The organism is Pseudomonas sp. LD120 (assembly GCF_009861525.1).
Lineage (GTDB): Bacteria > Pseudomonadota > Gammaproteobacteria > Pseudomonadales > Pseudomonadaceae > Aquipseudomonas.
The window spans coordinates 1145939-1255498 of sequence record NZ_WVHL01000003.1 but is presented as its reverse complement, the minus strand read 5'-3'; the positions used below and the strand labels follow the sequence as shown (position 1 = coordinate 1255498).

The 109560-nt window shown below is 60.1% G+C and carries 125 protein-coding genes, 1 tRNA gene and 3 pseudogenes (2 of these 129 only partly in view); 54 read left to right on the top strand and 75 right to left on the bottom strand.

Annotated features, from left to right (window positions below; genetic code table 11):
* The 4 genes in view from gspJ to gspM are tightly spaced (at most 6 nt apart) and all read left to right on the top strand, a layout consistent with a single transcriptional unit that may run on beyond the window.
* Window positions 1-162, top strand: partial view of a type II secretion system minor pseudopilin GspJ gene (gene gspJ, locus PLD_RS11955; protein WP_159892829.1) — the end only. Its footprint begins 474 nt before the window's first position; the window shows 162 of its 636 coding nt (coding positions 475-636); the start codon falls outside the window, past its left edge; the stop codon is at window positions 160-162.
* Complete coding sequence (gene gspK, locus PLD_RS11950) at window positions 155-1042, top strand: type II secretion system minor pseudopilin GspK (RefSeq protein ID WP_159892827.1); 888 nt, start codon at window positions 155-157, stop codon at window positions 1040-1042. Before gspJ ends, gspK begins: the two co-directional genes overlap by 8 nt.
* Window positions 1043-1048: 6 nt before the next feature.
* Window positions 1049-2188 (top strand): type II secretion system protein GspL, encoded by a 1140-nt coding sequence (gene gspL, locus PLD_RS11945; protein WP_159892825.1) that lies wholly within the window; start codon window positions 1049-1051, stop codon window positions 2186-2188.
* A gap of 2 nt (window positions 2189-2190) precedes the next feature.
* The gene (gene gspM, locus PLD_RS11940; protein WP_159892823.1) at window positions 2191-2694 is read left to right on the top strand and encodes a type II secretion system protein GspM; all 504 of its coding nucleotides are present in this window, start codon (window positions 2191-2193) and stop codon (window positions 2692-2694) included.
* 75 nt (window positions 2695-2769) lie between these two features.
* Here the strand turns inward: gspM and PLD_RS11935 are convergent, their stop codons facing one another.
* On the bottom strand, window positions 2770-3441 hold the full coding sequence (locus PLD_RS11935; RefSeq protein ID WP_159892821.1) for a Bax inhibitor-1/YccA family protein: 672 nt from the start codon (window positions 3439-3441) through the stop codon (window positions 2770-2772).
* 123 nt (window positions 3442-3564) lie between these two features.
* Between PLD_RS11935 and PLD_RS11930 the strand changes: the two genes are divergently transcribed.
* Window positions 3565-3652: transfer RNA gene (locus PLD_RS11930), tRNA-Ser, on the top strand.
* Window positions 3653-3804: 152 nt separating this feature from the next.
* Here PLD_RS11930 and PLD_RS11925 read toward each other — a convergent pair.
* Window positions 3805-4098: a hypothetical protein gene (locus tag PLD_RS11925; RefSeq protein WP_060839632.1), complete on the bottom strand. Its 294-nt coding sequence runs from the start codon at window positions 4096-4098 to the stop codon at window positions 3805-3807.
* Between the two features lie 112 nt (window positions 4099-4210).
* Between PLD_RS11925 and PLD_RS11920 the strand changes: the two genes are divergently transcribed.
* On the top strand, window positions 4211-4924 hold the full coding sequence (locus PLD_RS11920) for an SOS response-associated peptidase family protein (protein WP_159892819.1): 714 nt from the start codon (window positions 4211-4213) through the stop codon (window positions 4922-4924).
* On the opposite strand, the gene PLD_RS11915 is transcribed toward PLD_RS11920, so the two are convergent.
* From PLD_RS11915 to PLD_RS11880, 8 genes are all read right to left on the bottom strand, one after another.
* The gene (locus tag PLD_RS11915) at window positions 4925-5182 is read right to left on the bottom strand and encodes a hypothetical protein (RefSeq protein ID WP_159892817.1); all 258 of its coding nucleotides are present in this window, start codon (window positions 5180-5182) and stop codon (window positions 4925-4927) included.
* A complete protein-coding gene (locus PLD_RS11910; RefSeq protein ID WP_159892815.1) occupies window positions 5179-5553 on the bottom strand; it encodes a hypothetical protein in 375 nt (124 codons plus the stop codon). The genes PLD_RS11915 and PLD_RS11910 overlap by 4 nt, the downstream gene beginning before the upstream one ends.
* Window positions 5550-6170 carry a glycoside hydrolase family 19 protein gene (locus PLD_RS11905; protein WP_178116149.1) on the bottom strand — a complete coding sequence of 207 codons (621 nt, stop codon included), beginning with the start codon at window positions 6168-6170 and terminating at the stop codon, window positions 5550-5552. The genes PLD_RS11910 and PLD_RS11905 overlap by 4 nt, the downstream gene beginning before the upstream one ends.
* A gap of 56 nt (window positions 6171-6226) precedes the next feature.
* A complete protein-coding gene (locus PLD_RS11900) occupies window positions 6227-7048 on the bottom strand; it encodes a hypothetical protein (RefSeq protein WP_159892813.1) in 822 nt (273 codons plus the stop codon).
* Complete coding sequence (locus PLD_RS11895) at window positions 7048-7338, bottom strand: hypothetical protein (RefSeq protein WP_159892811.1); 291 nt, start codon at window positions 7336-7338, stop codon at window positions 7048-7050. The genes PLD_RS11900 and PLD_RS11895 overlap by 1 nt, the downstream gene beginning before the upstream one ends.
* Window positions 7335-10424, bottom strand: a complete 3090-nt coding sequence (locus PLD_RS11890) for a host specificity protein J (protein WP_159892809.1) — start codon at window positions 10422-10424, stop codon at window positions 7335-7337. The genes PLD_RS11895 and PLD_RS11890 overlap by 4 nt, the downstream gene beginning before the upstream one ends.
* A 57-nt stretch (window positions 10425-10481) precedes the next feature.
* Complete coding sequence (locus PLD_RS11885; protein WP_253278700.1) at window positions 10482-11093, bottom strand: tail assembly protein; 612 nt, start codon at window positions 11091-11093, stop codon at window positions 10482-10484.
* Window positions 11094-11497: 404 nt separating this feature from the next.
* A complete protein-coding gene (locus PLD_RS11880) occupies window positions 11498-11890 on the bottom strand; it encodes a hypothetical protein (protein WP_053158975.1) in 393 nt (130 codons plus the stop codon).
* Window positions 11891-12570: 680 nt separating this feature from the next.
* On the opposite strand from PLD_RS11880, the gene PLD_RS11875 reads away from it, so the two are divergent.
* Window positions 12571-12915, top strand: a complete 345-nt coding sequence (locus tag PLD_RS11875; RefSeq protein WP_159892807.1) for a hypothetical protein — start codon at window positions 12571-12573, stop codon at window positions 12913-12915.
* Window positions 12916-12934: 19 nt separating this feature from the next.
* Here the strand turns inward: PLD_RS11875 and PLD_RS11870 are convergent, their stop codons facing one another.
* The 21 genes from PLD_RS11870 to PLD_RS11770 all read right to left on the bottom strand — a co-directional run bounded on the left by PLD_RS11870 (window position 12935) and on the right by PLD_RS11770 (window position 31309).
* Window positions 12935-13717, bottom strand: a complete 783-nt coding sequence (locus tag PLD_RS11870) for a C40 family peptidase (RefSeq protein ID WP_159892805.1) — start codon at window positions 13715-13717, stop codon at window positions 12935-12937.
* Window positions 13718-13719: 2 nt separating this feature from the next.
* A complete protein-coding gene (locus PLD_RS11865; RefSeq protein WP_159892803.1) occupies window positions 13720-14403 on the bottom strand; it encodes a phage minor tail protein L in 684 nt (227 codons plus the stop codon).
* A gap of 71 nt (window positions 14404-14474) precedes the next feature.
* Window positions 14475-16235 (bottom strand): phage tail protein, encoded by a 1761-nt coding sequence (locus PLD_RS11860; protein ID WP_159892801.1) that lies wholly within the window; start codon window positions 16233-16235, stop codon window positions 14475-14477.
* Window positions 16232-16570 (bottom strand): phage tail protein, encoded by a 339-nt coding sequence (locus PLD_RS11855; protein ID WP_159892799.1) that lies wholly within the window; start codon window positions 16568-16570, stop codon window positions 16232-16234. The genes PLD_RS11860 and PLD_RS11855 overlap by 4 nt, the downstream gene beginning before the upstream one ends.
* Before the next feature lie 45 nt (window positions 16571-16615).
* Complete coding sequence (locus tag PLD_RS11850) at window positions 16616-20068, bottom strand: phage tail tape measure protein (protein ID WP_159892797.1); 3453 nt, start codon at window positions 20066-20068, stop codon at window positions 16616-16618.
* Between the two features lie 10 nt (window positions 20069-20078).
* Entirely contained in the window at window positions 20079-20372 is a 294-nt protein-coding gene (locus PLD_RS11845) for a DUF1799 domain-containing protein (RefSeq protein WP_159892795.1), read from the bottom strand.
* 17 nt (window positions 20373-20389) lie between these two features.
* Entirely contained in the window at window positions 20390-20779 is a 390-nt protein-coding gene (locus PLD_RS11840; RefSeq protein WP_159892793.1) for a phage tail assembly chaperone, read from the bottom strand.
* 3 nt (window positions 20780-20782) lie between these two features.
* Window positions 20783-21439 (bottom strand): phage tail protein, encoded by a 657-nt coding sequence (locus PLD_RS11835; protein ID WP_159892791.1) that lies wholly within the window; start codon window positions 21437-21439, stop codon window positions 20783-20785.
* A gap of 72 nt (window positions 21440-21511) precedes the next feature.
* The gene (locus tag PLD_RS11830) at window positions 21512-21928 is read right to left on the bottom strand and encodes a phage tail terminator-like protein (protein ID WP_159892789.1); all 417 of its coding nucleotides are present in this window, start codon (window positions 21926-21928) and stop codon (window positions 21512-21514) included.
* Window positions 21925-22578 carry a hypothetical protein gene (locus PLD_RS11825; RefSeq protein ID WP_159892787.1) on the bottom strand — a complete coding sequence of 218 codons (654 nt, stop codon included), beginning with the start codon at window positions 22576-22578 and terminating at the stop codon, window positions 21925-21927. The genes PLD_RS11830 and PLD_RS11825 overlap by 4 nt, the downstream gene beginning before the upstream one ends.
* Window positions 22575-22946 carry a hypothetical protein gene (locus PLD_RS11820; RefSeq protein WP_159892785.1) on the bottom strand — a complete coding sequence of 124 codons (372 nt, stop codon included), beginning with the start codon at window positions 22944-22946 and terminating at the stop codon, window positions 22575-22577. Before PLD_RS11820 ends, PLD_RS11825 begins: the two co-directional genes overlap by 4 nt.
* A gap of 2 nt (window positions 22947-22948) precedes the next feature.
* The gene (locus tag PLD_RS11815) at window positions 22949-23452 is read right to left on the bottom strand and encodes a DnaT-like ssDNA-binding protein (protein ID WP_123394320.1); all 504 of its coding nucleotides are present in this window, start codon (window positions 23450-23452) and stop codon (window positions 22949-22951) included.
* Between the two features lie 58 nt (window positions 23453-23510).
* Window positions 23511-24101, bottom strand: coding sequence for a hypothetical protein (locus PLD_RS11810; RefSeq protein WP_159892783.1), 591 nt, complete (start codon window positions 24099-24101; stop codon window positions 23511-23513).
* A gap of 46 nt (window positions 24102-24147) precedes the next feature.
* A complete protein-coding gene (locus PLD_RS11805; protein WP_159892781.1) occupies window positions 24148-25110 on the bottom strand; it encodes a major capsid protein in 963 nt (320 codons plus the stop codon).
* Between the two features lie 12 nt (window positions 25111-25122).
* Entirely contained in the window at window positions 25123-25851 is a 729-nt protein-coding gene (locus PLD_RS11800; protein ID WP_159892779.1) for a hypothetical protein, read from the bottom strand.
* Between the two features lie 80 nt (window positions 25852-25931).
* The gene (locus PLD_RS11795; protein ID WP_159892777.1) at window positions 25932-26396 is read right to left on the bottom strand and encodes a hypothetical protein; all 465 of its coding nucleotides are present in this window, start codon (window positions 26394-26396) and stop codon (window positions 25932-25934) included.
* A 32-nt stretch (window positions 26397-26428) separates the two neighbouring features.
* Window positions 26429-27514 carry a minor capsid protein gene (locus PLD_RS11790; RefSeq protein ID WP_159892775.1) on the bottom strand — a complete coding sequence of 362 codons (1086 nt, stop codon included), beginning with the start codon at window positions 27512-27514 and terminating at the stop codon, window positions 26429-26431.
* Window positions 27489-28907 carry a DUF4055 domain-containing protein gene (locus PLD_RS11785; protein WP_159892773.1) on the bottom strand — a complete coding sequence of 473 codons (1419 nt, stop codon included), beginning with the start codon at window positions 28905-28907 and terminating at the stop codon, window positions 27489-27491. The genes PLD_RS11790 and PLD_RS11785 overlap by 26 nt, the downstream gene beginning before the upstream one ends.
* Window positions 28904-30205 carry a terminase large subunit domain-containing protein gene (locus PLD_RS11780; protein ID WP_159892771.1) on the bottom strand — a complete coding sequence of 434 codons (1302 nt, stop codon included), beginning with the start codon at window positions 30203-30205 and terminating at the stop codon, window positions 28904-28906. The genes PLD_RS11785 and PLD_RS11780 overlap by 4 nt, the downstream gene beginning before the upstream one ends.
* The gene (locus PLD_RS11775; RefSeq protein WP_159892769.1) at window positions 30192-30653 is read right to left on the bottom strand and encodes a DUF2280 domain-containing protein; all 462 of its coding nucleotides are present in this window, start codon (window positions 30651-30653) and stop codon (window positions 30192-30194) included. The genes PLD_RS11780 and PLD_RS11775 overlap by 14 nt, the downstream gene beginning before the upstream one ends.
* A 32-nt stretch (window positions 30654-30685) precedes the next feature.
* Complete coding sequence (locus PLD_RS11770) at window positions 30686-31309, bottom strand: putative metallopeptidase (protein ID WP_159892767.1); 624 nt, start codon at window positions 31307-31309, stop codon at window positions 30686-30688.
* Between the two features lie 73 nt (window positions 31310-31382).
* Between PLD_RS11770 and PLD_RS11765 the strand changes: the two genes are divergently transcribed.
* Window positions 31383-31577, top strand: a complete 195-nt coding sequence (locus PLD_RS11765; protein ID WP_159892765.1) for a hypothetical protein — start codon at window positions 31383-31385, stop codon at window positions 31575-31577.
* A gap of 60 nt (window positions 31578-31637) precedes the next feature.
* Here PLD_RS11765 and PLD_RS11760 read toward each other — a convergent pair whose 3' ends face one another.
* Together PLD_RS11760 and PLD_RS11755 are read right to left on the bottom strand one after the other, a co-directional pair.
* Complete coding sequence (locus PLD_RS11760; RefSeq protein ID WP_159892763.1) at window positions 31638-31982, bottom strand: hypothetical protein; 345 nt, start codon at window positions 31980-31982, stop codon at window positions 31638-31640.
* Window positions 31979-32308: a hypothetical protein gene (locus PLD_RS11755; protein WP_022639557.1), complete on the bottom strand. Its 330-nt coding sequence runs from the start codon at window positions 32306-32308 to the stop codon at window positions 31979-31981. Before PLD_RS11755 ends, PLD_RS11760 begins: the two co-directional genes overlap by 4 nt.
* A 141-nt stretch (window positions 32309-32449) precedes the next feature.
* Between PLD_RS11755 and PLD_RS11750 the strand changes: the two genes are divergently transcribed.
* Window positions 32450-32794, top strand: a complete 345-nt coding sequence (locus PLD_RS11750; RefSeq protein WP_159892761.1) for a hypothetical protein — start codon at window positions 32450-32452, stop codon at window positions 32792-32794.
* Window positions 32795-33155: 361 nt separating this feature from the next.
* Here the strand turns inward: PLD_RS11750 and PLD_RS11745 are convergent, their stop codons facing one another.
* From PLD_RS11745 to PLD_RS11705, 9 genes are read right to left on the bottom strand one after another with little or no spacing between them, the layout of a single operon-like run.
* Entirely contained in the window at window positions 33156-33842 is a 687-nt protein-coding gene (locus tag PLD_RS11745; protein WP_159892760.1) for a hypothetical protein, read from the bottom strand.
* Entirely contained in the window at window positions 33839-34453 is a 615-nt protein-coding gene (locus tag PLD_RS11740) for a recombination protein NinG (protein WP_159892758.1), read from the bottom strand. The genes PLD_RS11745 and PLD_RS11740 overlap by 4 nt, the downstream gene beginning before the upstream one ends.
* The gene (locus PLD_RS11735) at window positions 34450-34965 is read right to left on the bottom strand and encodes a hypothetical protein (RefSeq protein WP_159892756.1); all 516 of its coding nucleotides are present in this window, start codon (window positions 34963-34965) and stop codon (window positions 34450-34452) included. Before PLD_RS11735 ends, PLD_RS11740 begins: the two co-directional genes overlap by 4 nt.
* Window positions 34962-35129 (bottom strand): hypothetical protein, encoded by a 168-nt coding sequence (locus tag PLD_RS11730; protein WP_159892754.1) that lies wholly within the window; start codon window positions 35127-35129, stop codon window positions 34962-34964. The genes PLD_RS11735 and PLD_RS11730 overlap by 4 nt, the downstream gene beginning before the upstream one ends.
* Window positions 35126-35530 carry a hypothetical protein gene (locus tag PLD_RS11725; RefSeq protein ID WP_159892752.1) on the bottom strand — a complete coding sequence of 135 codons (405 nt, stop codon included), beginning with the start codon at window positions 35528-35530 and terminating at the stop codon, window positions 35126-35128. The genes PLD_RS11730 and PLD_RS11725 overlap by 4 nt, the downstream gene beginning before the upstream one ends.
* Window positions 35527-36033 carry a hypothetical protein gene (locus PLD_RS11720; protein ID WP_159892750.1) on the bottom strand — a complete coding sequence of 169 codons (507 nt, stop codon included), beginning with the start codon at window positions 36031-36033 and terminating at the stop codon, window positions 35527-35529. The genes PLD_RS11725 and PLD_RS11720 overlap by 4 nt, the downstream gene beginning before the upstream one ends.
* A complete protein-coding gene (locus PLD_RS11715; RefSeq protein ID WP_159892748.1) occupies window positions 36030-36812 on the bottom strand; it encodes a hypothetical protein in 783 nt (260 codons plus the stop codon). Before PLD_RS11715 ends, PLD_RS11720 begins: the two co-directional genes overlap by 4 nt.
* On the bottom strand, window positions 36802-37725 hold the full coding sequence (locus tag PLD_RS30680; protein WP_159892746.1) for a hypothetical protein: 924 nt from the start codon (window positions 37723-37725) through the stop codon (window positions 36802-36804). The genes PLD_RS11715 and PLD_RS30680 overlap by 11 nt, the downstream gene beginning before the upstream one ends.
* 37 nt (window positions 37726-37762) lie before the next feature.
* Window positions 37763-38485 carry a Rha family transcriptional regulator gene (locus PLD_RS11705; protein ID WP_159892744.1) on the bottom strand — a complete coding sequence of 241 codons (723 nt, stop codon included), beginning with the start codon at window positions 38483-38485 and terminating at the stop codon, window positions 37763-37765.
* 240 nt (window positions 38486-38725) lie between these two features.
* Here PLD_RS11705 and PLD_RS11700 point away from each other — a divergent pair, with 240 nt between their 5' ends.
* Window positions 38726-39220 carry a hypothetical protein gene (locus PLD_RS11700; RefSeq protein WP_159892742.1) on the top strand — a complete coding sequence of 165 codons (495 nt, stop codon included), beginning with the start codon at window positions 38726-38728 and terminating at the stop codon, window positions 39218-39220.
* Window positions 39221-39409: 189 nt separating this feature from the next.
* Here the strand turns inward: PLD_RS11700 and PLD_RS11695 are convergent, their stop codons facing one another.
* Entirely contained in the window at window positions 39410-39832 is a 423-nt protein-coding gene (locus tag PLD_RS11695) for a phage regulatory CII family protein (protein WP_159892740.1), read from the bottom strand.
* Between the two features lie 83 nt (window positions 39833-39915).
* Window positions 39916-40128, bottom strand: coding sequence for a Cro/CI family transcriptional regulator (locus tag PLD_RS11690; protein WP_159892738.1), 213 nt, complete (start codon window positions 40126-40128; stop codon window positions 39916-39918).
* Window positions 40129-40216: 88 nt separating this feature from the next.
* On the opposite strand from PLD_RS11690, the gene PLD_RS30675 reads away from it, so the two are divergent.
* Genes PLD_RS30675 through PLD_RS11675 form a run of 3 tightly spaced genes read left to right on the top strand, consistent with a single transcriptional unit; the run spans window position 40217 to window position 42343 of the window.
* The gene (locus PLD_RS30675; protein ID WP_256674596.1) at window positions 40217-40660 is read left to right on the top strand and encodes a helix-turn-helix domain-containing protein; all 444 of its coding nucleotides are present in this window, start codon (window positions 40217-40219) and stop codon (window positions 40658-40660) included.
* On the top strand, window positions 40611-41468 hold the full coding sequence (locus PLD_RS11680; protein ID WP_159892736.1) for a HipA family kinase: 858 nt from the start codon (window positions 40611-40613) through the stop codon (window positions 41466-41468). The genes PLD_RS30675 and PLD_RS11680 overlap by 50 nt, the downstream gene beginning before the upstream one ends.
* Window positions 41469-41515: 47 nt before the next feature.
* The gene (locus PLD_RS11675) at window positions 41516-42343 is read left to right on the top strand and encodes a hypothetical protein (protein WP_159892734.1); all 828 of its coding nucleotides are present in this window, start codon (window positions 41516-41518) and stop codon (window positions 42341-42343) included.
* Window positions 42344-42899: 556 nt separating this feature from the next.
* Here PLD_RS11675 and PLD_RS11670 read toward each other — a convergent pair.
* On the bottom strand, window positions 42900-43511 hold the full coding sequence (locus PLD_RS11670) for a hypothetical protein (protein ID WP_159892732.1): 612 nt from the start codon (window positions 43509-43511) through the stop codon (window positions 42900-42902).
* Window positions 43512-43699: 188 nt separating this feature from the next.
* Between PLD_RS11670 and PLD_RS11665 the strand changes: the two genes are divergently transcribed.
* The 11 genes from PLD_RS11665 to PLD_RS11620 all read left to right on the top strand — a co-directional run bounded on the left by PLD_RS11665 (window position 43700) and on the right by PLD_RS11620 (window position 48493).
* Window positions 43700-44077, top strand: a complete 378-nt coding sequence (locus PLD_RS11665; RefSeq protein WP_159892730.1) for a helix-turn-helix domain-containing protein — start codon at window positions 43700-43702, stop codon at window positions 44075-44077.
* A complete protein-coding gene (locus PLD_RS11660) occupies window positions 44074-44430 on the top strand; it encodes a hypothetical protein (RefSeq protein WP_159892728.1) in 357 nt (118 codons plus the stop codon). The genes PLD_RS11665 and PLD_RS11660 overlap by 4 nt, the downstream gene beginning before the upstream one ends.
* A 130-nt stretch (window positions 44431-44560) precedes the next feature.
* Complete coding sequence (locus PLD_RS11655) at window positions 44561-44803, top strand: hypothetical protein (RefSeq protein ID WP_159892726.1); 243 nt, start codon at window positions 44561-44563, stop codon at window positions 44801-44803.
* Window positions 44804-44967: 164 nt separating this feature from the next.
* Window positions 44968-45399 carry a hypothetical protein gene (locus tag PLD_RS11650; RefSeq protein ID WP_159892724.1) on the top strand — a complete coding sequence of 144 codons (432 nt, stop codon included), beginning with the start codon at window positions 44968-44970 and terminating at the stop codon, window positions 45397-45399.
* The gene (locus PLD_RS11645) at window positions 45396-45587 is read left to right on the top strand and encodes a hypothetical protein (RefSeq protein ID WP_041118603.1); all 192 of its coding nucleotides are present in this window, start codon (window positions 45396-45398) and stop codon (window positions 45585-45587) included. Before PLD_RS11650 ends, PLD_RS11645 begins: the two co-directional genes overlap by 4 nt.
* On the top strand, window positions 45584-45784 hold the full coding sequence (locus PLD_RS11640; protein WP_041118604.1) for a hypothetical protein: 201 nt from the start codon (window positions 45584-45586) through the stop codon (window positions 45782-45784). Before PLD_RS11645 ends, PLD_RS11640 begins: the two co-directional genes overlap by 4 nt.
* A complete protein-coding gene (locus PLD_RS30440) occupies window positions 45781-45954 on the top strand; it encodes a hypothetical protein (RefSeq protein ID WP_178116148.1) in 174 nt (57 codons plus the stop codon). The genes PLD_RS11640 and PLD_RS30440 overlap by 4 nt, the downstream gene beginning before the upstream one ends.
* 139 nt (window positions 45955-46093) lie before the next feature.
* The gene (locus PLD_RS11635; protein WP_159892722.1) at window positions 46094-46843 is read left to right on the top strand and encodes a hypothetical protein; all 750 of its coding nucleotides are present in this window, start codon (window positions 46094-46096) and stop codon (window positions 46841-46843) included.
* Window positions 46840-47403: a siphovirus Gp157 family protein gene (locus PLD_RS11630; RefSeq protein ID WP_159892720.1), complete on the top strand. Its 564-nt coding sequence runs from the start codon at window positions 46840-46842 to the stop codon at window positions 47401-47403. Before PLD_RS11635 ends, PLD_RS11630 begins: the two co-directional genes overlap by 4 nt.
* 7 nt (window positions 47404-47410) lie before the next feature.
* Entirely contained in the window at window positions 47411-47929 is a 519-nt protein-coding gene (locus tag PLD_RS11625) for a hypothetical protein (protein ID WP_159892718.1), read from the top strand.
* 81 nt (window positions 47930-48010) lie between these two features.
* On the top strand, window positions 48011-48493 hold the full coding sequence (locus PLD_RS11620; RefSeq protein ID WP_159892716.1) for a hypothetical protein: 483 nt from the start codon (window positions 48011-48013) through the stop codon (window positions 48491-48493).
* A 53-nt stretch (window positions 48494-48546) separates the two neighbouring features.
* Here PLD_RS11620 and PLD_RS11615 read toward each other — a convergent pair whose 3' ends face one another.
* The gene (locus PLD_RS11615) at window positions 48547-49143 is read right to left on the bottom strand and encodes a hypothetical protein (protein ID WP_159892714.1); all 597 of its coding nucleotides are present in this window, start codon (window positions 49141-49143) and stop codon (window positions 48547-48549) included.
* 84 nt (window positions 49144-49227) lie between these two features.
* Here PLD_RS11615 and PLD_RS11610 point away from each other — a divergent pair, with 84 nt between their 5' ends.
* On the top strand, window positions 49228-50082 hold the full coding sequence (locus PLD_RS11610; RefSeq protein WP_159892712.1) for a DNA adenine methylase: 855 nt from the start codon (window positions 49228-49230) through the stop codon (window positions 50080-50082).
* A gap of 31 nt (window positions 50083-50113) precedes the next feature.
* Here PLD_RS11610 and PLD_RS11605 read toward each other — a convergent pair whose 3' ends face one another.
* A complete protein-coding gene (locus tag PLD_RS11605; protein WP_159892710.1) occupies window positions 50114-50875 on the bottom strand; it encodes a hypothetical protein in 762 nt (253 codons plus the stop codon).
* Between the two features lie 105 nt (window positions 50876-50980).
* On the opposite strand from PLD_RS11605, the gene PLD_RS11600 reads away from it, so the two are divergent.
* Complete coding sequence (locus PLD_RS11600) at window positions 50981-53017, top strand: DNA cytosine methyltransferase (RefSeq protein WP_159892708.1); 2037 nt, start codon at window positions 50981-50983, stop codon at window positions 53015-53017.
* Here PLD_RS11600 and PLD_RS11595 read toward each other — a convergent pair.
* Window positions 53014-53223, bottom strand: a complete 210-nt coding sequence (locus PLD_RS11595; RefSeq protein ID WP_159892706.1) for a hypothetical protein — start codon at window positions 53221-53223, stop codon at window positions 53014-53016. The genes PLD_RS11600 and PLD_RS11595 overlap by 4 nt on opposite strands.
* Before the next feature lie 47 nt (window positions 53224-53270).
* Between PLD_RS11595 and PLD_RS11590 the strand changes: the two genes are divergently transcribed.
* The 6 genes from PLD_RS11590 (at window position 53271) to PLD_RS11565 (ending at window position 57318) form a co-directional block, all read left to right on the top strand.
* Complete coding sequence (locus PLD_RS11590) at window positions 53271-53840, top strand: hypothetical protein (RefSeq protein WP_159892704.1); 570 nt, start codon at window positions 53271-53273, stop codon at window positions 53838-53840.
* Window positions 53841-53922: 82 nt separating this feature from the next.
* Window positions 53923-54339, top strand: a complete 417-nt coding sequence (locus PLD_RS11585) for a hypothetical protein (protein ID WP_159892702.1) — start codon at window positions 53923-53925, stop codon at window positions 54337-54339.
* 58 nt (window positions 54340-54397) lie between these two features.
* Window positions 54398-55156, top strand: a complete 759-nt coding sequence (locus PLD_RS11580; RefSeq protein WP_159892700.1) for a hypothetical protein — start codon at window positions 54398-54400, stop codon at window positions 55154-55156.
* 177 nt (window positions 55157-55333) lie between these two features.
* Window positions 55334-55981: a hypothetical protein gene (locus PLD_RS11575; RefSeq protein ID WP_159892698.1), complete on the top strand. Its 648-nt coding sequence runs from the start codon at window positions 55334-55336 to the stop codon at window positions 55979-55981.
* 43 nt (window positions 55982-56024) lie between these two features.
* Window positions 56025-56267, top strand: a complete 243-nt coding sequence (locus tag PLD_RS11570; RefSeq protein ID WP_159892696.1) for a DUF4224 domain-containing protein — start codon at window positions 56025-56027, stop codon at window positions 56265-56267.
* Window position 56268: 1 nt separating this feature from the next.
* The gene (locus PLD_RS11565; protein WP_159892694.1) at window positions 56269-57318 is read left to right on the top strand and encodes a tyrosine-type recombinase/integrase; all 1050 of its coding nucleotides are present in this window, start codon (window positions 56269-56271) and stop codon (window positions 57316-57318) included.
* Window positions 57319-57970: 652 nt separating this feature from the next.
* Here the strand turns inward: PLD_RS11565 and PLD_RS30930 are convergent.
* Window positions 57971-58171, bottom strand: a pseudogene (locus tag PLD_RS30930) (acyl-CoA thioesterase); the annotation flags it as partial.
* Between PLD_RS30930 and PLD_RS30670 the strand changes: the two are divergent.
* A pseudogene (locus PLD_RS30670) lies at window positions 58163-58360 on the top strand (FAD-binding protein); the annotation flags it as partial. The pseudogenes PLD_RS30930 and PLD_RS30670 overlap by 9 nt on opposite strands.
* 165 nt (window positions 58361-58525) lie before the next feature.
* On the opposite strand, the gene PLD_RS11555 reads toward PLD_RS30670, so the two are convergent.
* Both PLD_RS11555 and PLD_RS11550 read right to left on the bottom strand, forming a co-directional pair.
* Window positions 58526-59362, bottom strand: a complete 837-nt coding sequence (locus PLD_RS11555; protein ID WP_159892690.1) for a bifunctional allantoicase/(S)-ureidoglycine aminohydrolase — start codon at window positions 59360-59362, stop codon at window positions 58526-58528.
* A gap of 185 nt (window positions 59363-59547) precedes the next feature.
* Window positions 59548-60432, bottom strand: a complete 885-nt coding sequence (locus PLD_RS11550; RefSeq protein ID WP_016963332.1) for a LysR family transcriptional regulator — start codon at window positions 60430-60432, stop codon at window positions 59548-59550.
* Between the two features lie 129 nt (window positions 60433-60561).
* On the opposite strand from PLD_RS11550, the gene pseH reads away from it, so the two are divergent.
* Window positions 60562-61110 carry a UDP-4-amino-4,6-dideoxy-N-acetyl-beta-L-altrosamine N-acetyltransferase gene (gene pseH, locus PLD_RS11545; protein WP_159892688.1) on the top strand — a complete coding sequence of 183 codons (549 nt, stop codon included), beginning with the start codon at window positions 60562-60564 and terminating at the stop codon, window positions 61108-61110.
* Between the two features lie 70 nt (window positions 61111-61180).
* Here pseH and ykgO read toward each other — a convergent pair whose 3' ends face one another.
* Complete coding sequence (gene ykgO / locus PLD_RS11540; RefSeq protein ID WP_159892686.1) at window positions 61181-61330, bottom strand: type B 50S ribosomal protein L36; 150 nt, start codon at window positions 61328-61330, stop codon at window positions 61181-61183.
* Window positions 61331-61520: 190 nt separating this feature from the next.
* On the opposite strand from ykgO, the gene PLD_RS11535 reads away from it, so the two are divergent.
* A complete protein-coding gene (locus PLD_RS11535; RefSeq protein ID WP_159892684.1) occupies window positions 61521-61736 on the top strand; it encodes a hypothetical protein in 216 nt (71 codons plus the stop codon).
* Window positions 61737-61986: 250 nt separating this feature from the next.
* Here the strand turns inward: PLD_RS11535 and PLD_RS11530 are convergent, their stop codons facing one another.
* The 3 genes and pseudogenes from PLD_RS11530 to PLD_RS30665 all read right to left on the bottom strand — a co-directional run.
* On the bottom strand, window positions 61987-63393 hold the full coding sequence (locus PLD_RS11530) for an aldehyde dehydrogenase family protein (protein WP_159892682.1): 1407 nt from the start codon (window positions 63391-63393) through the stop codon (window positions 61987-61989).
* A 10-nt stretch (window positions 63394-63403) separates the two neighbouring features.
* Window positions 63404-64447: a homoserine dehydrogenase gene (locus PLD_RS11525; RefSeq protein ID WP_159892680.1), complete on the bottom strand. Its 1044-nt coding sequence runs from the start codon at window positions 64445-64447 to the stop codon at window positions 63404-63406.
* Window positions 64448-64831: 384 nt separating this feature from the next.
* Window positions 64832-64987, bottom strand: a pseudogene (locus PLD_RS30665) (transposase domain-containing protein); the annotation flags it as partial.
* Window positions 64988-65115: 128 nt separating this feature from the next.
* On the opposite strand from PLD_RS30665, the gene PLD_RS11515 reads away from it, so the two are divergent.
* Window positions 65116-66141 (top strand): IS110 family transposase, encoded by a 1026-nt coding sequence (locus tag PLD_RS11515; RefSeq protein WP_159891936.1) that lies wholly within the window; start codon window positions 65116-65118, stop codon window positions 66139-66141.
* Window positions 66142-66550: 409 nt separating this feature from the next.
* On the opposite strand, the gene PLD_RS11510 is transcribed toward PLD_RS11515, so the two are convergent.
* The 13 genes from PLD_RS11510 to PLD_RS11450 form a co-directional block, all read right to left on the bottom strand.
* Window positions 66551-66937, bottom strand: coding sequence for a hypothetical protein (locus PLD_RS11510; RefSeq protein ID WP_159892678.1), 387 nt, complete (start codon window positions 66935-66937; stop codon window positions 66551-66553).
* Window positions 66910-67257 (bottom strand): hypothetical protein, encoded by a 348-nt coding sequence (locus tag PLD_RS11505; protein WP_178116147.1) that lies wholly within the window; start codon window positions 67255-67257, stop codon window positions 66910-66912. Before PLD_RS11505 ends, PLD_RS11510 begins: the two co-directional genes overlap by 28 nt.
* Before the next feature lie 62 nt (window positions 67258-67319).
* On the bottom strand, window positions 67320-67637 hold the full coding sequence (locus tag PLD_RS11500; RefSeq protein ID WP_159892676.1) for a hypothetical protein: 318 nt from the start codon (window positions 67635-67637) through the stop codon (window positions 67320-67322).
* Complete coding sequence (locus PLD_RS11495) at window positions 67634-68005, bottom strand: polymorphic toxin type 50 domain-containing protein (protein ID WP_159892674.1); 372 nt, start codon at window positions 68003-68005, stop codon at window positions 67634-67636. The genes PLD_RS11500 and PLD_RS11495 overlap by 4 nt, the downstream gene beginning before the upstream one ends.
* A 102-nt stretch (window positions 68006-68107) precedes the next feature.
* The gene (locus PLD_RS11490) at window positions 68108-69088 is read right to left on the bottom strand and encodes an IS5 family transposase (protein ID WP_159892672.1); all 981 of its coding nucleotides are present in this window, start codon (window positions 69086-69088) and stop codon (window positions 68108-68110) included.
* Window positions 69089-69177: 89 nt separating this feature from the next.
* On the bottom strand, window positions 69178-69567 hold the full coding sequence (locus PLD_RS11485; RefSeq protein WP_159892670.1) for a hypothetical protein: 390 nt from the start codon (window positions 69565-69567) through the stop codon (window positions 69178-69180).
* 2 nt (window positions 69568-69569) lie between these two features.
* Window positions 69570-77747, bottom strand: a complete 8178-nt coding sequence (locus PLD_RS11480; RefSeq protein ID WP_256674594.1) for a DUF637 domain-containing protein — start codon at window positions 77745-77747, stop codon at window positions 69570-69572.
* A 27-nt stretch (window positions 77748-77774) separates the two neighbouring features.
* Window positions 77775-79520, bottom strand: coding sequence for a ShlB/FhaC/HecB family hemolysin secretion/activation protein (locus PLD_RS11475; protein WP_159892668.1), 1746 nt, complete (start codon window positions 79518-79520; stop codon window positions 77775-77777).
* Window positions 79521-79911: 391 nt separating this feature from the next.
* Complete coding sequence (locus PLD_RS11470) at window positions 79912-80349, bottom strand: Lrp/AsnC family transcriptional regulator (RefSeq protein WP_159892666.1); 438 nt, start codon at window positions 80347-80349, stop codon at window positions 79912-79914.
* Window positions 80350-80368: 19 nt separating this feature from the next.
* The gene (thrC, locus tag PLD_RS11465; protein ID WP_159892664.1) at window positions 80369-81748 is read right to left on the bottom strand and encodes a threonine synthase; all 1380 of its coding nucleotides are present in this window, start codon (window positions 81746-81748) and stop codon (window positions 80369-80371) included.
* Between the two features lie 16 nt (window positions 81749-81764).
* Window positions 81765-82655, bottom strand: a complete 891-nt coding sequence (locus tag PLD_RS11460; RefSeq protein ID WP_159892662.1) for a LysR substrate-binding domain-containing protein — start codon at window positions 82653-82655, stop codon at window positions 81765-81767.
* A gap of 41 nt (window positions 82656-82696) precedes the next feature.
* Window positions 82697-84133, bottom strand: a complete 1437-nt coding sequence (locus PLD_RS11455) for an amino acid permease (protein ID WP_159892660.1) — start codon at window positions 84131-84133, stop codon at window positions 82697-82699.
* A 151-nt stretch (window positions 84134-84284) separates the two neighbouring features.
* A complete protein-coding gene (locus PLD_RS11450) occupies window positions 84285-85556 on the bottom strand; it encodes a cystathionine gamma-synthase family protein (protein ID WP_159892658.1) in 1272 nt (423 codons plus the stop codon).
* Window positions 85557-85797: 241 nt separating this feature from the next.
* On the opposite strand from PLD_RS11450, the gene PLD_RS11445 reads away from it, so the two are divergent.
* The 4 genes from PLD_RS11445 (at window position 85798) to PLD_RS11430 (ending at window position 87550) form a co-directional block, all read left to right on the top strand.
* Window positions 85798-86334 carry a DinB family protein gene (locus PLD_RS11445; protein ID WP_159892656.1) on the top strand — a complete coding sequence of 179 codons (537 nt, stop codon included), beginning with the start codon at window positions 85798-85800 and terminating at the stop codon, window positions 86332-86334.
* Window positions 86335-86417: 83 nt separating this feature from the next.
* The gene (locus PLD_RS11440; RefSeq protein WP_159892654.1) at window positions 86418-86738 is read left to right on the top strand and encodes a YceK/YidQ family lipoprotein; all 321 of its coding nucleotides are present in this window, start codon (window positions 86418-86420) and stop codon (window positions 86736-86738) included.
* Between the two features lie 203 nt (window positions 86739-86941).
* Window positions 86942-87058, top strand: coding sequence for a YceK/YidQ family lipoprotein (locus PLD_RS11435; protein ID WP_159892652.1), 117 nt, complete (start codon window positions 86942-86944; stop codon window positions 87056-87058).
* Window positions 87059-87118: 60 nt separating this feature from the next.
* Window positions 87119-87550, top strand: coding sequence for a YceK/YidQ family lipoprotein (locus PLD_RS11430; RefSeq protein WP_256674593.1), 432 nt, complete (start codon window positions 87119-87121; stop codon window positions 87548-87550).
* Window positions 87551-87659: 109 nt separating this feature from the next.
* Here PLD_RS11430 and PLD_RS11425 read toward each other — a convergent pair whose 3' ends face one another.
* Complete coding sequence (locus PLD_RS11425) at window positions 87660-88433, bottom strand: EAL domain-containing protein (RefSeq protein WP_159892650.1); 774 nt, start codon at window positions 88431-88433, stop codon at window positions 87660-87662.
* 244 nt (window positions 88434-88677) lie between these two features.
* Here PLD_RS11425 and PLD_RS11420 point away from each other — a divergent pair, with 244 nt between their 5' ends.
* Entirely contained in the window at window positions 88678-89679 is a 1002-nt protein-coding gene (locus tag PLD_RS11420; RefSeq protein WP_159892648.1) for an AraC family transcriptional regulator, read from the top strand.
* Window positions 89680-89736: 57 nt separating this feature from the next.
* Here the strand turns inward: PLD_RS11420 and PLD_RS11415 are convergent, their stop codons facing one another.
* Window positions 89737-90255 carry an SgcJ/EcaC family oxidoreductase gene (locus PLD_RS11415; protein WP_159892646.1) on the bottom strand — a complete coding sequence of 173 codons (519 nt, stop codon included), beginning with the start codon at window positions 90253-90255 and terminating at the stop codon, window positions 89737-89739.
* A gap of 172 nt (window positions 90256-90427) precedes the next feature.
* Here PLD_RS11415 and PLD_RS11410 point away from each other — a divergent pair, with 172 nt between their 5' ends.
* Genes PLD_RS11410 through PLD_RS11395 form a run of 4 tightly spaced genes read left to right on the top strand, consistent with a single transcriptional unit; the run spans window position 90428 to window position 95029 of the window.
* Window positions 90428-91591: a sensor histidine kinase gene (locus PLD_RS11410; RefSeq protein WP_159892644.1), complete on the top strand. Its 1164-nt coding sequence runs from the start codon at window positions 90428-90430 to the stop codon at window positions 91589-91591.
* Window positions 91588-92256, top strand: coding sequence for a response regulator transcription factor (locus PLD_RS11405; RefSeq protein WP_159892642.1), 669 nt, complete (start codon window positions 91588-91590; stop codon window positions 92254-92256). The genes PLD_RS11410 and PLD_RS11405 overlap by 4 nt, the downstream gene beginning before the upstream one ends.
* A complete protein-coding gene (locus tag PLD_RS11400) occupies window positions 92253-94580 on the top strand; it encodes an ATP-binding protein (RefSeq protein ID WP_159892640.1) in 2328 nt (775 codons plus the stop codon). The genes PLD_RS11405 and PLD_RS11400 overlap by 4 nt, the downstream gene beginning before the upstream one ends.
* Window positions 94577-95029, top strand: coding sequence for a response regulator (locus PLD_RS11395; protein ID WP_159892638.1), 453 nt, complete (start codon window positions 94577-94579; stop codon window positions 95027-95029). The genes PLD_RS11400 and PLD_RS11395 overlap by 4 nt, the downstream gene beginning before the upstream one ends.
* A 217-nt stretch (window positions 95030-95246) precedes the next feature.
* Here the strand turns inward: PLD_RS11395 and PLD_RS11390 are convergent, their stop codons facing one another.
* Window positions 95247-96044 (bottom strand): helix-turn-helix transcriptional regulator, encoded by a 798-nt coding sequence (locus tag PLD_RS11390; protein WP_159892636.1) that lies wholly within the window; start codon window positions 96042-96044, stop codon window positions 95247-95249.
* Between the two features lie 85 nt (window positions 96045-96129).
* On the opposite strand from PLD_RS11390, the gene PLD_RS11385 reads away from it, so the two are divergent.
* From PLD_RS11385 to PLD_RS11360, 5 genes are all read left to right on the top strand, one after another.
* Entirely contained in the window at window positions 96130-97128 is a 999-nt protein-coding gene (locus PLD_RS11385) for a bile acid:sodium symporter family protein (RefSeq protein WP_159892634.1), read from the top strand.
* Between the two features lie 103 nt (window positions 97129-97231).
* Complete coding sequence (locus tag PLD_RS11380; RefSeq protein ID WP_159892632.1) at window positions 97232-98260, top strand: hypothetical protein; 1029 nt, start codon at window positions 97232-97234, stop codon at window positions 98258-98260.
* A gap of 1048 nt (window positions 98261-99308) precedes the next feature.
* Complete coding sequence (locus PLD_RS11375) at window positions 99309-99863, top strand: hypothetical protein (RefSeq protein ID WP_256674592.1); 555 nt, start codon at window positions 99309-99311, stop codon at window positions 99861-99863.
* 338 nt (window positions 99864-100201) lie between these two features.
* The gene (locus tag PLD_RS11365) at window positions 100202-100453 is read left to right on the top strand and encodes a hypothetical protein (RefSeq protein ID WP_159892630.1); all 252 of its coding nucleotides are present in this window, start codon (window positions 100202-100204) and stop codon (window positions 100451-100453) included.
* Between the two features lie 7 nt (window positions 100454-100460).
* Window positions 100461-101192 (top strand): zeta toxin family protein, encoded by a 732-nt coding sequence (locus PLD_RS11360; protein WP_159892628.1) that lies wholly within the window; start codon window positions 100461-100463, stop codon window positions 101190-101192.
* A gap of 38 nt (window positions 101193-101230) precedes the next feature.
* Here the strand turns inward: PLD_RS11360 and PLD_RS11355 are convergent, their stop codons facing one another.
* A complete protein-coding gene (locus tag PLD_RS11355; protein WP_159892626.1) occupies window positions 101231-102109 on the bottom strand; it encodes a LysR family transcriptional regulator in 879 nt (292 codons plus the stop codon).
* A 100-nt stretch (window positions 102110-102209) separates the two neighbouring features.
* On the opposite strand from PLD_RS11355, the gene PLD_RS11350 reads away from it, so the two are divergent.
* The 3 genes from PLD_RS11350 to PLD_RS11340 all read left to right on the top strand — a co-directional run bounded on the left by PLD_RS11350 (window position 102210) and on the right by PLD_RS11340 (window position 106469).
* Window positions 102210-103601, top strand: coding sequence for an aldehyde dehydrogenase family protein (locus PLD_RS11350; protein ID WP_159892624.1), 1392 nt, complete (start codon window positions 102210-102212; stop codon window positions 103599-103601).
* 183 nt (window positions 103602-103784) lie between these two features.
* Complete coding sequence (locus tag PLD_RS11345) at window positions 103785-104033, top strand: Arc family DNA-binding protein (RefSeq protein WP_159892622.1); 249 nt, start codon at window positions 103785-103787, stop codon at window positions 104031-104033.
* Between the two features lie 249 nt (window positions 104034-104282).
* Entirely contained in the window at window positions 104283-106469 is a 2187-nt protein-coding gene (locus PLD_RS11340) for a TonB-dependent siderophore receptor (RefSeq protein WP_159892620.1), read from the top strand.
* A gap of 207 nt (window positions 106470-106676) precedes the next feature.
* Here the strand turns inward: PLD_RS11340 and PLD_RS11335 are convergent, their stop codons facing one another.
* The 3 genes from PLD_RS11335 to PLD_RS11325 form a co-directional block, all read right to left on the bottom strand.
* Complete coding sequence (locus tag PLD_RS11335; protein WP_159892618.1) at window positions 106677-107159, bottom strand: DUF4265 domain-containing protein; 483 nt, start codon at window positions 107157-107159, stop codon at window positions 106677-106679.
* Between the two features lie 83 nt (window positions 107160-107242).
* On the bottom strand, window positions 107243-107929 hold the full coding sequence (locus PLD_RS11330; RefSeq protein ID WP_159892616.1) for a hypothetical protein: 687 nt from the start codon (window positions 107927-107929) through the stop codon (window positions 107243-107245).
* Entirely contained in the window at window positions 107929-108897 is a 969-nt protein-coding gene (locus PLD_RS11325) for a hypothetical protein (protein WP_159892614.1), read from the bottom strand. The genes PLD_RS11330 and PLD_RS11325 overlap by 1 nt, the downstream gene beginning before the upstream one ends.
* 529 nt (window positions 108898-109426) lie before the next feature.
* On the opposite strand from PLD_RS11325, the gene PLD_RS11320 reads away from it, so the two are divergent.
* Window positions 109427-109560, top strand: partial view of a fructose-bisphosphate aldolase gene (locus PLD_RS11320; RefSeq protein WP_159892612.1) — the 5' end (the start) only. It continues 148 nt past the right edge of the window; 134 of the gene's 282 nt are visible here — the first part of the coding sequence; it begins with the start codon at window positions 109427-109429; the stop codon falls past the right edge of the window.

Below are 109560 nucleotides of genomic sequence, written 5' to 3'. Positions count from 1 at the left end.
GGCCTCGGACAACCCCACGAACACTGGCCGGTCGGCACGCAAAGCCTGAGCCTGCCGGCGGCCCTGGAAATCGAACTGGATGCCCCCGGCTACCCGCAGATCCGCCGCGTGATACTGCTGCCCGGCGGCATCGATGCTGAAGCAGAAGCAAATCATGGCTAGCCCGCTCCAGCAACGGGGCGTGGCCCTGCTCAGCGTACTGCTAATCACCGCGCTGGTGACGCTGCTGGTGAGCAACATGCTCGCCCGCCAGCGCCTGAACCTGCACAGCAGCAGCCATCTGGCGCAACAACAGCAGCTCTGGCAACTGGCCTTGAGCGGAGAAAGCTGGGCCCGTCAGCAACTGCTGGAAGATGTCCGCAGCGAGGGTGGCCTGTTGGTGACCCACCTCGGCCAGCACTGGGCACAACCGGCGCCGGTGTTCGAGATCGACGGCGGGCGTATCCATATTCAATTGGAAGACCTCAGCGCCCGACTCAACCTCAATAGTCTGCGCCAGGGTAACGACCTCAACCTGCGGGCCCGCTACCAGCGCCTGCTGGCCCAGCAAGGCATCAAAGCCCATGACCCTGCGCTGCTGATCAGCCAGAGCAACCGTGACGGCGTGCCCCTACCCCTTGGCGACCTCAGCGAACTGCGCCAACTGCCCCAGGTAGACAGCCAGGTACTGGAACAACTGGCGCCGCTGGTGGACGCCTTCGACAACAGCGCGATCAACGTCAACACCACCCACGCCGACGTCCTCGCCAGTATCGAAGGCATCGACCAGATCACCGCCCGCACCTTGGTCAACTCACGTCCGGCCAAGGGCTATCACGACGTCGCGGCTTTCCTCTCCAATCCGATGCTCCAGGGCCGGGATATCAGCCCCCTGGGACTGGGCGTCAGCAGCCGGCAGTTTCGCGCCACCATCGACGTCGAACAGGGCCAAAGGCGGTTGCGCCTGGTCAGCCAACTGCAAGTGATCGATGCCAAGCAAGTCCGGGTACAGCAACGCACGCTGCGGCCCAGCCCACCCCCTGATCAACCGAAAACCGAGTAAACCGACATGAGCCAGTGGCTTTATCTTTCTCCCCACGCCACCGGTGCAACCCCCTGGTGTTGCGTCTGGTGGCAGGCTGACGGCCCGCTACACCAGGGCAACCTGGAGCAGGCCGCAAAGGAGCTGGAGGCACAACCCTTTACCCTGTTGCTGCCCATGGAAATGGCCAGCCACCATCAGGTCAGCGTCCCCGCGCGCAGCGGTCGCTGGCTGCGCCAGGCCCTGCACAGTGCGCTGGAAGAACAACTGATCGACGAGCTGGACAACCTGCACCTGGCCCACGGCCCGCTCAAGGACAAGCGCCATTGCTCAGTGCTGGCCATCAACCGCGAGCGCCTGGCCCATTGCCTGGAGCAACTGGCCCAGCACGGATTGCAACCCTCACGCATTCATATCGACGCCGATTGCCTGCCGCAGGACCAAAACCGGGCCCTGGCCTGGGACGGGCGCTGGCTACTCGGAGGCGCCTCCCCAATACGCTTGGCCCTGACACACGAAGAGCTGGCGGACTTAGCCCCGCTGTTACCTGCGGACTTACATTGGCAAGGGTCCCACGCTCCGACGCTGGAGGGTTTTGATCCTCAGCACTGGCAATTCGATGAACGCCCCTGGAACTGCCTGAGCCAGGGTTCGCAACACGCCATCGACCTGCGTCAGGGTGACTTCCTGCGCCGTCGTCCGGCCGCCGCTCCATGGCGCCTGACACTGCTAGTACTGCTGCTGGCCACTGGCGCACAACTGCTGCAGAACGTCGGCCAGCGTTGGTACCTGGAGCGCCAAAGCGACCAGCTTCACGCCCAGAGCCTGGCCTTGTGGTACCAGCGCTTTGCCGATGAAGGCCCGGTCACCCATCTCGCCGCGCAGATACGCGCCAAACAACGCCAGGACGTGGAAGAAACCCCCGGCAGCGCAGCAAAACTTTCGCGTCTAGCCACCCAATGGAGCGCTAGCCACGGCGCCATGGCCGTGGTCCACCGCCTCGACTACCAAGCCGGTGAGGGCTGGAGCCTGCACGTCAGCGCGCCGGCCTTTGCCGATCTTCAACAACTGCGCGAAGGCCTGATTGCCCAAGGCCTGGACGCCAGCACCGATTCCTCCGTGCGCGACGCCCAAGGGATTAGCGCGCGGTTGCAGATCAAGGAGTGAGCATGTCCGCGCCCACACTGAAACAGTCCCCCCTATCCGCCTTGCTCCGCCCAGGCCAAGGGCACTGGCAGCGCCTGGCGAAACGCGAACAACGCGCCCTACAAGGACTTGCCCTGTTCAGCGCCAGCACCCTGTTCTATCTACTGCTCTGGCAACCGCAACAGCAGGCGCTGAAGCAGGCCGAGCACCGTTTTATCGAGGTCACCGACTTGTACCAACAGCTCCAACAACTGCCCGCTACGCACACCGCCGACATCAGCCCCACCATTTCCGCCGAAGCCTTGCCCGGGTTGCTGGCCCGCTCCAGCAGCCAGGCCGGCCTCAATCTGGAACGCATGGACCACGAAGCCCCAGGCCAAGTCAGCCTGGCGCTGGAAGGCCCACTGGGTGGCCTGATCGGCTGGGTCGATGAACTGGAACACAAACAGGTGCACGTACTGTCGTTCTCCATCGAGGTCAACAAACAAGCCCTGGCCACCGCGCGCTTGCAGGTCCGAACCCGCTAAACCTGGCGCAGGCGCTTAAAAGCAGGACAACAAAAAGCCCGCCGAAGCGGGCTTTCTTGTAACTGGGCGCTGGAATCAGTCGTCACGACCCATGATACCGAACAGTTGCAACAAGCTGACGAACAGGTTGTAGATCGATACATACAGGCTGATGGTGGCCATGATGTAGTTGCGTTCGCCGCCATGAATGATGGCACTGGTCTGGAACAGGATGCACACCGAGGAGAACAGCACGAAACCGGCGCTGATCGCCAACTGCAGACCACTGATCTGGAAGAACAAGCTGGCCAACATCGCGCCCAGCAAGACAAAAAAACCAGCGGTGATGAAACCACCGAGGAAGCTCATGTCTTTACGGGTGATCAGCACGTAGGCCGACAGACCACCAAACACCAGCGCGGTCATGGCGAACGCCGAGCTGACCACTTCAGCGCCGCCCTGCATGCCCAGGTAACGGTTGAGGATCGGGCCGAGCAAGAAGCCCATGAAACCGGTCAGGGCGAACGCCGACACCAGGCCCCAGGCCGAGTCACGGAGTTTATTGGTGAGAAAGAACAAACCGTAAAAGCCGATCAGCACCACGAAAATGTTCGGGTAGCCAACGCGCATTTGCTGCGCCACATAGGCCATCACACCGCTGAACGCGAGAGTGAGAGCCAGCAGGCCATAAGTGTTGCGCAGGACACGGCTAACCTCTAGCTGCTCGGCCTGCACGCCGTTGTGAACTGCGTAATCCTGTTCGCGCATGGCGACACTCCTGTTGGGGGAAACATTTAGTGGCAGGGATGATAACAGAGGCTCTGTCGCTCGCGACGCAGAGAGTTTGACAGTGTGTTTCATTCAGGTATTATGGCGCCCGCAACGCGATCTGGAGGTGTGGCCGAGTGGTTTAAGGCAGCGGTCTTGAAAACCGCCGACTGTAACAGGTCCTAGAGTTCGAATCTCTACGCCTCCGCCAAATCTCAACGAGAAAGCCCTGATTTTTCAGGGCTTTTTTGTGTCTGGGAGATTTCCCATGCGGCGCTTCTTGAGCATCGTTACAAAACTATTTGGTAATCGTTACAAAACTTTCCCTTCCCCGGCGTCCTGCCAAACACCCCCCCCCAATTGCTACTCAACGCGACACCACCAAGATTGCGCATATAGAGCTCCGTCGACCTCCTCAACGCCATTGATGTTCATCCCAAGCTGCGCCATGCCGTTGACCTTTGCATCGAGCAGTCGCGGAAACACATCCGGACCAGGATCGCTTTTGAATATCCAAGCCTGAACACAAGGTCGCCCCAGCGCCTGACTGTGGCTCTCCAGGATATGGATGTCTCCTTTGACAGGCTGAATCTTGCTGAGCCTTTCGGAAGGTATTGCTACGCCACGCTCCCTGCGGCGAACGATAAGAAAATTCATGGGGGGATCACGCCAAAACTGTATATATGAACAGTATTCCACCACTTGGCACGCAAATGAGTTGAAGCCGACAGGCGGAGCTATGCTTTCTTCTCTGCCGGGAGAAATGTCTATGTGCGGACGACTTTCGCAATACCGCGGCATCCATGACTTCGTCGCAGCCCTGAGCATGCCCGGGGCCCTGATCAATAACGTCGGTGATCAGCCCCTGGGGCGCTACAACGCAGCGCCGACGATGCAGCTTGCCCTCCTCCACGTCGCCGACGACAAGTTACACGCTGACGCCGTGCGCTGGGGTTGGCGGCCACATTGGGCCACCGACCGCGCTGCGCCGATCAATGCCCGGGTCGAAAAAGTGGCTCATGGGCCGTTCTTCCGCCAGATCTGGCCGCACCGCGCTATCTGCCCGATCGACAACTGGTTTGAATGGGTGGACGAAGGCGGCCCGAAAAAGCAGCCCTACCTGATCCGGCACCGTGACGGCTCGCCGATTCTCTGTGCCTCAATCGGACAACTGCCAGACGCCGACGAAGGCGCGGGGGAGCACGACGGCTTTGTGATCATCACCGCCGACAGCACCGGCGGCATGGTCGATATTCACGACCGCCGGCCAGTGGTCCTGGCCCCTGACCTGGCCCGGGAATGGCTCGACCCGGCCACGCCGAAGGAGCGCGCAGAACAGATGGCTCTACACCAGGGAGAAGCCGCCGAAGAATTCGAGTGGTTCAGGGTAAGCACCGCCGTCGGCAACGTCAGGAATCACGGCGCGGACCTGATCAAACCCATGACCAAGCCCGCAGGGGGCGATGTGGTGAACAATGGCTGATCATTGACAGGCTGATACAGTCGCGGCCAGAAGCCGCTCATACCCGATCCTCTGGCGGCGCTCTGCCAGCAGCGCCCGCACCTTTAGCTCCAGACTGTCGGTCTTTTTGAGGCTTTCCGTGGCCCAGGCCGGCACGGGTACAGCCGACACCTTGCAGGGCACCAGCACCGGCACTTCCACCCGCACAGTGCGCACTTCAGGCTCCCGGGCTGCGCATCCGGCCAGCGCAACCACAATTCCCACCAGCAACCACTTCATAACCCGAGCTCCTGATCAATGATCGATTCGGCGACCGGCGCCGGGTCACCGCCGGTACGCTCCTGCAGCAGTCGATTCGCCGCCGAGTAGTCATGCTGCGCCAGATCCTGGGCGTCGGCCTGGGCCTGGGCGGCTCGGCGCTCACGCTCTTGGCCAGCCAGCACTAGGTCGCCCAGCTTTCGACCCTGCTCCCCCGCCAGGGCTTCCAGGTTGTTGCGTCCAGTTTTTGCCGTGGCCAGCTCGGTTTGGGCAATGTCGAGCAGAGGCCGGTAATGCCTGGAAGCCAGCCAGGCCCCCAGGGCGCCGCCGGCGACCAGCACCAGGACGACGGCCAGCAGGATGCAAACCGCCCGCCAGGCGCCGGCGTTCATGCCAGCACCCTGACGGCAAGGTCGTACAGCGCTTTTCGTTCAGCCGCACCATGCGGTACCCGGCCGACTCGCCCGGTGTTGATGATGCTGCCGATGTCCTGGATGCGGCCGGCGTCGGCCAACTCGTTGAGCCCGTTCGACTGCCAGAACCAGCCAGCGACCAGCGCGGCGGTTTCCGGCTGCTCGACCAGCTCAGGATGATTCACCAGATCCAGCCCTAGGGCGGCGCCGGCGGCTCGGTAGTTGTTCGCTCCGGTCAGCTGGATCAGGCCACGGCCCCGGTACTTCCAGCCATCACCCGGCAGCGTGTTACCCATCCGGCCGGCGTACACGATGTTCGCGATCTGCTCAGGCTTGCGAGCCACCCGGGCAGCCAGGGCAGCGTCGAAGCGGTTCGGCCAAACAGCCCGCAGCCGATCGGCACTGTAGTTCAGGTTCTCGATCATCCGGGTCAACTGCCCCGACTCATGCCCAACCTGGGCAATGAATGCGGCCATCCGAACGGGCGAATCAATCTTGAACCGCGCCATCGCAGCATTCAGCGCAGGCACAAAAAAGCCCGCTACTTGGCGGGCTTGGGGGAGGATCTGCAGCAACTGCTGTTCGGTAATCGGCACTTGTTTTTCTCCAGGCACAAAAACCCGCACTTGGCGGGCCTATACAGGTTTATGAGTTACTGCGCAGGGTCAAAGGGATATGGGTATTCAGCAGTGTTGATGTAGGAGCAAGCCGGCAAAGGAGATGTAGAAAGGTTAGTTACGCCAGGACGAGTTGTGCTATGCATGCTGCCGCACGTAGTTTCTGGAGAAATACCAAAGTGGTGTGTTACGCCCCCCTTAAATCCATAGCATCCCTCATGTAAGCCATAGCGATACACGTCTTCATTCCATGAAGTCATAAAACAGCCACGACTCCATGGAATATAGGCTGCATATTCAATACTCGGATTCAGCGCCCTTGACCAGAACGACCCGGTATAAAACCCCTGAGTCAAACCGGACTGATAGACAACAACCTGGTCATAACCTCCATAAAAGCCCTGTACTGGAACAGTTGAGCTTGTTGGTCCACTTGGTGCAGGTGGTGTAGAAACACCGATAACGTTCAATGGGTTCTGAAGACTATTGAAGCTTACTTGCCCTTGAGTGATTCTAGTTCGTAGGCCGGGACCATGAAAAACATTCGCCATGATGTCAAAACAATAAACTTTCACGCCTGACACTGAACCAGCGAAATAAAAAACCGTATCATTCCCTTCTTTAGATATGAATGGCTTGTTACACATCCCAACAGTAAAAACGATCGGGCTTATCGCGTTGGTTACCCGAAACGAATAGATGTAGTCATAGAAGTACGAAGCGCCACCCGATGGATCTATGCGCTGCCACGTTCCATGATAGGTTACAGGACCACTCTTGAGCAGACCATATACCAGTTTTGTCGTGTCATAAAGTACCGTGCCAGCCTCTGTGCGAACTATCAATCCTGCCGACATCAGTAGTACCCGTAATAGATATCGCAGTTCAGGGCAAAGCCTGATGCAAAGTTATAGTTCCAGGAAATACTGGTCCTTGTGAGGGTGACACCAGGACTTTTTCCTTGGGTTCTCTGTGAGTTTTCAAGCGGCGCAATAATATAAAAAGGAGTTTTATCTCCTGGAATATCAACAGTTTGTGTTCCATTAGATTTATTGGTAGTTACCTTTCCCAGCGCCTGACTGAGCTGCTTAGACATATCAACCAGGATTACACCCTGCTCATTCCTGGTAATAAAACCGGCACTCATGACACATCCACACTTAAATCAACGGCTTTCACGCCGTTTGCATAGTAAATATATATGCCACTGTTATTTATCATTAGCTTTGTTCCTCCCGGCGCATTACCCATCATCTGGAACGTTCCATCCGGACGGAATGCCCAGCCCGAAACATCAGCCTCATAGTTTTCCGACTGCAAGTTGCTACCGATTTTGAGCATGTCGATTGAGCCGTTCTTGATGAATGCGGTGTCGATGTAAGCGGCATTGTTCTGAACAACAAACGGGTAGTAGATCTCCGCAGCGTTCGGATCGACGATTGCAAATCGGCTTGCGGCGATCAGAACCTGACTTGTGATGATCCCTTCGTCGTTCTCCACGCCAACACCGATGCCGGCCAGGTATGGCTTGCCATCGACCGTGAGCTGGGTCTTGATCGAGTACATGGCCGCCAATTCGGTTTTCAGGGCCTCGATCTCAACCTGCGCACCGCCACCCGAGTCGATCTTTTCCAGCAGGTGCTGGCTCAACTGCGTCTCGGTGATCTGATCGTTCAGGTACTCAAGGATCACACCGGCATCGGCGGAGGACTGCCCCATCACCGGCCCGTAGAACGTCCCGACGTTGCCGATTCGGTCCACCAGCCGAGCCCAGAAGAAGAACTGCACACCGGCGGCCAGGCCCATGATGGTCAGGTCAGTTTGCGGGTAGGCATAGTCGCCAAACTTGATAGCTGTTCCAACCTGGTTCGTCTGGCTGTACCAAATCTCAGTCCGTTGCACGTCGGCGGTGTTCAGGCCTGCCGGAATGCCCCATTTCAGCTTAATGCCGAAGACGATTGACTCGGCGGTAAACGACGAAGGCACCGGCGGCGGCGTAGTCTTGCCGTTCAGTACAGTCTCGACTGAGGTCGCGAACACCGACCCGATGTCGAGCGAGTTGATGGCCCGCACCTTAGCCACATACCGGCCCGCGTAGATTCCGCTCACATCGATGGACGTGGTGCCCGTGCGGCCGGCAAAGATCCAGTCACCGTCGTTCTTGCGCCAGTACACCTCGTAGGCAATCGCAGCCTCGGGCTTTTCCCACTCAATCGTCATGACGCTGACCGCGCTGCCTTGATCGACAAAGTGGTCATTGCTCACCGTCACGTTCGACGGCGGCCGTTGGACGCTCGGCGGGATCACTGTCACCGGCGGGCTCTCGATGCGTGTTCCGTTGTCGATTGCGCCGTATTTACTGGCGTTGTGACGTACCGCGCTGATCGTGAACTTGATCTCTGAGTCGGAAAAGTCCTCAGCAACCGACATCACGCGAAACAGCTGCGTGGCCAGGGTCGGAGAGTCTATGGCCCACATCGAATGCTGCGGCGGCAGGTCGTCCAGATCCTGAGCCAACACTACTTGCTGAACATCAGACGGAAAGCCAGTGGTGTCGAATGTGATATCGCCGTTATCCCAAGTAATACCAGTGTGATCCCAGGTCAGCGGATATCCGACGGAGCTAACAATGCGGGATACGGCTTTACCGGTCGGCATGATCACTGTGATGGTGTCGCCTGGGTACGCCTTCACATCTGCATCAAGCACCAGCGTATCGAGCGTGGCCGAGCGCAGACGACCACCAATGCGACGCCCTGCCCGGTCATTGTCAGCAATACGGATGATCTGCCCAGGGCGCGCCAAGGTGCCATCCAGGCCTACGGAGAACCCCACGCTTTCGGTTTCCAGGCGGTTGGTCAGCAGCGCCCATTTACCGATGCGCTGGGCCTGGGCCTGGGATGTGCAACCGGTCGCGGTCATCTCGGTTTGCTGGATACCGTAGCGAGTGATGCCGGCCTGATCGTCGACATACTCGACCTTCTGCCGGTAGAAGTCGGCCGGGTCGTTCCAGCTCACCAGGGCCACGGTGTAACGGGTCTTCTTGGCTGAGCCGAAGTAACCGAACTTGCCGTCGATCACGTTGGCGTTCGAGTAGGTGTAAACAGGGTCCTCGGGTATGTCGGCAATGGCCATCACCGAGCCGGCGGCCCAATAGGACATTCCCCGGAAGGTCGTGGCCAAGTCCTGCAGCACGTCCAGCGCGTTCGCCCGGGTCTGCAGGAACAGATTGCAGGTGAACCGCGGCTCTTGGCCGCCCTTCCCGTCCGGCACCAACTGATCGCAGTACTGGCCGATGCGGTACAACTCCCACCGGTCCACCTGCCCCTCATTCAGCAGATGGCCCAGGCCATACCGAAAGTGCAGCAGCAGGTCGTAGAAGATCCAGGCCGGGTTGTCGGTCCAGGCCGTCTTGAACGAACCATCCCAGACGCCGGAGTACAGCCGGCTTTCCGGGTCGTAGTTGCTCGGCACACGGATGATGCGCCCGCGCAGATCGAAGGACCGAGTCGGGATCGACTGGAACTGGGAGGCGTCGAACTGCAGGCCGACGACAGCGGAACCTGGGTAGCGCAGCTTGGCGTCGATGACCTCGGTGATGGCGTCGATGTTGGTGGTGTCAGCGATCACGCTGCTGGTGCTATTCGGCGTCAGGCGAGTGACGCGAATCTGCCAGTTGCTGCTCGCCGGCGGCAGGTCCACCCGGTGGGAGCGCTCGTACTTGGTCGAGGTCTTACCGCTGAACGCAGAGGCCAGCACCTGCACATAGGCCCCGCCGTCGGTGGAAACCTCGATCCTGTACTGCACGGTGTAGCCGTTGGTGTCGCCGTTGCTGGTGTTGGTCTGGGCCAGGCGCGGGGTGGACAAGCGCACGCGCACAGCCGACAGCTGCAGGTTCTGCACAGCGCGAACCCAGGGCTGGCCATACTTCAGCTCAACACCCACGGCGATCTCGCTCTCGACTGCCGGAAAGCCTGGAATATGCAGCTGATCCTGGCTGCCGGTGCGGGCGTCCAGGGTGACGCCGCTGAAGTTCCGGGTGCCGTCGGCATTTGCCAGCGGGGTCTCGTCCAAGTAGACCGAGCGCTCACCCGCGACCAGACCCTGGATCTCGCCCTCGCTGACAAGGTCGAGGATGCGGGCATAGGCAGTGCTTTGCAGGCTGTCAGGGGCCTCAACGGACGGTCGCGGCTTCGACTCGCCGCCTTTGCTGCCGGCAATTTGCTGGTTCATGGCTTTCCTTCAGGCAAAAAAATACCCGCACTCGGCGGGCCTGGTGGCGGGTTCGGATTACATCTGGTCTTCGGAGTAAATCCCGGCGCTAATCACCGCGCTGCCGACGATCATGCGGCCATAGAGCAACGGGACAGGGTTTCCCTGGACGCTGGTGTTCACGGCGCCGTTGAAGCTGTAGCTGGGTCGGTTGTTGGGGGTGTCCTGAGTACCCAAGCCCTTTGCTTGGGGGCTGAGCATCTGAATCACACCGCCGGCCAGCATCGCGATGCCTGCAGGGAGAAGAGGCGAATAAACCAAGCCAACCACAACGAGCACCGCACCGACGATTGTTTGCAGCATACCGGCCCGCTTTGATCCGGCGATGACGGGGACAATCCGGATCACATTGCGGCCAGTAGGTTTTTCGAGATCATTCTCTGAGAGATTCTCCTTGCCGTTGAAGATCGCATAGCGCAGCCCCTTGCTGGAGCTTTCGGCCATGTGCTTCTCGAATCCTGGGAACTGTTTGAAGTAGCCCATCACATCGCGCCACCCGCCGCTAGTGATCATCTTGTGCCGACGGCCAAAGAGCTGGGCCAGGGAGCCAGACAGCAGGACGGTTTGCATCTTTTCAGCAGGCATATTTTCTCCAGGTAATAAAAAACCGCCCGTAGGCGGCTTGAACATTCGGTGATCACAAACATCTGTTAAGCGAGGGGGACAAGACCGCTTCGGCCGATCTGCGACCAGGAAGCTCTCTGATAGAGCTTGACGACGCTCCCGTGCCCCTGCTGAGCAAGCTCAATGTTCAAGACATCATCGGTTTGGCCGGAGTCAGTTCCAGCAATAATCCGATACCCATTTTGGGTCTCGCTCATCACAGATGTGGACCTGTAGTCCTGCTATGCCGGATACAAACAGAGCGCAATGTCCTTGGGTTTTTTCGTAGAAATGTGGGTGCTGACTGGATTTCCTGCCATCAAGTCAGATGGGGTTGAACATCCCGCCAACAGCGCCAGCGCCAGCGCAACCACCCCAATCAGTATCCGCATGATTACCTCTCGAACAGAGATACAAAGACAAAAATTGGCTTACCGGATTCTGATTGGTATACCGCTTGAGCCGATCTCCCACCCGCCGACTAGGTTGTCATTCCGGATGAGAAACTTATAAGGCTTGGCGCCAACGTATCCACCGTAACTATTTTTTGCATTGACCGTCACATCCAAGAGAAATCCTGCCTCAATTTTCCTGCCTTCAAAAACGCTGCCTACCATGTACCCCCTGTATACCGTGCCAAAGCTGTATCGAGCTGAGTCGGGGTCTTTCAGATAAATGCCAAAGAAATTTTTCACTGCTTTCTCGGCGTCCTCCTGATACACAGAGGCTCCATAATCAGCCGCCTGTATTTGCTCAGGGGTTGGTTTTGAGGCGCAGCCAGTAACTAAAAATAACGACAGAAGCAGAAGTGAAATCAAGCGCATAACAACTCTCCATGTTTTCTTGGAGAATACCATTTACGCTCAAGCACGAAAGCCCCGCATGGGCGGGGTTCGTGAAAATGGGAGGGTTAGATGTCCTGCAAGATCTCTCGGAAGCGCTCTACGGCAGCCTGGTTGTAGTGAAACGTCTCGACCTGCTTGCTGCTGTAGCGCGCAACACAGCAAAAGCACGACCATACGATCCGTCAGATGTTTGAGACTCAATCAGCAGGCAACTGAAGCCCGGCCAAGCGCCGGGTACATCCGCGCGGACTTACACGCCATGATCAGAAGGAACTTAGATGCCACACCGACTAATATCTTTGAAAACTGCGCTGAGCAACCCATCGAATGACGTACTGGCTGCTTTAGCAGTCCGTCAGGGACTCATAAATGCGCTTGAGGGTTGGTCTGGCAGGACTGACCGCTGCTGCACATTCATGCCCTACGGCACAAAGCTAACCAGCGAGCTTCGTTGCTTCGCTCTCAGTCTGCTGGAGCAGTTGGACAACTATTTCCCGACAGCGACCCGACCTTACCCTCAATATGATCTGGAAGGTTTCTGGAAGATGGCTCAGGCGGAAGCGGGATAGTACCAGATGCACAGGGCCCAACGTGGGACTGGGCTTTGTGCTGCTGGAAACCTGATGTTAACACCCTGCAGACGCAAAGGACTTGCAGTAATGCCCTCACCGAGCCGAGTAGCTCTTGCCCTCATCTTTCTGCTGGCCTCAACTGCCGGCGCTGCCAATGACGAAGTCTCCCAAGAATGGGAGCATCTGATAAAAGCGGACTTCCGAGACGGCTGTGTGAGTCGGTTGGACGAATACCGATCCACCTTTGGAAGCAACGGAGTACGCCTCGGCGCATGGCTTGTGCAAACCTGCGAAGGCAATTTTGAGTATGGTGCGAGTTACTATCCGCTCAACGTGCACACCGAAAATAAACGGATCGGGGTCAGGCGAACGCAGAAACTTCCTCCGCTGACACCAGCACAGTTAAAAAAAATGTACTCGCTGAAGGGATAGCGCGACAGAGTGCTATCCGCTATGCCGTGTTTGTGAGATTGCTTGCCATGTGCCGCCAGTAGCTGACGGTCACCTCTCGCCAGTACCCGCCGTAGGTGTCGCGTTTACTGTCCCGGCTGTAGAGGTGGTGCAGGATCGACCCGGGCGCCGGGAAGTGCTCGGGTTCGGTCTTCAGCACGCCATCGGCCAGGTAGACCCCGGCGTGGTTCGGCACCTTCGACCGGATCTGCATCAGCACGATGTCGCCGTGCTGAGGGGCGTTGACCTGCGTGAAGCCAGCCGCCGGCAGGTTCTCCAGGTAAAGGTTTACGCCCTTCTCCCACCATCCGTCCTCCCGTTCGTACTGGCCCAGGTCGATGCCCATTTCACGGCAGTAGAAGTCGAGGATGATGCTCAGGCAGTCGTGCACACCGTGGGCGAACTTGCGGCCGATCAGCGGGGCCTGGTAACCGTCCGGCGCGAAGCTCACAAGCTCGCCTGGGCGCACCTGTTCGTCATCGCCCTTGCGGACCTCAAGAATGTGCCAGGGAAGCCCGGAGGCCTCGCAGGACACGCGATCTGCCTCACTGGGTGCTGCTGGGTGGTCTGGGTGGCTATGCACGACCGCCAGCACCTGGCCGCGGTCCTCGGCGGCGGCGAAGTCCTCGGGCGCCAGGCGGAAGTGCTCGCTGGGCGTCGAAGCCGTGTTGCGGCAAGGCACATAGACCTCCTTACGTCCCTCACGAATCACCAAGCCGCAGCACTCACGCGGATACTCGGCCAACGCATGCCGCTCGATGGCGGCGCGGGTGGACTTGTTCATGATCAGCTCCGAAGCAGGCCGGCGGCCGGGAATGAGCCGTAAGGCAGAGGGTTGTTCTGGCCGAAGCGCAGTTTGCAACTGCTCAAGCGCCCGCCGCATTTGTCCTTGGAGGCATCGGTGACGATGACGTCGTTCTCATCGGCCACGGGCCCGCCGTTGTAGCCGCAGTAGGGCCCGCGGTAGCCACCACAACTGAGCCACCAGCAGACGTTGGCCACGATCTGCCGGCGCGGCAGTTGAACCCCGGCGAAGTCTAAGGCTGAGGCCAGTTCGAACTGCACCGTTTCGTTGTTCTCGGCAGCCTTGCGCTCGACATACCAGATGTCCGGCGGTAGCTCTTCGTCGGGGTCCGCCTCCGGCTGGCCGTCCAGGTACTTGCCCAAGGTCCGGTGCCGGATCAGCTTCGCCCCCACCAGGTCCTCGAAGTACAACACCAGAGCCGTAATGAACCCACCGACGTTGCCAACGGACAGGGTCGGCATAGGCTGGGCGCCCTGCCCGGTCATTTCGAAGCCCTCGGCCTGGATCGGCCAGGGCGAATACTCCTCGCCCTGCCAGTAGATCGACGACTGCTGGGGGTAACCGTGGAAGCGGTACAGCTCGGCGCCCAGCGCAGTAGCGTCGAGTTCGAAAAGCTCCACCCACGCGCCAGGCTCCAGGGTCTGGATATCGGCCGTAATCGGCATTGTGTTTCCTCAGGAAAAAATCCCGCTCGATGGCGGGTTGTCGGAACGAGTAAGTCCGGGCTGCAACCTTGTTACAGCGCTACCACTATGCAGCGAATTTCGATGCTCGACCAAGGCATTTGAACCTGGGCGCCTGTACCAGCAACATGCACCATGCCTAAGTTGGCATTGCTGTTAGTTTGAATAGATAAGGTATCGGTCTTGTCTATATTCCAGGCTGTAAAGCCAGCGCCTTGGGTAGGGTCAGCTTGAGTGGGAATGCTAATAATATGACCAGCTGAGTAGCCATGCGTTGCGATCTTTAGTCTGCCTTGCCACCAGATGCCGGTTGGCATTACCCCAAGGTTGTGGGTGAAATTAGAAGTAACGTTAGCTGCAAGGGTTCGCCAGTCACTGACCCATTTTTTAGGCGCTGAGGTTTGCAGGTTTTGAATCTGCGAAGCCTGCGATGCAACCAGCGCAGCCATGACGGTTACGTCAACCGTGCCAGGGTTGGTCGCTACAGTCCCACCGATAAAGCACCAGATAACCGCGACGTTTGACGGGCGGGTTTCGTTGCCAGCACGCACCACCCGACCAGCGTCAAACGTAGACACAAGGTATCGGCCTGCTGCGGACCCACCAATATAAGCTTGCCCAGAATCGGTAGTCGCAAATGCACCGCTCGCCGCACCGCCATTAACCGGTATAACCGGCAGTGCCCCCGTAATATTTTGCAGCTGGTCCCGCTGGTAGCGTTGCAGGTCGCCAGAATTTCGCCCGTAACCGCGCAGGAACAAAGCCTCGGTTTGGCTGTTTGCCCCCTTGCCATTGAGGTCGGGTATTCGGAATGTGGTAGTGCCATTGCCGTCCGACCAGCCTGCTTGCCGCTGTACGTCGCCAAGCCATTGGGCGTCAGTGGAGGCAACAGGGGCAACAAGCGCCCACAACTGAGGAAACATAGCTCGATCAATAAGCTGGCCATTTGCGGGGATGTATCCGCTCGGCAGCGAGGCCTCCGAAACATGCCACGGGACCAGGGAGCCAACAGGAAGGCCGCCAACATCACCGTAGCTGCCGTCGCCCTTGAGGAACCGGTCCTTGTCTGCAATAGCCGGAGCGGGAACAAGCCCTTTGACGCCATTGGTGGAAGCTGTGGCTCCAGTCATCGTTGCCGTGTAGTACGACGCTGACTGTCCGCCGAGTTTACTGGCATCGGCCGCCACCTCACTCTTGCCCAGCTTGGCGTTGAGCTGGCCCTGCTGCTTTGCAAAAGCCTGCAGCACCGTGTCGGTTGCCAGGATCGCAGCATTGACCAGAGCGCCCAGGCCGGAAAGAGTCGTCGAGCGCACGCGGGACTGCGTGAAGTACTGGTTTGTCGGCCCTTCGGGCACCTGGTCAGTCGAGCCAGGCGAGGAAGGTATCAGCACAAACGCGGAACCACTCCACCGGTACTGCCGCGTCGGGTTGGTCGGGCTGTCGCCATCGTTGATCGCGATGTAGATCTTCCCTGTCTCGCCCGCTTCCGGAAAGTCTTCCAGAGTTGAAAATTCAAGCACATCATCGACGAAGCTCGGTAACTGTGAGGCCGGCACCACCCCGTTAATCAGTTGCGGAACCGAGTCACCCAGGGCCGTCGCAGGCACCGCAGCGTCGGCTATCGCTTTCGCCGCGGCAGCGGCATCCCACGCCGCCGCAGCATCCGAAACGCCCTGATCGGCCCTCACCTGCGCTGCCGCAGTGCGGGTATCCAGCTCCGCGAAGTTGTCGTTGATGATCTGGCCGCCCGAGCGCAGATTCTGGCCATTGCCATCGTTGGGCGCCCCGCCGATGTTGATGGGATCGATACTCATGGGTGGAACGCCTGTTCGAAGGTTGCGGTCAGGGTGTAGGCATCGCCCCCCATGGCCTTGGGTTGATACTCGGAACAGCGGTAGAGCATTTGATCGCCCAGCGGGTCAGACCAAAAAAATGGCGTTGCACCGGCATGTCGGTCGAGGAACGCTATGATCTCCTTGATGCGCGCCTTCTGGCCTGTGAACGTCAAGGGCCAGGACTGCGAGCGGTTGTTGATTCCGTCCTGGGCTCGCTGCTCGTAACCGTCGCCGAACTTGGCCGACTTAGTTCGAAACGCAATGGTGGCCGCCGGATCGTTGTTCGGCTTCCAGGTGAAGGTTTCAGTTGCCATATTTTCTCCAGGCATAAAAAAGCCCGCCGAAGCGGGCAACGCCAATCAGCCACGCCCCCTGATGGCCATGTAGATCTGGCCTCCTGGCCGGAGGTCCTTCGCGATCTGCTCCTGAGCGCCCTGCTTGGCGGACTTTGCATAGGCCTGGGCCAGAACCTGGCCGTCCGCTTCGCTGGCCCCGCCACTCCCTTCAGGGATGTTGAAGGTCTGCTGAATCACGACTTGGTTGTTGCTCGAGGTTGAATCACCGCCCAACGCTCGAATACCCAACTGGCCGCCGGAGGTCCTGGCCAGGGGCACAATCGCCTCGGGCCCGGCCTCGCCCATCACTCCAGTCTGGCCGCCTGCCATCCCGAAGGCAGTTGGCTTGCTGACCACGCTGTTCGTGAAGGCGCCACCATTGGCGAACATCTGCACGCCAGCTCCCCAGACACCGCCATCGGCCTGGTAGCTGGAAAAGTCGACACCGGTATACCCGGCCTGCGTTGAGCCGGCCGAGGCCGCCCCGCCGCCGAAGTACGATGCGGCAGCAGAGGCAGCCATGCCGAACAACGAGCTGAGCGCTGAGGAGCTGGCCTGGCGAACAGCGATCCTGGCCATATCTGCGAGGATCGACTTCGTGAAGTCAGCAAACGACAGCTTTCCGGTCATCGCGAACTGCACAATCGCATCTTCCATGGAGCCGAAGGCGTTGGTGAACAGGCTCTTGGTCTGGCCGGCCACATCCCGCGCCGACTCCAGGTAGTTCTGCCAGGCCGAGGACGCTCCATTCGTCCAGTCGCCCTGGGCAGCCGACATATCGTCGTAGTTGCTGACCACTGTGTCGTGCAGTTTATGCTGGGTGGCCTCCAGCGCCTGCAGCTTCTGCGTGTACTCGTCGAGGCTCATGCCCCGGGAGCCATCGCCGTACTGGTTGGCCAGGTCCAGCTTCTGCTGGTTGATGCGGTCGTCGATCGCGTTCTGCTGGTTGGTCAGGTCGCGCTGGCGATCACCCTGGCCAAGGCCGGCGGCAGCGCGCATGCCCTGCTCGCGCAGAGTATCGACTTGCTGCTGCAGGGCGCTGGTATAGGTCTTAACTGCCAGTTCCTGCCTCCTCAACCGCCCCTGCTCATTTTTCGCCAGCACATCCAGTTCGCTGTCTGCCGCCTTCTGAGCCTTGACCATGTCGGATCGGGCGTCAGCAATCTTCTGGTCGAGCTGAATCCTTTGCTCGGCACTGGTAGACGCCTTGCCTTTCGCCGCCTCCAACGCTGCGATTTCCACCTCATATGCAGCGGTAACCTCATCCCGCTCGTTACCGATCAAGGCTTCCCGCTTAAGCAGGTACTCCTGCTGTGAGATCAAGCCGGCCTTCTGTGTAGCATCAAGTTGTTTCTGTGCGTTAGCGTATTCGGCCTGGATTTCCTTGAGAGCGTTTTGCGCCGCGTTGTAACCGGTGAGGTCCACGGTGCCGGCAGACGGGCCCTTCTGATCCCTGTTTTTGTCCTTGATGTTCTGGATTGCCTTCGCAACTGCTTCAGGCTGAACCATTGGGTCATCGGGGTTCGCGGCGCGCACGCTGGCGACATACTGCTTGTACTCTCGGATCAGCTTATTGCGCTTCTCCGCGTTTGTGAGGTTGGAGTCGTTGATGGCCTTCAGCTTAATGCCGTCATCGATCGCCTGTTTCTGAATACGCGCCTGATCTTCTTCGGTCTTGGCTCGCTGCTCTCCAGCAAAAACCATCAGCTGGAGCTGATACAGCTCTTGTCTTGAGTCCGCGAGTTTCTTCGCAGCATCGGTATCGTATGGATCAGCATTAACCGCACTTTGCGCGTAGGCCACGCGCTGAGTGAGCTCTGCAATGCGCGTCGCTGGGCCTGCGTCTCGCCCGATGTTTTTGATCGCATCGAGAGATTTCTTGGCCTCATCGGTGATGCCCTTCCAGGCCTTCTCGATGGTCCCGAGATTTTCAGTAATCTCGGTTGATCGACCTTTGATAGTTTCGGCGTAGGTGTCAGTCAATAGCTTGGCGGCACCAATAGTATCGCCCTGCTCCTTCAGTGCGACGATCTGCGAATACACCGATGCCGTCAGAAAGTGATACTGGTCATTCAGTTCTTTCGCAGCGGCAACCGGGTCCTTGGCGATTTTGACGAACTCGGCAATGGTCGCCCCGACCGATTTGCCGGTGGCATCTTCCATCGCTGCCGCCGCATCAGCGATATCCTTGAAGCTTCCGCCGGCGATCACGCCAGACGAAGCCAGCAGCGCCAGCGAAGCAGCAGCCTCGCCGGTGGTGCCGTTGGTGGCACTCACCTGCTGGGCAAGGTCGGACAACTGCCCGACGGTCGTGCCAGCAGCATTGCCGGTCAGAATCAGTGCCTTGTTGTATTCATCTGTTTCTTTGCTGCCCTGGCTGTAGCCGTAGATCAGGGTCCCGACAGCAGCTGCAGCGGCAACAATAGCAAGCGCTACGCCCGCAGCCCCGAGCGATACGCCGCTCATTGCAGGTTGAAGAGCGCCTGCCGCGCGCTGCGCGTTCTCAGCAGCTTCTGCCGCAGTGTTCGAGTTTTCGGCAAAGTCCGACAGGCTCTCCCCAGCTTCCCCCGCATTCTCGGCCACGTCCTTCGCGTCTATGGCGAGACCAACGAGTGACTCTCCCAGAACTGAAGCATCAGATCCGCCAGTAAACAGCGAGCGGAATTTGTCCTTGAGGACGTCGAGGGTGGCACCCACGCCTCCGAATGAGTCCTTGATCTGGCCACCCTGCTGCAACAGAACGAGCAAAGGGTTCTGGCCGCCGGCCAGGCTGGTGAAAATGTCAGTGAACTGCGCCGGAAGCTGTCGCAGCGCCGCTTCGGTCTGCTTCGAGCTGGCTCCGGTCTTCTTCAGGTCTTCATCAAAGTCGCCCAGCTTCTGCCGGGATGCGTCAATCCGGGCCGAGTATTCCCGGAAGGTATCGGCCTCGATCAGGCCGGCCGCCTTGTACTTCTGCAACTGGGCCTGCTGCTGATCCAGCTTGTCGAGCGCTGCAATGGCGGGATTGATCTTGCCGAGCAGCGCTTGCAACCCTTCGGCTTGAACGCCAGTAGCAGCAGCCGCCTTCTTCGCAGCCTCAGCCTGCTTATCGGTCGACCCGACCAGTGCATCGGACTCGGCCCTCAACCGCCGCGCCAGTGCCGCAAGGCTGCTCGCCGAAGATACTGATGCGTCCATTGCCGTCGAGCTGGTGCCAACACTGGTTGTCAGCCGCTGGTAATAATCGCTCGACTCGAGTGAGGCTTTCGCCATAGCCGTCAGACGCTTCATCGCATCTTCAGTCGACTCAGAAAGTTTGCCCTCGGCGGATGCCAGGCCAGTGGTGGAAGCTGCCGCCTTGTCGAAGCCGGCAGACACTCCATCCGCTGCTTTTTCAGCCTTGGCGCCGGCCTGCGCCAAGCGCTCCAGATCCGTGGCAGCCTGAACGGCTTCGCCCGAATTTACCGCAATACCAAGTTGCGCGATTGTGCCTGACATGAGCGCTCCATTACTTCGATTCGCTCATGACGAGCAGGGCCTCGACCTCCATTGCCTGAAGGTCTGGGAATATCTCTCTGAGTTGTTTTCTGGTTGTGCCGACGAAGTCGGAGACGTCTCGAAGAGCGGTGTAGTCAAGGCCGGTGGCCCCGCCTATGCCTGTGCGCCACTGGGTGGACATGGCATTGAAGAGCACGAAGGCCGGCCAGTTCTCAGCCAGCACTTCACACTCTTCCTCGGGAATGTCGGAGATGGACAAGCCGAACGCCGCCAGGTCCGTATCAGACGGCCTCGGCTCGTACATCAGGCGGGCGACCTTCCTCAGTTTCCCAATCTGGCTGCCGAGAAGGCCTTCTGGTATGCATCGACAATTGCATCACCGGCACCGGCCGAGGTTTCTACCAGGGCGCGGATCGACTCAGGGCTCAATTTGTCCTCGAAGCCCCAGCCAGTGACTAACTGGGTCACCTGCTCGATCTGCCGCTCGACGTGCGAGTCGGTGATTTCGATCAAAGTGAGTTCATCACCCTTGGCCTTGAAGTACTCCTGGTCTTGCTTCGCACTTTCCTGCCAGCCCGCGAACAGTCTTGCTAGCTCCTTGCGGTCGCGGTACTTGAACTCGAACGGAACCTTGATTGTGGTGCCGCCAACGCGCGGAATATCAACTTCGGCTTTGAAGGTGGGGTTTTGCGCAATTTTGAACTTGGCCATGGGTTACACCGTCGCGGCGTAGCGAGTTGGCCGACCGGTCAACGCCACGCTGATAACGCGCGTCATCAGGTTGTTGCGCGACATGGTCGGGGTCGAAGTGATGGAGACATAACCGTTGTAGATGATGCTGCTACCGCCCGGCAGGTTCAGGCGCAGTACACGCGGCTGCTTATCATCGTCTGCAGCCTCGCAAACGTCGACATAGGGCTTTGAAGGATCGTCGGCGACCGTGATGGAAAGCGTGATCGGGTTCTTGGTGGTCGGCATCTGCCGATCATCATCGTCAGCCAGGAAGCCGTAAGTCAGGAACTGCTGATCGCCCCCAGTGGAGTTCAGTTCCGTGATCTGGGAGATCTCGGTAAACGAGCTCACTTCACGTGCCGAACCGACACCCGAGCCCGCTGGATATTGCTGAACGTTGACAGTGTTCACACCGCCCAGTGTGAAGGTGCCGCTGGCAATCTCGGCAACTCGTACGGCTCGACCGTCGAGACGGGTCCAGCCTGAGTTAACGGCAATGATGTCTTCTTCGGCCAGGCCATGCGCTGCAGCGGTAGCCACTGCCGGGTTCGCATTGCTCAGTGAGGTAAATGGGATTGCTGCGCCATAGGCGGAAGCAATTTCAAAGGTTGCACCGTTGGGCATTTGAATGCCGGCCATGGGTTTTTCCTCTTTTCAGAAATGACAAAACCCGCTCGATGGCGGGTCTGTGGGGTCGCCCGATGGGCTGAATTAGTTGGTGTCAGCGCGGTACTGGAAGGACACGGGCACGGTGTAGGTGGTATCTCCCTGAATGCCTGGGCCCTGGTCTGGTGGCGTCATGGTGATCACCGTCAGGCCGGCCTTCTCGTTCCGTTCATACAGCGGAAACAGCGCGCTGATCTCATCAGCCAGGTCTACGGCCGGACCGCGGTACTTGCCCGACGGTACCACCACGCTGACCTGGAAGACGCCGGTGTACAACCGGTGATCGCCACCCAGGGTGTTGCTCGCAGTGTCCGCCGGCAGCGTGTAGGCACGGAGGTAGGTTTCTCCGTCCTTTGGCGTGTAGGCCTCGTTCTCAACCACCACCTTCAACGGCGGAACCCTGGCTTTCGTCCAGGCGATAACCCGGGCCTGGTAGATCGTCGCGATCACGTTATGGCTCATACCTGGTTGTTCCTGATGGCTTCGTCGACGATCTGCTGGAACCTGGCGAGCGTGATTCGAACCATGCCGCCAGGGGTCTGCTTGGAATGCCCGTACTCGAGCGGTACCGCATAAGGCAGGTTGTTCACGATGTAGGCTGTCTGGCCGGCGGTCAGCTGCCCGACCTGCAGCCGCAGCTTGGCCAGGGTCACACCTCCAGAAGGATCGACCTGATCCAGCGTGCCGTCGGCGGGTGTATCGATTGAGAACTGCCAGTTCCCCCGGAAGCGACCGCCGACATAGTCCTTGCCGGCCACCAGGCCGTTCACGCTGAAGTTCTGGTCGCGCTCGGTCTTGGTCAGGGGCTTCGCGTACTTCACGCCGCGGCGCAGCTTGCCGGCCTTGGTGAAGTTGCTTTCGTCCAGGTTGATCAGCGTGTTGCGCACCGAGACCTTGAAGTCGTAGTCGTCGGCCGCTCGCGTATTGGCCGCACGGTGCGCCACGTTGGCGGCCCAGATCTCCGGATTACCCACCGGAGACATGCGAATCACGCTGCTGCCGATCTCGATCACGATCTCGCGAAAGGTGGCGTCAATACCGCCTTGGGCCTGCTCGGCGAACTGGCGGATGTTCTCGGCGAAGCTGCCGTTCCTGCCCGCGTACCGGTTCATGACCGCACCTGCAGTTCGTACAGAATCGGCGTACCGGCTGGGTTAATCTCTTTCAGCGGCGGGATGATGGACCAGGTCCGGCCCTGAATGACCACCTTGTTCAGCAGATCCGGCGCCCACTCCAGCCCCTGAGCGGCGACCTTGAGCTTCTTGTCTCCCTGCTTAATGAGGCTGTTTTTCTGGAACTCCAGGCCTGTGAAGTCGAGCAGGATGCCCTGAGCAGTTTGCTCGATGATGGTATCAGGGCCGGCCGAGTCGGTATCAGGATCGTACTCGCCGGGCTTGATGTCACGGATGGTTACGGGTTGGCCGAAGCGCGTAATCAACCGCAACGCGGTTTCAGCCGTGCGGTCATAGAACGCGCTCATGATCATGCCCTCACGGCAAACAGGCCTCGCTTGGCCAGGTAGTCGGCGAACTGGGTTCGACTCGGTCGATCCGGTGCAGCCGGCAGAAGTCTGCCGCTGCTGTTGCTGATCGGGGCATACTCGACATCGACGGCACCCTCTACTCGTTCCCGAATGACTGCCCCCTGACGCTGATCCACCGGATCGATATCGTCTTGATGAATCTCAGCGGCCAGGGCCATCTGGCCGTACTGAATCCGCGCCGGCAGGTAGTTATTTGGCTTGATCTCCTGATCCAGCAGAACTTCCCGGCGCGGCCAAGCCAGAGCCTGCTCGCTGCTGGTCTTGCGCCCCTTCCAGGTCATGCCATCCATTGCCAGAGCCGCGCGGCGCAGCAAGGCTTCTTGGGCAGGCACCTCAGCAGGGATGACGACGCCGAACTTCACGGCGTACATGGCCAGGTCCTCGGCGGATGCGTAGCTTTCGGCGTCAGGCTTCCCGGTGCCGTCCTCGATGATGAGTGTCATGCGTCAACTCGCTGGAATTGGTGAAGATTGGCTGCCAGGTCACCAGCAGCCAGCAGTATCAGGCCTTGGGCAGCTCGGCAACGAGCTTTTCAAGCGATTCTTTCGAGGCGTTGGAACGGTACTGCACCTGCGCTGCGTCGAGCTTGGCCTTCAGCGCCGCGATTTCGCCAGTGTCGTCAGCTTGCGGCGCAGGTGCGACCTTCTTCAGAGCTTCGACCTCGCCGCGCAGTGCGTCGACAGTCAGGAGCAAGCCATCGCGCTCAGTGGTCAGTTCGCCGACTGAGGCATGGATAGTTCCCAGCGATGCAAACAAACGGGTCGCCAGCTCGCCAGACCCGGGTTGCTGGACTTCGCCAGCATCCAGACCATCAAGCAGGAGAATGACCGCGCCATTTTCAGCTCGCAGCTTTGCAACTTCGTCTGCCAGCTCACCAGATTCAGGCACCTTGGCACTTGGGACAGGTACGGCTGGGGCCTCTACGACCGAAACATCAACACCTGCTGCCTCATAGGCAGCGACAATGTCCGGATAGTCGCCAACGACCACCACCGCCGTTGCATCGCGCTCGATGCCGCGAAACAGGCTTGCAGTGCGGTACCGCTTGTCCGGATCGAAGCCTTCAAGCTGGTTCGTGTAAATCAGTTCCATGGAAATCTCCGTAGCGGCCATTGCTGACCGCTTCCAGGGGCAGGTATCAACCACCGGCCGGTGGCGTAGGGGTCAGCGTGATCATCACGCCGGCTGTGACCTTGTTACTGTTCGCGTGCTTGGCCCAGTTGGCGGCCGAGCCTACAGCGGCCAGGGTTGGGTTGGCGCCACCAGCAGACTCCTTCCAGCTGTAGCCCAGAACATCGATGTTCACGGTGCCCTCGGCGCGGTAGCCGATGCCCAGGTTCTCTTCATCGTTCACAGGGTACGAACGGAAACCCGGGGCCTGGGACTCGGTGATGACCACAGCATTCGGCAGCAGGCCGAAGATCACGTCCGCCGGCGCGGTGTCGGTTACCAGTACCGGCTTGCCAAGGGTGCCCGGCAGGCCGCCGTAGATCACAACGCCGGCTTCTTCGTAGATCTTGTTGGTGATGGCCTCGTCGACGATGTCGAAGTAGGCGCTGGAGTGCATGACCCACAAGGCAATGCGGCCGAACTTGTCGCCGAACTTGCGCATACCGCGGGTCAGGGTCTTTTTGCCGTCAGTTTCGATGTTGGCGGTGACCACCATGCCGGCGTTGGAGCCAATCGAGGCCCGCAGCGCAGCGGTGGCGTACTGGATGAAGCCCTCCAGAGTCGCATCCGCTACGTCGGCGCCGATGATCTGGGAGAACTCGTCCACCGGACGGCCGCGACGCTTGAACGCCTCTTCGGTGGTCTGGTAGGGGCCGTACTTCCACGGGGCCTTGACGCCCACCGCCTCGCCGGCACCGATCTTCTTGGCGGTCACCTTGCCGGTGGAGTTGACGTCGCGGTGTTCCAGCGAGCCGCCGATCTTGTAGAAGGCACGCTTACGGAAGTCGCCCTCGATCAACTCGTTGTCGAGGACGATCGCACCATTGGAGGATGCGTTGAACACGTCCAGGTTGTCCTGGACACGCTCCAGGTATGCGGTCTGCGCCTCATCGTTGTAGATGATCAGGTCGCTGTTAACAGTGGTTGGCATGGATGAATCCCCTTACTTGGGCAATGCGAGGTACGCGGTTTGGCCGTGCTTGCGCTGGTAGTCGCGCTTCTGCTCGGCGGTCATTTCGGAGCGCTTGAATGCAGCCTGGCCGCTACCCCCGCCCGGGGCTTGTGTACCTGAAGCCCTTGGCCACAGGTGAGGTGCGCTTTCGCGCAGAGACTCCGCCCATTCGAGCGGTGTCAGAGGGGTCTTGCCGTCCTTGCCGAGAACGATCTCGCCAGATTCATCAACGGCAACGGCTTCGCCCTCTTCGTTCAGGGTGAACACGCCTTTGGCGCGCAGGATGATGTCGTCGGTTGCTTCAGGGAGTGCGCCGGCCTTCAGCGCTGCGCCGCGTACCGAATCGCCCAGGACCTTGCCCTGGAACTTAGCGGCGAATGCCTCGGCCTTCTCAGCGCGCGCTGTGACAGTCTTCAGTTGCTTGTCGTAGTCGCCACGCAGACGCTCGGTGCGGCGATTGAAGACTTCGTCCACCTTGCCTTCAGTCAGCAACTTGGTTTCTTCATCCTGGCCGGCACGACTCAGCAGTCCTTTGACCGCGTCGATATCGATGCCTTCGAACTGGGTTTCGAACTGGGTCAGCTTGCCGGTGGTTTCCTTCAGCTTGCCCAGCAGCTCGGAGTTCTTGGTTTTCAACCCGGAAACGGATGCCTCAACAGCAGTCGCGATAGCGGCCTTGACTGCCGGGTTTTCCAGGTCGATTTCGTTTTCTTCTGCCACGTTGATGCACCCCTTGGGTATGTGTTGCCCGCTTTGCAGGCATAAAAAAACCCGGCTCATGGCCGGGCTTTGTTCAGCGTTTAACGTTTGGGTATTCGCTCAGAGTCTGGAACTAACTGGTTGATGCGCTTGAGCATCCCCATCAGGCCACAGTGCAGCCCGGTTTTCGTGGGCTTTCGTCCTGACAGCTGTGCCTGAATCAGATGGCCTGGTCCGTTGTAGATCTCCTCGAATGTGCCATCTCGATTCATGCGGATACCGAGGTAATAGTCAGGTACGTGATGTACAGGGAATGTAAGACTGGTGCCGAAGGTGGTTTTGATCTGAACATTCCGACCATCATCAGTAATTGCATCGTGATGTTTGGTCAGACCTTCATTCAGCGTCAAGGCGTAGGCCAGACTGGCAACAACCTCACCAATGTCGCCAACAAGTCGGCCATCAGGAGTGAAAGGCTTGCCCGGGTAAGCCTCTTGGAGCAGGGATACCGCGGAGAACAACCCCTTCAGTGCCTCTTCAATTTTCACCTGAATAGCTGGGTCCATGATCGCTCCTTGATAAGTGCGAGCATCCTAGCTCAGATCCCCGCAAGTTCGAACGCAAGCGGTTCAAGCGCCTTCATTTGAGCCAAGGTCAATGGTGCAAAGTTGCGATCAAGCTGCAGCTCTGCGAACCGCTCCACGGTCAATCCGCCCTCCCGGAACAATTTGCCCCGGACAGGCCCGATTGCCACGTCCTGAAACGCCGCTGGCTGCTGCTGAAGCCACTGGTAGTAGTCCAGGCTTGCGCTGACCTGCTGGGGCCCGCCATCACCGACAGAGGCCCGGGTAGCATCCTTGGCGAAAACCGCACTGAGCTTGGTGATGAGCACAAAGGTCGTCCGGCAGTTCGGGTGGAACGGTGGCCGGGGCCCGGAGTCGACCGGAAACCGTCGCTTATCCATCGATCGGCAGGTCTGGCTGGTCTTGCTGTCCAGCGTGGCGACCATCTCAACCTCGGACACGATGTCCGTGTTGGCCTTGGCCACCTCCATACGCGCCTGGGACGACACATGCTGAATTGCGGTGTGAACTACAGTGCTGGCATTGCGGCTGGTTGTGGCCAGGATGCCGTCCTTGTAGCCGGCCGCCTTGGTACCGCGGATGTTGCGGATGATCTGAAAGTTCGTCTGCCCCTCGAAGAAGCCCTGCCGGATCGTGCCTGTGACGCGCTCGCGCTCGGCAGTGGTCCAGCCCTTGATGAAGGACTTAAGCAGCTTCCCGCCACCGGTGCCGCGCACGCTGAGCGGGTTTGTCAGGACTGCCGTGCGAACAGCGGCAACCGTGGGCGCCGCCACATCCAGCGATACGCCAACCGGCGCCGACCGGGCAAGGCTGGCGGCTTCGAACTCAGCCTCATAGTTGGCGATGTCCACCAGGTCGAGGTTCAGTTGAGTGCTGTAGCGGTCGAAGATGCCCAGCAGCAGGCTATCGACCTCCTTCAGCAGCGCTTCCAGGCGCTTGACGTTGTACTCGGTCAGGTCCGACCGGGTGAGCCGGTCCCGGATCGAACGATCAATCTCCTTGAGGAAGGGAGCGAACTTGCCCACCTCCCCCGCCTTCAGCTTTTCGAGGAAGACAGCGTGCCGGATCGTGGCGTCAAGGATTGCTTGGTTTGCCGCCATTTGGTTTGTCCTCGTCGTCCAGGCCCAGGCCATCGCCCTGTTCCTGCAGCTCGCCATCGATCTGCTGGTCCGTGCGCTCAGGAGCGATCAGCCCCAGTTTGCGCAAGTACGCCCGCAGATCAGCCTTCGCGAACCCGCCGTTCTGCCAGAGCCCGACGAGCGCGGTGATCATCTGCGGGTCTGCTGTCAGCTCCACGAACTCTTGGTTGACCTGGTAAGAAACCTTCTTGTCAGTGATGCCCATGTAGGAGCAGCACCACATGAGCGCCTTGGTGTACGCCTCACTGACGTTGGCCACACACCCGGCGAGGACTGAAGTCGATGCAGACTGATCGCCGCGAGCCTCGGTTGCGGTCTTTGACGACAGAGAGGCTACGACCATGCGAGCGCCCAGCTCGATCATCATCTGGTTCTTGTCGGCCATGGCCTCCTTCACCAGCGTGTTGGGCAGGGGCTGCGCATACCCGAAGGAACCACCAGCAGGCAGCATCATCGGCGCCCTGGAGCCGACATAGACTCCGTTCTTCTCCATCCAGTCGCGCCACTGCTCATCCAAGCCGGAGATCCACGGCTGGGCCTGGCCGCACCAGAAGACGCTGTCTTCATAGTCGGCACTGTTTCGGTAGTGGCCCAGATTGATCATGGCGATGTCGTAGAGCGGCGACTCATCAATGCTCGGGTCGTTGTTCTGCGCGCCGACGAAAGTGAACGGGATCTCTTTGAGGCGCCCGGCTCCGCCTTCAGGCCTGAACTCTTCAACGATGGCCAGCGGACCGCCGCCTTTCGGGCCTGATCGACGCCAGACCCGACAGACGAAGCCATCAGACTCCAATGCCAGCTCTCGATACTGCTCAATCACCTTGAAGCCGAAGCCGTCTTCCTCCTCCGGCGCCTCTCGCAGCACCACCAGGGTCAACACACTGTGGCCATTCACCATCCCGGTGCGCCAGTTGATGATGTCTTCAGCGCAGTAGGACAGGATCACCGAGTGGCCACCGATGCCGTCGTCCTGGTGATAGTCGACATAGAGACCATGCCGACCAGCCTCCAGCACCTTCTCAAGCGTACCCTGGGAGTGCTGGTAGATGCTCACGCCGGAGCCGTTGGCGTTGTCCTGCAGGTACTCCAGCTTCTTCGATACCACCAGTGTCGGGTCTTTATGGAACGCCAGGCCCAGCAACCCGTTTCGGGTGTGCCCGGTGGCGTTCTTGAACACTGCGCGCTCGCGGTAGGCCCGGTTCCGGTCTTGGTTCTCCGGCGACTTGTCGTGTGCGTTGATGTACGGCAGCCGATCGACAACCCGGTGCTGGCCGGCACACACATCGCGCACTGTTGCCCATCGGCCCAGGGCCTCGATGTAGTCCGCCCGCTTGAAGGAGACGTCGTTGCTCATCGGGCGTATCCCATTTTGATAGCGGTGACCGGTTTGATGATCGGGTACTCGCGGTGGATGAAGTAACCGCCGCCATCGTTGGCGTGGTCGTTTCCTTGTGACTTGTCGGGCTCGCCATTGGGCGCCCATACCTGCTGCTCCAGGCCGTCGGCGTAGGTTGGGCAGGTAAACGGGTTCACCAGGTAACGCCTCTCGCCCTGGGCATTGCAGAACATGGCGTTCATGGCGTTGATCCGGTCCTTTACTGGCGGGTTGGCCGCCGGCGCGATGACCGAGAAGCCGGCCTGCTTGAGCATGGCGATGTCCGTCATGCTGGCGTTGACCGACTTGCGCGAGTCGCCCGAAGCGTCCGGATAGATCCTGATCTCGCACGTCTTCTTGAAGTCGTTGCCGTCGTGCTGCCAGTAGCGCTCCTTGATGCGGCGGATCATGTCGGGTGTGTCGTAGCCATCGATTAGCTCATCGACTGCCCTGGGCAGCCCCTGGTCGCGCTTGACGTGGGTAATCGCTGCCATCTTGCCGACGTTGAAGTCCATCCCGATAAACAGAGGCTCGCCTGCTTGGACCGTGTCGAAGCACTGGTTCAGCTTCCGGTCGTAGGCGTGGTAGATCGATCCGGACGTCAGGTTGACGAACTGGCCGTTCAGGTAAGCCCTGATCAGTTGCTCGGGATATGACTCCATCAGCGACGGGATGTAGTCGTCGGGCAGGTTCAGCTCGTTGTCGAAGGTGCTGGCCTGGACCAGGCCATACATTTCCTTGAGCGCCGGCTTGTCACGCAGTTGCTTCACGAATTGCTGGAAGACGAACTTGAAGCCCTCGGGCGTCGTAGTGACGTCTACCCCGTTCTTCAGACCCGGCAGGTTGTAGCGCATCCGGGCAATGATCTTGCGCCAGGCCTGCTGCGCCTTGATCGACGTCAGCACGTCCAGTTCATCCACCAGGGCGTGGCCGATCTTGAAGCCGACGATGGTCTGGGGCTTCTCCATCGACCGGCAGATCACAGTGCCGCGGCATTGCCGACCGCTGTAGATGTGAACCTCATGGTTCGCCTGGTTGATCTTGGTCTTCAACCCCCAGTCGTAGGCCACTTCATCCATGGTCGGATAGAAGATGTCCCGGATCTGCGGATAGGTTGGCGCGAAGTAGCCAGCGTTGACGCCTGGCCACTCCATGAAGTGCTTGCTCAGTGCCGAACAGCCTACCCAGGTCTTCCCCGACCCGAAGCCGGCAACGAAGGCGCGGAACTTGTGGGGCAGCGTGAGGAACTGAGCCTGGGGAATGTTAAGGCTCGGCATTCGGTTTCCTCGCATCCACCACATCGACCTGGATGCGGGTCGGGTTCTGCGGCTCGTCGTCCGGCTCTTCCTTGCGGGCCCGGTTGACGTACATATCCCCGCACTCCCTGGCGGCCTGCTCGTAAAGCTGGGCAGTCAGGGCAAGGTTGCGCATGTTCTCGGCCTTCTCGGCCATCCGGGCCAAGCCACGGAGGCGAAACGCGCGGTTGGCAATCGGAATATCAGCCGTGTCCTCTCGAAAGCGCTTGCGGGTATCTTCAAAGACCGTCCGCCACTTCACTCCAAGATCACGTCCGGCATACTTGGTGGGGTCGTACAACTCGCACTGCTGGCGGGTTACATCAAGCCCGAAGGTTTCCTTGACCGCTTGCACTACCTGCGTGGGCGTATCAAAGCAGGCCAACGCCTGCACAATGAAGCGCTTCACCTCATCTTTCAGGGCTGCCATATGGGTTTATTCCGTCAAGGTCCTGTCAAGGATCAGGCCGACTTGAGCAGACAGGTTCCGCAGGCCCTCGATATGTTCAATTTCCCCACCTCGGCAGGATTGTTTGCAGCGTCTACCAGCGCCTGAACGTCAGGGCTCGCACCATAGCGGCGGACCACACCGACAAACTCTTCGACGTCATGGCCGCGTAGCTTCAGTTTGGGCGCGCCTTCCTGGGTGAAGGCTGGTTGACCGTACTTATCGGTCGCCTGGGCGATGTGGTAGAGCTCGTGTTCGATCAGGGCGCAGAAGTCAGCGTCGTAACACTGGGCGCAGTAGTCAGCAGCCAGAGTGATGATGAAGGCCGGCACATCGCCAAACCAATCACGCATCTGTTGCTCCATCCGTGCCTTCTGCCATCCACCGGCGCGGAACACCACCTGTTCAGCCTGACCCAGGACTCTGCGGCCCTGCTTCTCGAAGCTCGACGATGCCCACATGACCCGGATGTCTGCATCCAGTAGGTGGGTATGGTCTTCGTTGTGAATGCTGCCGGTGTCGGAAAGGATCTCGGCCTGGAGCCACTCCCACACTTCAGGCGCTGGTGTCAGGCGGATGCCGAAGTCGGATAGGTCAGCCAGCTCAAGCAGAGATACCGGAGGGTATGGCCTATCCACGGGTCACCTTTAGCTTGAAATGATGGCTTGACGTCGGTATTTCTTGGCCTCAACTCAACGAAAGGAAATCCGTATGGGCCGTTACGTTGTTAGACCGCCGCAAGAGATCAAGCTCGTAGAGGGCTTCGTAGTCAAAGACGAAGACTACCGACCGGCGTACGAAGCGATTCATTTCCACATCATCGATACAGCCACAGGCAAGCACACAGGCGATCATTTCGAGCACGAGCCCGACGCAATTGCTCGAGCCGCAGAACTCAACGCTTAGCACTCAGAGCCAGTAAACGCGCCGCGACACAATTTCAGTTTTACGAAAAGTGTCGCGGGCTTACTTCGCTTGACGATCGATGCATCTAGGTTCCTCGTCACAGCGCAGGCAGTGCTCGCAGTTCAGCGCCCGACACAGCAACACTTTCACCCGCTGCCAGTACGTGACCATGAAGACGTGCCGAACTCCGGCCAGGGCCAGGGAGGCGTACAGTGTCGCCTCTGCCACCGACTGGGACATGATCAACCGGTCGTTGCGCACCAGGAGCGCGTAGCCGCTCAGCGCAATAGTCGCGTAGATCAACTTCCCCAATACGCCGTCGCGGACCTTCCCGCTCAAGCAGCACCAGGTCGCCCACAACGCGATCAGGCCAGCCGACCACGTTGCAACGTGCTCCAGGATCATGTGCCACCTCCCCCGAACTTCGAACGAATGAACGCCCAAAGGTCAGCAGCTTTGATTGCCCGGGTAATGGCAGCGATCAATGAGCCGCCGAAGGTGCCGAGCAGAAAACCGATACCGGCAACGCTGCGGGGCTCGACCACTCCCAGATAAGCGCTAACCAGTCCAGTCAGGTAATGGGCACACACCGCACCCGAGAAGATGAAGACGGCCCAGGCCTTCCGATCTACCAGGTCGTCGCGGTGCCACCAGCTCGCGGCGAACGCACCAACCAACCCCGCGGTAAACCACGTATCAAGCCTGTCGAGCAGGCGGTACAGAAACTCCATGCGCTCGACTCCGTGGGCATGATTGAAAGAACGCTCAATGTGGGCAGCTAAAGGCTCGAGAAACCAACGATGACCTAAGCCATGACTAAATAATCCAAGGTGATATCATTCCAGCCCACTCAATAAGACAAAGGAATGCACGTGAGAAACCGCCTAAAACTCACTTTTTTCGCTGGAGCTCTTTTCCTACTTTCAGGCTGCGAGAGCCATGAAGACCACCTCAAATCGCTCATGCGCTGCGGCATAGCCGCGTCAGATATCGGCAAAGGCGAATGGGCAGTAAGAACTGGTAGCTCAGCAAAGAATTACATTGAAAAAAATGGCCTCGATGACACCTACAAAGCAAAGTATCTCAGCTATTCGAAGGATATTCGGGAGGAGTTCAGTGCGATGGAAGCTGAGCTAGGCCACTACAAGGCTCAAGATGAAAAAATGCGAATTGCCAACTCTAGTTCCTGTCAGAGCGACGCCTTCTCAAGTCGTTGATTTGCTCGAAAGCTTGTAAGGCATGTCAGCGCCGCGCTAAATCTGCTGAACAGTGCCTCCGATCTGTCTGCCAAGGACCTTCCCGACGTCGACGCCCCATTGCATCGATCTCGCCAGACCCAGTCTCGCGCCACCCCGACAGCAATGGTGAGGTAAGGGTGCGCGGGCTGCCGGTGTTAATTCCGTACGTCGCACTATCCGGCTATCGACGTCCAGGCTATCCCGAGAGCCAACCTGGCTACAGGTGAAATTGGAGTAATAAAAAACCCGGCGCTTGGCCGGGTTCAGAGTTTCGTGTGCGTTTCGCGTTACTTGTGCACTATGGGAAAAGTACGCGCAAAACCCCGTCATGTCAATATAATTATGCCGCCTCTTGATCTTTTTCCGCGTGAATCACCTGCCATACCGGTTGTTGAGCCTGGATATCCACTTCCTTGATCACCTCTTTCAGGGATTCCCACAACTCCAGCCAGTCACGCGTCCAGTTCTTCGGATCGATGGTGACACCGAAGAACTCCTTCATCTCAGAGGCGACCCGGGCGGGTCTCCACTCTGCCGCGCCGTGAGCCTCACCCTTGTATGATTGCAGGGCCAGGGTTACCAAGTATTGAGCCTTCACACGCTTGGCCGAGGTCAGGTCTGGCAACTGAGCCTTTGCGGTGACCAACAGCACCGCATTCAGCAGGTGCCTCATGTTCATCGCCGGGTGGTACAGATAGTGCCCGAATTGCTGCACCTGGAACGGCAGCGTGTCGATGGCGCGCAAAACTTTGCCGATCGTGGCCAGGTGCGCAGCGCGGGCTGTGGATCGACCAATCGGCATGCGGCGCGTCTCGCTGATGCTGATCCGCTGCCCCGGAACCGAGAAGCGCGCAGCCTCCTCCCCTTTGTCACTGCCCAGCGCCGGGAACTGTGCCTCGCGCTTGCCGATACGGCCGCCAGTCTTCACCGGTGCCGACTCGGCCCGCTCAATTGCCACAGCGCTGATCGACGCGTTCGATTCGTGCTGAGCCTCTGTCCATACCTGCCTTGCGTTGATCAGCTTCATGCTGCGATCCCCTTCTTCAGTTCTTTGATCTTTTCGCGGTAGTAGGCCTTGATGGCTTTGATCTCTTCGATGGTGTGCTTGCATGCGGGATGCGGACCTTCCAGCCAATCCAGCTTCTCGGCGCCGATTCTCTCCAGGAGCGAAAGCCGGTAGTTCACCAAGTTGCCGGATAGGTGCGTGTTACATGGGGCGCACTGCTTCCAGACGTTCAAGGGCTCGAAGCGGATTTCTGGGTTCGCGCCCACGGTGCGGTAGTGGCCGGCGTGGTACTGGCCGTCGTGATGCCGTCCGCAGCTCACACAGGGCAGATCGGCGTCGCGCAGTCGCACCCATTCGTTGAACACGGCCTGGGCTTCCCGCAGGTGATCCGCCCTACTCTTCAGTCTCTCCTTGCGGACCTTGATCTCCCGGCGCTCAACATCAGCCAGGGCTTTCCGGGCGCTTGCCTGCCCCTTCTCTGACTGGCCATGAGCGATGGCGCACTCGATTTCCCCACATACAGCCTGGGAGGCGCGTACGGGCGTGAACATAACCCGGCAAGATGGGCAGCGCTTGCGGCGTGACCCGCCGGATGTAAGCGGGGTTTTGCGCTGTAGTGGGGTGCGCTTCACGCGGCCTCCTTGAATGCTTCGAACTCAGCCATTTCGGTCAGGCGCTCTTCCGTGAGCGTCGGCCAGTCGTGCAGCACCAGGTACGCGCAGCACTGGCGCCAGAAGTCTTGGAACACCTCCTCTCCCATCGAGTCGTAGGAAAGGCTGCGCGGCGTCTTGCGGGTGAGCTGACCCAGGCCCGGGATGTCGAACAACTCCTCGTCGCAGTACACGCCAGACTCCAACTGCAGGGCCTTGATTGCATCGTGGGACTGCTTGCCGGAGAACCGGTCGATGTTCTGGCTCAGCACCCGGCCCAGGCCGTGGACCAGGCCATTGAACCGTGGGTTGCGCGGCTGCTTTAGGTCGGCGCGGATCTTTGTGTTGATCCGGAAATCACGCTCGCGAAGGATCGACCGGTCAGCGTCGGAGGACGGCACAAACGCTGCAACCTCCTTGCCCGTAGCAGGATCGACCAGACGGCGCAGCACCAGGTACACAGGCATTGGGCGAGGCTTGGCCGTCTTGGTCATAACCGCCCCTCCCTGCCGCTACCGCGGAAGCAAAGATCCAGCCCAAAACCAAATACGCCAAGCCCAAGAACCATACCCAAAGGCACAGAAAAGAACGCTGTTACCAGGCCAACGGCCAGCGCTGGCACGGCGGCAAAGAACAACCCTGCGAGAAAGTAGCTCATGGCTGCTCTCCCTTTCTCATGGCGGCGCGCCGGCCTTCGTGGAACGCCATAACCTCCTGCATTCCGCTATCCACGGCGACAATCGCCCGATCGAAGTAGGCTTGGCTGTCGGTCTCACCCTCTGGAGGCAGCTCGCCCGGACCAGTCAGAGAGTTGTAGATCCACTCCATTGCGGCGGCCGGGCCCTTTCCGTGCTCTTCCTCGATGAGCGCCGAACGCATGGAGACGACGTACCGGCCAAACAACAGGTCCAGCTCCTTAATGCGCATGCGGGCCAGCTCGTTCTCGGCAATCAGGGCTTTGGAACCTAGGGCAAGAACCCGGTGGTTTTCGTCAGAACAGAACCGACGATCATTCAGAACGCGATCAATCAGCAAATTCAGTTCGCTATAGTCGGTCATTGCGAGATCCCCTTAAGCAGATCCTGCAACTGTTTCAGCTTGCTCACCGCCTCGGCATTGGCCTCGCGCTCAGCCTCAACGGACAACGCCACCTCTTCGATTCGAGTCGACAAAGCCTTCATGCGCTTACCGAACTCATCAGCCAGAACGACAACCTCACCGGAAAGGCCGGCCAAGACATCCAGGGCGCCAGACTCAGGCTTTTTGATGGAAACTACGGCTTGAGTTGCTTGCTTTGGCATGGCTTGTTCTTTCCTTGGCTTTGGGGTGGTGGCGGTACGCTGGAAGTGCCCATTAACCGGCTCGCGGATTAGGCCCTGCTCTTTCAGTTCGCTAAGGCAGGCGCGAACCGTCGGGAACTGGGCGCTGCTGGCTCTCGAGGCTTGCAGGGCGCGGTGGATTTCAAGCGCCGCCCAGTGCGACTGGATCGGGACAACCTGAAACACCTTGCGCGCCAAGGCAGTCTGGCCGGCGAGCATTTGTTGTTGCCTGGCTTCATTCATTGAGTCGACCTCGCTACTTCCAACTGTTCGGACTGCTGAATCAGCAGCGCCCGGCGACCCACCAACTCGTTGGCCGCCTGAATTCGTAGCTTTGCTTTTTTCTCGGCAGAAGCTCTGCGCATTGCCAGCATCGACTCCTTCACCGCGGCGAGCTTTTCGCGCAGCTTTGGCGAAGGCCGTGCGACCTCACCGGTGAGCAGCGCAGCGACGGCCCGGCCGTCTTCGGTAACCGGCGCGATGCTCAAGTCGGCCAGGTAAAGCTGTCCGCGTTCATGCGGAATGCGCTGCATCTGCACAGCCTTGGTGATCGCTTGAGTGCGGCGGTTCGCGTCGAAGCCAACAGACACGTGCCAGTTGACTGGCTTCGCATCCTCGCGGGCCTGACTCACGAACCGCTGGTAGGCGTCGATGAACGCCATACGTGCGCCGATTTTGTCGCCGCCATCCAAGATGGGTTTTGCAGCGGCCAGAGCCAGCTGGATCTCGTCGGTCAGCACCACAGTCTCGAACTCGTCGTTAGTGATCATGGCGATGGCCCATGCTTCATCCTTTCCTGGGCGACCATCAGCCGACTGGGCATGCTTCAGGATCGATGCAACGGTGAGCCTGCCACCTTCGATACGGCAGCTACGAAGCGCCGCGGTAAGCACGGGCTCGGTGTATTCGCGCAGGTCCTCGACCATCAGCAGCGCTGCAGCCTGGGTGAGCTGCTGCCCCATCACCTCGGCAGTGGCAAACAGGGACAGGAGCAATCGTTCTTGCTGTGCGTCATTCAGCATGGGCTGCAGCCTTCTTGGCTCGGAGCGCTTCAAGGGCCTGCTCGGCAGCGCTGAAGTTGGTTTGGGTCTGCTCGATCTGCCGGGCTGTAGCCCCGCTCATCTGGCGATTGGTGACCCACTGGGTGTGATAGCTCTCGGCATTGGCCAGCAGCTCGTTGAGGCTGTGGCACTTGCGCACGACTCCGGCATCGCTGTTCTTCAGGAAGTGAGCCGCGACGTGGTGGGCGACATCGGCGCCGAGGCGGTCGACCAGCTGGCCGAGCTGGCCGCCGACCTTGGCATTCCACACCGGCCAAGTGCTGTAGCGCTTGCGGTAAGCCATGGCGTAGTTCGCCCAGGCCTTGAAGGTTTTGCAGGCCTGGTCTTTCGGGCCCGGCATGTCGGCGGGAATTTCGACTCGGGGCACTTCGATGCGGTCAAGTACCACCAACCCACCGGATGCGGCCGGCTCGCCAGAGCTGGGCAGCAAAGTATCTGCCGTAATCTCTGGGGTAATCTCTGCTGTAGTCTCTGTAATAGCCTGCGGCTTTCTAGCACGCTTGCTTGCAGGCTTGCTGCATCCTTGTTTGCAGGATTCCTGCAAACTGGATTGCGGGTTTTCCGCAGACAAGTTTGCGCGAATGGCTTCGATGTTGACCCGGTAAAACAGACGGCACGGGACGCCCTTTTTCATCTCCTGCAGCGCCCCGACCTTGACCAACTTCTTGCGCGCACTCTCCTGCTCCGAACGCGTCATGCCAGTCTCGGCCTCCCACTCCTCCATGGTCTTGTAGAACCAGCCGTCCTGGTCATCGGTACGATTTGACCAATAGATGGCTTGGGACAGCATCAGGGCCCCTGTGATGCCCACACCCAGAGTCACGAAAGCACGCTGGAATGCGATAGGACGATCGAGCAGTTCTTGGAAGGTCATAGCATCACCTTCGACCCGAATTGATGGCTACCAGGCTTCAAGCAGCACCTCGAAGAGCCTTGTCGTGAGTAAACAGGCCGTCCCAGGTCTTTTTCATAGGCAGCTCGCCAGCCAGATACAGGTCGTACAGGCGCACTGCGCCCTTCTTGAGCAAGACCGGCGTGAAGGAAATGAAGGCCTCTTTCCCGTGGGGAGTGACTTCGTGCTGGTGCTCGGTCATGTACTTGTCGCGAGCGTAGGAAGCCACGCGAAGGCGCAGGCCGGACTTGCTCTCGTTGTAGAGCCAGTTCCGGCTCTCCAGGTACTTGCCCACCTGCATCACGTTGACCCCGTTGAGGCCCTTGCAGAATTGGGTGTGGGTCATGCCTTCCTTGAACAGGTTTTCCAAGGAGTGGATCTTGGTGGCCTGGGCTTCGACCTGGATGGTCAACTGAAGCCGGGCCTGCTCGGCTTCAAAGGCCAGCTGGATCAGATCCATGCGGGATAGTTCGCGGGGCCGGGAGATCTGCCCCTCCAGTTCCTGCCAGCGATCAACGAGTGCCGCAGTGAACTCAGGACTGAGCTGAGCGACGACTACGAAGCTGTCGCGCTTGCTAACGTGATAGACGCACTCGGTCCGAGGGCGACCAAGAGAATCACGGAATTGTTCATCCCCCATTGGGGGTTGGACGATTACACCGCGATCTACCAGGCGCTCGATGGATTGCTTGACCTTGTCGTGGCGGGAGGTGACCAAATCGGCAATTTCGCGAGACGACATAGTCCGCGCCACGTTTTGCGAATCCTGAAAACGTGGCGCGATATTGGTAGGGGTATTGCTCGAATTGGGTTGGCTCTGCATAATCGACCTCATAGATGATTTTGCTGTATGCAGTTAAAAGAGCCGGGATTGCGCCCCGGTTTTTTTGTGCCTGCGATTTGGTGGCGCGGGTGAATGGGGTGTCCGGCGCATCCGTGATAGCTTTCTGCTTCCACATAAAAGATCTCGGAGGCCGGTTACATGAAGTTGAATAGGGAGCTGCAGCGCGCACTTCTGGAAGAACTGCGAGTTTTCTATCCTCGCCGCAGCCAATCGGCGTACCAGCTGGACGGGTACACTCAGGTCGAGTGCATAAACAACCTTGTGTATCTGGAGGAGCACGGCCTGATTGAAAGCGGCGTGAAACTCGGCTCGAGTAACGGATCTGTAACCCTTACTCAGGCTCGGATCACTGCAAGAGGAATGGACTTCCTTGAAGAAGACGGGGGCCTTGGTGCGGCTCTTGGAGTGGTCACGATCAAGATTCATGAGGACACCCTTCGCGAGCTTCTAGAAAGGAAAATCCTTGAGAGCGATACGCCGCCAGAAGAGAAGAGCCGCCTTGTTCAACGTCTGAAAGGACTCTCTGCTGAGGCCATAAAACACCTGACATTGAAGTTATTGGATGAGGGGGTTGGGCGTCTGCCGGCAACAGTTGCGCTAATTGGTACGTACCTTCAGCAAGTCCTTCAGTGACATTGGTAGTAGCTAACTCGAACTTGGCATAGCCCATTTTCGAGCGTTGACCACCATTCTCTCCCCACAGCTCCAGCCAGAACTCAGGTAGAGTCAGTCCGGTAATTGAGGGGATGATCTCTGTGCTCACAGGACTGCACCGGCCTGCAATGGAAACCTGCACGACCTGGCGCTGGGTGATTTTCATCATTACGCCGCCTTCACCGACGCATCCATCACGTCGAGGCTACGGCGGACATGGTTGATCTCTTGGCGGATCTGGGACTTCTCGAAAGCACTGACATGGTTGTCATCCAGGGCTTCATGTACCGCGATGGTCAGTTCAGCCACTTCCTTGCCAACGCTGATCAGTGATTTGGTCAGGGCCTGCGGCTTCGGCGCGGTACGAGCCACTAGGTCAAAGCCAAACTCACTGGCCAGTGCCGCCAGGGGGCGCATATCACCGGTGTGAAGCAAGATCCCGAACAGATGCTCAACCGTCAGGTGGTGCGCATCGTTGTCTGGGTTGGCCCGCTGTAGCAGGCTCACATGTGGAACCCCCATCTTGGCGGCCAGCGCCTTCGCCTCGTTATCCAGCACAGCGCTCTGGCAGGACCGCAGAAAATCTTCCATTCGTAAAACCTCAGTTCTGTTTCCGTGGCGCCCTGCTGGTACAGGGGCGATCATTTGTCCCATGGATAGGCGGACAACGATTTTTACGCGGCGGACTGGGCGCTCTTCGGGCACATGCACAGCTCACGAGCCGTCACTTTTCCACCAGTCAACTCTTCTGCCTTGAAGGCCTTTTCAGCCCGCATTGGATGAATTCCGGCCACCCAGTACGAAACTGCGGCTTGAGAAACATTGAGTGCTAGAGCGGTTTTGGTTTGGCCGCCGAAAAAGTCGACGAGCCTTTCGATAGGGGTCATACGAGAGCCCTCCTGATAAGCCTGCTTATATCCTATGAAGAAGGAGGCTTATTTGCAAGCGCATAAGCGAACTTATAGATTTGCCACTATGACTACGCTCGCCGAACGCATAAAAGATGCCCGCCGACACGCAAAATTGACCCAACGCGCTCTGGCGCTAAAAGTTGGTGTTGAGCAGCCTGTAATTTCTCAACTCGAAACGGGAAAAAATCTGCAGAGCGCCCATTTATCGAAAATTGCCCACGTATGCGGCGTTAATTCGATATGGCTTTCCGACGAAATAGGGCCGATGACAGGCCGCGAAGAGGACACGGGCGAGCCAGACAGTAGTCCGGATGGTCAAGAGAGCAATTTTGACTCTATAGCGTTTAAAGCTCTCCAGAACCTTAGAGGCATCGTTACTCCGCGAAGCCTGGCGGCTATTCAGCGAATTGAAAAAGCCGCTATCGCCGGACGGCTAAAAGAGACGGACCTCGTATTACTTGAAGGGATTGCTGCCCGCTTTGAAGAACTCAACGAAGACAAGCCTTGAGCCCATTGGCCATGCCGACGTTACGACCATCCTTGGCCGTATTGGCGAGGGCAGTGACGGCGAGACATACAAAGCCGAATTACTGAGCGACTCCGGTGAGACTGTCACTGGTTACGTTAAGCTGAGCCTTGACCCTCGAAGAATTATTGCTGAATTGACCACCGCTCAAGTGGGGCGGGCGTTGGGCATGAAAATTCCTAGACCCTTTGTGGTTTTGCTTGATACCGCAGACTTAGAAGAATTCGAATCTTCATTTTCTGGTCGTGGAGTAATGGTTTGCTTTGCAAGTCAGCAAGCCGGAAACCGCAGTTATAGCCTTGAACGTGCGATGCGTAATCCAACGCATGCCTTCGCTAAAGCCGTACATAGCCAATTCGACCTTGATGGAACCATCGCGCTGGACGAATTCGTGGCTAATGATGATCGCCATCAAGGCAACATTATCTATGCTCCTGGAAAGCAAGAGTTCTGGCTGATCGACCACGGAAGATCGTTGACCGGGACATACTGGGACATGTGGGGCCTAGACGATCCTGCCATTGAGGTGAGAAACCTTTTGGTCGACCATAGCGTCGCCGAATGGGATGAAGCGGTACGAAACAGGATTCTCAAAAAGGCCCATGGGCTAGTTAACAAATGTGCGTCACTCTGCCTGGATGAGCTTGACCAGGACGGCTATTTCGCCAAAATTGACCCAGCCACGGATAGGCAGGACATCATCAATTTCCTGCGTGAACGAATTCATCACACGGTGCCACTGCTATGCAATCGTCTCCAGTTGGGCCATCTGTCTTTGACGCAGCCGTAACCTTCCTAAAAGGTCGATCATCGCGGAATTTGGTCAGTGCTCGCTGGATGGCGATCCAACTAGAGCCCATCACTTTTTCCGGTGAGCGGATCACTTCGGGCGTTGCGATAGTCCCTGACGATGGTTCCGCACCAAGGGTCATTGGTACGCTATCCGCAGAGCCGCTTGAAAAGGTTTTTGGGCGATACGGAAAGGATTTATTTAATCTTGCGGGCAGCGTAAATGCTGAGCTGCAAGCCTATCTATCCACAGGCGGACAACTGAAAAACTGGAGCCCGGAAATGGACGGGGTCTACACGGGAAGGATAACGCCGACAAAAAACACGTCGCTAGCCGCCATCATGCAGTCAGCGCTTACGCACTCCTCAATATTCAGCGCCAAAGCAAATGACTCTTCTCCAGGAGTTGAGCCGGGCGACCGTTCGTTAACCCGCTTCCAAGAAAAAATCAAACAGATTGTAGTTGCCTCTCGGGAAGGTATGAAGATCCGCTTCAACCCTAAAGTGGCTCTCTACGGGGGCAGAGCTAAGGTGCCTATTTCCTATGTGGGGACGCACCTAGCTATCAACTTGACCTCTTTAGATGTGACCGTGACGTCATGCTCCCAGCAGCGTGACGCAGCCCACCGCCGTATTAATCAGCTTCTAGCGCTCCGCGAGATCGACATTGGTCACAACAAGGACCACTTGATGCTCGGCCTGTGGATACCTGATCGCGAGCTGAGTCCTCACCAAGAGGATATTTTCGGAGCCTACTCAACAGAACTTGAGTTCGCCTCTAACCGCGCAGGTATTGAATACGTTTTGGCAGATGGCGGAGTAGACCAGACAGAGGCGGCCATGCCGTTTGCTAAACGCATTTTAGAAGACGCATAACCCGCCCTATTCCTCCGGATGAAAGACCCGCCCAAAGCGGGTTTTTTTTCGCCCACCAAAATTAATATAAGCATTCTTATTGACTGGAATGATAAGCATGCTTATATTTTATCCATCGCAGCGACACACAGCCACTGCGAAGGGCCTCAAAGGGCCGCCGCTCTTTAACAGTCAGCGCAACACAGAAACACCAACAGACCGCATTGCCTATACCGGCGACCGGCGATCAGACGGGTCAGATAGCCCGCCAACGACAGGAACAACCTGTACGGCTGATCGAGAGCGAAACGCTCGAACCGTGCGAACGACCCGGCATGCAATGCGCCCCGCCTTCCCCGGCGGTAATTGGGAGGAAATGAGCTGCGCCCACCGATTACCGGCGGCGCGGTAAGTGACCTGACAGATGAGTGCGAACTGGACAAGGGCCAGGTGGTATCGGATGCGCACCAACGAGATACGAGCCGGAGGCCGACGCCAGTAGCGGGCAACCGGTAGCTCTAGAAGTTTTCACGTCAGCGCCTATATCGGGCGCTTTCGGAAACCAACTGGATAACCTCTATCGACGCTTCCCCAGGCCTGGTGCCCCTCCGCTAACGATGTGAACCCATCCAACGGGCGTAGATCGCTCTGGAGCGGTAGGTAGATGAGTTTCGTTGATGTCTTTCGTGCATGCCGGGCAAAGACTTGGAGGTCTTTCCCAATCGACATGGATTGAGAAATGAGCATTGCAGCGCCAGCAGATTTTCTTGATCCACTTGGATGCCGGAATAAGCACTTGGGGAGAAGGTTTTGTACGCCGTGGAGTGTTGATGGGCTTGGGCTTCTTCCCCGCTTTTTTGGCTTCTTTCAACGCAGCTTTTGCTGCTCTACGGCTCAGTTTTGTACTGCGCTGTTTGGCAATTTCGCGAAGCTCAAGGATCTTGTTAAGTCGCGCAAACTCTGACCGCAGCTCCCTAGTTAGGTCATCGAGTTCGTGATCAGCCTTGTACGAATTGTCCTGAGCAATCTGACTATCGATCTCCTCACGCTTTCTTACGGCAAGGTCTGCAAAGAACTTCACTGACTCTGCACTAAACCCATGACCAGGCACGTGTTGAGCAGGTCTCTCCTTGGCGGGGCCCTTCACCAACTTATATCTCTGGAGCGCCTGGAGCTTGTTGTCGTCCATGAGGAACACCATTCCTTGGCTTTGCCACGAGAGTAGCAATTGGCCTGCACCGTGCACCAACTAATTCCGATGGAGGGTGAAGGATTGACCGAACTGGCGAATGACCCGGTAGGAGGCGCGAGCAACACGGAATTTTTCACTGATGCACCTGGTGACGGGTGCATTGGAAAAACAACCAGGAGTTTGAAATGGGTAAGCAAGACGAACAGGAGGCGCACAACGAGTCGCAAATGGCTCGGCTTGTGAGAATACTTGCTTCAGGGGTCGAATTTGAAGAACTCGATGTGATGCTTGAAGCACTGGACGATTACAGATCAGCCCCGAGAGTAAAACGTCAACGCAACAGACCACCAGCCGCGTCGTGGTCGCTCCCTGAAGGAAAAATTTCCTACTCCATAACAGAGGCAGCTCAGTTGATCGGGGTGAAAGCCAGCACTGTCATCGGATATCTGAAAGTGCGCGGTTTACCAAGCTTCCGGTTAGGCAAACGCCGGTTGATTCTCGCAGATGAACTTGAGAATTGGCTACGCGCTCAAGCCGAAGAAGGAAGGGTGAATACCAAATGAAGTCGCTATCCAACGAACAGATTCTTGCTTCTGAAATATCCTCCTACGAGGAGATGCTGAGAAAAAACATTCAGCTTAAAAACCGTGTCGACGAGACAGTAATGGCGCTGGAGGCCTCTTACTCCAATATCATTGGTGCGAAGTCGATCTTCGAGGAAATTAAGAAGGAAAACATCGAAGAGCTTCGACTTTACAGGCAAACAATCGCCCGAGAGGTCAGCGAAATCACTCAGTCAGTCAAGCAGCTCAAATCCAATCTTGACTCAAAAAGCCTTTCCGATCTGAGGGAGTACGTTTCCCTCTGTGAGCGCTTGAAAGCACTTCAAGACACCGGTTTCAAATTCCCGGTCTGACCAAATCGCACCACGACAGCCTGTCGTTAACTGCCCGATCCATTCTATGAGGGCTCGCCTGAGCAGAGGCCTCTTCCCCAGCATCGATTGCGACGGTTAGGCTCAGGCTTTATCCAGCAGAGAGCGAGAAATGAAAGTCAAAGAAATGATTGCTCAACTCCAAAAACTTGATCCAGAGCTGAGCCTTGTTGTTCTGTGTGAAGACCCTGAGGTCCTTGAAAAGGGACAAGTGTTTCGAATCCTGGAGCCTTATTCGGCGGATATGTTTTTCGCCAACATGAGCCGAGATTCAAACCACAAGGCCCGCCTCGAGATCACCGCCGCTGGCGAAGGCCAAAAACTGGCCAGCATCAACGTTACGACCGACTTCTAAGCTCCGGCAGCACCCTCGCATCAACGACTTGCCGCCGTAAGCGGCTCCCGCCATTCACCCGACACCACCCGCATGCACTCCCCTCCGCGCCCATCGGCAACTAGCGGAGCGGATGAGTGCATCCGAGTTTTGTTGGACCAGCACCCGCCACTCTGGAGGCAATCATGTCAGCACTACGCAAGGCACAGCTCGAATACGACAACCGCATGCCACCACCGGTAAGCGAGGACGACCTGGCCGAATCGGAATGGCTTGAGGCAAACGCCGAGCGCCTGCTGATGGGTTACCGGATCTCCTGGGGCTGCCAACCTTCAGAGCACGGCGAGGTCACCCAGGCCGACTTTGCAAGGGCGGTTCAGGACCATTTGAACCAACGCCAGATCGACGGTGAGGACCAACAAGACGCTTTCGGCCAGCTGGTGATCAATGCCATGGGCTTTCGTAGCTCGGGGCTCCTGATGGATCTGGCGGTGTACCTGCTGGGTAAGAAATCAGCCTTGAAGGACATCGCGCTCGAACTGTTGAAGCCTCACGCCGAGGCAGCCGTAGCCTTTGATCAAGAGCAGGCGCGCCTGGAAAAGGAGTGCGGGTTTTGAGCCCTCACATCCTCATCGACCAAGCCCTCGAAGGCGTTGCCGATCCCAACAGCCAGTCCGACATCGATGTCCTGGTGCAAGGCCTGATCACCCGCCTCTTCACCGACGGTGCAATCACCACTGACGAATTCACCCACTACTGCAAGCGCCTGATGGAAGCCTGTCACCGGCGCAAGGAGGCAGAATGACCACTTCCCCAGTCAAGTCGCTCATCGAGGAGCAACTGGAAGACATCACCGCCCACAACCTGCGCGATGCGTACAGCCTGGCTGAGCGCCGGGGCTTCTTCGGGCCGCCAGTTGAACAGTACGCGGAGCCAGGTTATCGCGGCCGGGTGCTGCAGGTTCTTCGCTATCGCGTGGCCCAGCTGGAGCAACGGCAATGAGCGGCGCAGGCGCACACAAGCGCGGCCAGCAACTGGCGATCCGCTGCGCGAAACTCCGTCGCGAGGGCCTGTCCCTTTCCGAGGTGGCCCAGGCCACTGGTATCAAGAAGGAGCAGGCCAATGCCAAGATCACCCTGGGCGAGCGCCTGCTCTCGCTGATCGAGTCGTGATCGCGTTTCTCTACTGGCGTAGCTCCTTCCCTGCCCTCGCCCTCTGCACCGCTGCAATGCTAATCAGCGCTCTCGCCGATCACCTCACCCAATAACCCACATCTTTCAAAGCTGCGCACCTGCGCGGCGGGAGATAGTCATGTCTGTACCTAACCTCGCCCTGTGGGAAGAGGTCGAAAAGACCGACCCCAAGTTCACCAAGGAATACACCGGCCCCGGTGGTTTCACAGGTACCGCGGTGAATGCCCAGTACCTGGCCAAGCGCGCCACGGAAAAGTTCGGCCCATGCGGTACCGGCTGGGGTTATGACGTGATCGAGGAGCGCTTCGACATTGGCGGCCCACTGCTGAACAAGGAAGGCGTGGTGCTGGCCCATGCCCAGGTACACACCCTCAAGGTCGCCCTGTGGTACCTGGGCGACGACGGTGAGCGCAAGACGATCACGCACTACGGGCACACACCTTTCATCACTCAAAACAAATTCGGAACAATCAGCACCGACTTTGACGCGCCGAAGAAGTCCCTCACCGATGCGATCGGCAAATGCCTGAGTCAGCTTGGCTTCTCTGCCGACGTTCGTCTGGGTCTCTACGACGACATTCACTACGTCAACGAGCGCCTGGGTGAAGCCGAGATCGAGCGCGCCGAGAACAAGATCGAAGCGAAGGAGCGTCTGGCCGCCGAGTACCGCGAATGGCTGGCTGAGACGCTCCATCTGATTGGTACCGCGCAGTCACTCAACGAGCTGCAGCAGCTCTACAAATCGGCGATGCGCAAGCTGGACCTCCGTCAGAGCGATCCAGAACGCGAAGCCCACAAACTCAAATTCACCCGCGCCAAGGACGCCCGCAAAGCGGACCTTGAAGACTCTATGGAAGGTGCAGCATGACCGAACTCTACGCACTGACTGGCCAAATGGCCGAACTCGCTGCCCTGGCAGATACCGACGACGAAGGGCTGCGCCAGGCCATCCAAGACACCATGGACGGCATCAAGGGCGAGTTCGAAGTGAAGGCCGACAGCATCGTCATGCTGCGCCGGAACATCGAGGGCGACATCGACGCCATCGACAAGGAAGTCGACCGCCTCAACGAGCTCAAGCGCATCAAGAAGAACACCGTAGGCCAGATCAGCGACTACCTGCGCCGAAATATGGAAGCCGCGGACATCAAGTCGATCAAACGACCTCTGTTCACCATCACCCTCGCCTTGTCGCCAGAGAAGGTGATCGTCGATGACGAGAAGGCCGTGCCTGACGAGTTCGTGTCGCTAAAGAGCGTGATCACCCCGGACAAGAAAACCATCGCCGTCCGCCTCAAGGAAATCCGCGATCACAACGAGGCGGTGCGTAAGCGTATGGCCGCCGGCGAAGACGCGGAAGCCGAACTTCTGGAGGAACCAAGCTGGGCCCACCTGGAGCGCGGCGAGAGCTCAATTCGCATCAAGTGAGGTGACCATGACCAACAACTACATCCTGGTCCGCTCCGAGCGCCAGGAAGAACTGGAGGCAGCTAAGGCTGCCTTCTTCATGTCTGGGAACAGCATCGAAGTGCTTGAGTCGTTCAAATTCAAGCCTCGCCGGCCACGCAAGGACCTGGGTGGCCAGCATGACAAACGCGCCACACGCCCGCAGCCAAAGCGCACCTACGAAGACCACTTCGCCGAGCGCAAGGCCTACGTCGACACGATCCGAGAGCTCGCGAAGACCATGACCATCGACCAGGCCATGACCGCCACCGGAAAGTCAGAGTCAGCCATGCGCCGGGCTGCCCATGAGGGCGGCTTCACGTTCAAGAGCAAGGTCGTTGATAGGGAGCGGGATTTGAAGCTCATTGAGCGCCTAGCTGCCCTGCGGGACGCTGGAGTGTCACGCATCGCAGCCTGCAGGAAGGTCGGGATCTCTGACACCCTGCTGAACCGCCTGGTACTCGACTACGACTTCAACTTCCCGAAGCGCTGGGAGAAGCGAGCTTGAGGCGCTTCAGCAACCGCCCGCAACAGCGCAAACGTCAAACCTGGTCGACGATACCGGCCAGCGGCATCGAAGAGGTGGGCCATGGCTGCAACTCAGGAAGAACGAACAGCCAAGCTTGCCGAGAGGCGGCAGGAGCTGGGCGAGCAGGAGCTACGACACACAGTTCCCTACGGAACGCGGCGGATGCTCGACGAGCTGATGCTTTGGCATGAGATCGAGGAGGTCAGCGAGGCGGTGCAGCTGCTGATGATCAACGTCAGGCCCGAGGATCTGCCGCCGGCGCCGCCGAAGGTAAAAGGCCCGTCAGACATCATTAGGCACTACTTCCGCCAGGGAATGCGCGACAGGTTAGCGACCATCACCGCCGCCCTGGGCGAATCCAAGGAGCGAAACACGATCTGGCGGCTGATCGCATATGCACACTCGCTTGGTCCCGACCGCTCCGCACTGCTCTTCAAGATTCCGCGCCACAAAATCGAAGTTCAACAAAACGTGGCGCGCAAACTACGGCAGGCAGGCTTTGCCGAATCGCTCCAGATGAACGCCGAAGACGGTGACGTCTGATCCGGCGCAATGTCAGTCACCCCCACTCCAAGCTTCGCCCCCCTCTGATGGCGTTAAGCGAAAGATCTCAATTTGTGCTTTGGCATTTCAGTGCCTGCGCAAGCTTTGAACAGCAGCTTGGAGGCTTCCTCAGCAGCGTCTAGCTTTTCACTTGCATAGAATGGAAGACTTTTTAGGAACTCAGCTCGATCTTCGTCTTCGGAAATGGTAATAACGGAATCCCGGATGTGCCTAACCTCAGCAAAATGCTCGTAAGCTACTTTAGCAACTTCGAACAAAGATGAGTCGATCGCGGCAATTTCCACAACGGCCTTATCAAAAATGGATGTATGTACAACAGGAAGAACTGTAGATCCACCGCCACCGTCTTCTCTTCGTATATACACTCTGTACTCGCCAACCGAGTTTTTTGAGAACGTCAAAGCCTCGAAGGAATCGTCTTCAATATCACGCATTAACGATTTCAATTGTTTGATGGTCCACGCGTTTTTTTGTAGCTCCTCCGCTATTAGTATCTTGTACGCTCTGATCTTGCGTAACTTCTCTGAGCGTTTCTTAAAGAACTCCACAACTTCCTTCAAAAAAAACAAGCCGACGGCACTGATAACAGTGAGCGGAAGAAAACTTTCTACACTTTGCAAGATCCCCACTTCTCACTCCGAATGACAACTGTGTAGCTGATTCTAACATGCCACCACCGGTCACGGAGGGCGGCGCCTGACTGGAAATAACTCATGACCATCACCGCACCGGTCATCCGCTACCACGGTGCCAAGTTCCGGCTTGCGCCGCGGGTGCTGCAACACTTTCCGCCGCACACCTGCTACGTAGAGTCATTCGGCAGTGCCGCCGGCGTCCTGATGCAGAAGCCTCGATCGTATGCCGAGGTCTACAACGACCTGGACGGCGACATCGTGAATCTGTTCCGCGTCCTGCAGGATCCGGTCACGCGATCGGGACTTACCGAGCGCTTGGTCTTTACGCCCTACTCTCGCGAGGAGTTCGAACTTTCGTGGGAGCCGAGTGCCGAGCCAGTCGAACGAGCCAGGCGCACCATCATCCGCGCCCAGATGGGGTTCGGGTCGGCCGGCGCAACGAAGGGCGTTACGGGGTTCCGCATCGACACGAAGCGCCAATACGGCACAGCCCAATCACTTTGGGCAACCTACCCTGAGCAGTTGGCAGAAGTTGGCCTGCGCCTGAGCGGTGTGCTGATTGAGAACCGGCCGGCGATCGAGGTGATCAGGGCGCACGATGGGACGCAGACATTGCACTACGTCGACCCGCCCTACGTGCATGACACCAGGTACAAAGGCGCATCGAGTGGCCGTTACTACAAGCACGAAATGGACGATGCGGCGCACCGCGAACTGCTTGGCGTTTTGCTCGAGCTGGAAGGAATGGTCGTGCTTTCGGGATACCCCAGCGACCTGTATGAAGAAATGCTGCCGGGCTGGTCGTGCTACAGCACTTCGGCGCGTATCAGCGCCAGCCGCGGCACTGCAAGTCGAACAGAGTGCATCTGGCTGAGCCCGGCATGTGTCGATCGGGTGAGTCAGATCGGCTTGGATCTTGGCGAGCGAGCTTAACGCTACCAAGCCTCGAGCGCGTCGACCGCCGTCAAATAGGCATGACCTTGTACTCATGCTGATGCCATGACGTGTCCATGATCGCTTCCATAAATTCATTGAACGCGAACTCGAACTCAAGCGACATTCCTCGATCAGACGACGCGCCTTCGATGTATGAAAACTTCGTGAGCGCGCTCAACACCATGCCCATAACAGGTAGTGCTCGCTTCAAGTTCTCCGGTGAAATACCGGATGGAACGCGGCCGCCAAGGTATATCTGAAGCTTGTCAGCTTCTAGAAACGTGTAATGCATGTGCCCTGAAAGGGAGGCGAAATCTCCGAGCCAAGTCGATACCTCCCGCCTGCTCGGCTGAGTTGCTTTGCACGCGAGATCGGCGAGGCTTTTAAAAGCCTTCTGCCATGAAACAAGTTCGGGATCGCCGACCTCGCTGAATCCAAGCGATGGATTTCGGTTGTCTGGGAAGATCGTGTCGTACAGTTCGTATCTGCGATAGAACTCAATATTGAGCGAAGACTCGACCCCGTCCAGCCACTCGTTAAATGACTCAAAGTGCATCCTGTAGGTTTGGCGTCGTATTGAGATGGAAGCGTCAAACGACTGCTTCTGAGCAGCGCTTGCTGCGCTCCATGCTGCGAAAGCGGCGAAGGCCGTTGCGACAGCAGAAATGATCGCGAACAGGTCAACGATTTTGAAGCCTTCAGCTTTCTCTCCGAAGAAGCCATAAGCGAACAAGGCGCCGGTCAGAAAAAGACCAACGCACCCGCCCCATATCACCTTGTCCTTAATCACGACCGCATCCTCCGAGTTGAGTCGCGATTATGCCGAACTGCTGAGCCTACCGGGAAACAACCCACCACCCTCCACCGCCCGGGCATGCCCCGGCAAGGATTCTCTATGTCCGCACAACAGAAGAAACACCCCTTCGATTTCAAAACTCAATACGGACTCGGCTTCAGCACTCAGGACGATGAGATCGTTGTCGACTTCTTCTGCGGTGGTGGAGGCGCTGGTACCGGGCTGGAGATGGGCCTGGGTCGCGCGGTGAATGTCGCAAAGAACCACAGCCCTGCAGCAATCAGCATGCACACCGTGAACCACCCGGGTGCCGTGCACTACACCACGGATGTATTCGACGGAGATCCAGACGCCGAATGCGGCGGCAAGGCCGTTGGCTGGTTCCATATGTCGCCGGACTGCACACACCACAGCCAGGCTGCCGGCGGCCAGCCACGCAAGCGCGAGATCCGCAATCTTTCGTGGATCGGCCTCAAGTGGGCCGGCAAGAAGAAGCCCCGGGTGATCAGCCTGGAAAACGTGAAGCAGATCCTGCAGTGGGGCCCCCTCGTTGCAAAACGCGACAAGGCTACAGGCCGGGTAGTGAAACTCGGTGGCAGTGTGGCTGCTCCTGGTGAGGTTGTGCCGGTCCACCAGCAGTTCCTGGTGCCAGATCCAGCCCGGCGCGGGCGAACCTGGGCCGTGTTCGTCGCCGAGCTGCAACGCCTTGGCTATGCCGTCGAGTGGCGCGTGATCAAGGCGTGCGACTTCGGCGCGCCGACAAGTCGGGAACGCCTGTTCATGATCGCCCGCTGCGACGGCCAGCCCATCGTGTGGCCAGAGCCAACCCATGCCAAGAACCCGGCCAGGGGCCAGAAGAAGTGGCGCACTGCCGCCGAGTGCATTGACTGGACGATACCGAGCAAAAGCATCTTCGACCGGCCCAAGCCTCTGGCACCAGCCACCCTGCGGCGAATCGCCAAGGGCATGAAGAAATTCGTCCTCGATGCTGCTGACCCGTTCATCGTGCCGATTGCGAACTGGTCCGGCGACAGCGTGCAGTCAGCCCATGAACCGCTGCGGACCGTGACATCCTGGCCCCGCGGCGGATCGTTCGCCATGGCCAGCCCGATCATCGCGCCAGCAACACACCAGGGCAGCGACCGGATCAACGACCCGTCCGCCCCGCTGCCGACTGTGACCTGCGCGAATCGCGGCGAGCTGACGCTGATCAGCCCAACACTCATCCAAACCGGATACGGCGAGCGTACCGGCCAGGAACCCAGAGTGCCTGGCCTTGGCCAGCCGCTGGGCACCGTTGTTGCCGGTGGCGTCAAACACGCCATAGCTGGCGCGGTGCTGGTGGGTACTGGCGGCCCCGAGTACTCCGGCAAACCGGCGCCAATTGACCAGCCTGCGGGCACCCTGATGACTCAGAACCACCGATCAGTGGTGACTGCGCTCATGGCCCAGATGAACGGCGGCTTCAACACCACAGCCGCCAAGAGCATTGAGGCCCCTATGACGACAGTGACCAACACCGGCAGCCAGCAGCAACTGGTAACCGCAAACCTGGTGCACCTGCGCGGTAACTGCGATGCGCGGGATGCTGGTGATCCCCTGCACACGATCAGCGCCGGGGGCACTCACCACGGGCTGGTCACCGCCTTTATGGAGCGCCAGTTCGGCGCCAGCGTCGGCCAAGGCGTGGACGAGCCAGCACCAACCATAACGGCCGGCGGTGGTGGCAAGAGCTCGCTGGTCGAGCTGCAGCTCTCACCTGAAGTTGAAGCAGGCGCCCTGCGGGTCGCGGCATTCCTGATCAGCTACTACGGCACCGAGAACGTGAGCGGCGCCAACGATCCAGCCCCAACAGTCACCACAAAGGATCGCCTGGGCCTGGTCACCGTCACGATTAAGGGAACGCCGTATGTGATCGTCGATATCTGTCTGCGGATGCTGCAACCCTCCGAGCTTTACAAGGCTCAGGGCTTCCCAGACGACTACATCATCAGCCACGGCGCTGACGGCAAGCCATTCACTAAAACCCAGCAGGTTCATATGTGCGGCAACAGTGTCAGCCCGCCGCCAATGGCCGCGCTGGCCCGGGCAAACGACCCGTGGCTAACCAGGGATCAGGTGGCCTCAGCAGCTTAAAGAGAAAGCCAGTTGTAATTGTCGTACTGGCGATTCCCGCATTTAAGGCAGATCACATAAAGCTCGCTATCCAGATGGCTGCCGTCGGTGGTCCAGCCTGACCGAGATACGCGGCCAAGCCTCATTTTCGAGCATGTTTTGCAAAAGTACTGCGCCAGCTGGTCGACCGGATGTCTCGAAGCATATTGCGGGATTTTCGGCGCCATTCTTATTCCTCCTTGAATGCAAGTTCAGCATAGCTTGAGGTATTCCCATGCCCACAGAAACCCAACACCTGGAGCAGCGAGTAGCTGCCCTTCAGTCCGACCTGAACAGAAAGGACGAGCAGATAGACGCTCTGACCTTCAGCGACAACGACCGCGAGCTGTCCCGGCGTGACTGGTTCGAGGCCGCCCAAGCAGCAGAGAAGCGAGTCGAGGAGTTGGGCGGGCTGCTGCGGCGTGTCGCAAGCCTCGGAGTTCAACGACCCGAGCACGATTCGCCGGCTGAGGTTGAAACGCTGGAGGCGGAGATCGATGCCGCCCTATCCGCCAGCGCAGAGCCGAGTGCGCCGATTGCGAAGCAAGAACTGCAGCTCGAAGACCCTGAGCGCCAGAGGCTGATCGCCTGGGGGCGCAACTGTGGGCTTGAGGAGGCATCGAAAGTCTGTCAGCGCATGGCTCATGAGGCGTACTACCCGCCTGGGACCAGGTTCAAGCACTTCACGCCCAAAGCCCAGATGCGCCTGGGCGACATCCTGATCAAAGCGGCGAATGCAATCGGCGGCCTACCTGACGGTCCCTACGAGCGCTTTCATGCGCGCCAAGGCAACAAAACCCGCTAGGAGTACATTTGTACTCCACCCGCAAAAACCTCACCCCTCCCCCACATTCAAGTCAGCCGCTATAGCGGCCAAGGACGAAGTCATGAACATCGACAAAGAAAAGCTGAAGGCCCTGGCCGAGGCTGCACAGAACGACAGCGGTGATTATGCAGCGCTGAATGATTACGGAATGGCTGTGCCGCCGGCTGTAACGCTGGCCCTGCTTGCAGAGAACGAACACGCCCGCATGCGTATCAAGGAACTGGATCTGCTGTTCGGCCGCTACATCCTCGCCATGCGCTCGGCGCTCATCGAGGAAGAGCATGGCAAGGGCCCATCTGCCGCAATGGAGTGGATCTACAATTCGCTGGCCGGTCCTGGCGAGCTGCCTCCAGAGGGTGAGACCGACAGCCAAGCCTACTTTGACCGGGAGATTGTTGCCGTAGATCGTGGAATGGCTGAGGTTATAGAGTTCCACAATGCTCGCCGCGCCGCCCTTGGTAAAGGAGAGCAGCCATGATCCTCCCAATTGCTGCAATCGCCTACATGGCCTACCTGATCTACACGGGGCCGAAGCCATGAGCAGCCAAGTGCCGGTGGTAGTCAGCTACGGCGCTGGCACCAACAGCACCGCGATGCTGATCGAAATGGTCAAGCGCGGTGAGCGCGCGGACCTGATTACGTTCGCCGACACTGGAGGCGAGCGCCAAGAAAACTACGAGTACCTGGAAACTTTCAGCGAATGGCTTGTCGCCCGTAGCTTCCCGCCAATCGTCACGGTACGCAAAGGGGGTCGCCCCGAAACCTTGGAGGAAAACTGCCACCGCATGAAGATGCTGCCGAGCGTGGCCTACGGCTTCAAGTCCTGCTCACAGAAGTACAAAGGCGAACCGCAGGACGCCTATTGCAACAACTGGGAGCCAGCCAAGGTGGCCTGGGCAGCCGGGGGGAAGGTGATCAAATGCATCGGGTATGACGCCGGCGAACCTCAGCGCGCCAAGTTCGACGAAGACAAAAAGTACAAATGGCGGTATCCGCTGATCGAGTGGGACATGGGCCGGGACGAGTGTATCGAGACGATCCGCGCTGCCGGCCTGCCCCTTCCGGGGAAAAGCTCCTGCTTCTTCTGCCCGAACAGCAAGCAGCATGAAATCCTGTCGCTGCCGGATGACCTGAAGGAACGAGCCATTGCCATCGAGCGCGGCGCCAACCTGACGTCAGTAAAGGGGCTGGGGCGCCGTTGGCGCTGGGAAGACCTGATCGCATCGGACCGTGACCAGATGAAACTCTTTGACGAAAGCCATCAAGAAATGCCGTGCGGATGCTACGACGGCTGATCTGAAGAGTCCGCCCGGCCCGGGATCAGTCAGCCTAGGGTGGTAAGCAAGACATAGACCGGGCGAACGCAAAGAAAGTGCCACGGCGCAACGCCGGCGGCGATCAGCACCATCTGAAACCAACACATCAACAATCGGAAAGCCTGCCGGCGATGGCGGGCGAGGAAAACTATTGCCATGCCAAACCATGTGACCAACAAGGTGAGCGCTCCTGCCCACGTGCTCAAGTCGTTGATAAATGAAAGCGGCGAGATCGACTTCAACACCATCCTGCCTTTTCGTGGCGAATTCTCCTGGGGCGGAATCAGTGGCCAGGCTGAGACCGCTGCCGAGGCAATCACGGCCATGCCGCTCGACGACCATCCTTTGATTGCAGGACTTCAACAGCGCAGCCGCGCCGAAGCCAACGTATTGCAAATGAGCGACGAATGCTTCGAGCAGTTCATCCAGATGCTGCGCAACAAGCGATCGTCTGGGCACTTCCACTCGCTTGACTTCGCACGCGATGTCTGGGGAACAAAGTGGAACGCTTACGACCAGGTGATCAATCTGGATAAAGACGAGCTTTCATTCAATACCGCTTGGTCATGCCCTCTCCCGGTCCTGATGGAGCTTTCAAAGCTCCACCCAGCTGACGAAATCACCGTTCGTTATGCGGACGAAGACCTCGGCAGTAACTGCGGAACTGTGAAGTTCAAAGCTGGGGAAACTGTCTCGTCGGAGGTTGCCGGGCGCTGGAATGGAATGAGCGATGAGCAGCGTCAACAGTGGACTGCCTGGGCGCGCGACCTAAAGGGCTGGCCAGAAGACGAAGAAGACGAATAACCGATAACCACCTTCTGCCGCCAAGCGCGGCGTGGAGAACCCCATGGAAACCGAGATCCTTTCGGAAGAAGAGTTAGCCGACATCACCGGCTACAAGGGTCGATTCCACCAGAGACGCTGGCTGGACGATCGAAAGTGGCTGTATGTCGAGAGCCGCGGCGGCCGGCCGCTAGTGGGTCGCCAGTACGCCCGCATGAAGCTGGGCGCTTTGGTTCCGGCAATCCTTGACCCCAACCCACCGCCGGCAGCGCCGGCATGGACGCCTGACTTTTCGCGAGTGAACTGATATGCGCCCCCGCAAGACTGAAAATCGACATCTGCCCCCCAGGATGTACCAGTGGGTCCGGCCACGAAAAGACGGCACAGCATGGATTGCTTATTTCTACCTGGACTCAGCGGGAAAGCGCATCTCACTCGGCAAGGACCTCGACCAGGCTCGGCTCAAATGGGCTGAGCTTGAAGCCAAGGACAAGCCTCTGGATCTGCGCACTATGAAGGGGATATTTGATCGGTACATCCGCGACATCGTCCCGAAGAAGGCCCCCCGCACGCAGCGCGACAACCTCGCCGAAATAAAGCAGTTGCGCCATCTGTTCGATAGCGCCCCGATCGACTCCATAACTCCTGCAACCATTGCCGGGTATCGAGATGCGCGAACGGCGAAAGTGCGAGCGAACAGGGAGATCGCTACCCTCTCTCATGTGTTCAACATGGCGCGCGAGTGGGGCCTTACCACGAAAGAAAACCCCTGCCAGGGCGTACGCAAGAATAAGGAAACTCCTCGCGACTATTACGCAAATGACGTGGTGTGGGATGCGGTTTACCGGAAGGCGTGCCAGGAACTGAAGGATTCTATGGATTTGGCGTATCTGACTGGCCAGCGGCCTGCAGATGTCCTGGTTATGCGCAGAGACGATGTCGAGGGGGATTATCTGGGAGTGCAGCAGAACAAGACGCACAAGAAGCTTCGTATCCAGGTATCAGTCAACGGAGTCCTCAACAGCCTGGGACTTCTAATTTCGCAGATGAACGAGCGCAATGCTCAGCATCCTTGTAGCTACCTGATTGTGAGCTCACGAGGTAAGCGCATGACCGCCAAGATGCTGCGCGACAGATGGGATAAGGCGAGGGACAAGGCGAAGACGGAGGCAATTGAAGCGGGCGACACGCTTATGGCGAGCAGGATCGCAAACTTTCAGTTCCGAGATATCAGGCCAAAAGCAGCGTCAGAAATCACCGATATCGACGAGGCAAGCCTGCTCCTGGGGCACACCAAAGGCGACATCACGGAGCGCGTCTACCGGCGAGTCGGGGCTATTGCCCAACCGTCCAAATAGGAGGAAAAGCCGTTACAAAACTCGAAAGACGCCCCTTGTAGAATGCGGCCTGTAGAGCATTCAAAAAACCAAAGTTTTGCAATGAAAAAACTCTAGACCTCTTGATCTATGGGCCTTTGCATAGCGGTCTTGAAAACCGCCGACTGTAACAGGTCCTAGAGTTCGAATCTCTACGCCTCCGCCAAATCTCAACAAGAAAGCCCTGATTTTTCAGGGCTTTTTTGTGTCTGGCGTCTTTTGCTCCCAGCCTCTCCCCATCGACCCAGCTCAGGCATTTTTGGACGCGTCCGAATATTTTGATCTTTTTGAGAGGCTTTCGCCTCAATCTACTGCAACCGCAATATACCGATGGCGCCTACTGCCGTAGCCAGCCTCCGGCGTTCTGCCGCCCCAGCAGCCTACCTCCCCCCTACAGTTCGTCGGCGCAAATCGCGCCATGCCAAAGCCTCGGTTACTGTATGCATACACAGCGTCTGATTCGAGTTAGTAGCGTGCACACAGGAGACGACATAGCCGTTTGACTGGGCATTCCCATGGGCTTATTCCGTCAAGGATCAGGCAGACTTGAACAGACAGGTTCCACACGCCCTCGATGTATTCAATTTACCCACCTCGGCTAGCCTGCTCTGTCTCGTCCAAGCAACGACAACGCTCAAGGCTGGAGCAGCGCCCTCAGTGGCAAAGGAACCTCGATAACTTCTCTGGTAACCGGTGAGATGCAAACGTGTGTAAGGCTGGAAGTAAACGCCACAACACCTGGCGCTACACTGCCCTCGACTAGAAATGTGAACGAGTGAAGCCCAACACTGGCAACACTTACCTTGATAGACAGCTCATCATCCCAAGTGTTGGGACGGTTGCGGAAGCTCAAGACGCTGGCACTTCAAGCGTCATCGGCGAAGAACAGGCCAAGTCCGATGGTCTTGAACTGACCGCTGTCAAAATCGTCGTTGCCGGCGCTCGCGCCATGCAGAGCGGCAAGATCGTTGCTCCACAGCTGTACATTGCGGTCGCTGTCTCGGGCGCGGTCCAGCATCTGGCGAGACCATTCACCCGGTCGCGCAAGGCATTAGCAACAGCCAAAGTGGCCCTTGGACGCCGGGCTCTGCCCCATTGCGCAACCAAAAAACCGGCGATTATTCGCCGGTTTTCATGACTCGCCGTTCGGCGGTGCAGAGGTTCGAACCGCCCCTGCCACGCCTTCGAATCAATGCGCCGCGTTGAGGGTCAGGCGCATCTGGCGGTTCACATCCTTGTACAGCAGGTAGCGGAAGCGGCCCGGGCCACCCGAGTAGCAAGCCTGCGGGCAGAACGCGCGCAGCCACATGAAGTCGCCGGCCTCGACCTCGACCCAGTCCTGGTTCAGGCGATACACCGCCTTGCCTTCCAGAACATAGAGGCCGTGCTCCATGACGTGGGTTTCGGCGAACGGAATCACGCCGCCCGGCTCGAAGTTGACGATGTTGACGTGCATGTCATGGCGCATGTCGCTCATGTCGACAAAGCGCGTGGTGCTCCAGCGACCTTCGGTGTCCGGCATCACCCGCGGCTCGATGTCCTGCTCGTTGGTGACGAACGCATCCGGGTACGGCACGCCGTCGACTTTCTGGTAGTGCTTGCGGATCCAGTGGAAACGCGCCTCGGTGCCGCTGGTGTTGCGCAGCTTCCAGTCGGCCGCCGGCGGGATAAAGGCATAGCCACCAGGCTTGAGGACATGCTCCTGGCCCTGCAGGGTCAGGTTGACTTCGCCTTCGACGACGAACAGCACCGCTTCGGCGTTGGGGTCCTGCTCGGGCTTGTCGCTGCCGCCATTGGCGCCCACTTCCACGATGTACTGGGAAAAGGTTTCGGCAAAACCCGACAGCGGACGGGCAATCACCCACATGCGCATGTTGTCCCAGTGCGGCAGGTGGCTGGTGACGATGTCACGCATCACGCCCTTGGGGATCACGGCATAGGCTTCGGTGAACATGGCACGGTCGGTGAGCATTTCGGTCTGCGCCGGGTGCCCGCCGTGGGGCGCGTAATAAGTGGTTTTGGACATGGAGACTCTCCTCGTTGTTGTTTTGCTGCCCCGTGCAGCAGCGCCGCCGGGGTGAACAAAGCTGCGGGTCGACGCGCCACGGGGCGACGCGGACCACTGCTGGGCAGCACGATATCCAGCGCCGCCTTCATGCACAAATTAAATACCGGAATCCGGCATATTCATTTATCAAATACCAAACAGGCTCAGCTCCGAGTGTCCTGAGCCAGCACCCGCGACAATACCCGGGCCAGTTCCTTGACCATGGGATCCGCCGCCGGACGGTGCAGCAACGCCACCTCGAACACATCCACCGACGGCAGCCCGGTGCTGCGGGCCAGAACCTGATGCCCCGCCGTCACTGCGCGCATCGGCAGCAGGCCGATGCCCATGCCATCGGCAATCGCCGACTGCAGGCCGCTGAGGCTGGAACTGGTGAAACTGATGTGCCAGCGCCGGCCGATGGATTCCAGGGCATTGATCATTTCATCGCGGTACACCCCCCGCGGTGGAAAGGTGACGATGGGCAGCGGATCGAGGTCGATGCAGGGGTTGTTCGCGCTGTCCACCCAGCAGGTCTTCTCCGGCCAGCAGCCCAGGGCCTCGCGGCTGTTGCGCAGTTGCTTGAGCACCACCAGGTCCAGTTCACCGCGGTCATAGCTGGCGCTCAGGTCGCGACTCAGGCCGCTGGTGACTTCCAGCTTGACCTGGGGATAGCGCCGGTTGAAGGCGGCCAACTGCTCAGTGGTGCGCCCGGCGGCAAAGTCATCCGGCACCCCGATGCGCACCGTCAGCGCCACCGTGGCGCCGGACAGCGCCTCCAGCATCTCGTCATTCAGCGCCAGCAAGCGCCTGGCATACCCCAGCAGCGTGGCGCCGGCATCGGTGGGCAGCACGTCGCGATTGCCGCGCTCCAGCAGGCGCTGCCCGGCCATCTCCTCCAGGCGGCGGATTTTCTGGCTGACGGTGGACTGGGTCGAATGCAAGCGACTGGCGGCCGTGGTGAAACTGCCGCAATCGGCCACCGTGACAATGGCCCGCAGCAAGTCGAGGTCGAACAGACGGCTATTGGGTTTCTCGATGTTGCTCATGCAGGTATCTGTTTTTTGAATGCGAGGGCTCTTTCTACCGGTTCTTGTCTCGAGAGACAAATCCATGCGATAGCAGTGGATATGCCATCATGCGCCACCACCGCTCACCCATCCGAGAAGGACATCAGGATGCAGTTCATCCCCCTGGTCGATGCCGATCCGGCCACCCAGGCCCATGTACGCACACTGCGCAACCAGGAAGCCGTGCGCCAGTACATGTACACCTCCCACGAAATCAGCGAGCAGGAACACCAACGCTGGCTGAGTTCCTTGCGGGGCAATCCGGCCCAGGCGGTGTTTGTCGTCATGGAGCAAGGCCGGGCCCTGGGCATCGTTTCACTGAATGCCATCAATACCCGCCAGAAAACCGCCGACTGGGCGTTCTACCTGGACGCCGAACAGCAAGGCAAGGGCCTGGGCAGCCGGATCGAGTTCTGGATCCTGGACTACGCCTTCACCGAAGCCGGTCTTGAAAAGCTCAACTGCGAGGTACTGGCCAATAACCCGGCGGTCATCAACATGCACCTGAAATTCGGTTTCCAGCAGGAGGGGCTGCGGCGCCAGAACATCCTCAAGGATGGCCAGCGCATCGACGTGGTCCTGCTGGGCATCACCAAGGCGGAGTGGCAGAGCAAACGCCCCACGCTCGAACCCCTGATCGCCCGCCTGGGCCGATAGGCCACCAAGGCGCCCGGCGCTGATCGCTGCGTATCGGGCAGCTCGGTCCTGAACCAGAGCAAGCGGCGGCTCAACCCTTGTTGCGGTGTTTCGCCCCGCCCTGGCGCGCCTTGAGGCGTGGATTGGATTTGCAGATCACGTAGATCCGACCACGACGCTTGACGATCTGGCAGTCGCGGTGACGGTTCTTGGCTTCTTTGAGGGAGGACAGGACTTTCATGGGAGAGGCCCCTTAGGGGCGGGCTCAAAACGTAATAACATATCTTATTTTCAAACAAGAACAATTATCAACACCAAGTATAGTCGTCTGCCGATGCGGGTTCGGATGGCAACCTAGAGTATTGGCTCTAAAGATCAGCGCAACCCGGTCGTTACCCTTTATTCACCCCTCCACTCAAGGATGCAGTGACATGGAAATAAACAACCGTCCCCTTCCACCACTGACCGCCGGCGGCTCCCAGCCCGGCATCACGCTGCCTGACTCGGGCAAGGTGCTGACCCCACCGCCCCTGACGGCGGAGCAAAAAGAGGCGTTGGAAAAACTCAGAGACAAGGTCAAGGAACAGCCTCAGCCGCCGGTAGCGACCACGACGCCAAAAACCTCATTGATCGACGAAGTGGTCTGATCCGCCCCCAGATGGACACGGCAACGCCGGTGGCAACAGACTGGGAATCAGCGCCCGCTACCGGCCGCGCCTTTGTCGCCCGCGCACCTTGAGCATCCGCCGCGCCCTCCATCGTGCTTCCTGAGCGGGTGCACTTGACCAGCGCCTTTCTGCGGGCCGATTTCCCCCCGATCCTCCAGGCAAAAAAGCACCGGGCAGGTGACCAAACCTGCCCGGCGCCCGACGACCTGTCGTGTTGCGGCAACCAACCTCAGCCCAGGCTGTTGAGGCACACCACCTTGGGCTGGGTCATTTCCTCATAGGCGAACCGCACCCCTTCGCGGCCCAGGCTGCCGTATTTGAAGCCGCCAAACGGCATGGCATCGAAACGGTAATCGGACGAATCGTTGATCATCACCCCACCGGCCTCGATCCGCCGCGCAGCGTCCATGGCGGTGCGCAGATCGTTGGTGAAGATCCCCGCATGCAGGCTGTATTCGGGCTGGTTGGCCAGGGCGATGGCCTGATCCAGATCGTCGAACGGCTGCAAGACCACCACCGGGGCGAACACCTCATCGCGCCACAACCGGCTGTGGTGATCGACGTTCTCCAGCACCGTGGCGGCGTAGCAGGAACCCTGGCGCTGATGCCCGCAAAGCAGCCGTGCGCCCTGCTGCAGCGCTTCATCCACGACCTTCTGCGCGTTCTGCGCCGCCTGCAGGCTGATCATCGGCCCGATATCCGTGCTGTCGGCCAACGGGTCGCCACTGACCTGTTCCCGGGCCAGGCGCACAAAGGCCTCGCGAAACGCCTCATAGATCGAGGCCTGGACCAGCAGGCGCTGGGTGCCGATGCAGTTCTGCCCCGCCGCCCAGAACGCCCCGGACACGCAGCTTTCCACCGTCGCCGCCAGGTCGCAGTCGGCCATGACGATCACCGGCGCGTTGCCCCCCAGGTCCATGGCCAGCTTCTTCAGGCCGGCGCTGCGGGCAATCTGCTCGCCGGTGACAAAGCCGCCGGTGAAGGAAATCATCCGCACCTCACGCGCTGCCACCAAAGCCTTGCCCAATTCAGCACCGCCGGTGGCCAAGGTCACCACCGTGCTTGGCAACCCGGCATCGCGCAAGTAGTCCACCAGTTTGATCGCCGACAGCGGCGCCAGCTCCGACGGTTTGAGGATCACCCCGTTGCCCCCGGCGATGGCCGGGCCCAGCTTGTGCGCCACCAAGTTCAGCGGATCGTTGTAAGGGGTGATCGCCAGGATCAACCCCAGAGGCTCGCGAGAGAACCAGCCCTGGCGGTTTTCCGAGCCTTCATAGGCATCGAATGGCAACACCTCGCCGGCATTGCGCTTGGCCTCTTCGGCCGACAGCTTGAGGGTGTTGATGCAACGCTTGACCTCCTTCTGCGCCTGTTTCAGGGTCTTGCCCGCTTCATCGACGATCAGCCGTGCGAAGTGCTCGGCATCGCGCTCGATGTTCAAGGCCGCCCGCTCCAGAATCCGTGCCCGCTGATAACGCGGCAGCGCCGCGCAGTCGCTGACGCCCTGGCGGGCTTGCTGCAACAGGTAGGGCACGGCACCGGCCTCGAGGCGCGGCACCGTCCCGATCAGCCGACCATCGAAGGGGCTGCAGACGTCAATCGAATCGGCGACCGGCGCCAGGCGTGACAGGTTCATGGACAGGCTCCTAGCGGCAGGTGCGCGACTGGTGGATGTGGATGATGTCCGAGAGCAAGGCAAAGGCCGTCTCGATGCGCCCGGCGCCCGGCCCGGACACCGTCACCGCGCCCAGCAGTTCGCTGTTGAACGACACCGCGTTGATCGCCCCGCCAATCCCCGCCAACGGATGAGCCAAGGGCAACAGGCGCGGCTCGACACTGGCCTGCAGCGAGCCATCGGCCAGGCGTTGGGCCGAACCGATCAGCTTCCAGCGCGCCCCCTCGGCCCGGGCCTGCTCCAGGTCCGCGGCCGTCAGGCCGGAGATGCCCCGGCAACTGACATCGCTGACGGTCAACTGCGCACCGAGCAGTTCGTTGGCCAGGATCACCACCTTCAAGCGCACGTCAAAGCCTTCGACGTCCGCCGTCGGATCGGCCTCGGCATAGCCCAGGGCCTGGGCCTCGGCCACCGCCTCGGCAAAACCCAGGCCACCCTCCATACGGCTCAGAACGAAGTTCGAAGTGCCATTGAGAATGCCCTCAAAACCCAGCAGCTCGCTGCCCGCCAGGGATTGCTGGGCCATGCGGATCACCGGGGTGCCGCTCATCACCGCGCCTTCGTACTCGAACGCCGCCTGATTACGCTGGGCCAAAGCCTTGAGCTCGGCACCGTGCAGGGCAATCGGCCCCTTGTTGGTGGTCACCACGTGCTTGCCCTGCTCCAGGGCCCAGCGGCAGAACGTCGTGGCCGGTTCGCCGTCCACCGGATTGGTGAAAGTGGCCTCGGCAATGATGTCGGCGCCGGAGTCCTTGATCACCTGCTCGTTGAGCGCCTCCACCTGGCCGCCGGGCAGTTGCGCCAGGGCGCCTTTGGTTGCCGGCAGCTTGCTCAGCAGACCGGCATCCAGCCCCTGGGGAGCAACGATAGAGCCGAGGAACAGATCGCTGACCCCGACGATCTTCAGGCCGAAGCCCAAGTGTTTTTTCCACACGTGATTGCGCTCGGCAATCAACTGCGCCAGGGCCCGATTGACCCCGCCGAAGCCCACCAGGGCAATGTTGTATTCAGTCATTTTTGTTGTGTTCCATCCGGGTTGAAGAAGCTGATGGAGACAAGGTTAGGGGGCTGGCGCGGGCAGTGAAATATGCCGTTTTGCTGTATTTGCTGAGCATTTTGCTCAAGCCTGGAGCCAGGTGAGCGGGCATAGAAACATGGCGGGTTGCGCTGGGACGCCTTCGGGAGTGCCAGGTCCTGTATCCCTGGTCCGCCAACCTTGTGCAATCCGTCACCTTTACGCTGCTCGACGGCAGAGGGTGATGGCTGTGATTGATATAGGAGCAAGATCCATGACTACTCGGAATCGAGACATGCCGATTACCGGCCATGACTGCAACATTCCCTCGCTGTTGATCGATACCCAGGCTCCCATTGACGGTATGCGATCCATAAACCCCACCTACCCAGTGGTGGAGCAACGGTCTACCGTGGCATCTGCGGCGGGCAGTAGCGCCTCGTAGTCCTTTACTGACGAGGCATGCGGCAGCCGCTCTAGTACGTGGCGCAGCCACGTATAAGGCTCTTGGCCGTTGACCTTGGCGGTCTCGACCAGCGCGGCCAGACCGTCGATGGATTTTTGGAAGTCGACAGGCTTGGGGTAGAGATAGACTAATGAGATGGTCACCCTCACACCTTGCGAGGGCTACGCTTTCGCAGGGTGTTTTATTTTCGGAGGCCATCATCATGAGCGATTTAACGCTGGTAGGTGTCGATCTCGGTAAGCATAGTTTCCACCTGCACGGCCAAGACAAGCCAGGCCGAGAGGTGTTTCGCAAGAAGCTCTCACGGCAGCAGATGATGAGGTTCTTCGGCAATATCCCGACATGCACCGTAGTGATGGAGGCCTGCGCCGGCTCGCATTTTGTGGCTAGGGAACTGATAGCGATGGGGCATCAGGCCAAGCTGATTTCGCCGCAGTTCGTTCGCCCTTTTGTCAAAAGCAACAAGAACGACTTTGTGGATGCTGAGGCGATCTGCGAAGCAGCTACGCGTCCGACGATGCGTTTCGTGGCACCCAAGACCGAGTCTCAGCAGATACTTTCAATCATGCATCGCACGCGGGAGTCGTTGGTGCACGATCGCACGAAAGCGGTCAATCAGATGCATGGCTTTCTGCTTGAGTTCGGAATCAGCCTACCTAAAGGTCCGACAATGATGAAGCGCTTGGGGAATATTCTGGCCGAGCATGAACTGCCGGTTCGACTGACGGTGTTGCTACAGCGATTGCATCAGCACTTCAGTTATCTGAATGAGCAAATCAAGGAAATGGATAAAGAGCTTGTAGGCCAACTGGCCGACGATGATCTGGGCAGTCGTTTGCTGAGCATACCGTGTGTCGGCCCGATCACCGCCAGCCTTTTGGCTGCCGAAATGGGGGATGGTAAACAATACGGGTGTAGCCGTGACTTCGCCGCGTCCGTTGGACTGGTGCCCCGGCAGTACAGCACGGGCGGCAAGGCGAATCTGCTGGGGATCAGCAAACGAGGCGATAAGAACCTCAGACGGTTGTTGGTGCAGTGCGCCAGGGTTTACATGTTTAGGCTAAAATATCAGCACGGCGCGTTGGCCGATTGGGTGCGCTCAATGCTCTGTCGTCGCCACTCAAACGTGGTGGCCTGTGCCTTGGCGAACAAACTGGCAAGAATCGCCTGGGCGATAGCGGCCCACCATACACAATTTGAAGCAGGGCCAGACGCTTTAGCGGCCTGATCCTACTGTTGTGCTGTACCACGAACGATCCTTCCAGGTTTTGCGATAACTGAACAATTGATGATGTGAACGGCCCACCGGCCTGGTAAAGAACCTGTGTCGAAAATCGGCTTTCGAATCCGATAGACTTTTAAGGATTGCCAGGCGCGACTCTCATCGTGGCGCGGAGCGTGCTCCGTCCAGACGCCGGATAGATTTAGGCAAACCAACTAACCATCACTGATCAGCATTGCAAAAAAGGAGGTGACCATAGATTTTTCGACTTTGACGTCGGGTCGCATCATGGTGGGGCTGGCTCCAGAAAGAGATCGGGAGCACAGCATTAGGGATCAGCTTGGCACTTTGAATGTGGGGTTGATGGAGCCCCTCTTCCAGCCAGCACAGTATCATCAACATCAGTTAAGATTTTCTACACCTGAGAAAATGCTATTAAAGCGTTTTTTGATGCCTCAATAACGTTAGCCCATTCAGGCTTCGTCAAATACTCCGCATCCGTAAGACAAGTTCCATACTTATCAAAAACCTTATCAATACTCTTAACAACATCAGAAATTGCTCTTACTTCGCTTTCTCCTCTAAGCACAATCCCGATCCAAGAGCGAGGATCGGTTGCTAAATCGGTATCGTCGTATAAAAAATGAACAGTATAATTGAACTCATCATAAGCTATATCAGAGTTCGATCTAGATACCCAGGCACTGTATTGATAATCAGCACTGGACAACCCCTCCAAGTAGGAGATCAATTCGTCTCTCATCGTAGGATATTCTAGTTTGGAGAGTTCCAACTCTTCCATTTCTTATACTCACTTAATGGAATATGAACTTGCTCTGCATGATCTTTAATAGATCCTACAACAGGCTTACCATCTCTACCTATAACCTGACCATTTGACCTAACAATAACGTGATCCACTTGCTGAGTTGGCTGACTTATATGAGGTTCACCCTTATCGATCCGAACACCATTTCCTTTATTTTTGGGATCTTGCCATCTAAATCCAGTACCTTTTTTATTTGGCGAAACTGCCCAACTCCCTGGGAATTTACTAATTGCAGCATCTGGAACATCCCAAATTTTTGGTAGTTTGCTAACCCCAGCTTCAGCATCTGTCAAAGCACTTGTCGAATTAGGATTCTTGGTGGCCTGCCCTGCTTTACCAGTTCCTTTTGCAGCAACTAACTGCCAATGGCCTCTCTGCGACGGTACACGACCCGCCCAAGCTCAGATAACACCGGAAGTCTTTCGCTACCCACAATCAATTCAGAACGGCATCTCAAGCTAGAACTTTGATATGCCGTATATTGACAAACAATATCTTCAATCTCCTCGACGTCATCCTCAAGGTTCTCTTCAAGATAGAACCTCAATACCCACTCATCGCCACACCACAGCAATGCGACCATTCTAAAGTTGGCAGAGACCGCCCCTACCAACGCCTGAACAAGCATTAGCACTTGAAAGTTCCAATCTTCCAGCACAGGCTGATCACTCATTTCTGACTCCAGTTTGGATTTGTGGGGACAATGCTCGGCTTTTTTGTTCCCTTTATAACAAATACGTTAGTCGGCTGATCAGTTATACCAACGCCGAGATTCACGTTAGTTCCAGTAACACCCTCAAATTTAACCACTGGAAAACCTTGACCATTCTTTCCTAGGATTTTCACTTGGCCGGAGTGGTAAGCGTCAAGCACTTTTTGAGCATCTGAAACACTGTTCACGAAACCAACGCTCCCCCGCTCCTCAAGCTGCTGTGTCCCTGCAGTATGACGATTCTGCCTCTGGCTTATTTTTGTTGAGACCTCAGGAAAGTCTTTAGGGATAGTCTGAAGTAGGCCGCTATTTTTCGACTGCTGAGCCATAGGTGCTTTCAAAAAACGGCAGCCGTTCAAAACCGATCACGTCTGCCGCCTATTCCATCCATTTTTTCCGCTGAACGCTCCTCGCAGCAGCTATTTCCCTCATTACGGACGCACCTCTCCTGCGCTGGAGAGCAAATATCGACGCGCCATCCAAAGGTTCGACAGGGCGAACAGCGTCACCATCTGAGCAGTGTTTTTCACCAAGCCTCGGAAACGCACTTTCGTATAATCAAACTGACGCTTGATCACTCGAAATGGATGCTCAACCTTGGCGCGAACCTGGGCCTTGGCTTTCTCGATCTTGCGCATCGCTTTGTACAGCGCGCTGCGTTTACCGTGTTTTTTGTAGGTACTGCGCCGGGCTGCAATCTGCCAGATGACGTGGCGTCCCGCATGCTCTTCGCGCTTCTCGACACCGGTATAGCCTGCATCGGCGCAGACCACGTTCTCAGCACCGTGTAGCAGTTTGTCGACTTGGGTTATGTCCGCGACGTTGGCCGCAGTGACCACCACGCTGTGCACCAGCCCTGACTCATCGTCGACACCAATGTGAGCTTTGGCACCGAAGTAATACTGGTTACCTTTCTTGGTTTGATGCATCTCAGGGTCGCGTTTGCCGTCCTTGTTCTTGGTCGAACTGGGCGCATGAATCAGCGTGGCATCGACGATGGTGCCTTGTCGCAGCGACAAGCCACGGTCGCCCAGATAGCCATTGATCACGCCGAGAATACCAGCGGCCAACTCGTGCTTTTCCAGCAGGCGACGGAAGTTGAGGATGGTAGTTTCATCTGGGATCCGCTCCAGGCTCAGACCGGAAAACTGGCGCAAGATCGTCGTCTCGTACAGCGCTTCTTCCATCGCAGGATCGCTGTAACCGAACCAGTTCTGCATGAGATGAACCCGCAGCATCGCCATCAAAGGATAGGCCGGACGACCCCCTTCGCCCTTCGGGTAATGAGGTTCGATCAGGGCAATCAAACCCTTCCAGGGTACGACCCGATCCATCTCGATCAGGAACAATTCCTTGCGGGTCTGCTTGCGCTTACCGGCGTACTCGGCATCGGCGAAGGTCATTTGCTTCATTGAAAAGCTCGGCGATTGGTGTCCGGAGATTTTGCCAAATCAGGAAGTCTTTTTCAGGATTTCCTTAGGTGTAAGTATTCCTTTTGCCGCTACAAATAATCTAGCCAGTCACCGGACTTAACATTCTGTCTCTTCTTAAGAAAATCTTCGTACCGAGCTTTATGCTTTTCAACATCACCCTCAATATCTATAGAAATAAAGCCACGCCCTCTCTCCTCTACAGATAAAGCTGTTGGCTTAATTTTCATCGGCGAAAGCTCTATCAAGACCCCTGAAACCTTAGACTTATGAAATATAAAGCTCTTTCCTCCGGCTAAGGGAAGTATTTCATCCATCACAGAAAACATCATTTCAGGGTTAGACATCTCAATCTTCTCACCATCTTCATAACTTTCCGAATAGTTCTCCGGTATGAGAAAAAGCTTATAATCAATAATAACCAGCCAGCCATCTAGTTCAACAATATCGCCGATATTCATTATCACTTCCCTATCACAATGGCATTAACGCCTGTTGACATTGCGCCATCTAACAAACCTTGCTGAACACCTCTTGGCCCGACATACGGATCTCGTGTCATATAGTAACTTACGCCATCAACAGACTTAACACTATCAACAATAATGAAGTGCTTTCCTTGGCCAGCGGGAACCTGAACGATAACACTCGCTCCTTCTTGCAGTGCTTTGTTTAACTGCTCAGGTAGCATTGTAGTATTTACAGTATTTTTAACTCCCGCCTTAGATATCACATCTGATAATTCCAGAGTGTTAACGCCGGTCGGCCTGACCCCGTTTACAAAGCTTCCAATTGCATTGTCAAGGCTAATAGCCGCACCCGTTTTGTCAGTAATTGTCATTGCTGCGCAGGCTGGTCCGCATACAGGGGCGTCACCTTGCAAGACAACCGAGCCCTTTGGTTCATATGGGATCGTTTTAGGCGCAACAGCAATACCGCCTGCGCCATCAACAGAAGCACCTGCTGTCGCTTTTGCAGCAGAATTTTTTGGAGCACTAACAACACCCGGCCTCGCCCCCGGCACCCCCAAGCTAGCAACACCAAGCAAGCCCAAAACGATATTACCAGCAGCGTTCCAAGCATCACCCTCCAAAGCTTGGCCTGTGCCATGACCAACTTGAAGCACTCCGTTGACCGCTGCTGCGGTTCGGATCGTAGCGCCTACAGGCCCAGAAAGGCCATAAATTGCTGGCCCACCAATATTCGCAAGACCCTGCTGCTCATCGCCAACTCGCAGATAACTTTGAGCGGCTTTGTAGGTCAGCTCATTTTCACTTTTATCTCTCGTCCACCAAAAATTTCTATTAAAGAATCCATCAACCTCTGCACGCTCCGCATCTGCATAGGCATTTTTTGCTTCTTTGGTACCAGCATAAGGAAAAGTCCATTTGGCTTCAGAGCCATTGTTCAGGAGCTTCTCCACGCTGGCTTTCGCCGCTTGCTCTCCTCTTGCACTTGCTATTTCGTAGGCATACACCTGTAAATAAGCAGTTAATTCGGCAAAATCTTCTTTAGTAAGGGACGCGGGATTCCTCTTATATGCATCAAGTAGATTATCACTACGCTGGTCCGAGCCCTCTAAGCCAACTAACCTTCTTGCTGCATCTATTCCTTTATCTTTCTCAAAGGACTCACGGGCCTCATCACGTTGCTTGGCGGAGTGGTCCCCTAAAAAGTTGTATTGCGTTCCGTTCTTCGCAATCCAACTACCTTTTTCCATCTTGGCTGCATCTGCATCTTTCTGAGCAGCAGCCGACAGAACTCCAACAATCTGGGAGCTCATGGTCAACAGGTGTGCATCTCCCTTGACCAATCTGTTGAGTTCTACAACAACCGCCTCGTTAGCCCCCGCCGCCAAAGCTCCTGTCTTGAAGTCTCCACCTGTAGCCTCGGCCAACAATCCGCCCACCATGGCGTGTATTGCAATCTTCGGCAGGGTACCGTTTTCAATTCCCCATTGTTTGGTGTAATCGCCTACCGCGTTGAAACTTGCAGCAGCTAGCGTATTGAACAAAGCACTTCTCAAGGCATCACTTGCACTCCCACCTTGCCCCAGTGCCTTGCTCAACAACATGGAGGTGCCGCTTTGAAGTGTTTGATTTGCGGCAAACTGCCCTACACCCGTCCAGGTATATAATTTCGGCCCAATAACATTATTCGTCGCGATATCAGTGTGAGTGCCAGTCCAGCCATCAAAATAAGCAGACGTCAGCCCCGCAGTAACTCCGGAGATCACATACCCTTTCATTGCATTCGAAGAGGTCACATCCTTAAATACCGCCCCAAGATTTCCACCATTGTTGATAAAGCTAACGGTTGCATTAGTCGCAGCGCCTGTAGCGATAGCTCCCGCACCCGACACCAGCATTCCAGCGGTTCCCGAACTCATGGTCCCCGCAGCAACCGCTCCACCGGTGGCCGTCCCCATAGCTCCCATGGCCATAGGCCCAACCACCGCCGCCATCACAATCGCAATAATGATCTGCGAAGCTGGCCCCAGCCCGGAGTTGCTGTACTTGTAGGAGTCGTGGATCTCCTTCACCAGCCGCCAATCAACATCGCCGCGTTTCTCGGCCTCCTTGAGCCATGCCAGTTGCGGGTCGGCCTTGACCATCGCGTCGATGCTCTGGCTGACGGTTTGCTGGTTGACCTGCCTCACATCGATCTTCAGGCCATCAACGGCTTTGATCACGATGTTGCCGGCCGCCACCATCTGGGTCTGGCGCAGGGTTTCGTCGGTATTGCCCTTGCCTTTGGAGGACACCCAGAAGGAGTTGTTATTGGTCTTCTCGTGGCTTTCCTGGTGCAGGTCCTTCACCCCTTCGAAGGTGATGGCGCCGCCGCTGTCCAGGGTGATGTCCTTGCCGCTCTCCAGCTTGGCGACCTGATACTTCTGGTCGCCATCGCTCTTGAGCGTCAGGTTGCCACCGGCACTGATTTCGCTGCCGATATGTGTGGTGCGGGTGACTTCGTCACGCTGGGTCTGCAGGTTGCCAAAGCCTCCCTTCTTCTTCATGTCATACAGCGAATGCTCACTGTCCTGCTCCGCCAGCAGGTTCAGTTCGCCACCGGCCACCAGATAGGCTTCATCCCCAGCCTTGACCTTGCTGGAAATCAGGGTCATGTCCTGGCCGGACTTGAGCGTCACATCCCCACCCGCCGTCACCGTGGTGGCTTGCTGGTGGACGCGATCTTCTTCGCTCTTGGTGGTGCCGGTCTTGCTGGCCCAGTGTTGTTCATTGGCGGCCGAGGCCAGGGTCAGGCGGTCCTTGGCCGTCATCGAGACGTCGCCCTTGGTGTCGATCTGGCTGGCGACGGCGGTGACGTTGCCTCCGGCCTCAATGCTCAGGTCACCGCCGCTCTCCAGGGTGGCGCCGTGCTGGGTTTTGCTCTGGTCGAGGTTGCCGATGCCGCGGTCGTTGCTGACCACTTGTTCGACGGCGTTGAGGCTGACGTTGCGACCGACCTTGATGCGGGTGTCGCCACCGCTGTGCAGGACGCTGCCGTTGCTGTCGAAGTCCCGTTCGGCATCGATGCTCAGGCTGTTGCCGGCTTCGATACGGGCGGCGCTGTCGAGGAAATCGCGACGCTGCTCGCGGACGTAGTCTTCGCTGCTGCTCTGATGGGTGGTCAGGGTGCGGTCGTTGATCACGTCGCCCTGGGTGGTGGTCAGGGTGACGTCGCGCCCGGCGATGATGCCGCCAGCACGGTTGACCAGGTAGTTGCCCGCGAGCAGATCCTGGCGGTTGCCCGCCTCCACCAACCCACTATTGACCAGGTTCTCCCCCGCCACCGCCGACAGGTCATTGGCCGCGCGCAGGGTGCCGACGTTGTTCAAGTCCTTGCCGGCAATCAGGCTCACGTCCTTGCCGGCGATCAGCGCGCCGTTGGGCGCCAGGCGGTTGTTGGCCTGGGCCAGGTACAGCACTGGCACCAGCACTTGTTCGCCGTTCACTTCATGGCTTTCCAGCCAGACGATGTCGTGGGTCAGGGCGGCGACTTGTTCGGAGGTCAGGGTCACGCCCACCGACAGGTCAAGCTGTTGCTTGCTCTGGAGGGCGTTGTCCATCAGGTGCTTGAAGAGTTTTTCGTTGCTGTCCTGGCCGTCGATAAAGCGCTGGCCGGTGCGGGCCACCATGGCTTGCTGGATGAGTTTCTGTTCGTAGAAGCCATCACCCAGGCGTTTGGCGCTTTGGTCAGGGTTGTAGCCGAGGTGGGACAGCAGGTAGTCCGAGCTCATGAACTGCTTGAGGTGGGTCAGCGCCGGGTTGGTTTCGATCAGGTACTTGTGCGGCCGGGACAGGCTTGCGGCGTCCGGCAGGCCGGCGATCTGCGCAGGTGTCGGGGCCTGGGCCAAGGTGCTGCCCTGGCCACTGAGGCGGAACAGGCCGTTGCCGCTGGTGGGCAGGGTGAAGCCCGGCAGTACCAGGGGGTTGACCTGTTGCTGGGCCAGTTCCGGGGGCAGTTGCGGGTTGATCCGGATCGGCGTCGAGTAGCCGTTGCCAACGCCGGTGTCGGTCAGGGTCTTGCCGGCGCCGACGTACTCGTAGAAGGAGCGGATCACGCTGTTGTCGAGGGTTTTGTCAGCCTTGAGGTTGACCTTGCCGCCAGCCTGGATGGTGGCGGCGAAGGATTGGTCGCCGTCCACCACTTTGCTGCTGGAAGACAGCATTACCCCGGTCCAGGCGATAAAGGCGCTGAGGTCGGAGGCAAAGCTGGCAGACGGCGTCGGGTTGTTGCGGGCGTTGAACGCGGCGGCATGGGCTGCGGCGTTGCCGGTTTCGTTGACGAAGCTCCAGTAGCGCCGCAGGGTGGTGATTTCTTGGGGTTGCAGGCCCTGGTTGTGGACGGTCTCGGCCTTGACGTTGATGTCGCCGGCCGCGGTGATCAGGCTGCTGGTGTTGGTCAGGGTCTGGGTGTCGATCTGCAGGTCGGCGCCGCTGTTGAGGCTGGCGGCGGCGCTGCTGTTGGTCACCCGCAGGCGGTCGGTCTCGGCCACTTCCCACAGGCCGTTGATGCGGCCACCGCCGCGGTCATCGCAGCCGGCGCCGGGAATCAGGGTGCAGGACAGGCGAGTGATACTGGCCGCGCTCTTTTCGTGCTCGGTGTACTGCAGCACGTCCATGACGTTGTTGACGGCGCTGGCGGCGATGCTCAGCTTGCCGAGGCTTTCGATATCCCCGGAACGGTTGTCCAGCAGGTCGGCGCGGGTTTGCTGGTCGTCCTTGGCGATCAGCGCGGTGCCCAGGCTGTACACCTGGGCGTAGCGGTTGGTGAAGCTCGTGGTCAGCAACTGCATATTGCCGCCGCTGGAGATCAGGCCGTGGTCGTTGACCAGGGTGCCGGCGGTGAGGTTCAGGTCTTCGCCGCTGCCCAGGGTGCCGTGGTTGTTGATGCTGGCGGCCGTGAGGTAGAGGTTCTGCTTGGCGGTGATGCGCCCGGCGCTGTTCAGCGCGCCGTCGATCTTCAGGGTACTGTTGGCGCCGCCGGCGATGCTGGCGCTGTCCGCCAGATCCAGTTGCGCGGCGTGCAGGTCCAGTTGCCCGAGGCTGCTCAGGCGGCCCTTGCCGCTGTAGTTGCCGCTCAGGTCGAGGTTGAGCGCGGCGTCGCTGCCGATCAGGCCGTCGTTGTTCCAGTGGGTGCCGCTGCCGGTCAGACCGTTGCCCGCCAGGAGCTGGCCATCGGCGGTCTGGGTCAGGTGGTCGACCTTGACCAGCAACTGGTCGGCCTGGATTGCACTGCTGTTGGTCCAGCGCTCGGCCTCCAGGGTCAGTTGGCCGGCGGTCTTCAGGCGGCCGCCGACGTCTTCGAGGTTGGCCATGGAGATGCCGAACACGCCGCTGCCGCTGTGCAGCAGGCTGCCGCCGCGGTTGTTGAAGCCGCCGGCGTCGAAGTCCAGGTCGTGGTTGGCGGTTTCCAGGAGGCCGTCGCGGTTGTCGAAGGTGCCGCCGATATCGAAGCGGGTTTTGCTCACCAGGCCCAGGGACCGCAGTTGCCCGCGCTGGTTGTCCAGGCTGGCGGCGGCGGTGGCCAGGGTGCTGCGGCTTTCGATCAGGCCCTGGCGGTTGTCCAGGGCGCCAGCCAGCTCCAGCTCGATCTGCCGGGCGCTGATCTGGCCGGCGCTGTTGTCCAGGTCCTTGGCGCTGATATGCAGGCCCTGCTGGGCGAAGAGCGCGCCGTCGCGGTTGTCGAGGCGGCCATCGGCAGCAGTTTCCAGGGTGGCGCCGCCGTTGAGGGCGGACACCTTGCCGGCCCTGTTGTCGAGGTGGCCCGCGTTGAGCGTCAGGTCGCCCTGCTGGGCAATGATCTGCCCGCCCTGGTTGCCGGCAGCGGCGGCAACCTCAAGGCCCAGGGTGGTCTTGGCCTGCAGCAGGCCCTTGGCGTTATCCAAGTGATCGGTATTGAGTTGCAGGTCGGCTTCGCGGCTGAGGATCTCTCCGCCATCGCTGTTCTGCACTTCGCCACTGGCGCTGATCAACACCGACTCATTGGCGGCGACCCGGCCCTTCTGCCGGTTGTCCAAGTGTTCGGTGAACAGCTGCAGCCACTGCTGGCTGGAGAGTTCGCCGCCTTGGTTCTCAACCTTCGTGCTGCGCTTGAGCAGCAAGGGGCCGACGGCAGACAACGTGCCCTGGTTATTGATCAAGCGGCCCAGCAGGTCGAGGGTGACGGCGCCTTTGCCGCTGAAAGTGCCGTGGCTGTTGTCCAAATCACCGCCGATGAATTCCAGATCACCGGCGGCGTTGAGCGTGCCGCCCTGATTGTCCAGGGCCATAGCGTGCACGGTCAGGGCTGCGGCGCTGTCGATGGAGCCGCCCTGGCTGTTGTCCAGCAGATCGCGCAGCGTGAGGGTTTGTTCGCCGCCGCTGGAGAGCGTGCCCTTGAGGCTGTTGTCGAGGCTCGCGGCCTTGACCTCCAGGGCCTGCTGGCTGACCAGGCCACCGCCCTGGCTGTTGTTCAAGGCGTCGCTGAGGCTGATGTCGACACCGCCCTTGAGGCTGGAGACGGTGCCTTTGTTGCTGTTGTTCAGGCCGCTGCCCTTGAGGACCAGGCCCTGCCAGCCCGACAGCAGCCCGCCCTGGTTGTCCAGTTCCGCAGTACCGGTAATCTCCAGGGTCTGTTGCGCCAGCACCACGCCGGTGAGGTTGTCCATGCCGCCCAGCACCAGGGTGCTGCTGCCCTGGCTCGACAGCTCGCCACCGCTGTTGCCCAAGTGGCCCAGGGTGGCGTTGAGGGACTGCTGACTCTTGATCAGGCCGCCCTGGCCGTTGCGCACTTGCTCGGCATTGAGTTGCAGGCGCTCGGCGCTCAGCAGCTTACCCTGATGGCTGTTATCCAGAGTCCCAGCGCTGACCGTTACCTGGCGCTGCCCACTCAGGGTGCCGCCCTGGTTGTTCAGGGTCTGCTTGGTCGTGACCGTCAGATCACGGCTGGCCACCACGCTCTTGCCGCTGTTGTCGAGGTTTTGCGCCGTCAGGGTCACATCGCCGTTTGGGTTGCGGCTGTTGTCGGCATTGACCCCCGCTTCGATGATGCCCCGGTTATTCAGGTGCCCACCGCTGCCCAGATTGATGCTGTTGGCCGCCGCCAGGGTGCTGTGGTTGTTCAGGTCGTCTTGGGTTTGCACCTTGAGCTCGGTGCCGGCGTAGACCGCGCCCTGAGCATCGAGGCTTTGCGCCTTGATCGCCACGGCACCCTTCTCGGCAGTGGCTTCGGCCATGCGCAACTGCCCATTGGCATCCAGTTGGATATCGCCGCCACTGGCGATCAGTTTGCCGTCGAGCTTGACCCCGACCCCAGCCTCAGTACCCACCAGCTTGATCGCCCCGGCGTACATGCCGCCCAGCGCGCTGCTGTCGATGGCCAGTTGCGGTGCATCCACCGAGTTGGCGGTGCGTGCCGTGGCGCTCAAGGTCTTGGCGTCGACATCGTTGGCCCCGGCGATCACCGCCAGGTGCTTGGCCTGGATCTCGGCGTTGATCTTGGCGCTGCGGGTGATGATTTCGAACTGGTCGATATTGCTCGCGTTGAGCCCCGCACCTTCGATGGCGACGCTGCCCTGGTCCACCTGGTAACGCTGGAGCCGGCCGTTCTCGATCACCGGTTTGCCGGTGGTCAGGGTGGCTTTCGGGGTGTTGATGAAGCCGCAGCCGTTGCAGGTCACGCCATAGGGGTTGGCGACGATGACATGGGCCGATTGCCCGGCCACTTCGGTGTAACCCTTGAGCTGGCTGGGGCTGCCGCCGTTGACCTCGTTGAGGATCACATTGGCCGCGCGACCACCCAGGTTGGAGTTGCCGAGGATGATACCGCCCAGTTGGGTTGGCTGGGTGCGGTTGGTGGCGTTGTTGAGGATCACGCCCTGCTGGCCGACGTTATAGTCGCTGAACTTGTTATGGGACAGCCCGCTGCCATTGGGGGCTGCGATGTTGACGATGGGCACGCCATTGCCGGCCTGACCCAGTGTGGTGCCGCTGCCGTTGACCACGATGCCGTCGGCCATCGCCACCACCGGCTGCCAGAACATCATGTTGGCCAGGATGAACGCCAGTCCACGTTTCGGCAGGCCCCAGAAGGAGTCGCGCGATTGCAGGGCAGCCGAAGGTTGACGAACCAGAAAGGCAAACTGACGAGCGTCCATGTCAAGAATCTCAGGCAAAAAGCGGAATTAAAGGAACAGGTCCAAACGGAAATAGATCGGGGCTTCGCGTTCACTCAGGGCTTCGGGCCGTTCGAGGGAATGAGCAAAGGTCACGCTGGCGGCAAGGTGCTTGCCGCGGGCAAAGAACTCGATGGAGTCGCTGGAGACCCGGCCATGCTGCTCGGCGTTGTAGCGGTCGTTGCGAATCGCGCCGAGGTCATAGCCCAGCCCGGTGCCGTACTCGGCGAAGGCCGGGCGCAGCCAGTTCCAGGTCACAGGGCGACTCCAGCGCAGGTCGTTGCGCCAGTAGTAGCCGCTGTCGCCATTGAGGCTCTGGTCCTTGTAGCCACGGATCGAGGACTGGCTGCCCAGGCTCATGCGTTGCGAGCTGAACAGCACATCCTCGCTGCGCTGGCCGGTGACCAGGCTGCTGAACACCAGGGCCTCGTCCCACAGCTTGAACGGCTGCAGGTAGCTGGCGGTGGCGGTGTATTTGCGATAGCGGGCGTTGGCCTGGCGCTTGCCCGTTGTGTCGTCGCGTTCCTTCTGGCGCTGGGCGTCGAAGGCGCCGATGCCGTCCTGCAGGCCCAGGTCGAGGTTGACGAAGGCGCCGCCGATGCGCCGGCCGTGGTTGATGCCGAACTGCGCTTCGCTGAGGCGATTGCTGCTGTTACTGAGCTTGCTGTCTTCGATGTAGTTGTTGGTGCGCAGGTAGCTCAGGCCGCTGTTCAGCGAGGTCTTGCTCACGGCATCGCGGTGGATCACTCGCTCAAGGCGCAGTTGATGGTTCTGGCTGTCGCCGGTCTGCTTGAAGTTGAAGCCCACGGCCTGGGCCAGGGAGCGGTATTCGCTCTGGCTGTAGCTGTAGCTGAGGTTCCACCAGCCAAACGGCAGGTTGTAGTAGAGCATGGCGTTGCGCGAGGTTTTCTGGTGGTCGCTGACGGCGTCGTGGCCGCCGCGCAACACCAGTTGGTCGGCCAATCCCAGAGGGCTGTCCCATTCGAAAGAGCTGCCCCACTGCTGCTCGCCGGTGCTCTTCTGGCCCTCGTTGCTGCGTGACAGGCCGACGCGCCAGGGCTTCTGCGCATTGTTCTTGACCAGGACTTCGCTGCCGCCCACGGCCTGCCCCGGGGCCAGCTCCATCTGCGCCTGATTCGACGGCAGGCGGTTGAGCTGGTCGACCATCTGCTCGATCTGCCGCAGGTTGAGCAGTTCACCGCTGCTGCCGGGAAAGGCCATGTTCAGTTCACGAGCGCTGAGCTTGCTGCCCTCGGCGGCCTTGAGCCCTTCGAGCTTGCCCTCTACCACCAGCACCTGCAGGTGGCCGCTGGACAGGTCCTGTTGCGGCAGGTAGGCGCGGCTGGTGACCAGGCCCTTCTCGATGTAGCGGTTGGTGATGACCTTGAGCAGCTCGTTGAGCTGGGCCACCCCCAGGCACTGGCCGATGTAGGGCTTGAGCAGGCGCTCGCGCTCGCTGGCGGACAGCGAATCGGCGCCTTTGAGCTGGATATCCTGAATCGGGAAGCAGCGGCTATCGCTGGGCGCGCTGGGCGCTACAGGCGCGGCGCTCTTGCCGGGCAAGTCCTTGAGTTCCTCGAGACGCCGCTGCTGCTCTTCCAGCAGGCGATTTTGCCGATCGCGGATCAGGTCCTGATCGCCGGGGTTGAAGGTCGGGACGGGCAAGGGGGCGGCAACAGCCATGTGCACGGTGCCGGCCAGCAGCAGGCAGGACAGGGCACAGCACAGCCTCATCCCGAGGGTGGGGATAGACATATTCGGTCCTTCGAAAGGGCAGCAAGGGTCAACACAGGGCGAGTGATGTTAATTCGCCACTATCTTGGCGTCAAATAAGCGCTGAACGCCCCGACAAACTGCGTATCCCCGCATAATCCGGGCACTGGAGCGGGTGCCGATACTAGATAGACCCCGGTAACCGCCACATCAGATTGATCTGAATTTTCATAAAGGGTCTTCTTGGTAGCAGACTGTTGATCCGCCAGAAGCGTTTCTTAGAGCCATCGACTACCCGCGCAGATTTCCACTGAAACCATTTCAAGGCGTACCGCCCAACACCTGTTCATGAGGCATGAGCAGGCACAGTCTGCGACGCCGAAAAAGCAAAAAAGCCAACACTCGTTGGCTTTTTCAAGCAGGCAGACAGCGCCTAACTCACCGACGACAAAACAAAGGACGTCACGGTATTTTCCACCCCAGGCAAGGCGGCGATGTCATTCCACACCCGGTGCACCCGCTCCGCCGTGGCGGCGCTGACCCGCACCAGTACATCGAACTCGCCGCTGAGCACTTCGCACTGGACGATCTCCGGCATGGCACGCAAGGCCTGCAGCACTTCGGCGCCGCGCATGCGGTCGTAGCGGTAGACAAAGATCAGCGCATTGATCCGGGTCTCCGCCCCGCGCCCCGCGCCCAGGCGAATGGTGTAGCCCTGGATCGCGCCGTCGCGCTCCAGGCGTTCGATGCGCTGGCGCACGGCATTGCGCGACAGGTTGACCTTGGCCGCCAGCTCGGCGTGGGCGGCCCGGGCATTGAGGGTCAGTTCGGCCAGAATGCGCTCGTCCAGAGGATCCAGAATCCGCTTCATACAGCCCCCTTGAACCGGTTCATCCCAGTGCCTTCAGGCAATCCAGCAAGGCGGCAAAATCATCCGCCGCCAGGGCCTGCCACTGCAGGGTCGAGGGTGCTGCCACCGATGGCGGCAGCACCCCGGGGATGCCCAGCGAACTGAGCAGCCGCGCCGACTTGGCCGGTGCGATTTCCCCCAGGGTGACCATCGGGGCCACCAGACTACGGCGGTACAGGCGTGCCGCCAGGACGCCGGTGGCGGCATGGGGGTCGATGACATAGCCGGTGTCCCGGTACAGGCTGACGATCTCCTTGCCAGTCTGTTCGTCGCTGACCGAATAGGAGTCGATGATCATCCGCGCCTGCAGCCAGGCCTCGTTGTTCAGGGTCATCTCGCCGCTGCTCTCAAAACGCTGCATCAGCGCCGCCACCGCGTGCGGGTCCTGACCATACAGCTCCCAGACCAGGCGCTCCAGGTTGGCGAACAGCGACAGGTCCATGGCCGGCGACAGGCTCTGGCTGGCCTGCCCCCGGGAATACTGGTTCTTCAAGAACAGTTGGTGCAGGGCGTCATTGCGATTGGTGGCCACGATCATCTGGGTGATCGGCAAACCCATCTTCTGCACGATGTAGCCGGCATAGACCTCGGCGAAACTGGCCGCCGGTACGCTGAAGCCGATGGGCCGCTGGCCCCCACCCAGTTGCAGCACGGCATGGAAATACAGCACCAACTGGGCCATGACTCCGACCCAGTTGCTGGAGTTGAAGCCGATCACCTCGTGCTCGGCCAACGGCCACTGGCGCAGCAAGCGGCTGACCAGGGTCTGGCAATCATCGAAGCTGCCCTCCACGGCGAAGCGCCACAGGCCCGGCTGGTGCGCGGCCTGCAATTGCCGCCCTTGCTGTTCGGGCACGCCGTGCTGCGGGTAGAACACCAGCACCTGGGTCTGCGGGCAGTCCTTGAAGGCCTCGATCGCCGCCAGCCCGGTGTCACCATTGGTGGCGCCCACCAGCACCCCGCGACGCTGGCGGCGCTGGAGAAAATAGCCCACCAGTTGTGCCTGCAAGCGTGCGGCAAAGTCCTTGGCCGAACCGCTGGGGCCATGAAACAGCTCCAGCAGCCATTCATTGCGATCGATCTGGCGCAAAGGCGCCACCGCACGATGGCCAAACCCGCTGTAGGCCCGGTGCAGCAGCGCCTTGAAGTCGGCCTCGGGCAGGCTGTCGCCGACAAAGGGGCTGAGCACCCGAAAGGCCAGTTCGGGGTAATCCAGGGTCGACCAGTTGGCGATTTCCTGGGGGCTGAAACACGGCAACCGCTGCGGCACGTAGAGTCCGCCATCAGCGGCCATGCCAGACAAAACCACGGTCGCGAAATCCACCTGTTCAGTGGCGTTGCGGGTACTCACATAGCGCATGCTTGGCTCCAGCCAGTCATTTATAGCGATGCGCCTGCTCCACCAGCCAGGTGGAAAATGCCAGCGCATCGGGGTGTGGATCGGCCCCGGCCCCACGGACCAGGTAAAAGGATTCGCTGGCCTCGATGCGCTGCGCGAAAGGCTCCACCAGGCACCCGTCGGCCAGCATCTGATCGACCATGGAAGAACGCGCCAAGGCCACGCCCTGCCCCAGTTCGGCCATGCGCAGGGTCGAGATCAGGGTGTCGAACTGCATCCCCCGGGACGAATCCACCTGCTCGGCGCCCGCCCTCTGCAACCAGTAGCCCCAGCCTTCTTCGTAACCCAGCACATGCAACAGCGGATGCCGCGCCAAGTCCGCCGGCACCTGCAGCGGCGCCTTCTCCAGCAAGCTGGGGGCACACACCGGAAACAGCGTGTCCCATGTCAGGCGCTGGGCCACCAGCCCCGGCCAGTGACCGTGGCCCCAGCGAATTTCCAGGTCGTCTTCGCCGTCCAGCTCCTTGACCCAGATATTGCTGATGTAGCGGATATCCACCAACGGCTGGCGCTGCTGGAAGTCCGCCAGCTTGGGCGCCAACCAGTGGACAAAGAACGCCAGACTGCCGCGTACCTTGATCGGCCGACGCTTGTGCTGACCGAAGATCTCATTGGTGCCCACCGCCAGCCGGGTGATGGCGTCCTGCACCACCGGCAGGTAGGAACGGCCTTCCTCGGTCAGGTCCAGGCCTCGGGGCAGGCGCTTGAACAGCGCCACCCCGAGGTGACTTTCCAACTGGCGGATCTGCTGGCTCACAGCGCCCTGGGTGAGGAACAGTTCCTCGGCGGCATGGGTGAAATTCAGGCAGCGGGCGGACACTTCGAAAGCACGCAACCAGTTCAGTGGGGGCAAGCTCTTTTGCTTCATGGCCTGACTCGTTTGGACACCCTGGACGCCGGGCGCATCCGTCAGCCCTGCAAGGCATCGGACGGCCGTGCCGGAGGCGCCAGGGACAGGCGCCGCTGGCGGCTTGAGCGGGTAATGTAATACACGAAGTAGCACCAGGCGATGAAGGGCACGCCGAAGTACAGGGCCACCCGCTGCTCGGGATCGAAACCGATACCGACACAGGCCAGGGCACAGCAGAACAACGCCCCCAGCGGCACCCAGGGATAGCCGCGGACACGGAACTTGAGCTCACGCACATCACCGCCGTTGGCCACATAGTGACGGCGGAAGGCGATCTGGCTGGCGGCGATGCTCATCCACACCACCACCACCGCCAGCCCGGAGATCGACACCAGGGCCAGGTAGATGGTGTCCGGGGCGAACACACTGCTGAGCAGCGAGGCCGCGCCGCCGGCCATGCTTACGATGATCGCGTTGAGCGGCGTGCCCATGCGGGTCAGGGCCGAGAACTGCTTGGGCAGATGCCCCTGGTCACTCAGGGTCCAGAGCATCCGTGAGGCGGCGTACAGCCCGGAGTTGGCGGCGGACAGCAGCGCGCTGATGATCACGAAGTTCATGATGTCGGCCGAGTACGGAATGCCGATGTAGGTGAACACCGTGACGAACGGACTTTCCACCAAACCGGCCTGCTCCCGGGGCAACAGGGTGGCGAGGACGAAGATGGTGCCGACGAAGAAGATCGCCAGGCGCAGCACCGTGGTGCGGATCGCCCGTGGCACATTGCGTTGCGGGTCGCGGGTTTCCCCGGCGGCAATGCCGATCAGCTCAGTGCCGGAGAAGGCGAAGGACACCGCCAGCAGGGTCATGGCAATCGGCATGAAGCCGGTGGGGAACAACCCCTCGCGGGTAAAGTTGCTCAAGCCAATACTGTGGGCCTGATCGATGTGCAACAAACCGAGGATTGCCCCGCCGCCCACCACCAGGAACACCAGCACGGTGATCACCTTGACCAGCGACAGCCAGAACTCGGTTTCGGCGAACAGCCGCACCGAGACCACGTTGGACAAAAACACCACCAGGGCGAACAGCGCGCTCCAGATCCACACCGGGGTCTCGGGGAACCAGCGAGTCATGAGAATGCCGGCGGCGGTGAACTCCGAGCCGATGGCCACGGTCCAGGTCAGCCAGTACAGCCAGGCCACGGTGTAGCCGGTGCCGGGGCCGAGAAAGCGCGTGGCGTAGGTGCTGAAGGACCCGGTCTCGGGCATCTGCACCGCCAGCTCGCCCAGGCACATCATCACCATGTACACCATCAGCGCACCGATGATGTAGGCGATCACCGCGCCCAGCGGACCGGCCTGGTTCACCGTGTAGCCGGAAGTGAGGAACAGCCCGGTGCCAATGACCCCGCCAAGGGCGAGCATGACGATGTGCCGGGTCTGCATTTCTTGCTTGAAACCGCTGCGCAAGTCGGTCTGTTGTTCTTGTAGGGACATGATGGTTCTCATGAAAGTTGTCGGGGCAAGTCTCAGTGTCTGCGACGTTCGGAATGGGCAGAAAAGCAAAGGATTGCCAACAGGTTTTTATTGTTATTCCTCTTCATGAAACCCCCACTCGCTGCCTTGCCGTGGGGGGTGTTGCGCACACTCAGTGGGCGACCTCGGCCCGAGGAAAATTCAGGGACGGCTCCAGGTTCAGGGCCGGGTTCAGGGATTGGCGCAACCAGGCGAACGCCTGTTGCAGGTCCGCCAGCAGATCATCGGTGTCTTCGATGCCCACCGAGATCCGTACCAGCCCTTCGGAAATGCCCAGGGCCTGACGCTCCTCCAGGGTGTTCTCGACGTGGCTGGTGGTGCGGGCCGGACCGTAGATGGTTTCCACCGCCCCCAGGTTGCCGGCGCAGTGGGCATAGCGCAGGCGCGGCAACAGCACTTTGACGCTGTCCATGCCACCCGCCAGGACAAAGCTGACAATGGCGCCGAAACCGCGCATCTGCGCACAGGCCACGGCGTGATTCGGGTGGCTGGGCAACCCTGGGTAGTTCACCGCTTCCACCAGCGGCTCGTTGAGCAGGAACTGCGCCAGTTGCGCGGCACTGTGCTGTTGCTGACGCATGCGCAGGGCCAGGGTCTTGATCCCGCGGATGATCAGGTAGGCCGAGAACGGATCGAGGCTCGCGCCGTTGATTTCTCGGTAGTGACGCACCTGGCTCATCAGCGCCTCGCTGCCGCAGGCCACGCCACCGAGCACGTCGCCGTGGCCACTGAGGAACTTGGTGGCGCTGTGGATCACCACGTCCACGCCCAGGGCCAGGGGGTTCTGGTTCAGCGGCGTGGCAAAGGTGTTGTCCGCCACCACCAGGGCGCCGACTTTTTTCGCCGCGCTCACCAGACGCTGGATGTCGACGATCTTCAGGGTCGGGTTGGTCGGGGTTTCCAGGTACAGCAGGTCGCAGCCCTGGGCGATTTCGGCTTCGATCTGCTGCTGGTCGAAGGTTTCGCAGAGGGTCACGGCCACGCCCATGCGCGGCAGGAACTCTTCGAAAATCTTGTTGGTGCCGCCGTAACTGTCCTTGGTCGACACCACCCGCTGACCGTGACGCAGGAAGCTGTAGAGCACGCCGCTGATGGCCGCCATGCCGCTGCTGAAAGCCACGGCCGACTCGGCGTTTTCCAGGTTGCACAATTTGGCCTCCAGGGTCTCCACCGTGGGGTTGCTCATGCGGCTGTAGATGAAGCCCGGGGCCTTGCCCAGCGCTACGTCGTACCACTGGTCGATGTCGTCATAACCGTAGGCAGCGCTGGCGACAATCGGCGTTTGCGTGGCGTTGTAGGGGTGACGGATCTGCTCTCCGCCCCAGACCACTCGGGTACCGGCTCCGGGGGTTTCCGGCCCGGTGCGTTCAGTTTTTTTATTCATTGCAACGGCTCACCATAAAGGGCGCGCGACCTCTTGCCGCGCTGGATCTGGTGGCCAATATAGAGAAAAGCCCAGGCCCCGAGAAACGATGTTATCTGGGCCAAAGGGGCAGATTTTTTAATGGCTCGCTGGCCGAAAAACGCCCATCGCACGGGGCTTTTCAAGCCGCCCTTGCGCGCCGGCCACTCACCTTGCGAAGCTGATGCCCCACTGATCGAGCCACCCACCACCAGGAACGACCATGAACCGCAGCGAGCACCTAGGCCTGATGGCCCGCTACAACCAATGGATGAACGCGAAGCTGTACAACGCCGCCATGACCCTGCCCGAGGCGCAGATCATCCTCGATCGCCAGGCGTTTTTCGGCTCGATCCTCGGCACTCTCAATCACTTGCTGGCCGGTGACACGATCTGGCTCAAGCGCTTTGCCCAACACCCTGCGCAACACCCGGCTCTGGCCCCGCTGCAGCAGGTGGCCCAGCCACAGGACCTCAAGACCCTGCTGTTTCCAGACCTCGACGGGCTCTGGCAGCAACGCCAGTGGCTGGACCAGTTGATCCTCGATTTCAGCCAGTCCCTGAGCGAGACCGACCTGGACCGCAGCCTGCATTACACCAACACCCGGGGCGTGGTCGCCGAGCGCGATTTCCACGCCCTGCTGGTGCATTTCTTCAATCATCAGACCCATCATCGGGGCCAGGCCAGCACCTTGCTGACCCAGGCTGGCGTGGACATCGGCGATACCGATCTGCTGCTGTTGATCCCGTCGGACATCTGATCGGTATGGGGCTGACGATTATTTGTCCATGCCCGGTTATTTATCCGAGCCTCATCTAGCTTGCGCGCCCGGCTTCTGCGACGATGCGCGCGGCAAAAATCCGCTCGCTAAGGAATGGCATCATCAAAGCCCTCAACGCTGTACTTCTGTTGTCCCTGCTGTCGCTGGCAGGCTGCGGCACCCTGATCGCCCGCACCCCCAACGCCCACACCGGCTACGACTACTACAAAGGTACCCAGGCCAATATCGAACTGCTGACCATGCGCGGCGCCAGCGGCTACGACGGCTATGCGACGATCTTCTGCTGGATGAGCATCGTCTGTCCGGTGGTGGCCATCGTCAGCCTGCCGGTGGATGCCGTGGCCGACACCGCGCTGCTGCCCTATGACGCGATGAAGCACTGATTCTCGCCGGCCCCGGTGTCGCCCCGGCGTGGGAGCCCGATCATCCGAAGCATCCCTTGCCTGTTGCTGCTCAACACTCTGCTGCTGAGCAGTTGTGGCTCCTACATGGCGCTCAGCGGCGAGGATTGGCGCGACGCTCGCTATTACCGCGGCACGACGATGAACGCCCAGATACTCACCGGCTACGACCTGGCTACGCGCGCATGCTCACCGGCATGTGCTGGGTGAGTGTGGTGTGCCCGATCCTGATGATTGCCAGCCTGCCCCTGGATGCGGCGCTCGACACCGTGCTGCTGCCCTACGACGCGAGCAAGCCCTGAGCCTCGCCCCCTGCCACTGCCCTGTATGGAAACCCGATCATCCGAATCCTCCATTACCTGTTGTTGCTCAACACCCTGCTGCTGTCCGGCTGCGGCACCTACATGACCCGCGGCAATGCCCTGGACTTTCGCGACGACCGCTACTACCGCAGCGTCAAGACCAACGCCCAAGTGCTCACCGGCTATGACATGGGCTACGCACGCATGATCACCGGCGGCTGCTGGGTGAGTGTGGTGTGCCCGATCCTGATGATCGCCAGCCTGCCCCTGGATGCGGCGCTCGACACCGTGCTGCTGCCCTACGACGCGTTCCAGCCGGAACGGCCCAAGCGCAACATGCACGTGGATATGAAGCCGATTCCCGAGGCGCACCTGCCGGCCTTGCCCATCAGTGCCGAGGTGCAAGACCCGACGGCCCACACCCCGCCCATGACCCCGCAGCCCACTGAAACCCATCAGGCGGCTCCGCCAGGCGACAGCCCGGTGGAGTAGGCGCGGGCTCGCGGCTGAGTGGTTCCACGGCGGCCCGCGCCCCCCCGTCATGGGTGGGTCCTTGAGCGCAGAGCAGCACGGCCCTCTCAGCTACTACGCCGAAGCGGCGTTACACCTGATCCAGCGCGCACGGCTCTGGCGCCCGTTGCGCCAGACGGCAACGCTGGCCCAGGCGATCCACCTGGGGACGGCCGAACAGGTAGCCCTGGCCCCACTCGCCACCGCAGGCCGTGGCCAGGTTCTGGTCGGTGCCCGTCTCGACGCCTTCGATGATCACGCAGGGCGCCAGGGTCTTGCACAGTTGCACCAGGTGACTGAGGGTCTGGGCGCTGTTGAGTTCGCCCCGGGCGCGCTGCAGGTAACCCTTGTCGATCTTGACGATGTCCGGCCGGGTCTGGCGAATGAACTCCAGGGTGCCCAGGCCCGCGCCGAAGTCATCGATGGCCACCCGGCAGCCCAGTTCCCGCAGGCACAGGACGAACTCGCTGGCCGCCTCGATGCTCGGCGGCGTGGCGCTTTCGGTGATCTCGATCACCAGCCGCGCGGCCACTGAGGGGAAGTCCCGCAGTTGCTGGACAATGGCGTACCAGAACGGATCGATGATCGCGCTCTGGGCGGAAATATTACACCCCAGACGCAGGCGTTCATCCCGTTGCAGGCCATCGATCACACAGAGCACCACACTGCGATCCAGCTCGCGCATCACCTGGTGCTTTTCCAGCAGCGCCAGGGGGTAGGCATCGCCCCCCTGGGCATCGACATGACGCAGCAAGCCTTCGTGGTAGAGCACCCGGTTGCTGTCCGGCAGCCACACCACCGGCTGGAATGCCAGCATCAAACGGCCATCGGCCAGTTCGCGATAAAAGTCTTTGATGCTTTGCATGACAAATCCATAGGCCAGCCAACGATGCACCCTCGGACGTGGTCCGACGCAGCGGTCAGCGCGCGCCCAAGGGTCCCTGCCCAACCATGATCGACCCTGCCCAGGCCACCCGGAAGTGTTCCCGGATACCTTTCGCTTGTCCTTGGAAACCTGGCTCTGTGCTTATTCGTCTGCGGCCTTTTGTTTATTGCAATCATGCAAAAGGCCTCATCGACATCATTTAGCCACTAGTTCAGGAAGACCTATGCACAGAATGACCAGCGCCAGCTTTCGGGTGCTTGCCGATGTCATCAGAGAAGGCGGCGGCAACATCGACGCTCTGCTCAGAACCTTCGGCAGCAGCATCCAGGACGTTGAGGACAATCCCAAGGGCGTAAGGCTGGAACTGGTTTATCAAGTGATGCGCGAAGCCGCCCGGCGCACCGGCAACCCAGACCTTGGCCTGCTGGCCTACAGCAAGGCCCATCCAGCCAACCTTGAAGCCCTGGGCTATGCGGTGATGTCCTGCGCGACCCTGGGGGCGGCGTTGCAACGCCTGGTGGACTACCAGGCACTGACCCGCAACAGCTTCTGCATGTGCCTGGAACGCAAGCCCGATGCCTTGCAACTGATCGGTTTCGATATCACCGCCGAGCCATCACTGATTCCCCGGGCGCTGATCGACGCCGGCGCCGCCCAGACCCTGGGCCTGCTGCACTGGCTGCTGCCGCAGCACAAACCGCGGCCGCAGATGGCGGCCTTCACCTACCCAGAGCCCGCGGACACCCGCGTGCTGCGCCGGTTGATGGGCGACAACCTGCAGTTCGATGCTCCGCACAACAGCCTGACGTTCAGCCACCAGGACTGCGCCATCGCCCTGCCCACCGCCGACCCGGCCCTGGACGTGCTGCACATGGAATATGCGCGCAACCGGCTCAACGTGCTGCTCAGCGGCTCGATGACGGCGCGGGTGCGCCGGGCCCTGTCCGAATCCCTGGCCCAGGGTGCGCCCAGCGACCTGCCGCATATCGCCCAGGCGGTGGGAGTCAGCACCCGCAGCCTGCAGCGGCGCCTGGGTCATGAAGACGTGCATTTCTCGGCGCTGCAGGACGAAGCGCGGCTGATGCTGGCCCACAGCTTCCTGCGCAACTCCATGCGCAGCGTCAAATACATCGGCGCCCTGCTGGGCTTTCGCGACCAGAGCAGCTTTCACAAAGCCTGCCTGCGCTGGTTCGGCATGACCCCGGGGCGCTACCGCGAACAGTGAGCAGCGGGAAACGACAACGCCGAGCACAGGCTCGGCGTGAAGGGAACGCAAGGTGGATCAGTGAGCGGCCAACTGCGCCTGCACCTGGGGCATGGCAGAGGAATGATGGTTGAGGATCTTCCACTGGCCGTCGATGCGCTCGTACAGGAAGGTGTAGCGCGCCTGGACCTTCTCGCTCTTGCCGGCCGCATCGGTCAGGGTGAAGGTGTAGACGCCGCTGTCCAGGGCGGCATCCGGGCCCAAGTGACGGATTTCCCGGTAGTTGATCTGCCCCACCGGCTTGGACGCCAGGAAGTGCTCGAAGTAGTCCTTGATCTGTGCGTGAGTGCTGCGCACCTGGTTGGACACGGTCGGCTGCAACACCGCGTTCGGCGCATACAGGCTCACCACCGACTGCGGGTTGCCGGTCTGCAAGGCGCTGTTCCAATGATCGAACAGGCCGGCGATCTCGCGGTCCTGGGCCGCTTGCGGCTGCTCGGCAATGCTGCTGTAAACATACGGCTTGACCTCGGCGGCCACAGCCAGTGGAGCGGTGAAGGCGAAAAACAGGGCCAGGGCAGTGGTTTTCAGTTTCATACGATTTCTCCAGTGGGTTTCAATGAGCCACACTTTGCCCATCGTCGTCGCCCGCGCCATCGGCCAACTGGAGCTTTGGGCCTATGCCATTCGGCAGATAGGCGTGACATGCAGCAGCGGGTCTAATGCCCGCTTTTGTTCAACCGCAGCGCCGCCACACTGGAGCCCAGCCATGTCCACCCCATCCTTCGACCCCGCCAGCGCCCTGGCCCTGCGCAGCCAGTATCGACAGTCCCAGAGCCGCGCCGCGCGCCTGCGACTGCTGGTGGACACCGGTCAGGAGCTGCTGCAACTGCCCCCCGAGCAGATGCGCCAGCGGGTGGTGCAACGGGCCTGCGCCTTTGCCGCCATGGACCACGGACTGCTGCTGGAGTGGGCCGAGGATGGCGTGGTGCACACCCGCGCCGCCCTGGGTCATGAAGAACGCCTGCAAGGCCTGCGCGCCCTGGCCGATCACCCGCAGTGGCCGGAGCCGCCGCCGACTCCGGACAGCGCCGTGCTGCGGGTGCTGCTGCACCGCGCCGACGGCCGCGCCTTCGGTGCCCTGCTGCTGGCCAACAGCGTGCCCATCAGCCCGCCAGACAACGAAGACCTGGAATCCCTGCAACTGCTGGCCACCCTGCTGGCCGCGCACCTGGAAAACCAGCGCCTGCTGCGCGACCTGCAAGCCCGGGAGCGCAGCATGTCGGAACTGGTGCAACGCCTGTTCAGCGCCCAGGAAGACGAACGCAAGCGGGTCGCCTATGACCTGCACGACGGCCTGGCGCAAACCCTGGCCGGACTCCATCAGCGCCTGCAGGGCTTCGCCGGGCGCTGTCCGCCGTTGCCCGCCGACCTGCACCAGGACCTGCAGACCATCCTGCAACTGGCCCAGGGTTGCGTTGGCGAAGGCCGGCAGCTGATTGGCGGCTTGCGCCCCCACGTGCTCGACGACTTCGGCCTGCTGCGGGCCATCGACCGCGAAGCCGACCGCCTGCGCGACGCCGGTCTGCTGGTGTACTGGGGCCAGCGCGCGCCGCAGCGTCTGCCCGATGCCGTGGAAATCGCCCTGTTCCGCATCGCCCAGGAAGCCATCAACAACATCCTCAAGCACGCCCGGGCCTCGCAGGTGCACCTGAGCCTGGCCCTGGAGGATGGCCAGGCGCTGCTCGGGGTCAGCGATGACGGCTGCGGATTCGTCAGCTCGCCGGCCCCGGTGGCCGACCAGTTGGGTCAGGTCGCCATGCACGAACGCGCCCATCTGCTGGGCGGCTACTTCAGCTGCGACAGCCAGCCCGGCAGCGGCACCCGGCTGCTGGCCTGCGTGCCCGCGCAACCCTTGGAGCAAGCGCCATGAGTACCCTGATACGCCTGGTCCTGGCGGACGATCATGAAGTGACCCGCACCGGTTTCGTCGCCCTGCTGGCGGGCAATCCGGAGTTCGAAGTGGTGGGCCAGGCCAGGGACGGTGAAGAAGCCCTGGCCTTGTGCGAGCAACTGCGCCCGGACATCGCCATCCTCGACATCCGTATGCCGCGGCTCAATGGCCTGGGGGCCGCGCGCCTTTTGCAGCAGCGCCAGCCCGAGGTCAAAGTGGTGATCTTCACCATGGACGACAGCCCCGATCACCTGGAAGCGGCCATGACCGCCGGCGCCGTGGGTTATCTGCTCAAGGACGCCAGCCGCGCCGAAGTGATCGGCGCCCTGCAACGGGTGGCCCAGGGCGAGGAAGCCCTGAACAGCGCGGTCAGCGCGCGCCTGCTGCGGCGCATGACCGAACGCGGCAACGGCCAGGCGCCCCAGGTCCAGGCCCTGACCGCCCGCGAGCGCCAGGTGCTGGGGCTGGTGGCCGGCGGCTTCAGCAACCGCGAAATCGGCGAAAAGCTCGGCATCACCACCGGCACCGCCAAGGCCCACGTCGAGCGGGTGATCGGCAAGCTCGGCGCCTCCGACCGCACCCAGGCGGCGGTGCGCGGCATCGCCCTGGGGCTGGTGACCCAGCCCAGCGGGCAGTGGCCATGAACCTGCGCAGCGCCCGGTGCTGGGCCGACCTGCCGCTGCGGGGCAAGGCGCTGGTGGTGATTTCCCTGCCGCTGGTGATCCTGCTGCTGTCGCTGGTGCTGATCTACAGCGCCGAACGCCAGACCGCCCGCGCCGAAGAAGACGTGCGCCGGGTGCTGCTGGTGCAGGGCGATATCCAGACCGTGCACACCCTGTTGGCCGAGGCTGCGGCCAGCGTGCGCGGTTACCTGCTGACCCGCAGCGAGGACTTCCTACCCGCCTACCTCCAGGCCCGCCCGCAGATCGAAGCGGCTCTGCAACGCCTGGACCGCAACGTGCGCGACACGCGCATGCGCGAGTACCTGCACACCATCACCCCGCTGATCCAAACCAAGCTCGAAGGCCTGGTGGCCCTGCGCAACGGCAGCCGCGACGACAGCGCCACGATGACCGCGATCCTCATCGACAACAAGCAGGTGCTGGACGTGCTGCGTGAGCAGATCAGCGCCATGCGCATCCACGAGGACGCGCTGCTGGCCGAACGCACCGCGGCCGCGGCGGCAACCCGCATGCGCCTACTGTTCGCCACCCTGCTGGCCGCCGGCTGCGGGCTGTTTGGCGCCATTGTCGCGGTGCTGCTGCTGTCCCGGGGCATCGTCACCCGGGTACAGCAGGTCCAGGGCAACGCCCAGCGCCTGGCCCTGGGCCAGCCGCTGCTGCCGCAAGCCCCCGAGCTGGATGAAATCGGCCAGTTGGGCACACGCCTGGTGGAGGCCGGGCAACTGCTGGCCGAGCGCGAGCGCGCCCTGCGCGACAACGAAGAACGCCTGCGCCTGATCATCGACGGGGTCAAGGACTACGGGATCTTCGCCCTGGACACCGCCGGCATGGTCACCACCTGGAACTTCGGCGCCGAGCGGATCAAGGGCTACCGCGACCAGGAAATCATCGGCCGCCATTTCTCCCTGTTCTACCTGCCCGAAGAGTGCCCGCAGCACCCGGACATGGCCCTGCGCGAAGCCACCGCCCACGGCCACTACATGGAGGAAGGCTGGCGCTGCCGCAAGGACGGCAGCCGCTTCTGGGCCAGCGTGGTGATCACCGCGCAATACGACGCCAGCGGCGCCCTGCGGGGGTTTTCCAAGATCACCCGCGACATCACCGACCGCCGCGCCGCGGAAATCGCCCTGGGCACCGCCCGCGAAGAAGCCGAAAGCGCCAGCCGCGCCAAAAGCGAATTCCTCTCGCGCATGAGCCACGAACTGCGCACCCCGCTGAACGCCATCCTCGGCTTCGCCCAATTGCTCGACATGGATTCCAGCGCCGGCCAGCGGCCCCAGGTCGGGCATATCCTGCGGGCCGGCCAGCACCTGCTGGGGCTGATCAACGAGGTGCTGGACATCGCCCGCATCGAAGCCGGGCGCCTGCCGCTGAACGTCGAACCCATGCCCCTGGCGGCGGTGCTGCATGAGGCCCTGACCCTGGTGTCGCCGATGGCCGCCGATGCCAGCATTCACCTGGCGCCCCTGCCCGAACTGCCCACGTACAGCGGCGTGGTCGCCGACCGCCAGCGGTTGATCCAGGTGTTGCTCAACCTGCTGTCCAATGCCATCAAGTACAACCGCAGCGCCGGCCAGGTGAACATCGAGGTGGCGATCGACGAACCGCGCCTGCGTATCAGCGTCATCGACACCGGCGGTGGCATTGCCCCTGATCACCTGGAGCGCCTGTTCAAGCCGTTCGAACGCCTGGATGCCGATCCCAAGGTCGAAGGCACCGGCCTGGGCCTGGCCCTGAGCAAGAGCCTGCTGGAAATGATGGACGGCGACCTCAGCGTGCAGAGCACCCTGGGCAGCGGCTGCCGCTTCAGCCTGGAGCTGCCCTTCGTGCGCCTGCCCGATGCCCCCGCCGCAACGCCTTTTGCCACTCTGGCACTGAGCCTGCCGACGCCCCAGGCGCCGGCCCGGCACCAGGGCAAGATCCTCTGCATCGAAGACAACCTGCAAAGCCTGGCGCTGATCGAAACCCTGCTGCAGCGCCGGCCGGGGATTCAGTTGCTGTCGAGCATGCAGGGCCAGATGGGCCTGGATCTGGCGCGCCAGCACGCGCCGCAGATGATCCTGCTGGACGTCAACCTGCCGGACCTGCAGGGCCTGGACGTGCTGCAACGCCTACGCGCCTCCGCCATCACCGCCACCACACCGATCCTGATGATTACCGCCGACGCCAGCGAGCTGACCCAGCGCACCCTGCGAGAAGCCGGGGCGACGGCGATCCTCACCAAGCCGATCCATGTACCGGCGTTCCTCGCCCACCTCCAAGCCTGCCTAGCGGAGCCCGTATGACTGCCGATATGCGCATCCTCATCGTCGATGACCAGCGCCCCAACCTCGACCTGATGGAACAGCTGCTGGCCCGCGAAGGCCTGCACAATGTCCTGAGCAGCACCCAGCCGCTGCGCACCCTGGAGCTGTTCAACAGCTTCGAGCCGGACCTGGTGATCCTCGATCTGCACATGCCGGAGTTCGACGGCTTTGCCGTACTCGAACAGCTCAACCGGCGGATCCCGGCCCACGACTACCTGCCGATCCTAGTACTGACCGCCGACGCCACCCGCGACACCCGCTTGCGGGCCCTGGCCCTGGGCGCCCGGGACTTCATCAGCAAACCCCTGGACGCCCTGGAAACCCTGCTGCGGATCTGGAACCTGCTGGAAACCCGGGCCCTGTACAAGACCCTGCGCACCCTGGTGCCGCCGGAGCGCATCGAACTGCTGCGCCCATCAAGGACCTGACCTGCCGCGCCTGTCGCACCATGCGGTACCTTGCCGTACTGTTGCAACTGCCGCACCTGCCGCACCTGCCGCACCTGCCGCATCGTCGCACCCTGTAGCCGCTGCCGCAGGCTGCGATGGGCTGCGCAGCAGACCCAAACCGGCTTCCTGATATAACGCGGCGGCCGCTTCGCGGCCGTTCGCAGTCTGCGGCAGCGGCTACCGGAATCGCGGGGTTTTAGAGGTCGCGGAAGAACTCGCCGGGGGTGGCGTCGAACTGCTGGCGAAACGCGGCGATAAACGCCGAGGTCGAGTCATAGCCACAGGCCAGGGCCACGTCGGTGACCCGCTCGCCCTGCTCCAGCGGGGTCAGCGCGCCGAGCAGGCGCAAGCGTTGGCGCCAGGCGCGAAAGGTCAGCCCGGTGTCCTTGAGAAACAGGCGGCTGAGGGTCTTCTCCGTGACCCCGAGCTTCTGGCTCCATTGCCCCAGGGTGGTCGGCTGCTCCGGGTGCGCCTGCAGGCTGCGGTAGATCGCCCGCAAGCGCGGGTCCAGGGGCAGCGGCAGCATCAGGTCCAGTTGCGGCGCGGCGGCCAGCTGGTCCAGCAGCACCTGGGCCAGGCGCCCGTCGGCGCTGTCCTCGACATACTCCACCGGCAATTCGCTGAAGGCGCGGATCAGCTCCCGCAGCAGGCTGCTGACTGCCAGCACCTGGCAGCTGTCGGTGGTCGCCCAGGCGGTGACGCTGCAATCGAGGTACAGGCTGCGCATCTCGGTGCGCGGCGAGCTGAACACCCGGTGCGGCACCCCGGCGGGAATCCACACCGCGCGCTGTGGCGGAGCGACAAAGCGCCCGGCGCTGGTCTGAATCTCCAGCACCCCGGCAATCGCGTAGGACAACTGCACCCAGGGGTGGCTGTGGCGCCGGGTCAGCGCACGGTTGGGCAAGGATTCGGTACGGCCGTACACCGGTCGCGGCAGACTCGGCAGCCCGGGAATACTGCGGCGGACGATTTTCTCATGTCCTTTAGGCGGCATTAATGGTCTCCTTGGCGTTAGTCGGTAAATTCCAGCCACGTTAGAGTCGCCCCACCGCACTTGGCAACCCCCGGATGATCCCGCTATGACACGCTCGCGTCTTTTGCCCGACAACTTCACCCTGACCCTGATCGGCGTGGTGCTGCTGGCCAGCTTCCTGCCGGCCAGCGGCCAGGTGGCGGTCGGCTTCGGCTGGCTGACCAACCTCGCCATCGGCCTGCTGTTCTTCCTCCACGGCGCCAAGCTGTCGCGCGAGGCGATCATCGCCGGGGCCGGCCACTGGCGCCTGCACCTGCTGGTGTTCAGCCTGACCTTCATCCTGTTTCCGGTGCTGGGGCTGGCGCTCAAGCCGCTGCTGTCGCCGCTGGTGGGCGACGAGCTGTACCTGGGCATGCTCTACCTGTGTGCCCTGCCGGCCACGGTGCAATCGGCGATTGCCTTCACCTCCCTGGCCCGGGGCAACATTCCGGCAGCCATCTGCAGCGCGGCGGCGTCGAGCCTGTTCGGCATTTTCCTCACCCCGCTGCTGGTGACCTTATTGCTGAACGTACACGGCGACAGCGGCTCGACCGTGGATGCCATCGTCAAGATCAGCGTGCAACTGTTGCTGCCCTTTATCGCCGGGCAGATCGCCCGCCGCTGGATTGGAGCCTGGGTCGGGCGTAACAAGCACTGGCTGCGCTTTGTCGACCAGGGCTCGATCCTGCTGGTGGTCTACGGCGCCTTCAGCGAAGCGGTGAATGAAGGCATCTGGCAGCAGATTCCGCTGTGGGAACTGGGCGGGCTGCTGGTGGCCTGCTGCATCCTCCTGGCCCTGGTGCTGCTGGCGTCGAGCTTTCTCGGCAAGCTGTTCGACTTCGACCAGGAAGACCGCATCACCATCCTCTTCTGCGGCTCGAAAAAGAGCCTGGCCACCGGCGTGCCCATGGCCCAGGTGCTGTTTGCCGGCAGCACCCTGGGCGTGCTGATTCTGCCCCTGATGCTGTTCCACCAGATCCAGCTGATGGTCTGCGCGGTGCTGGCCCAGCGCTACGCCAAGCGCCCGGAATCGGTGGCCGAGCTGATGGGCCAGGTCGACCCGTAAGCTTTTCGCAAGGTGGCCCGGCAGTTGGCCGGGCCTGCGCGCAGATGGCGATCAAGAGTGCGCAATGGCATGATGCCGCGGCAAAAATCATCAAGGACCGCTGATGTTTCCCCATCGAATTCAAGCCCCCAGCCAGGCCGACCTGGAACTGCAGGTGAGCGCCCGCCTGGAGGCTGATGACCAGGCCCAGGTCATCGTCCAGTTCGCCAAGGCCGAACAGTACGACGGCGAACGGCTGAGTCAGCTCGACACACTCTGCGCCCGTTTCGGTGAACGCCTCAACGTGCGCTTCTACAGCCATTACCCGGGCAGCGCGTTCGATGCCCGGGTGTTGCTGGCCCTGCCCCATGTGCAGTCCCTGAGCCTGGACTGCCTCGATGCCCTGGAGCATTGCGAGGCGATTGGCAGCCTGCCCCTGCTTCGGGAGTTTGCCCTGCAGGTGATCAGCGCCGACCTGCCCGGGCTGCTGGCCCTACCCAACCTCAAGCACCTGCAACAACTGCGGCTCTCCCTGGACAAGGGCCCCGCCATTGACCTGGCGCCACTGGCCGCCATGCCCGAGCTGCACACCCTGTCCCTCAGTGTGCAAAGCCATCACCTGGACGTGCTCAGCCAGTGCCCGAACATCGCCACCCTGAACTTGCACCGCATGCCGGCCAAGACGCCCCTGGGGATGGTGGCCGGCATGTCCGGCCTGCGCAGCCTCTCGGTGAGCTTCGGCAGCCGCGAGGGCATGCCGGAACTGCGCAACCCGTACGTTAAGGAACTGGATATCCTGCGGGTCCGTGGCCTCAACCACCTGGACCTGGATGGCTTTCCACAGCTTGAGGTGCTGAAGATCGAGGACCAGGCACAACTCGGCCAACTGGACCTCGGCGGTGCGCCGCAGCTGCGCAAGCTGAGCCTGATCAACCTCAAGAACCTGGGGGTGATCAACCACCTGAACACCTCGACCATCGCCGACCTGCGCCTGATCAAGGTCCCACAGGTGGACCTGCTGGCCCTGATCGAGCAACAGCTGCCGCCCAGCGTGCAGCACCTGAAGTTGCACAGTGGCAAACGCGCCGTGGACCAACAGATCGAGGCCCGGCAACAGCAACTGGGCATCCCGGAACCCCGCGGCCCGTATTGACCCGCCCTTGTAGAAGCGAGCTTGCTCGCGAAGGACGTCAACGACAACGTGCACTCACCGCGAGCCTGCGCAATGCTTGCCATCATCACCGCCACGTCGGCCTCGGCGGTCAGTTGGCTATCGGCGTTACGCCAAGCCCATGGAGTTGGCTGCCGAACGAGTGGCACAACTCATGCCACTCAGTACCGTCGTAATAACTCCCACCCAGCCTTAAAGGTTGGAGCCATTGACTCAGCGGCGACCACCGCTGTTTTGCGTATCCCGCCCTCCCGATATATTGGAGCGGCTAGATGAGCTGCGACCGTCACTGTATTGCGTATCTTGCCCTCCCGATATATTGGAACGGCTGGATGAACGAGTACCATCACTGTATTGCGTGTCCCGCCCTCCCGATATATTGGAGCGACTAGATGAGCTGCGACCGTCGCTGTATCTCGTGTCCAACCCTCCCGATATGTTGGAACGGCTGGTTGACGTTGTCCCATCATCGTAACGACAGTCATAACCGCCGAAAATGTTCGAAGAACAGCTATCAGCAAAAACTTGGCAAAGCGGCGAAGCCAGCAGAACCACTCCCAGCAGAACACCCTTGATCTTCATGCAAACTCCATACGAAACTGGTTGTGAACAGCATACTCGTCAGGCCCACTCGGCGTAGAAACGCAAGCAACCTTATGTTCGAATCTATGGGCAAGCGTCAGTCGCTTCATCTAGTGCATGTCCTGATTTGGTCAAGCTGTGGAAAGACCTCGCTAAACATATCAAGCCGACAACGATGTCAACTGGCCACCCATGATACAGACTGGTGTCCCTTAACTAAGTTTGCGCAACTAAACACTTTATTTAACGGCAACGTTGCCCATCGAAAACCGGCCTGCCCCTTTCACCTTTCAGCCTGCACCGTCCCTCTGCTCCTCCAGCAACGGCACAAAACTGCTCAGGCTCTGAGCCGCTGACGCACCTGCAACAGGAAGAACGCCAGCGCATTCTCAAATCGATTGTTGTCAGCGTCGCTCCGGAACTGTGGCTGAGCCTGGAATCGGCGGCATTGCTGGACATCAATCGCGAGCATTTCGGCCTCGGCGGCCAGTTGGATGAACGCGACGACTACCGCCCCAGCCACATCAGCGTTCCTCGCTGCAACGTCCCGCGCTGGCTGATCGCTGCCGAGCGGCGCAAGGTGGATATCTGGATCGAGGACAGCTACGGCGAAGAGGCCGCAACCGCCATTGAATTCAAGGTGGTGCACAACAACAAGAATGCCTATTACAAGATCTGGGAAATCCGCAAGGACCTGGTCAAGCAGATCCCTCGCACCCGTCCCGATGAGCGCATTGAGCGCTGGGGCATCGTGCTGCTGAGCTACTCACGCTTCTACAGTGACCAGCAAGGCAACTACAGCTATGGCAAGTTCGACAGATGCCAGGCGTTTCTCGACGCTTTCGAAAATAGCCTGAACGACAACAACGAATGGTACGCCGACGCACCGGAGCTGGAACTGGTGATGAAACCGACCCAGATAGCCAACCTGGACGGCGCGAATTACATCGAACCCGGGAAAGGCTCGGCGGTGTATCTGGCACTGGTCCGGTGCAAGGCCTGAGGCTGGCCTGCAGAGCCCAATCCGCTGCGGCTTACCCACACCAACGTCCCGGCTTGAAACCCTGTCCATGTCCATCACCGACAACCTCCTGGCCTTCGGCCTAGGAGCCTTGATCGCCGTGTCGGAACTGGGTTTCGACCTGCTGAAATCGTACGGTGCGCCTATCTCGCCTGGCTGGGGCTGAACATGCTGCTGACCTTGAAGGTCAACCAACTTCGGCCCTGGCCGCACATGAACTGTGGCAAAGAGGCGTTGCCGACTTCTGTCATAGCGGCCAGGTTGGAGCTATTCTGCATCGTCAACCGTTGCACTAGCGGATGCTTGCCCGGAGAACGTCCATGAAAGTAAAAAACGTTTCGGACCGAGAGTTGGATGCCTTGGAGCGCCTCGTTCCAGACCAGGCCAAAAATGCGACTCAGACAGCCTATGTTCGGGCCCTATCGGTGAGCCCGCATGGGGTCTTGCGCATTGACGCCGGGGATCTGGTGCGCATGTCGCCCGATGGCAGCAAAACCTTAGTAGCCAAGGCCAAGCCGCGCCATAAGGTGAAGGTGGGTGAAGTGATCACTGTGCGTCGGATCGACGGGTAAACCGCCCGTGGCCGTGCCTAGATTGCGTGTTTTCGCGGGACCCAACGGGTCAGGCAAAAGTACCATCAAGGGCAACTTGAACCCCACTCTAGTCAAGACTTACGTGAATGCCGATGAACTCGAACGAGAAGCAAAAACCAGCGGTTGCATCGACCTGGCGATCTTCGGCATTGACACAACATTGTCGGAGCTTCACACCTTTCATGCCCAGCACTACCTGATCGTTAGTAAAGGGCTGACTGAACAAGCTGAAAAGATTGGCCTGTTGCAGACAAAAGTCGACTACCGAGACGTTCGGATCGATTCCTATCTCGCTTCCGTCCTTTCCGATTTCATCCGCCAACACCTGCTGGACAAGGGCGTCAGCTTTACCTTTGAAACAGTGATGTCTCATCCCAGCAAGATTGAGTTCATGAGGGAGGCCCGAGCTCGCGGATACCGGACCTACCTCTACTTCGTCTCCACAGAAGATCCCGAAATCAACATTAACCGCGTGGAGATTCGTGTTCAGGAAGGCGGACACCCGGTCGAACCCGAGAAAGTCCGCGAGCGCTATGCAAAATCGCTGAACTTGCTGCCAGAGGCGGTGGCCTGCAGCAGCCGGGCCTATATCTTCGACAACTCAGGCGACAGCGCCGTCCTGTTGGCGGAGATCACCGATGGCACGCAGTTGGAGTACCGGACAGAAGAGATTCCTGATTGGTTCTTCAAATCCTACGTCGACATAGTCGACGATTGAACTGGGGCTGATTCAGCCAAACCCGCAACCCAAGCAATTCACTCCTGCGCCAGCACCGCCCCACGCTCTTCCAGCAACGTCACAAAACGGCTCAAACTCTGGGACACGGTGCCGCGCCGCCAGACCAGCCAGGTGCGCAGGAAACGAAAGCGCAGCGACAGCGGCCAGACGCTGACCGTGGCGCAGCCGGGCATGCTTTCCAGCATGCTGCGGGGCATCAGCGCCAGCCCGGCACCGGCGCTGACGCAGGCCAGCATGCCGTGGTAGGACTCCATTTCGTGGATCTTGCCCGGCACCGCGGCGTCCTGGGTGAACCAGCTTTCGAAGTGATGACGGTAGGAACAGTTGGCGCGAAAGGCGTAGATGCTTTCGCCGTTGACCTCCCGCGCCCGGGTGATGGGCGCGTGCCCCAGGGGCGCGATCAGCACCATTTCTTCCTCGAACACCGGCAGCCCTTCCAGGGCCGGGTGGCGCACCGGGCCGTCGACGAAGGCCGCCACCAGACGGCCGGAGAGCACGCCGTCGATCATGGTCCCCGAGGGGCCGGTGGACAGGTCCAGTTCGACCTTGGCGTATTGCTGGTTATAGGCCGCCAGCAGCGCCGGAATGCGCACCGCCGCCGTGCTTTCCAGGGAACCCAGGGCAAACGGGCCCTGGGGTTCCTCGCCGGCCACGGTCAGGCGCGCCTCGGCCACCAGGTCGAGAATGCGCCGGGCGTAGTCGAGGAAGTTCCACCCGGCGGGCGACAGGCGCAGGCGGCTTTTTTCGCGGATGAACAGCTCCACCCCCAGGTCCTGCTCCAGTTGCTTGATCCGCGTGGTCAGGTTCGACGGCACCCGGTGGATCAATTGCGCGGCGGCGCTGATGCTGCCCTGCTCGGCAACGGCCTTGAATATTTCCAGCTGGACCAGATCCACTGCATTCTCCAAACGTGAACGACTCGCTTAATATTATTCAGTTTTCAGCAAAGAGTCAGCACCGTAACCTGCCGTCATTCCCACCCTGCAGGACGGTGCCATGAGCCTTGTTTCCAGCCACACCCATGCCTTGTCGATCAACCCCGCCAGCGGCGAGCAGATCGGCGCCTACCCCTACCAGTCCGAAGCAGAACAGGACGCCACCCTGGAACGCGCCGCCCGCGGTTTCGCCCAGTGGAAACGCCAGAGCGTCGCCGCCCGCGCCGCGCACCTGACGGCCCTGGCCCAGGCCCTGCGGGACAACAGTGAGGCCATGGCGCGCATGATCAGCCTGGAAATGGGCAAGCCCTTGCCCCAGGCCCGAGGCGAAATCGAGAAGTGCGCCCAGCTGTGCCTGTGGTACGCCGAGCACGGCCCGGCCATGCTGGCCCCGGAAGCGACCCTGGTGGAAAACAACAAGGCGCGCATCGAATACCGCCCCCTGGGCCCGCTGCTGGCGGTGATGCCGTGGAACTTCCCGATCTGGCAGGTGCTGCGCGGCGCCGTGCCGGCACTACTGGCCGGCAACACCTACGTGCTCAAGCACGCGCCGAACGTCATGGGCAGCGCCTACCTGCTGCTGGACGTCATGCACCGCGCCGGTTTCCCTGAAGGTGTGTTCGAGCTGCTCAACGTCACCCCGGACGGCGTGTCCCGCGCCATCGCCGACCGCCGCATCGCCGCCGTGACCCTCACCGGCAGCGTGCGCGCCGGCATGGCCATCGGTGCCCAGGCCGGCGCCGCGCTGAAGAAATGCGTACTGGAACTGGGCGGTTCCGATCCCTTTATCGTGCTCAACGACGCTGATCTGGACGAAGCGGTGAAGGCCGCGGTGATCGGCCGCTACCAGAACACCGGCCAGGTCTGCGCCGCCGCCAAGCGCCTGATCATCGAGCAAGGGGTGGTGGAGGCCTTCACCCGCCAATTCGTCGAGGCCACCCGCGCCCTGGCGATGGGCGACCCGCTGGCCAGCGACACCTACCTCGGCCCCATGGCCCGCTTCGACCTGCGCGACGAACTGCACCAGCAGGTCCAGGCGACCCTGGCCGAAGGCGCCACCCTGCTGCTGGGCGGCGACAAGGTTGAAGGCGCCGGCAACTACTATCAGCCCACGGTGCTGGCCAACGTCACCGAGCAGATGACCGCCTTCAAGCAGGAACTGTTCGGCCCGGTGGCCGCCATCATCAGCGCCCGCGATGCCGAGCACGCCCTGGCACTGGCCAATGACAGCGAGTTCGGCCTCACCGCGACGATCTTCACCCAGGACCTGGAACGGGCCCAGCAGATGACCGACGAGTTGGAAACCGGCGGCGTGTTCATCAACGGCTACAGCGCCAGCGACCCTCGGGTGACCTTCGGCGGGGTGAAGAAAAGCGGCTTCGGCCGCGAGCTGTCGCACTTCGGCGTGCGCGAGTTCTGCAACGCGCAGACGGTGTGGCTGGATCGGCGTTGAAGCAGGCTCCCTTGCGCCGGACAAAAGACCTGACCGTGCTTGGATGATCGGGTCCTGTTGCTCGAATGCTTAATGGCGCTGAACCGAGAAGCTCCAGGTACTGGGTTTTTAAGAATCATCCCAAGGTCACTCGCCGAGTGACCTTTCTATGATGCTTCTTTTTCACAGCGTCCAAGGTCCTGTATGCGTCCCTCCATTCAAAAATTCGTTCTCCGCCTGCCGAACGATCTCCACTCACAGATCAAGCGCACCGCCAAAGCAGAAAGCCACAGCATGAACCAGGAAATCATCAATCAGCTGAAGCGGGCGCTGGCCAAGGACGACGGTCCTGACCCCAACGAGCAACTGCTGGCGCAGCTGTTGCAGAAGCTGGCGACGATGGAACAGCAGCTCGAAAGCCTGCTCGTCAAAAAACCCAAGCCGAAGGCTTAATCACTTTGTCGGTACTCAGAGCCTGAAGCCAACCACGCCAAGCGTCTCGCGCGCCGCACCTGGCTTTACCTCCACGCCGTAGCTTGTATGATGGCGCCCGCCAACAGCACACCGGCCCGCTTCGATCAACCTGATGCCCTCAAGGCGCTCCGCGGTTTCCCGATGCCTGCGCAGACGAACGATCACGGGCGCCCCTGAAGCCCTTCCCTGGCGCTTGCCGCGGATCAGGGCCGCCCTCAAGGAATGCTCATGAACCGCAATCACCCGACTGTCCCGGCGCCGCTCTGCGCCAGCGGATTGACCTTCAATCGTCTGGGCCTGGGCCTGCTGCTGGCCGGCAGCCACGCCGTGGCCAACGCCGCCACCGAACTGCCGACCCAGAACATCGGCGCGCAAGCGCCTTCCGGCTACCAAGCCGATAGCGCCTCGGTGGGTGGCTTCAGCGAGACGCCATTGCTGGACACCCCGGCCGCCATCAGCGTGATCAACGAAGACATGATCCTCGACCAGCAGGCGCGCCTGCTCAGCGAGGTGCTGAAGAACGACGCCTCGGTGGGCCAGAGCTACGCGCCGGTGGGCTACTACGAAAACTTCGAGGTGCGCGGGTTCTCCCTGAATGCCGCCAGCAGCTACAAGATCAACAACCGCACCATCACCGGCGAGCAAAACGTCGCCCTGGAAAACAAGCAGCGGGTGGAACTGCTCAAGGGCCTTTCCGGCCTGCAAAGCGGGGTCAGCGAGCCGGGCGGCGTGGTCAACTACGTGACCAAGCGGCCCACGGACATTCGTTCGGTCACCGTCGCCACCGACGATCGCGGCAGCGGTTACCTGGCCACCGATGTCGGCGGCTGGTTCGGCAGCGAACAACAGTTCGGCCTGCGCGCCAACCTGGCCCATGAAGACCTGCACTCCTACGTCGAACACACCAACGGTCAACGCGACTTCGCCGCCCTGGCCTTCGACTGGAACATCAGCCCCGATGCCCTGCTGCAACTGGACATCGAATACCAGAACAAGCAGCAGCGCTCGGCACCGGGTTATCAACTGCTGGGCGGCTCCAGCCTGCCCCACCACGCCTCGCCGAAAAAACTCCTGGGGCACCAGAGCGGGTCAAAGCCGGTGACCAACGAATCGCTGAACATCGGCGGCAACTTCGAGTACCGCTTCAACGACGACTGGACCGGCAACCTCAGTGCGTCGCGCAGCAAGGTGGTGATCGATGACTACAGTTCATTTGCCTGGGGTTGCTACGGCTCGACCCGTTGCTCCAGCGTCAAAGTGCCCAATTACTTCAGCCCCGAAGGCAACTACGACCTCTACGACTTCCGCAGCCCCGACGACAGCCGGCGCAACGATGAAGTGCAGGCGCGGCTCAATGGCCGCTTCGACGCAGCGGGCCTGGGCCATGAGTTGACGGTGGGGACCAGTGCGTTTCGCCGCGTGGTGGACCGGCGCGAGCCCATCAATCAATGGATTGGCACGGGCAATATCCAGAGCGAGCCGGAAAACTTCGAACGCTACAACGGCGCCCTCAACGACTCCCACAAACGCCTCGACAGCCGCCAATACGGCCTGTTCCTCAGCGACCGTATCCGCTTCAACGAACAGTGGCAAAGCGTTCTCGGCGGACGCGAAGTACGCCTCGACGAAGAGAGCTTCGACAAGGACGGCGTGCGCGATCGCCACACCCAACGCTATGTATTCCTGCCCCAAGCCGCGCTGATCTACAAACCGATCAACAACATTTCGCTGTACACCCAATACAGCAAGGGCCTGAGCCTGGGTGGTCAGGCGCCCTGGTTCGCTACCAACAGTGGAGCCACCCTTGCCCCCACCGTCTCGCGGCAGATCGAAGCCGGGGTCAAGTACGACTGGCAGCGCATGAGCTTTGCCGCCGCGCTGTTCCAGATGCGCCAGGCCTACCAGTACTCGCGCCCCGACGCTGCCGGCGATTTCACCTACGTCCAGCAAGGCCAGCAAAAGAACACCGGCCTGGAGCTCTCCGCCAACGGCTGGGCCACCCAGCGCCTGCAGATTGCCGCCAGCGTCGCGGCGATTCGCTCCCGGGTCGAGGGCACCGGCACCCCGGCCTACGAAGGCCACCAAACCCTCAACGTCCCCCGCCTGCGGGCCAGCCTCCAAGGCGACTACGCCCTGCCCTGGCTCGACGGCCTGGCCCTGCTGGGCGGCATGCAATACAGCGGCAGCAAATACGCCGACCGCCAGGGCCACGTCGCCACCGGCGCCTACGCCATCTTCAACATCGGCAGCCGCTACAGCACCCGCATTGATGGCTACGACACCGTGTTCCGCCTGACCGTGGACAACCTGTTCGACAAACGCTACTGGCGCGACGCCGGGGAATACATGGGCGACGACTACCTGTTCCAGGGCGCGCCGCTGACGGCTCGGTTGAGTGCATCGGTGAATTTCTGATGCAGACCGCCCCTTACTACCTCTCCCGTAGGAGCCGGCTTGCCGGCGAAGGCGTCCTCAAGACCGCCCTCGCCGGTAGAAAACACACCCAAATGCAGACCCGCCCCACAGAACGGCCGCTGTAGCACTACCGGGTGCTGACTTGGTCGCTTACTTGGTCGCTACTTGGTCGGTTTGTTGGGTGGCCTGCCCAGGCCCCGGGAAAGATCAGCAGTCCAACCACCAGTTCAACAGCGTCTCGTCCTCATCGTCGTCGAGGTTTTTATAGACATTGGCGTAGTACCACTCGATCCCGGTTTGCTCGCGCAAGCGATCAAACACCGCATTGATACGGTCCATGCCATTCCTTGCAGGAACAGCGAATGACAGCGTCCCCTCGAACAGCCCATCCAGGGTTCCACCCAGCTCACCAGCGACCTGGTTTTCAAGCGCACTGACCACCGCCGGATCAATGTCATCGGCATAGATCTGAATGCAGAAATTCCCGCCCCGCTTCAGCACTTGCGCCGGCGCATCGGGATTGCGGATTGAAACGATATCGCCCCGCGCCAGGTTCTGCGCCAGGCCCGGCGAGGACAGCAACTCGTAGGTATGCTCATCGATGCGCAGCGCCAGCAGTTCCTCGCGCACGGCGCCGCCGTCATCGGCCATATACACTTGGATCAATACCGCTGATTGCTGGTTGTCCATTGAAGCTCCACCGCTTGCCTATTCAATACAGGGCCGGCCTGCGCTGCCCATTCATACCCACCCGGAGACAGCCCCTCCCCGGCTCAAGGCAACGGCTCAAACCGCCCACTGCCCGCATTCCACGCAAACCCCGGCAACCTGCAGTCCTGAAAGCCTATCCGCAGTTGCTCCTCCTCAGCCTGCACCTGCAAGGTATCCACCCCCAGGTTGCGACACCCCGGCGCCGCAACCGCCAGGCTCTGCAACAACTTGCCACTGGCCTTGTCCATCACCTCCACCGTCGTGATCCGCTGATCATTGCCCGGCATCGGCACCTGGAAATACCAGCGTTTGGTGGAAGCACTCTGCAACAGCGTGGTGACCGGCTGCGGCCACGAGCGATCCGAATCCACCAGCCCCACCAACTTCAGCGCAATGGGCAAGGACTTGCCCGTGCGATAACTGGTCCAGGTGCCGCGCACCTGCTCCTGCTGGCGGGAGTTCATCAAGTCATTGAACTGCAAACGCGCCACCGGCAAGCCCTGCTCGTCCAGCTCATCCATGGCCAGCGTCTTGTTGCTGTAGCTGAAGGTCGGCTTGAGGCGGATCGGCGTGCGATAGCGCTGATAGGCATAGGTGCCCTGGTAGACCGCATTCTGGCTGCCCAAGGTCAAGACAATCGCCTGCTTGCCCAAGGTCCCCTCATACACCCCATGAGACGCCTGCGCCGGCAACAGCCACAGCGCCAACACCAGCACCGCCAGCCCCCGAGCCCAATCAAAACCACGCATCAGAAACGCTCCTCGCCCGACGACAGATACTCCAAACGCTCAGGGGTGATCACCCGGTAATAATCCCAACGCCGAGTGCGCTGGTCGTAGTTGATGAAGTCCTGCTGGCTGAACTCCATCTGCCCACTGGGGGAAAAGCGCAGATCACCCTCCACCGCGAACTGCTCCAACTGCGGATGACGCCGATAGGTCCGCAGATCCCGGCTGTACAGGTAATACTGCGTGGGCGAGCACCACACCCGGCCATCCGCCTCCCCCACGCGATAGCCCTGGACCTGAAAATCCATCCGCGCCTCGGCATGAAAATGCCCGAAGGTCAGCGTCCTGGTGCCCACGGACGACAGACACCACTGCCCGCTAATCTCCTGCACCCGCTTACCGGTGGCCCGGCTGATCACCCGGATACTGTCCACCTGCGCCACCTCCTCCCCGGCCTTGCGCGCGGCATGCACACTGAAATAGAAATCCCGATCGAACACCGGCTGCAGCAACTCCCCCTCAAACGCCTCCCGCTGACTGCCGCCAAAGCGCGTCACCCGCTGCAACTGCAACGGCTGCTGCGTGCCCGTGCGCAAATCCACCAGACTGCCCTGCAGCGCCTCTGCCCCCTCGGCGAACGGCTGCAACGACACCGCCGTCGCCGGCAGGGTCGGGTTGTCCATGATGTTGATCAAGAGCGCAGAGCCGGGATGGAAAGGCGTGGATTCCAACGCCATGGGCAAGCGCTCGGACTCGGAGAACCAATAGCCGGACATACCGCCGCCGTATTGGGAGTCGTAGGTGAGCGCCAGTTCAACCGGGGTGTCGCCGAGGGTGCCGCGGTAGGTGGTGGTGGGGTTGGCGTGGGCGGTTGGGGTGATGAGCCCGAGGCCGAGCAAGAGCGCTGCGGTCAGGCGCAAAAGGAGGTGTGGCAGGTGACGCTGTTGGCCAGCCCTTGTTTGTGAACTGCTGCCAATGGGCTGGGGCATGCCTGCGTTCCTTGCGGTGGGGAAAAGGGGCGCAGAATAGCAAAATCGATTGAAGGTCAGATGGATTTGCCGAGGCCTGGCCCGAATCTGAAATGGTCCAACAGGCTGTTGGACAATTGCCGTGGGGGCCCTACTCTGCTGCCGATTACCAAGCTGAAAGGCCCATACAGTTAGGGTCAGGCACAGCGGATATGAATTCCCTGGAGAGTTCAGCCGGTCCTTACTCGCAATAGAGACCGTTCCTACAGAAGCGCCATTGTCCCGGACCTGCCCTGTCCCTATAGTTTTCTCGTTCGCTGAATTTTGTCAGCGGCAGGGTTTCGCAGCCCAACAGAAAAGTCGAACTACACCGTCCAAGCCAACTCAGGCACACTTCGCCTGCGTTTCGTTTTATGGCGGCTGTACGTGGGAGACCTCCGGGTCTGCCGGGTTTGTTCTTTTCCTCGGTCTGCGAACCCGCGTACAGCTGCCACCCCGTTGATTCGCAGCAACAGGTGGCAACTTTTCTACTCTTGAAAAGGATGACGCCATGAATACTCAAGATCTATCCGAACGATTTATTCCTATGACCCCAATCGCCAGCGATGGGCCGGTGCTGTTTGTAGACAGCAAGGCGCCGTTGGTGGACTTGCATGCGTGTGCGAGTGAGCGACTGGTGACTGC

Excerpts from the sequence above, each read along its gene's own strand:
- PLD_RS11925 (WP_060839632.1), bottom strand. The coding sequence starts at position 4,098 with ATGAATTTTCTTATCGTTCGCCGCAGGGAGCGTGGCGTAGCAATACCT.
- PLD_RS30440 (WP_178116148.1), top strand. The coding sequence starts at position 45,781 with ATGAGCGGCGCAGGCGCACACAAGCGCGGCCAGCAACTGGCGATCCGC.
- PLD_RS11595 (WP_159892706.1), bottom strand. The coding sequence starts at position 53,223 with ATGGCGCCGAAAATCCCGCAATATGCTTCGAGACATCCGGTCGACCAG.
- PLD_RS11570 (WP_159892696.1), top strand. The coding sequence starts at position 56,025 with ATGGAAACCGAGATCCTTTCGGAAGAAGAGTTAGCCGACATCACCGGC.
- PLD_RS11755 (WP_022639557.1), bottom strand. The coding sequence starts at position 32,308 with ATGGAGTTTCTGTACCGCCTGCTCGACAGGCTTGATACGTGGTTTACC.
- PLD_RS11790 (WP_159892775.1), bottom strand. The coding sequence starts at position 27,514 with ATGGCGGCAAACCAAGCAATCCTTGACGCCACGATCCGGCACGCTGTC.
- PLD_RS11725 (WP_159892752.1), bottom strand. The coding sequence starts at position 35,530 with ATGACCGACTATAGCGAACTGAATTTGCTGATTGATCGCGTTCTGAAT.
- gspK (WP_159892827.1), top strand. The coding sequence starts at position 155 with ATGGCTAGCCCGCTCCAGCAACGGGGCGTGGCCCTGCTCAGCGTACTG.
- PLD_RS11835 (WP_159892791.1), bottom strand. The coding sequence starts at position 21,439 with ATGGCCGGCATTCAAATGCCCAACGGTGCAACCTTTGAAATTGCTTCC.
- PLD_RS11425 (WP_159892650.1), bottom strand. The coding sequence starts at position 88,433 with ATGCAAAGCATCAAAGACTTTTATCGCGAACTGGCCGATGGCCGTTTG.
- PLD_RS11625 (WP_159892718.1), top strand. The coding sequence starts at position 47,411 with ATGACCAACAACTACATCCTGGTCCGCTCCGAGCGCCAGGAAGAACTG.
- PLD_RS11875 (WP_159892807.1), top strand. The coding sequence starts at position 12,571 with ATGCCCTCACCGAGCCGAGTAGCTCTTGCCCTCATCTTTCTGCTGGCC.
- PLD_RS11455 (WP_159892660.1), bottom strand. The coding sequence starts at position 84,133 with ATGTCCCTACAAGAACAACAGACCGACTTGCGCAGCGGTTTCAAGCAA.
- PLD_RS11585 (WP_159892702.1), top strand. The coding sequence starts at position 53,923 with ATGAACATCGACAAAGAAAAGCTGAAGGCCCTGGCCGAGGCTGCACAG.
- PLD_RS11400 (WP_159892640.1), top strand. The coding sequence starts at position 92,253 with ATGAACCTGCGCAGCGCCCGGTGCTGGGCCGACCTGCCGCTGCGGGGC.
- PLD_RS11830 (WP_159892789.1), bottom strand. The coding sequence starts at position 21,928 with ATGAGCCATAACGTGATCGCGACGATCTACCAGGCCCGGGTTATCGCC.
- thrC (WP_159892664.1), bottom strand. The coding sequence starts at position 81,748 with ATGCGCTATGTGAGTACCCGCAACGCCACTGAACAGGTGGATTTCGCG.
- PLD_RS11920 (WP_159892819.1), top strand. The coding sequence starts at position 4,211 with ATGTGCGGACGACTTTCGCAATACCGCGGCATCCATGACTTCGTCGCA.
- PLD_RS11715 (WP_159892748.1), bottom strand. The coding sequence starts at position 36,812 with ATGCTGAATGACGCACAGCAAGAACGATTGCTCCTGTCCCTGTTTGCC.
- PLD_RS11470 (WP_159892666.1), bottom strand. The coding sequence starts at position 80,349 with ATGAAGCGGATTCTGGATCCTCTGGACGAGCGCATTCTGGCCGAACTG.
- PLD_RS11900 (WP_159892813.1), bottom strand. The coding sequence starts at position 7,048 with ATGTCGGCAGGATTGATAGTTCGCACAGAGGCTGGCACGGTACTTTAT.
- PLD_RS11785 (WP_159892773.1), bottom strand. The coding sequence starts at position 28,907 with ATGAGCAACGACGTCTCCTTCAAGCGGGCGGACTACATCGAGGCCCTG.
- PLD_RS11565 (WP_159892694.1), top strand. The coding sequence starts at position 56,269 with ATGCGCCCCCGCAAGACTGAAAATCGACATCTGCCCCCCAGGATGTAC.
- PLD_RS11445 (WP_159892656.1), top strand. The coding sequence starts at position 85,798 with ATGAACCGCAGCGAGCACCTAGGCCTGATGGCCCGCTACAACCAATGG.
- PLD_RS11335 (WP_159892618.1), bottom strand. The coding sequence starts at position 107,159 with ATGGACAACCAGCAATCAGCGGTATTGATCCAAGTGTATATGGCCGAT.
- PLD_RS11795 (WP_159892777.1), bottom strand. The coding sequence starts at position 26,396 with ATGGACCCAGCTATTCAGGTGAAAATTGAAGAGGCACTGAAGGGGTTG.
- PLD_RS11805 (WP_159892781.1), bottom strand. The coding sequence starts at position 25,110 with ATGCCAACCACTGTTAACAGCGACCTGATCATCTACAACGATGAGGCG.
- PLD_RS11705 (WP_159892744.1), bottom strand. The coding sequence starts at position 38,485 with ATGTCGTCTCGCGAAATTGCCGATTTGGTCACCTCCCGCCACGACAAG.
- PLD_RS11515 (WP_159891936.1), top strand. The coding sequence starts at position 65,116 with ATGAGCGATTTAACGCTGGTAGGTGTCGATCTCGGTAAGCATAGTTTC.
- PLD_RS11825 (WP_159892787.1), bottom strand. The coding sequence starts at position 22,578 with ATGAACCGGTACGCGGGCAGGAACGGCAGCTTCGCCGAGAACATCCGC.
- PLD_RS11365 (WP_159892630.1), top strand. The coding sequence starts at position 100,202 with ATGAAAGTAAAAAACGTTTCGGACCGAGAGTTGGATGCCTTGGAGCGC.
- PLD_RS11730 (WP_159892754.1), bottom strand. The coding sequence starts at position 35,129 with ATGAGCTACTTTCTCGCAGGGTTGTTCTTTGCCGCCGTGCCAGCGCTG.
- PLD_RS11410 (WP_159892644.1), top strand. The coding sequence starts at position 90,428 with ATGTCCACCCCATCCTTCGACCCCGCCAGCGCCCTGGCCCTGCGCAGC.
- PLD_RS11760 (WP_159892763.1), bottom strand. The coding sequence starts at position 31,982 with ATGATCCTGGAGCACGTTGCAACGTGGTCGGCTGGCCTGATCGCGTTG.
- PLD_RS11510 (WP_159892678.1), bottom strand. The coding sequence starts at position 66,937 with ATGGAAGAGTTGGAACTCTCCAAACTAGAATATCCTACGATGAGAGAC.
- PLD_RS11675 (WP_159892734.1), top strand. The coding sequence starts at position 41,516 with ATGGCGATCCAACTAGAGCCCATCACTTTTTCCGGTGAGCGGATCACT.
- PLD_RS11495 (WP_159892674.1), bottom strand. The coding sequence starts at position 68,005 with ATGGCTCAGCAGTCGAAAAATAGCGGCCTACTTCAGACTATCCCTAAA.
- PLD_RS11600 (WP_159892708.1), top strand. The coding sequence starts at position 50,981 with ATGTCCGCACAACAGAAGAAACACCCCTTCGATTTCAAAACTCAATAC.
- PLD_RS11745 (WP_159892760.1), bottom strand. The coding sequence starts at position 33,842 with ATGAAGCTGATCAACGCAAGGCAGGTATGGACAGAGGCTCAGCACGAA.
- PLD_RS11340 (WP_159892620.1), top strand. The coding sequence starts at position 104,283 with ATGAACCGCAATCACCCGACTGTCCCGGCGCCGCTCTGCGCCAGCGGA.
- PLD_RS11380 (WP_159892632.1), top strand. The coding sequence starts at position 97,232 with ATGTTTCCCCATCGAATTCAAGCCCCCAGCCAGGCCGACCTGGAACTG.
- PLD_RS11650 (WP_159892724.1), top strand. The coding sequence starts at position 44,968 with ATGTCAGCACTACGCAAGGCACAGCTCGAATACGACAACCGCATGCCA.
- ykgO (WP_159892686.1), bottom strand. The coding sequence starts at position 61,330 with ATGAAAGTCCTGTCCTCCCTCAAAGAAGCCAAGAACCGTCACCGCGAC.
- PLD_RS11670 (WP_159892732.1), bottom strand. The coding sequence starts at position 43,511 with ATGGACGACAACAAGCTCCAGGCGCTCCAGAGATATAAGTTGGTGAAG.
- PLD_RS11485 (WP_159892670.1), bottom strand. The coding sequence starts at position 69,567 with ATGAATATCGGCGATATTGTTGAACTAGATGGCTGGCTGGTTATTATT.
- gspM (WP_159892823.1), top strand. The coding sequence starts at position 2,191 with ATGTCCGCGCCCACACTGAAACAGTCCCCCCTATCCGCCTTGCTCCGC.
- PLD_RS11720 (WP_159892750.1), bottom strand. The coding sequence starts at position 36,033 with ATGAATGAAGCCAGGCAACAACAAATGCTCGCCGGCCAGACTGCCTTG.
- PLD_RS11885 (WP_253278700.1), bottom strand. The coding sequence starts at position 11,093 with ATGTTCAAGCCGCCTACGGGCGGTTTTTTATTACCTGGAGAAAATATG.
- PLD_RS11840 (WP_159892793.1), bottom strand. The coding sequence starts at position 20,779 with ATGGCCAAGTTCAAAATTGCGCAAAACCCCACCTTCAAAGCCGAAGTT.
- PLD_RS11870 (WP_159892805.1), bottom strand. The coding sequence starts at position 13,717 with ATGAACAAGTCCACCCGCGCCGCCATCGAGCGGCATGCGTTGGCCGAG.
- PLD_RS11390 (WP_159892636.1), bottom strand. The coding sequence starts at position 96,044 with ATGCCGCCTAAAGGACATGAGAAAATCGTCCGCCGCAGTATTCCCGGG.
- PLD_RS11435 (WP_159892652.1), top strand. The coding sequence starts at position 86,942 with ATGCTCACCGGCATGTGCTGGGTGAGTGTGGTGTGCCCGATCCTGATG.
- gspL (WP_159892825.1), top strand. The coding sequence starts at position 1,049 with ATGAGCCAGTGGCTTTATCTTTCTCCCCACGCCACCGGTGCAACCCCC.
- PLD_RS11460 (WP_159892662.1), bottom strand. The coding sequence starts at position 82,655 with ATGAAGCAAAAGAGCTTGCCCCCACTGAACTGGTTGCGTGCTTTCGAA.
- PLD_RS30680 (WP_159892746.1), bottom strand. The coding sequence starts at position 37,725 with ATGACCTTCCAAGAACTGCTCGATCGTCCTATCGCATTCCAGCGTGCT.
- PLD_RS11490 (WP_159892672.1), bottom strand. The coding sequence starts at position 69,088 with ATGAAGCAAATGACCTTCGCCGATGCCGAGTACGCCGGTAAGCGCAAG.
- PLD_RS11530 (WP_159892682.1), bottom strand. The coding sequence starts at position 63,393 with ATGAACCTGTCACGCCTGGCGCCGGTCGCCGATTCGATTGACGTCTGC.
- PLD_RS11820 (WP_159892785.1), bottom strand. The coding sequence starts at position 22,946 with ATGAGCGCGTTCTATGACCGCACGGCTGAAACCGCGTTGCGGTTGATT.
- PLD_RS11815 (WP_123394320.1), bottom strand. The coding sequence starts at position 23,452 with ATGACACTCATCATCGAGGACGGCACCGGGAAGCCTGACGCCGAAAGC.
- PLD_RS30675 (WP_256674596.1), top strand. The coding sequence starts at position 40,217 with ATGACTACGCTCGCCGAACGCATAAAAGATGCCCGCCGACACGCAAAA.
- PLD_RS11590 (WP_159892704.1), top strand. The coding sequence starts at position 53,271 with ATGCCCACAGAAACCCAACACCTGGAGCAGCGAGTAGCTGCCCTTCAG.
- PLD_RS11580 (WP_159892700.1), top strand. The coding sequence starts at position 54,398 with ATGAGCAGCCAAGTGCCGGTGGTAGTCAGCTACGGCGCTGGCACCAAC.
- PLD_RS11860 (WP_159892801.1), bottom strand. The coding sequence starts at position 16,235 with ATGAGTATCGATCCCATCAACATCGGCGGGGCGCCCAACGATGGCAAT.
- PLD_RS11325 (WP_159892614.1), bottom strand. The coding sequence starts at position 108,897 with ATGCCCCAGCCCATTGGCAGCAGTTCACAAACAAGGGCTGGCCAACAG.
- PLD_RS11610 (WP_159892712.1), top strand. The coding sequence starts at position 49,228 with ATGACCATCACCGCACCGGTCATCCGCTACCACGGTGCCAAGTTCCGG.
- PLD_RS11935 (WP_159892821.1), bottom strand. The coding sequence starts at position 3,441 with ATGCGCGAACAGGATTACGCAGTTCACAACGGCGTGCAGGCCGAGCAG.
- PLD_RS11810 (WP_159892783.1), bottom strand. The coding sequence starts at position 24,101 with ATGGAACTGATTTACACGAACCAGCTTGAAGGCTTCGATCCGGACAAG.
- PLD_RS11535 (WP_159892684.1), top strand. The coding sequence starts at position 61,521 with ATGGAAATAAACAACCGTCCCCTTCCACCACTGACCGCCGGCGGCTCC.
- PLD_RS11765 (WP_159892765.1), top strand. The coding sequence starts at position 31,383 with ATGGGCCGTTACGTTGTTAGACCGCCGCAAGAGATCAAGCTCGTAGAG.
- PLD_RS11385 (WP_159892634.1), top strand. The coding sequence starts at position 96,130 with ATGACACGCTCGCGTCTTTTGCCCGACAACTTCACCCTGACCCTGATC.
- PLD_RS11655 (WP_159892726.1), top strand. The coding sequence starts at position 44,561 with ATGAAAGTCAAAGAAATGATTGCTCAACTCCAAAAACTTGATCCAGAG.
- PLD_RS11420 (WP_159892648.1), top strand. The coding sequence starts at position 88,678 with ATGCACAGAATGACCAGCGCCAGCTTTCGGGTGCTTGCCGATGTCATC.
- PLD_RS11555 (WP_159892690.1), bottom strand. The coding sequence starts at position 59,362 with ATGTCCAAAACCACTTATTACGCGCCCCACGGCGGGCACCCGGCGCAG.
- PLD_RS11845 (WP_159892795.1), bottom strand. The coding sequence starts at position 20,372 with ATGTACGAGCCGAGGCCGTCTGATACGGACCTGGCGGCGTTCGGCTTG.
- PLD_RS11620 (WP_159892716.1), top strand. The coding sequence starts at position 48,011 with ATGGCTGCAACTCAGGAAGAACGAACAGCCAAGCTTGCCGAGAGGCGG.
- PLD_RS11630 (WP_159892720.1), top strand. The coding sequence starts at position 46,840 with ATGACCGAACTCTACGCACTGACTGGCCAAATGGCCGAACTCGCTGCC.
- PLD_RS11500 (WP_159892676.1), bottom strand. The coding sequence starts at position 67,637 with ATGAGTGATCAGCCTGTGCTGGAAGATTGGAACTTTCAAGTGCTAATG.
- PLD_RS11895 (WP_159892811.1), bottom strand. The coding sequence starts at position 7,338 with ATGAGTGCCGGTTTTATTACCAGGAATGAGCAGGGTGTAATCCTGGTT.
- PLD_RS11395 (WP_159892638.1), top strand. The coding sequence starts at position 94,577 with ATGACTGCCGATATGCGCATCCTCATCGTCGATGACCAGCGCCCCAAC.
- PLD_RS11910 (WP_159892815.1), bottom strand. The coding sequence starts at position 5,553 with ATGAACGCCGGCGCCTGGCGGGCGGTTTGCATCCTGCTGGCCGTCGTC.
- PLD_RS11890 (WP_159892809.1), bottom strand. The coding sequence starts at position 10,424 with ATGAACCAGCAAATTGCCGGCAGCAAAGGCGGCGAGTCGAAGCCGCGA.
- PLD_RS11915 (WP_159892817.1), bottom strand. The coding sequence starts at position 5,182 with ATGAAGTGGTTGCTGGTGGGAATTGTGGTTGCGCTGGCCGGATGCGCA.
- PLD_RS11780 (WP_159892771.1), bottom strand. The coding sequence starts at position 30,205 with ATGCCGAGCCTTAACATTCCCCAGGCTCAGTTCCTCACGCTGCCCCAC.
- PLD_RS11865 (WP_159892803.1), bottom strand. The coding sequence starts at position 14,403 with ATGCCGATTACGGCCGATATCCAGACCCTGGAGCCTGGCGCGTGGGTG.
- PLD_RS11345 (WP_159892622.1), top strand. The coding sequence starts at position 103,785 with ATGCGTCCCTCCATTCAAAAATTCGTTCTCCGCCTGCCGAACGATCTC.
- pseH (WP_159892688.1), top strand. The coding sequence starts at position 60,562 with ATGCAGTTCATCCCCCTGGTCGATGCCGATCCGGCCACCCAGGCCCAT.
- PLD_RS11405 (WP_159892642.1), top strand. The coding sequence starts at position 91,588 with ATGAGTACCCTGATACGCCTGGTCCTGGCGGACGATCATGAAGTGACC.
- PLD_RS11880 (WP_053158975.1), bottom strand. The coding sequence starts at position 11,890 with ATGCGCTTGATTTCACTTCTGCTTCTGTCGTTATTTTTAGTTACTGGC.
- PLD_RS11850 (WP_159892797.1), bottom strand. The coding sequence starts at position 20,068 with ATGTCAGGCACAATCGCGCAACTTGGTATTGCGGTAAATTCGGGCGAA.
- PLD_RS11330 (WP_159892616.1), bottom strand. The coding sequence starts at position 107,929 with ATGCGTGGTTTTGATTGGGCTCGGGGGCTGGCGGTGCTGGTGTTGGCG.
- PLD_RS11525 (WP_159892680.1), bottom strand. The coding sequence starts at position 64,447 with ATGACTGAATACAACATTGCCCTGGTGGGCTTCGGCGGGGTCAATCGG.
- PLD_RS11635 (WP_159892722.1), top strand. The coding sequence starts at position 46,094 with ATGTCTGTACCTAACCTCGCCCTGTGGGAAGAGGTCGAAAAGACCGAC.
- PLD_RS11350 (WP_159892624.1), top strand. The coding sequence starts at position 102,210 with ATGAGCCTTGTTTCCAGCCACACCCATGCCTTGTCGATCAACCCCGCC.
- PLD_RS11575 (WP_159892698.1), top strand. The coding sequence starts at position 55,334 with ATGCCAAACCATGTGACCAACAAGGTGAGCGCTCCTGCCCACGTGCTC.
- PLD_RS11775 (WP_159892769.1), bottom strand. The coding sequence starts at position 30,653 with ATGGCAGCCCTGAAAGATGAGGTGAAGCGCTTCATTGTGCAGGCGTTG.
- PLD_RS11450 (WP_159892658.1), bottom strand. The coding sequence starts at position 85,556 with ATGAATAAAAAAACTGAACGCACCGGGCCGGAAACCCCCGGAGCCGGT.
- PLD_RS11475 (WP_159892668.1), bottom strand. The coding sequence starts at position 79,520 with ATGTCTATCCCCACCCTCGGGATGAGGCTGTGCTGTGCCCTGTCCTGC.
- PLD_RS11415 (WP_159892646.1), bottom strand. The coding sequence starts at position 90,255 with ATGAAACTGAAAACCACTGCCCTGGCCCTGTTTTTCGCCTTCACCGCT.
- PLD_RS11690 (WP_159892738.1), bottom strand. The coding sequence starts at position 40,128 with ATGACCCCTATCGAAAGGCTCGTCGACTTTTTCGGCGGCCAAACCAAA.
- PLD_RS11695 (WP_159892740.1), bottom strand. The coding sequence starts at position 39,832 with ATGGAAGATTTTCTGCGGTCCTGCCAGAGCGCTGTGCTGGATAACGAG.
- PLD_RS11660 (WP_159892728.1), top strand. The coding sequence starts at position 44,074 with ATGAAGTCGCTATCCAACGAACAGATTCTTGCTTCTGAAATATCCTCC.
- PLD_RS11735 (WP_159892756.1), bottom strand. The coding sequence starts at position 34,965 with ATGACCAAGACGGCCAAGCCTCGCCCAATGCCTGTGTACCTGGTGCTG.
- PLD_RS11640 (WP_041118604.1), top strand. The coding sequence starts at position 45,584 with ATGACCACTTCCCCAGTCAAGTCGCTCATCGAGGAGCAACTGGAAGAC.
- PLD_RS11440 (WP_159892654.1), top strand. The coding sequence starts at position 86,418 with ATGCGCGCGGCAAAAATCCGCTCGCTAAGGAATGGCATCATCAAAGCC.
- PLD_RS11480 (WP_256674594.1), bottom strand. The coding sequence starts at position 77,747 with ATGGACGCTCGTCAGTTTGCCTTTCTGGTTCGTCAACCTTCGGCTGCC.
- PLD_RS11700 (WP_159892742.1), top strand. The coding sequence starts at position 38,726 with ATGAAGTTGAATAGGGAGCTGCAGCGCGCACTTCTGGAAGAACTGCGA.
- PLD_RS11665 (WP_159892730.1), top strand. The coding sequence starts at position 43,700 with ATGGGTAAGCAAGACGAACAGGAGGCGCACAACGAGTCGCAAATGGCT.
- PLD_RS11855 (WP_159892799.1), bottom strand. The coding sequence starts at position 16,570 with ATGGCAACTGAAACCTTCACCTGGAAGCCGAACAACGATCCGGCGGCC.
- PLD_RS11550 (WP_016963332.1), bottom strand. The coding sequence starts at position 60,432 with ATGAGCAACATCGAGAAACCCAATAGCCGTCTGTTCGACCTCGACTTG.